This is a genomic window from Staphylococcus parequorum, from assembly GCF_039237145.1.
GTDB classification, from domain to species: domain Bacteria; phylum Bacillota; class Bacilli; order Staphylococcales; family Staphylococcaceae; genus Staphylococcus; species Staphylococcus equorum_A.
Window position 1 is genome coordinate 519,044 of record NZ_CP150682.1, and the last position, 115,343, is coordinate 634,386.

The following is a 115,343-nucleotide window of genomic DNA, read 5'->3' on the forward strand; positions in this document are numbered from 1 at the left end:
TGAAAACGGTAAGATTTATTTGGATGATACAGTAAGAAATATACTTAAAGAAGCAGGTGATTTAAGTAACAATAAATTAAATTACCAAATGTTTGTGAGAGATTCTAGAGATAATAAAATTGTACGTACTACAGAAAGTAGTGGCTATTTCTTAACAAATGCAGACTCAGATTTAATACAGTTACAAGATAAGATATCCACTGCAAATAGTAAATCATTTACCTCAAGTAGTGGCTCTGCGGTGTTTAATACAGATATTGGTAATAATGGTGGCATTATAATAGACCAACAAGTTATGAAAGATGGCATTTTCAATTATAATATGGCTGGAAATAAGCAATGGTCATACAATTATCAAATTGATAAAGATTTGTTACCTTATATCGAAGGCGCTGAATTACACATGTATGATTATGCTGGCTTAGGTGGATTTGATAAAACGTATTATCCTGCTAACAAAGTAGCTGATTTAACGTTAGATTCGATTGGTAATGGCAAAATCACAAGTGAGAATTTAAACAACTTGATATCATTCAATAATGGTTTGCCAGAAACTGTAGGTATGAGAATCGTTTTAAAATTAAATCAAAGTGTAAATAATATCTTAACTAAAGAAGCATTGTATGATTCTGCAGGTAATTTAATTAGTGAAACAACTAAGCAAAAAGAAGATTTTACATTTGCAGGCTATTTAACTGATAACGCCGGTCTACTTATCAATAATACAATGGGTACTTCAACATTAGCATTACAAGATTATGATAAAGATGGTCTGTTAGATAGATATGAACGTCAAGTATCATTTAGTGATGCTGAGGTTGTAGATACTGATGGTGATGGGAAAAATGATGGAGATGAAGTAGTCAAATATAAAACATCTCCACTTGTAGGTTTACCAATAGCTGCAGATATTAATATGTCAGATACTGTAGTAAGTGGTTCAGTCCCATTAAAAGAAGGAGCAGTTTCGCAAACTGCAAAAGTAATTAATGCCAATAACCAAGTCATTGGTACTGCATCAGTAAATAGTGATGGAACATTTAGCGTTGTTATACCTAAGTCACCTTCAGGTGTATATACAATAGCTATTGATTCACCAAATTATGATAACGATGAAGTAAGCAAATTTAATATTATTGATAATACGATAGTTCCTACACCGACGATAGATCCAGTAGATGATAATGATACAGTACTTGTTGTTCATGGTGCTACAGGGTCAACAATCACTGTTACTGACAGCGACCGCAATGTAATAGGAACAGTGAAAATAGCAAGTGACACTACTTTTGGGAACATTATATTATCTAATCCACTTAAAGCAGGTACAGTACTGACTTCAACTGCTAGTGAAAATGGTAAGACAAGTTCTCCATCTAAAGCAATAACGGTTACTGATGCAACCGCACCTGACGCTCCAATAATTAATCCTGTTACAAGTGAAGATACACAAGTGAGTGGGACGGCAGAGCCAGGAACGTCAGTTAGAATTAATTTTCCTGGTGGAGGATATACTGCGATAACTACAGATAGCAATGGCAATTATACGATTGATATACCTCATGGTGTAATACTTGATGGTGGCGAATCAATCACAGCAACTTCAAAAGACGACGCAGGTAATATATCCGAAACATCGACAATAACAGTAATTGATATAACAGCGCCAGAAGCACCAACGGTGGAAGAAGTAACGAGTGAAGATACACAAGTTAGTGGTACTGCTGAACCAAATTCAGAAGTAACTGTAACATTCCCAGACGGAACAACAGTAACAGGTACAACAGATGAGCAAGGCAACTACACAGTAAAAATTCCAGAGAAAGTTGAGCTTGAAGGCGGCGAATCAATCACAGCGACTTCAAAAGACGACGCGGGTAATATATCTGAAACAGCAACAACAACAGTTATTGATATCACAGCACCCGAGACACCAACGGTGGAAGAGTTAACAAGTGAAGATACACAAGTCAGTGGCACAGCAGAACCAAATTCAGAAGTAACAGTAACATTCCCAGACGGAACAACAGTAACAGGTACAACAGATGAAGACGGTAACTATACAATAGACATTCCATCAAACGTAGATTTAGAAGGTGGAGAAGAAGTAAAAGTTGTAGCTACTGATAAAGACGGCAATGTATCTGAAGAAGCAACAACAACAGTTATTGATATCACAGCACCCGAGACACCAACGGTGGAAGAGTTAACAAGTGAAGATACAGAAGTAAGTGGCACAGCAGAGCCAAATTCAGAAGTAACAGTAACGTTCCCAGACGGAACAACAGCGACTGGCACAACGGATGAGCAAGGCAATTACACAGTAGAGATTCCTTCGAACATTGATTTAGAAGGTGGAGAAGAAGTAAAAGTTGTAGCTACTGATAAAGACGGCAATGTATCTGAAGAAGGATCAACAACTGTAACTGATATCACAGCGCCAGAAGCACCAACGGTGAAAGAAGTAACAAGTGAAGATACACAAGTCAGTGGCACAGCCGAACCGAATTCAGAAGTAACCGTAACATTCCCAGACGGAACAACAGCAACAGGCACAACAGATGAAGACGGTAACTATACAATAGATATTCCATCAAACATTGATTTAGAAGGTGGAGAAGAAGTAAAAGTTGTAACTACTGATAAAGATGGCAATGTATCTGAAGAAGGATCAACAACAGTAACTGATGTGACAGCACCAGAAGCGCCAACGGTGGAAGAGTTAACAAGTGAAGCTACACAAGTCAGTGGTACTGCTGAACCAAATTCAGAAGTAACAGTAACGTTCCCAGACGGAACAACAGCGACTGGCACAACGGATGAGCAAGGCAATTACACAGTAGAGATTCCTTCGAACATTGATTTAGAAGGTGGAGAAGAAGTAAAAGTTGTAGCTACTGATAAAGATGGCAATGTATCCGAAGAAGGATCAACAACAGTAACTGATGTGACAGCGCCAGAAGCACCAACGGTGGAAGAAGTAACGAGTGAAGATACACAAGTTAGTGGTACTGCTGAACCAAATTCAGAAGTAACTGTAACATTCCCAGATGGAACAACAGCAACAGGTACAACAGATGAAGAAGGAAACTACACAGTAAAAATTCCAGAGAATGTTGAGCTTGAAGGCGGAGAAGAAGTGAAAGTTGTAGCTACTGATAAAGATGGCAATGTATCCGAAGAAGGATCAACAACAGTAACTGATATCACAGCGCCAGAAGCACCAACGGTGAAAGAAGTAACGAGTGAAGATACACAAGTCAGTGGCACAGCAGAGCCAAATTCAGAAGTAACCGTAACATTCCCAGATGGTACAACAGCAACAGGTACAACAGATGAGCAAGGCAATTACACAGTAGAGATTCCTTCGAACATTGATTTAATAGGTGAAGAAGAAGTAAAAGTTGTAGCTACTGATAAAGATGGCAATGTATCTGAAGAAGGATCAACAACAGTAACTGATGTGACAGCACCAGAAGCACCAACGGTGAAAGAAGTAACGAGTGAAGCTACACAAGTCAGTGGCACAGCCGAACCAAATTCAGAAGTAACAGTAACGTTCCCAGACGGAACAACAGCGACTGGCACAACGGATGAGCAAGGCAATTACACAGTAGAGATTCCTTCGAACATTGATTTAATAGGTGAAGAAGAAGTAAAAGTTGTAGCTACTGATAAAGATGGCAATGTATCCGAAGAAGGATCAACAACAGTAACTGATATCACAGCGCCAGAAGCACCAACGGTGAAAGAAGTAACGAGTGAAGCTACACAAGTCAGTGGCACAGCAGAGCCAAATTCAGAAGTAACCGTAACATTCCCAGATGGAACAACAGCAACAGGTACAACAGATGAGCAAGGCAATTACACAGTAGAGATTCCTTCGAACATTGATTTAATAGGTGAAGAAGAAGTAAAAGTTGTAGCTACTGATAAAGATGGCAATGTATCCGAAGAAGGATCAACAACAGTAACTGATGTGACAGCACCAGAAGCACCAACGGTGAAAGAAGTAACGAGTGAAGCTACACAAGTCAGTGGCACAGCAGAACCGAATTCAGAAGTAACAGTAACGTTCCCAGACGGAACAACAGCGACTGGCACAACGGATGAGCAAGGCAATTACACAGTAGAGATTCCTTCGAACATTGATTTAGAAGGTGGAGAAGAAGTAAAAGTTGTAGCTACTGATAAAGACGGCAATGTATCTGAAGAAGGATCAACAACTGTAACTGATATCACAGCGCCAGAAGCACCAACGGTGGAAGAGTTAACAAGTGAAGATACACAAGTCAGTGGTATTGCTGAACCAAATTCAGAAGTAACCGTAACATTCCCAGATGGAACAACAGTAACAGGCACAACAGATGAAGACGGAAACTATACAATAGATATTCCATCAAACATTGATTTAGTAGGTGGAGAAGAAATCGCCGTTACTTCAACCGATAAAGATGGAAATATTTCTGAAAGTACTAAAGTTATAGTTATTAATAAAGAAGAAACGCCAAATACAGGAGAAACACCAAGTACAGGCGAGGCACCAAGTACAGGCGAAACGCCAAGTACAGGCGAGGCACCAAGTACAGGCGAGAGACCAAGTACAGGCGAAACGCCAAATACAGGCGAAACACCAAATACAGACGAGACACCAAGTACAGGCGAAACGCCAAATACAGGAGAAACACTAAATACAAGTGAAACTGTAATTAAAAAAGGAAAGCTAAGCAAGTCACAAAATATAAGTACAAACGAAAATTCAGAAATTAAAAAAACAAGCGACAATCGTATTTTGAATAACAATACATTGGATTCAAATATTAATGACAAATCAAAACGCGCCAATAGCAACAAACTTAATTCAGAAAATGAATTGCCGGAAACAGGTCAAGATGAAACACGTAATAGCACTTTATTCGGCACATTAATTGCAGGATTAGGCGGCTTAATATTGCTTGTGATGCGTCGTAGAAAAAAAGAAGAAGACGAAAACAAATTGTCATAATAAAATAATATTGTAAAGGCTTTTCATCCATTAAGGGTGGAGAGCCTTTTCTTATAAAATTCAAATATTATATAAGAAAGCGCTTACTTTATTTTGGTGAGGGTATAAGACCCAATAAAGGAGGTTTTACAATGATATATACAAATCCAAATCAAGAAGATGCAAAATACAAAGTGAAATCGAAATATGCTAATTTTATAGGTGGAAAATGGGTTGAACCCCAAGAAGGAAATTATTTTGATAATATTTCACCAGTTACAGGTGAAAGTTATGCCAAGATACCAAAGTCCACACAAAAAGATGTTGATTTAGCTGTTGAAGCTGCCCAGAAAGCACAAGTTGAATGGGGTAAAAAATCATTATCTGAAAGATCACAGTTATTGTTAGATATAGCTGATCGCATTGAAGAAAATTTAGAATATTTAGCAGTAATAGAAACTTTTGATAATGGAAAGCCAGTGAGAGAAACACTTACTGCAGATTTACCATTAGTAGTAGATCATTTTAGGTATTTTGCAGGTGTGATTCGAGCCGAAGAAGGTGGCATTTCACAAATAGATAATGATACAGTTGCATATCATTACAAAGAACCATTAGGTGTAATTGGACAAATTATCCCTTGGAACTTCCCTTTACTTATGGCAACTTGGAAGATTGCTCCAGCGATTGTAACAGGTAATACAGTGGTACTTAAGCCTGCAGAACAAACACCAGTATCGATTTTACATTTTATTGAACTGATAGAAGATATTTTACCAGAAGGTGTGCTTAATATAGTAAATGGCTTCGGCAATGAAACTGGTGAAGCACTAGCCACGCATAAAAACATAAATAAAGTTGCGTTTACAGGTGAAACAACAACTGGAAAAATTATTATGAAGAATGCTAGTGACAATGTCATACCGGTTACACTTGAACTGGGTGGTAAATCACCGAATGTATTTTTCAAAGATATCATGGATAAAGATGACGAATTTTTAGAAAAAGCTGTTGAAGGCTTAGTCATGTTTGCACTAAATCAAGGTGAGGTATGTACATGTCCTTCAAGAGCACTTATTCATGAAGACATCTATGAAAAATTTATAGCTTTATGTATAGAAAAAGTGAATAAAATAAAATTAGGAAATCCTTTAGATGAAACAACAATGGTTGGTGCGCAAACTTCAAATGAGCAACAAGAAAAAATCAAAAAATACTTAGATATTGGTAAAGAAGAAGGTGCTGAAATTCTTGTAGGTGGAAATGTTAGACAAGAAAACGAGAATTTAGAAAATGGATTTTATATTGAGCCAACGATATTCAAAGGTGACCAAAGTATGCGTATTTTCCAAGAAGAAATATTTGGTCCGGTATTATCTGTCGCAACTTTTAAAACAAATGAAGAAGCTCTAGAAATGGCGAATGATACGATTTATGGTCTTGGGGCAGGTATTTGGACGAGAAATCAAAATACTGCGTATCGCATAGGCAGAGGAATTCAAGCAGGACGTGTATGGGTTAATAATTATCATACTTATCCAGCGCATGCTGCTTTTGGCGGGTATAAAATGAGTGGTATTGGTCGAGAAAATCATTTAATGATGTTAGACCATTATCAACAAACTAAAAATTTACTTGTAAGTTATGATACAAAACCAACAGGTCTATTTTAATGAAAAAGAAATAAATATAATGAGAAATTTAAAACTATTGCGCTAATGCGTGATAGTTTTTTTGTTGTTACTAAAATTATTTCCAATTGTATATTTTCGTGAACCTAATAAATAATTTTCTAACTTAATTTTTATATTTAAATCCATATAAAACTCTTAAAAAAATAATACAATTGTGATATTGTATTATCGACTAAGAATAATGGAGGAAAATAATGAAAAACAATCATGATTTAACACCCAATAGAAAGAATAAATATTCTATTAGAAAACTTTCAGTTGGCACAGCGTCATTATTAGTAGGAAGCGTATTAGTATTCGGATTATCTAACGATGCGAATGCAGCAGAAAACGATCTTCCAAAAGATTCCAAAGCACTCAGTACTAATGTGAATGAAGATGATAACCACTTAGTTAATACAGAAAAAGCAAATAGCAACAAACAAGAGCCAGTCAATGACTTTTCAGAAAGCCATGATATTCAGAAGGACAATTTAAAAGCAAGTCATAGTGCTTCAGAGCAAAGTATTGTTCAAAGTAAGCCAACAGCAAATAACACAAATGAAATTGACACTAGCAATAAAGAACCAGAAGTAGCTGTAAATACTAATGAAAGTAAAGTTACTGACAATAAAGAGAATAATAACAACGCGACGAATGTAATTGAAAAAGAAAATGCAGCGTCAAAATCTAATAAAACTAATGAAGAGAATAGTGAAATTGTAAAAATCGAGAATAAACTAAAAGCTGATAATAAAGCAAATGGTGAAAAAGAAACTAATGTAATTGAAAAAGAAAACAAAGAAAATAGTGAAATTATAAAAAACGAAAATAAAAAAGTTAATAATGTTGATGACACATCTCCAAATTACGAGGATAGACAAACAAGTGATGTAGCAGAGGAAACTACAATAAACCAAAGCGAGGCACAATCTAAACAAACAAGAGATGTTAATAGTTATATAGCAAATAATACTAGTAATAAAATAAAAGCAAAAGATGAAGTAAATACACAAAGAGAAAATACTAATTCAGCTAATGCGAACACTGCCGCAGATAGAAGTGGAAGTGAAAGAGCAAGAGCGAGAGCGCTGAATACAAATGAATCCAATAATAATGTTGCTAAAGTGAGAAGAACTCGTTCAGTCATAATCAGAAAAAAATCACCCAGAGCAATGACAGAAGATAGTTCTTTGGAAACATTAGATTACTCAGATAACTATACATTCCAAACCTTGATTTTTGATCCTAGTATATTAACAAGTAACGAAGTTTTAAACGGTAAAACGATTCCATTTGAAATCCATAGTTATTTGACTGGGGCAAATTCTGGAGATAGATATAAAATAAATTTACAACTAGACCCAGTGATAGCTAACCATGTGACAAGAATTACTGTTAATCCTGTTGGTAGTACATCACCAGTAGAGTTAGTTAGATTATCTAATAAGCAAGGTAAATTGACTAACATTTGGCAAGTTAATTTCATTAGAGCAAATGGTGGTTTATTTGGTGGTGCAGAAATATTATCGCAATATACAGCCACTGGAGGACGTATGGAACTTGACACTACCGTTAAAAATATCTTGAACAGTATGAAAAATAAAAAAGATAAGTTAAATTATCTAATATATGTGAAAGACGATTTTGAAAATAAAAAAATACAAACCTCAGAAACCAGTGGTTATTTTTTAACACCATCAGATACAGAAATAAATAACATTACCCCATCACAATCTAATAATGCCAATAATGCATTTAAAGCAAGTAGTGGAACAGTACAATTTGATTCTACAATCGGTAATTTCGGTGGTGCAATCATAGATCATCAAATATTAAAGAATGGAATATTTAACTATGGTGGAAAAATACTTGATCTTGGGTTAAATAAACAATGGGCATACCATTATCAAATTGATCCAGCTTTATTACCATATATTTCTTCAATAGAATTACATAAATTAGATTTTAATGGTGTAAGTGGTTTTGATAAGAAATATTATAAAGGAAATAGAGTAGCAACGCTTGCAGTTGATGCAAATGGTAGAGGTACTATTACAGATACTGACTTAAATCAACTCATAGAATTTAATAATTCATTACCAGAAACTGTAGGTATTAGAATTGTACTTGTATATAATCAAAGCCCTAATAATATATTAACTAGGGGTGCTTCTTATGATGCGAACGGTAATTTAATACCTAGTACAACCCGAGTAAAAGAAGACTTTGCATTTAATGGATACTTAACAGATAGAAATGGAGGAATGATCGCTAATACTTTTGGTTCTTCAACGTACTACATTCAAGATATAGATAAAGATGGTTTGACGGATAATTTTGAAATTCATAAATCTCATTCTGACCCATTTAATGGTGATACAGATAGAGATGGTAAAAATGATGGAGACGAAGTTTTAAGATATCAGACCTCTCCATTAGTAGGCAAACCTATTGTAAATGATATCACGACAGAGGATACCATCATTAACGGTGATGTCCCATTAGATCAATATGCAGCAAATCAAAAAGTGAAAATTTTGAACGCAAATGGCACGGTAGTAAGTCAAGGTACGGTGAATAGTAACGGTACATTTAGATTAAACGTATCGAAATTAACGCCTGGTACTTATAAGGTGGCTATAGACTCACCTAACTATCGAAATGATGAGGTAAATACATTTAAGGTAATTGATATAAAATCATTATTAAAACCAAGTATTGCCCCGGTTAACGATCAAAGTACAAGCCTTCAAGTCAATGGTGTTGGAGGATCTACTATTGTGGTCAAAGATAATAATAACAAGGTTATTGGAAAAGTGGTGTTAGGAAACAGCGAGACAACGAAAACATTGCAGTTGACCCAACCACTTAAAGGCGGAACAATTTTGACTGCTACTGCTACAAAGAATGGAAAAACGAGCTATGCATCAGATCCAGTAACTGTGACAGATATAACAGCACCAAACGCACCAGTGGTGAATGAAGTCACAAGTGAAGGTACACAAGTAACAGGAACAGGTGAAGCAGGATCGACGATTACAGTTCAATTCCCAGATGGAAGTGTGGCAACAGGCACAGTAGATAATCAAGGCAACTACGCAATCGATGTTCCAACGAACGTAGATTTAGTAGGAAATGAAGAGTTAGTTGTCACATCAACAGATGGTGCGGGCAATGTATCAGCAGAAACAAGACTAACAGTCACAGATGCGACAGCACCAAACGCACCAACGGTGAATGAAGTAACAAGCGAAGGAACACAAATTACGGGAACAGGTGAAGCAGGATCGACGATTACAGTTCAATTCCCAGATGGAAGTGTGGCAACAGGCACAGCAGATAGTCAAGGCAACTACGCAATCGATGTTCCAACGAACGTAGATTTAGTAGGGAACGAAGAATTGTTAGTTACATCAACAGATGGTGCTGGCAATGTATCACCGGAAACAAGATTGACTGTTACTGATGTGACGGCACCAGACGCACCAACGGTGGATGAGGTTACAAGTGAAGGCACGCAAGTAAGTGGAACAGGTGAAGCAAATTCAACAATTACAGTGAAGTTTCCGGATGGAAGTGTGGCAACTGGTACAGTCGATAATCAAGGAAATTACATGATCGATTTACCATTAGATAAGCAATTGAATGGCAATGAAGGGTTGGTTATCACATCAACAGATGGATCAGGAAACGTATCACCAAAAACAAGATTAACAGTTACAGATGCGACAGCACCAGACGCACCAACGGTGAATGAAGTTACAAGTGAAGGTACGCAAGTTACGGGAACAGGTGAACCAGGCTCAACGATTACGGTTAAATTCCCAGATGGAAGTGTGGCAACTGGTACAGTCGATAATCAAGGAAATTACATGATCGATTTACCATTAGATAAGCAATTGAATGGCAATGAAGAGTTGGTTATCACATCAACAGATGGATCAGGAAACGTATCACCAGAAACAAGATTAACAGTTACAGATGCGACAGCGCCAGTAGCCCCAACGGTAAATGAAGTTACAAGTGAAGGTACACAAGTAACAGGAACAGGTGAAGCAGGATCGACGATTACAGTTCAATTCCCAGATGGAAGTACAGTTACAGGTACAGTCGATAATCAAGGCAACTATGTAATAGATATCCCGACAAACATAGATTTAGTAGGCAATGAAGAGTTAGTAGTTACGGCTACTGATGGATCAGGAAACGTATCGTCAGAAACAAGATTAACAGTTAAAGATACAACAGTACCTACAGCCCCAATGGTGAATGAGGTTACAAGCGAAGGTACACAAGTAACAGGAACAGGTGAAGCAGGTTCAACAATTACAGTTCAATTCCCAGATGGAAGTGTGGCAACAGGCACAGCAGATAATCAAGGCAATTACGCAATCGATGTTCCGACAAACCTAGATTTAGTAGGCAACGAAGAATTGGTAGTTACATCAACAGATGGTGCGGGCAATGTATCAGCAGAAACAAGACTAACAGTCACAGATGCGACAGCACCAAACGCACCAACGGTGAATGAAGTAACAAGTGAGGTCACACAAGTAAGTGGAACAGGCGAAGCAGGCTCAACAATTACAGTTCAATTCCCAGATGGAAGTACAGTTACAGGTACAGTCGATAATCAAGGGAATTACGCGATCGATTTACCATTAGATAAGCAATTGAATGGAAACGAAGAGTTAGTTATCACATCAACAGACGCATCAGGCAATGTATCGCCAGAAACAAGACTAACAGTTACAGACGTAACGGCACCAGTAACTCCAACGGTGAATGAAGTCACAAGTGAAGGCACGCAAGTAAGTGGAACAGGCGAACCAAGCTCAACGATTACGGTTCAATTCCCAGATGGAAGTGTATTAACAGGTAAAGTAGATGATCAAGGAAATTACGTGATTGATTTACCAGTAGACAAGCAAATAAATGGAAACGAAGAGTTAGTTATCATATCAACAGATCCATCAGGAAATGTATCGCCAGAAACACGATTGACTGTTACTGATGTGACGGCGCCGGTAGAACCGATGGTGAATGAAGTTACAAGTGAAGGCACGCAAGTCACAGGAACAGGTGAACCAGGATCAACAATTACAGTTAAATTCCCAGATGGAAGTGTGGCAACAGGTACAGCAGATAATCAAGGGAATTACGTGATTGATGTTCCAACAAACGTAGATTTAGTAGGCAATGAAGAGCTCGTAGTGACATCAACAGATGGTGCGGGCAATGTATCACCGGAAACAAGACTAACAGTCACAGATGCGACAGCACCAAACGCACCAATGGTAAATGAAGTTACAAGTGAAGGCACGCAAGTAAGTGGAACAGGTGAACCAAATTCAACAATTACAGTGAAGTTCCCAGACGGAAGTGTTGTAACTGGTGTGGTGGATAATCAAGGAAACTACGTAATAGATATCCCGACAAACTTAGATTTAGTAGGGAACGAAGAATTGGTAGTTACATCAACAGATAGTGTGGGCAATGTATCGTCAGAAACACGATTAACTGTTACAGATGTGACCGCACACAAGTAACAGGAACAGGTGAAGCAGGATCGACGATTATAGTTCAATTCCCAGATGGAAGTAGAGTTACAGGAACAGTCGATAATCAAGGGAATTACGTAATCGATTTACCAGTAGATAAGGAATTGAATGGCAATGAAGATTTGGTTATCACATCAACAGATAGTGTGGGCAATGTATCGTCAGAAACACGATTAACTGTTACAGATGTGACCGCACCAGTAACACCAACGGTGAATGAAGTAACAAGTGAAGGCACGCAAGTAAGTGGAACAGGTGAAGCAGGATCGACGATTACAGTTCAATTCCCAGATGGAAGTACAGTTACAGGTACAGTCGATAATCAAGGCAACTACGTAATTGATATTCCGACAAATGTAGATTTAGTAGGCAATGAAGAGTTAGTAGTTACGGCTACTGATGAATCAGGAAATGTATCTTCAGAAACAAGATTAACTGTTGAAGATACAACAGTACCAAACGCACCGATGGTGGATGAGGTTACAAGCGAAGGTACACAAATTACGGGAACAGGTGAAGCAGGTTCAACAATTACGGTTAAATTCCCAGATGGAAGTGTGTTAACAGGTAAAGTAGATGATCAAGGAAATTACGTGATTGATTTACCATTAGATAAGCAATTGAATGGAAACGAAGACTTGGTTATCACATCAACAGATGCATCAGGAAACGTATCGCCAGAAACAAGGTTAACGGTTAAAGATACGACAGCACCAGACGCACCAACGGTGAATGAAGTGACAAGTGAAGGTACGCAAGTAACAGGAACAGGCGAACTAGGCTCAACAATCACAGTTAAATTCCCAGATGGAAGTGTGTTAACAGGTTCAGTAGATGACCAAGGAAATTACGCGATTGATTTACCATTAGATAAGCAATTGAATGGAAACGAAGAGTTAGTTGTCACATCAACAGATGGATCAGGAAACGTATCACCAGAAACAAGAATGACTGTTACAGATGTGACGGCACCGGCAGCACCAACGGTGAATGAAGTTACAAGTGAAGGTACACAAGTAACAGGAACAGGTGAAGCAGGATCGACGATTACAGTTCAATTCCCAGATGGAAGTACAGTTACAGGTACAGTCGATAATCAAGGCAACTATGCAATAGATATCCTAGCAAACATAGATTTAGTAGGCAATGAAGAGTTAGTAGTTACGGCTACTGATGGATCAGGAAACGTATCGTCAGAAACACGATTAACAGTTAAAGATGCGACAGTACCAAACGCACCGATGGTGAATGAAGTTACAAGTGTAAGTACGCAAGTAACGGGAACAGGCGAACCAAATTCAACGATTACGGTTAAATTCCCGGATGGAAGTGTAGTAACGGGAACAGCAGATAATCAAGGCAACTACGCAATAGATATCCCAACAAACGTAGATTTAGTAGGCAACGAAGAGTTAGTTGTCACATCAACAGATGTTTCTGGCAATGTATCAGCAGAAACACGATTAACGGTTAAAGATGCGACAGTACCAAATGCACCAACGGTGAATGAAGTGACAAGTGAAGGCACGCAAGTCACAGGAACAGGTGAACCAGGATCAACAATTACAGTTCAATTCCCAGATGGAAGTGTGGTTACAGGAACAGTCGATAATCAAGGCAACTACGCAATAGATATTCCAACCAATGTAGATTTGACAGGTAACGAAGAGTTAGTTATCACATCAACAGACGCATCAGGTAACGTATCGCCAGAAACACGATTAACGGTTAAAGATACGACAGCGCCTGTAGCACCGATGGTGAATGAAGTAACAAGTGAAAGTACGCAAGTCACAGGAACAGGCGAACCAGGATCAACAATCACAGTTAAATTCCCAGACGGAAGTGTGGCAACAGGTACAGTAGATGATCAAGGAAATTACGTGATAGATTTACCATTAGATAAGCAATTAAATGGTAACGAAGATTTGGTTATCACATCAACAGATGGATCAGGAAACGTATCGTCAGAAACAAGATTGACTGTTAAAGATACGACAGTACCAAACGCACCGATGGTGAATGAAGTGACAAGTGAAAGTACGCAAGTCACAGGAACAGGCGAACCAGGATCAACAATCACAGTTAAATTCCCAGACGGAAGTGTGGCAACAGGTACAGTAGATGATCAAGGAAATTACGTGATAGATTTACCATTAGATAAGCAATTAAATGGTAACGAAGATTTGGTTATCACATCAACAGATGGATCAGGAAACGTATCGTCAGAAACAAGATTGACTGTTAAAGATACGACAGTACCAAACGCACCGATGGTGAATGAAGTTACAAGTGAAGGTACGCAAGTAACAGGAACAGGCGAACCAGGATCAACAATCACAGTTAAATTCCCAGACGGAAGTGTGGCAACGGGTACAGTCGATAAACAAGGAAATTACGCGATCGATTTACCATTAGATAAGCAATTGAATGGCAACGAAGAGTTAGTTATCACATCAACAGATGGATCAGGAAATGTATCTTCAGAAACAAGATTGACTATTAAAGATGCGACAGCACCAAATGCACCAACGGTGAATGAAGTGACAAGTGAAGGCACGCAAGTCACAGGAACAGGCGAACCAGGATCAACAATCACAGTTAAATTCCCAGACGGAAGTGTGGCAACGGGTACAGTCGATAAACAAGGAAATTACGCGATCGATTTACCATTAGATAAGCAATTGAATGGCAACGAAGAGTTAGTTATCACATCAACAGATGGATCAGGAAATGTATCTTCAGAAACAAGATTGACTATTAAAGATGCGACAGCACCAAATGCACCAACGGTGAATGAAGTGACAAGTGAAGGCACGCAAGTCACAGGAACAGGTGAACCAGGATCAACAATTACAGTTCAATTCCCAGATGGAAGTGTGGTTACAGGAACAGTCGATAATCAAGGAAACTACGCAATTGATATTCCAACCAATGTAGATTTGACAGGTAACGAAGAGTTAGTTATCACATCAACAGACGCATCAGGTAACGTATCGCCAGAAATAAGATTAACGGTTAAAGATACGACAGCGCCTGTAGCACCGATGGTGAATGAAGTGACAAGTGAAAGTACGCAAGTCACAGGAACAGGCGAACCAGGATCAACAATCACAGTTAAATTTCCAGACGGAAGTGTGGCAACAGGTACAGTAGATGATCAAGGAAATTACGTGATAGATTTACCATTAGATAAGCAATTAAATGGTAACGAAGATTTGGTTATCACATCAACAGATGGATCAGGAAACGTATCGTCAGAAACAAGATTGACTGTTAAAGATACGACAGTACCAAACGCACCGATGGTGAATGAAGTTACAAGTGAAGGTACGCAAGTGACAGGAACAGGCGAACCAGGATCAACAATCACAGTTAAATTCCCAGACGGAAGTGTGGCAACGGGTACAGTCGATAATCAAGGAAATTACGCGATCGATTTACCATTAGATAAGCAATTGAATGGCAACGAAGAGTTAGTTATCACATCAACAGATGTTTCTGGCAATGTATCAGCAGAAACAAGATTAACAGTCACAGATGCGACAGCACCTGTAGCACCAACGGTGAATGAAGTTACAAGTGAAGGCACGCAAGTGACAGGGACAGGTGAACCAGGCTCAACAATCACAGTTCAATTCCCAGATGGAAGTGTGGCAACAGGCACAGCAGACAATCAAGGTAACTACGCAATAGATATCCCAACAAACGTGGACTTAGTAGGTAATGAAGAACTCATAGTGACATCGACAGATGTTTCTGGCAATGTATCACCGGAAACAAGATTGACTGTTACTGATGTGACGGCACCGGTAGCACCAACGGTGAATGAAGTGACAAGTGAAGGCACACAAGTTAGGGGAACAAGTGAACCAGGCTCAACGATTACGGTTCAATTCCCAGATGGAAGTGTAGTAACGGGAACAGCAGATAATCAAGGAAACTACGCAATAGATATTCCGACAAACGTAGATTTAGTAGGCAACGAAGAATTGGTAGTTACATCAACAGATGTTTCTGGCAATGTATCAGCAGAAACAAGATTAACAGTTACAGATGCGACGGCACCGGTAGCACCAATGGTAAATGAAGTTACAAGTGAAGGCACACAAGTTACGGGAACAAGTGAACCAGGCTCAACGATTACGATCCAATTCCCAGATGGAAGCGTGGCAACAGGCAGAGCAGACAGTCAAGGCAACTACGCAATAGATGTTCCAACGAACGTAGATTTAGTAGGGAACGAAGAATTGATAGTTACATCAACAGATGGTGCGGGCAATGTATCACCGGAAACAAGATTGACTGTTACTGATGTGACGGCACCGGCAGCACCGACGGTGAATGAAGTAACGAGTGGAGACATGAAAGTAACAGGAACAGGCGAACCAGGCTCAACAATTACAGTTAAATTCCCAGATGGAAGTGTAGTAACGGGAACAGCAGATAATCAAGGAAACTACGCAATAGATATCCCAACAAACGTAGATTTAGTAGGGAACGAAGAATTGGTAGTTACATCAACAGATGGATCAAGAAACATATCGTCAGAAATGCGATTGACTGTTAAAGATACGACAGCACCGGCAGCACCAACGGTGAATGAAGTGACAAGTGAAGGTACACAAGTAACAGGAACAGGCGAACCAGGCTCCACAATAACAGTGAAGTTCCCAGATGGAAGTGTGTTAACAGGTACAGTAGATGACCAAGGAAATTACGTTATTGATTTACCAGCTGATAAGCAATTGAATGGCAACAAAGAGTTAATTGTTACGGCTACTGACTCATCAGGAAACGTATCGTCAGAAACGCGATTAACGGTTAAAGATACGACAGCACCTGTAGCCCCAACGGTGAATGAAGTGACAAGTGATGGCACGCAAGTAACAGGAACAGGCGAACCAGGATCAATAATCACAGTTAAATTCCCAGATGGAAGCACATTAACAGGCACAGTCGATAATCAAGGAAATTACGTGATCAATTTACCAGCTGATAAGCAATTGAATGGCAACGAAGAGTTAGTTATCACCTCAACAGATCCATCGGGTAATGTATCACCAGAAACAAGATTGACTGTTAAAGATACGACAGCACCTGTAGCTCCAACGGTGAATGAGGTAACGAGTGGAGACATGAAAGTAACAGGAACGGGCGAACCAGGCTCAACAATCACAGTGAAGTTTCCAGATGGAAGTACAGTTACAGGTACAGTCGATAATCAAGGCAAATACGTAATTAATATACCTACTAATGTCAATGTAAAACCTGGGGATAAAATACAAGTGTCAGCGATTGATAAGAAAGGCAATACATCTAGAACAACAATTATCGTGAGTAGCAATAGTAATTCAACCTCTAACCAATCGAATGTTCACGATAATACTAGCAATAATTATGATTCAAGCAATAAATTAGGTTTGAATGGAAATAAAGCGAAAGATGGAAAATTAAATAGAAATATAAATAGTAGCAACAAACTTTCGAATACTTCAATTAACGATAAAGCTGAAACAGCAGAAGGTTCGAAAGGCGATGTTTTACAAATTAAAGATAAGAAAGGTATTATTTCAAATCTGAATAATGACAAAAATAAACTTGGTAACTCAGATAATAAAAAGGTAGATAAATTACCTGACACGGGTGAAAGTGAGAACCAAGCCAATGGATTATTAAGTTCATTATTAGCTATGATTGGTGCGTTCTTATTAATTGGAAGACGTCGAAAAAATAAAGAAGATCACCAATAAAAATTAATATTATAATGAGAAAGATATTATAGTATTACAAAATCAATAAGACGGAATGCTCTTTAGATAGAGCTTCCGTCTTATTTTTACTATATAACTTATTAATGATATGCCATTTCTAAAAATATAGCTTAGGCGTATAATGGAATAATTACTAAGGAAGGGTGTGGGAAAATGCAAAAAGCTTATCGGCAACTCGTATTAGGGATGATTTGTTTGTTTATTGTGATGGCAATTGGTCGTTTTGCATACACACCTATTATGCCATTTATGCAACAAACGGGACATATGGATAATCAGAGCGCAGGATTACTGGCAACTATTAATTACTTAGGTTATTTAATTGGAGCAATTATTCCTATATGGATAGTTGTATTTAGCAAGGTTACAGATTTGAAAGTTTACTTACTGATCAATATAGTTTCAACAATATTGATGGGACTGTTTGATAATTTTACACTGTGGATTATTTTTCGTTTAATTGCAGGTATCACGAGTGGAACCGTTTTTGTCTTAGCCTCAAATGTGGCCCTCGAAGCATTGAGAGCAGCGAACAAAGGTCGTATCTCAGGTATGCTTTATAGTGGTGTGGGTCTAGGCATTTTCACAAGTAGTATATTTATATTTTTATTCACTACAGAAAATAATTGGAAGACAACGTGGGTTTTACTTGGTATTTTTGCTTTAGTTATGGGAAGTTTTGTAATTTTTGGTATGCGTCAAAATTCAAATATTGAAAATGAAACACAAAACTTAAATGAAAAAGAAGATAAACCAAAAGTTAAGTTGAATAAAAAATTTATTTGGGGATTTTCAATAGCGTATTTTTGTGAAGGTGCGGGTTACATAATTACAGGAACATTCTTAGTAGCAATCGTTAAATCTATACCTGAGTTTGCAGATTATGCAGCGTTAAGTTGGATGTTTGTAGGGTTGGGAGCTATTCCATCTACGATTTTATGGTCTATGATGGCTGAAAAATTAGGACACGGTAAAGCAACTAATTTAGCATTTATTTTACAAATTATTGCCGTGATATTGCCTGTTTTTTCAGAAAGCATGACGAGTTTAGTGATAAGTTCTATTTTATTTGGTGCTACGTTTCTTGGTTTAACGACATTGTTTATGTCTAAAGCACAAACGTTAATGTTTCAAAGTAATAGTAAAATAAATTTAGTTGCTTCATTAACTGTTATTTACAGTTTGGGACAAATGATTGCACCAGCACTTTCTGGTGTATTAATTGGTGAATCAGGAAATTATAATGCAGCATTAATTTTTGCGGCGACTATACTTTGCGTTGGACTATTAAGCAGTATGTATAGTTATAGAGTCAGAAATTAAATGATATATTCAAAAGAGAAAACTGGTTTAAAGAAATAAAAAAGTTAGAAGAGTTATATACACGTGTAGAAGCACTCTATGCAGGCTTTTTAGCAGTCATAATACTTTTGTGTAAATTGACTTTTTGTGGTAATATCGTCATGGATAAAAATTCGAGATAATAATAGATAAGAAGGTTTAAATATATATGAAAGAAAATTTTTGGCGTGAATTACCGCGTCCATTTTTTGTTTTGGCACCAATGGAAGATGTTACAGATGTTGTTTTTCGTCATGTTGTCAGTGAAGCAGGCAGACCTGACGTTTTCTTCACTGAGTTTACAAATACAGAAAGCTTTTGCCACCCTGAAGGTGTACACAGTGTACGCGGACGCTTAACATTTACTGAAGATGAACAGCCTATTGTCGCTCATATTTGGGGAGATAAGCCAGAGCACTTCCGTGAAATGAGTATCGGTATGGCAGAAATGGGCTTTAAAGGCATAGATTTAAATATGGGCTGTCCAGTGCCGAACGTTGCAACGAAAGGTAAAGGTTCAGGTCTAATTCAACGTCCTGAAACTGCAGCTGAAATTATTCAGGCAGCTAAAGCAGGAGGTCTGCCAGTAAGTGTTAAAACTCGACTTGGCTATTCTGATATTGATGAGTGGAGAGACTGGCTGACACATGTGTTCGAACAGGATATTGCGAACCTGTCGATTCACCTTCGGACGCGCAAAGAGATGAGTAAAGTAGATGCGCATTGGGAATTAATTGGAGAAATTAAAAAGGTTCGTGATGAAATTGCACCAGAGACATTGTTAACGATTAATGGAGATATACCGGATAGAAAAACAGGCCTTGAACTGGCAGAGAAGTATGGTATTGACGGTGTAATGATTGGACGTGGGATTTTCCAAAACCCGCATGCATTTGAAAAAGAACCGAGAGAACATACGAGTGAAGAGCTTTTAGGGCTGTTAAGACTTCATCTTGACCTATTCGACAAATATACAAAAGAAGAAACGCGTCAGTTTAAACCATTACGCAGATTCTTTAAAGTATACGTACGCGGTATCAAAGGAGCAAGTGAACTGAGACATCAGTTAATGAGCACAAGTACAACGGATGAGGTTCGGATACTCCTTGATGAATTTGAAGCACAAATGACACCTATGGAATAACATTCATAAACTTGGACGAAAATGGTGAAGAAGTATAAAGAAACGACTTAAAAATCTTGATTTTAAGATTTTTAAGTCGTTTTTTGTTTGATTGTTAATGAAATAATGAATGCAATAAGCATGAAAGCTGTGATCATAAATACAACACCTGGCCATTGTATCAACCCATAGAAGATACCTGCTAATGTACCCCCAATAGATGAACCCATGTAATAAAATAATAAATATAAACTAGATGCTTGCGCTTTATGATGTTCAGCACGACTTGCAACTACACCACTTGCTATCGCGTGACCACTGAAAAATGCATAAACACTGAATGCCAATCCGAGTATTTTAAAAACTAAAAAAGGTAAAAGTGTAATCCAAATACCAACGATTAATAGTAAGATGCTAAATTTTAAGGCATTTAATGTACCTAATTTAGTACGTAATTTTGCATTTAATATAGAAGATATCATACCAATTAAGAATAATAAGTAAACAAAGCTAATAATACTGTCATGCAATTGATAAGGTTTAGCTGCCAACACAAAGCCAATATAGTTAAAAGCAGCGATGTTACAGCCTAATAATAGAAATCCAATCATAAAAGGTTTTAGTAAACGAATGTTTTTCAAATGTTGACTATAGCTCAATACTAAAGCTTTAACAGAAAAACGTTGCTTCTCAAAATGTCGAGATGCTGGTAGTAAGAAAGCAAATAATATTGCTGCGACAACACTAATAACTGCAATGGAGAATAAGCCGACTTGATAACCATAAATACTTGAAATAAATCCAGTGAATATTCTACCAAACGCACCACCAAAGGCATTGCCACTTATATAAATACCCATTGCCTCGGGTAAACTATGCGCAGAAATTTCTTCACCGATATATGCCATGGCTATAGAGGGTAAGCCTGCTAAACAGATACCTTGTATAAGCCTAACAATTAAGAAGGTATTGAAATCTGTAATAAAGGGTTGCACTAGTGCTAATAATGACACCGAAATTACAGAAAAAATCATAATAGGTTTACGTCCAATTACTTCTGATATTGCACCAAAAAATAACATAGCAAAAGCTAATGTCAAGGTTGCAGCCGACAATGCCAAACTTGCAACAGTTTCACTCACATTAAATGATTGTGTGAAATGGGGGATCAATGGTTGAACGCTATATAGTATTGAAAAAATAGTGAATCCTGAAATGAAAAGCGCAACGATAATTTTAATATATGCTTTTGAACCTCTATTTACATAGCTGTTTTTCAAATCCTCCATTATATGCCCCCTTCATTCTTAATATATCTATAGTATCACGTAACAAATAATATAAAAAAGGCATTAGTTCTTTTAAAAGGTGTAATGCTATAATTTTTTATGTCATTGAGAAGTGGTTATGTTTAAAATTTATACCAAGCATATTTTAATATATATTATAGATAGAATTTTCAAAATAATTACAGGTGTCTCAAATCAATTACCAAAAAATTAAAAATCAGTTTCTGCTATTCTCTTAATATAATTTCTTTGCTATTGTTAGCTAAGGAAAAATTTTGGGAGGATTTATTAATTATGAAAAAAATCGTTACAGCAACAATTGCTACATTGTCATTGGGAGCAGTGGGCATAGCACAGTCAGACGCAGAAGCATCAGAGAATAATCAATCAGGTACGCAATATTCAAGTAACCAATCTACAAATGATATCTTTGAATATGGTTATATTGATGAAGATAATAGTGGGAATTATCACCATACATTAGATGGAAACTGGGATCAATCAATGTTTGATCAACAACAATATTATTTCTATTTAATTGATGAAGAAGGAAATTACCATTATTACTATTTCCCTATGAATGATCAAGGCACAAACTCAACAAATACGAATGCAACAAATGCATATAATGATAACAACTATAGTGCTGATAAAAGTCATGAAGCTGTTCAACAGAGTGGCTACGATGTAAATGAAGCACCAGCGCAATCACAAGAAGCACCACAAAGTTCTAATAATGAAGTTTCTGCTCAAACTTCATCACAAGAACAAAGCACAACAACTAACGACAACGCATCTTATACACAAAATAATACATCATCAAACGAAAACTATGAAAGTAGTTATACACGCAATGACGGTAATGGTGTTGAAGATGTGAAACAAAATGCAACGTCAAATAACGTAGAGAACACAACAAATACACCTGCTACAGAATCAACAAACACAAATAGTTCTAATGAAGGACAAGCTACGCAACAAGAAGCGGCACCTTCATCAGAAGCTTCAAACAACAATAACAGCACGAACACATCAGAAGCTTCAAACAATAATACATCATCAAACAATAATAACAGCACAAGTTCATCAAATTGGTTAACAAGTAATAGTCAAATGCAACCATATGGTCAATATCATGGTGGCGGGGCACATTACGGTGTCGACTATGCAATGGATGAAAACACGCCAGTATATTCATTAGCAGATGGTACTGTTGTACAAAGTGGTTGGAGTAATTATGGTGGCGGAAACCAAGTTACAATCCAAGAACAAAATAGTGACAACTATCAATGGTATATGCACATGAATTCATTAAACGTTCAAAAAGGTGACCAAGTTAAAGAAGGACAACAAATCGGTGAATCAGGTAGCACTGGTAACTCTACTGCACCACATTTACACTTCCAACGCATGGAAGGCGGAATTGGTAACGGTTATTCAGTAGACCCAACTTCATACGTAAACTCAAAAGCATAAATTAAGATGATAAAATAAAACGTTCTTGAAATTCTGTTATAGAATTCAAGGGCGTTTTTTTATATTAATATGCAGAATTAATAAAGAATATTTGAAATATCTTTGAGACCATATCATAATTGCATTAAATTTAAATTGAAGAGGATGATGGTATGTTTACTGTTTATGGACATAGAGGTTTACCAAGTAAAGCGCCAGAAAATACGCTCGCATCTTATAAAGAAGCTGGAAATACGCCTGGATTAAAATGGATTGAGTTAGATGTAGCGATTACCAAAGATGAACAGTTGATTTTAATTCATGATGATTTTTTAGATAGAACAACGAATATGGTAGGAGAAGTGACACAATTAAATTATGACGACATCAAAGATACATCAGCAGGTAGCTGGTTTGGAACAGAATTTGAAGCAGAAAAACTACCTACGTTTGATGAAGTAATTGAATTGGCAAATGCCTATAATATGAACTTGAATATTGAATTGAAGGGCGTTACAGGTCCGAATGGCACAGTACTGTCAGAAAGTATGATTAAACAAGTTGCAGATAAATTAAAAGATTTAGATGTGGAATTAAAAGTATTGATATCAAGCTTTAATTTGGTTTTAGTGAAATTAGCAGAGCAGTTCATGCCAGACTATGAGAGAGCTGTCATATTTAAATCTGCAGCTTTTGGTGATGATTGGAGAACGCTATTAGATTATTGTGGTTCGAAAATAGTGAATATTGAAGATGCTAAATTGACGCAAGCACGTGTTAAAAAAATCAAAAATGCTGGATATGTGTTAAATGTGTGGACAGTAAATAAGCAATTGCGTGCAAATCAATTAGCGAATTGGGGCGTTGATGGCATTTTTACAGACAAAGCAGATGAAATGATTCATTTAGAAAGATTATAGAATCGTACTTGTGAGGTGGGTAGAGGAAATCAAATGTCGAATTTTGATTTCCTTCCACTTCTTTTTATCAATATAATTTAAAATCAGAGGTCCTTTGTCTTAATTATACATTAAATAATAATATTATTATAGACTACTTCTTTATTGTTTAGCAGTTTATACTGGTGAATAGCTTAGATGAAGAAGGAGTGTTGAACAATGGTAGAACAAAAAGAAGTGTTGGATCAAGGACCATTTTTTCATGGGACAAAGGCTGAATTACAAATAGGTGATTTACTACAAACACAGCGAATTTCTAATTATCAAAACCGTAAAATGAACCATATTTATTTTACTGGCGCTCTAGACACAGCTAAGTGGGGGGCAGAACTTTCGGCTGCATTAGCTGACGAACCGGCACAAGAATACATTTATATTATTGAACCTATTGGGCCATTTGAAAATGATCCTAATGTCACAGATAAAAAATTTCCTGGTAATCCAACTCGCTCATATCGCTCGAAGGAACCTTTGAGAATTGTAGCAAAATTAGCTACATGGGAACGACACTCGAATCATGATATTGAACAAATGTTAAAAGGGTTAGCACAATTACGTAAAGATGGATTAGACATTATTGAAGATTAATATACAACTGTAATGAAAATAATGTAAAGCAGTCTATAATTAATAACAGTGGGCTGCTTGTTTATATAAAAAAAGATTATTCTCAGTGAGGTATTATCTGTCACATATTAGTGTTAAAATTCATTTGATAAATGAGATGGATCATATCGATTTTCAAAGCAATATAAACAGATGTAACGCTTGGAATTCGATAAAATAGTATAGTTATTATGTATGTAATATTCAAATATAAATAAAAAGGATTAATAAATGATATGTTTCGAAAATTTATAAGTGTAATACCGACTGCTATTTGTGGCTTAGCATTGGGTATTTCAGCATTAAGTAATCTTTTGTACATTATGGATAGGAATGTTTTAGCTACAATATTTTTAATTATTAGTGTTATTGTGGTTGGATTATTTATACTAAAATGTATACAATTTCCTAGCATTGTATTGAAAGAATTATCTGACCGTAATATATGTGCGACTTTTCCCACGTTTACAATGACGTTTCTGACATTACTTTATATCTTATACCACCAACTGAATATTACCTGGGGAATCATAATTTGGTTGTGGTGGTTCGTTGTGATACTGCAGTTTGTTATTATTGGGTTATTTATTTATTACCATATTTATTTACATGAAAATGAACGTATCGTTCCGAGTACCAGTTGGTTTGTTACATTTGTGGGAATTGGCGTTATTTCAGAAACTGCTGAAGATTTTTCACCATTCTTTGGGGAATTGATCGTGTATATAGCGACGCTATGCTTTTTAGTATTAATATGTATCGTACTGTTTAAAAAGACATGGCGATTATATAACGAAAATCAATTTCCTATGACAATCATCATAGCAGCACCAGCTTCACTTTGTTTAAACGGTTATTTATTAAGTGTAGTACATACACAAATGTTTTACATTATAACGATGTTGATTATCTCTCAACTCATATTTATATACTCATTAACATTTATACCGAAATTATATAAATTGAATTTTAGATTTTCATTCTCAGCATTAACCTTCCCGTGGGTGACAACAGCGACATCACTCTATAACTTACTTGAAATTGAATCTTTACCTCATAAAGTACAAAGTGTGTTGTATTTTGTAATGATATTTGAAGTGATATTTGCAATCGTGACTGTGATTTACGTGATTTTAGGATATGCTTCATTTCTAAAGAAACGTACAATTGAAATAAAATAACCTAAATTAAAGAACGAACCTATCATCTAGTCAGCATAGTGGGAGTGGGTATACGAAATTAAATTTTGATTTCGTATACCCACTCCTTTTTAACTGCAATGAATTGAGTCGTTTTAACTGACGGATTTGCTTGCTTCAAATAGAGCATCTAGATGACTTGTAGTTAGTGCTGTATTTTGATTGAGTGCTTTAACATCGTTATAAAGTGCTTCAAGCTCTTTAAAAGAACCTTGTGTTTGATTGATGAGGCCAATGTTCATAACTGTTTTTAATACTATATTGGATAATCCTTTGAAATTTTTAAATATAACAGACTGTGCTTTTGGTTTTATAGTATGGCCTTTGTGTTCTAACAATTGATGTAGTTCAGTAAAAGCAGCTATCGTTTCTTTGGTTATCGTATGCGCACTAGTGTCTTGGTTTTGTTTTAGAATAAATAACATGTTTAAAGGTAAGACTAAAGCAGCGTGTGACATCAACCAATCTTCAAAGTTCTGCTCATAAGTTAGTTTGATTTTCGCATTTTTAAATATTGAATTTAGTTTGTCTGAGAACGTAATTTCTCCATGCATGTTTCCTACTTTGAGCTCTCCAGCATTAAATCTTAAAATATTAGTATGGCTTGCTTCTCTTGAACCACCAGTCATTAAAAAGCCGAAAGTGATATGCTTAAGGTGATTACTCTGTTGTGTCAATGTGCTTTGTAGTAATTTAGGATCCATGTTATTTCCAATGAAAATAATGTTTTCACTTTTGTTTTGAGCTAATGTTGGTACGACATTGTAAAAATCTGAATATTTCATAGTTACAAAAATAACGTCATATATATCATCTTTTGAAAGTGTGCTTGTCGTTGTTATATGTTCATTTGTCGTTTTTCTTTGCAATGAATGCTTAAGTTTCAAACCTTTTTGATTCAAGTGCTCTAAAGTTTTTCCACGTGCAAACATTGTAATGTCATTATCTTTGGTATTTAGTGCGTGAGCTAAAAATTGCCCCTGTACACCTGCACCATATATTAAAATTTTCATATCATTATCACTCCAATTTAGTTATTGAACAATTGTTTAATAACTTGAAGTTATCATCAATAAGATTTAAACTCAATGAACAATACAACCTTGTTGATGTTTAATGAACAAATATTGAAAATTGTTGATATTAAAAGGAGTTAAAATGGATAAACGAAAAGAAAAATCCCAAAAACTTATTATTCGTAGCTTTGTTGAACTGATTAGAGAAAAAGACTTTGATAAAATATCAATGAATGATATTGCTCAACATTCCAATATAAATAGAGGTACGATTTATTTGAATTTTATAGATAAGTACGACATTTTAGATCATGCAATTGATTATATTTTGGGCGCAGCAGTTGATAAATGCAATATTTATCTTGCAGAATCAGGAGATAATAAAGAAACGTTGCGTGAAGTCATGTACGTGATTGACGATCAGTACGATATTTTGAAAACTTTGGTTAAAAAGTCAGATCTTAATATGCTTAAGCAAACATTATCAAAGAAAATGCGCGACACCATAAATAAACAAAACAGTGAAATTACTGCCCAGTTTTTATCCTCTGCTGTAGTAGGCATTATTATATGGTGGATTGAAGAATCAAAACCATGTGATATAGATACTTTAGTAGGAGAGCTTTCCGGATTATTGGAGCCACATTTAAAGCACTTGTAGAGTTCGACTGAAGTGTTATCAATACATTAATTAGTAACCCCCCACTGATGCGCTAAAAATTACAAAAAAGGAATGTGAATAATGGAAGGTAATAATAATGATTATGAGAATTTGTTATTTTATTTTGCTTACAAAACGTTTATAAATACAGCAGATGAAATTATTGAAGCATATGGCTTAAATAGACAACATCATAGGTTCTTGTTTTTTATCGAAAAAGTACCTGGAATTACAATAAAAGATTTATTGAAAAGTTTAGAGATTTCTAAACAAGGCAGTCATGCAACGTTGAAAAAATTAAAAGATGAGGCATATATCACTGAACAACCCACTGAAGCGGATAAACGTATTAAAGCTTTGTACCCCACAGAAAAAGGAAAAAAATTAGTACAAGAACTTAATAAAACGCAAAATGATTTATTTCAAGATATACAGAAAAAAGTAGGCAATGATTGGTATGCGATAATGGAAGAATTTGCTTCTTATCGTACAGGATTCCAAGAAGTGAAATATTTAAAAGACGAGAATAAGAAAGACTAAATTATAAAAATCACTTTATGCCATTTAAATATTAAACATTTTCTAACCACAAATGGTGTAATTAACTTGTTGAATTACTATTATGAAATAAAGAAGAGGATGATTATATGGTTAAGATAGCAATTGCAGGGGCCGGAGCAATGGGTGGTCGTGTTGGAACGCAAATTGCCGAAGCAGGATATGATGTAACTTTAATAGATTATTGGACAGAACACATTACGAATATTCAGCAACATGGCTTGAATATACAAACAGAAAATGAAACATATCATATTAATATCAAAGCGCAGTTGCCAGAACAAATCGATGAACAATATGATTTGATTATCATTTTAACCAAAGCGATGGATTCAGAAGCAATGATCGAGGCGTTGAATGAAGCTAATGCGATTAAAGAAACGACGGCGGTATTAACAATGATGAATGGCTTAGGACATGAAGAACGTTTTGCCAAAATTATACCGAAATCACAAATATTTTTAGCAGTCACGATGTGGACAGCAGGATTAAGAGGCCCTGGACAAATACTATTAGAAGGTACAGGAACAATAGAACTGCAACGTGCAGACGGTGGCGAAGACTATCGTACAGAAGCGATAAATACAATTTTTAATAATGCAAAATTAAATTCTACGATCAGTGACAACGTCTTTGAATCTATATGGTCAAAAGCTACATTGAACAGTGTATTGAATCCATTATGTACGATTTTAGATAAAACAATAAACCAATTTTCACAATATGAACAAGCACGACAAATGGTTATTCCTATTATTGAAGAAATTGTAGCTGTAGCAAAAGCCCGTGGATTAGAACTCAATTTTGAAAATTTAATTAACAAAATTGAAGCTGCTTATCCAATTGAATCACAAGGCTTACATTATCCATCGATGCATCAAGATTTATATAAAGGGCGTCTAACAGAAATAGATTATTTAAATGGACAAATTGTTACATACGGTAAAGCCTGTGGTGTGGCGACGCCGAATAATGAAATGCTGACACATATGATTCATCAGTTAGAATTAACATATAAAAAATAGCGAAAAATAAAGTCAACATCATTGACCTTTCATCTTAATTAAGTTAAGTTTGTAGTGTAATAGAGATGGATAAAAAAGGGGAAATGATGAATGAAAAAACGTATAGGACAATATTTAATGGACTGTATCAGTGCTGTTGGCGTTGATAAAGTGTTTGGTGTGCCAGGTGACTTTAACCTTACTTTTCTAGATGATATTATTCGTCGTGATGACATAGAGTGGGTTGGTAACACAAATGAATTAAATGCTAGTTATGCGGCTGATGGCTATGCGCGCTTAAAAGGGATGAGCGCAATGGTAACAACATTTGGTGTAGGAGAACTCAGTGCTGTTAACGGTATTGCTGGCGCATATGCTGAACGTGTTCCGGTTATTCAAATTACCGGTGCGCCTACAAGAGCAGTAGAAAATGCAGGGAAATATGTCCATCATTCCTTAGGAGAAGGGAATTTTGATGACTATAGAAAAATGTATGAGCCGATTACAACGACACAAGCGTATCTTACGCCTGAAAATGCCCTAGTAGAAATACCTAGAGTAATTGAAGCAGCACTAACTGAAAAACGTCCAGTGCATATACATTTACCAATTGACGTAGCAAGCGTAGAAATTGAAGTAGACCAACCGTTTGAATTGCCGCAACATCAGGAGATGGATGTTGCTAAGTATGTGAACATGATTAAAGAAAAGTTACAAAGTGCAGATAAACCAGTCATAATTACCGGCCACGAGATTAATAGTTTTGATTTACATGAAAAGCTTGAGCAATTTGTGAATCAAACGCATATTCCTGTAGCACAACTATCACTAGGCAAAGGTGCTTTTAATGAGGAAAATCCATATTACATGGGTATTTATGATGGCTCATTAGCAGAAGAAGATATTAGAAATTACGTGGATCAAAGTGATGCAATTTTGAATATTGGAGCGAAATTAACAGATTCAGCAACTGCAGGATATTCATATCAATTTGATATTGATGATGTCGTTATGATTAATCATCGTCATTTCAAAATGAATGAAACGAAAGATATGGGAGTCGCACTGATCGATTTATTGGATGGCTTAAATACAATTAATTACGTTAATGACACAACGTTCCCTCAATTTCAACGTCCTGAGGAAAACCAATACGATTTGAATGGAGATCCTTTATCTCAAGCAACTTATTTTAAAATGATGCAAGATTTTATTAAGCAAGATGACGTGATATTAGCTGAACAAGGCACATCATTCTTTGGTGCTTATGATTTAGCGTTATATAGTAACAATACATTTATAGGACAGCCTTTATGGGGTTCAATCGGCTATACACTACCAGCGACACTGGGCACACAAATGGCAAATACACAGCGCAGAAATTTATTGTTAATTGGAGATGGATCTCTACAATTAACAGTACAAGAAATGTCTTCGATGATCAGAGCGCAAATCAAACCGATTATTTTTGTTATTAATAATGATGGTTATACAGTTGAACGTAAAATTCACGGAGAAAATGAGCCATACAATGATATTAAAATGTGGGATTATAAATTATTACCAACAGTCTTCGGTGGGAAAGATGAAGTCATCGTACACGATGTGACAACAAGTGAGACACTACAAAATACATTCTTCGAAATAGAGGCACAACCAGACATGATGCACCTAGTTGAAGTGAAGATGGCAGTACATGATGCACCACATAAATTAAATGCAATTGGCCAAGCATTTGCCAAACAAAATGGTTAAATTCACATAAAACCTAACAAGAAAGCATTGGACATGATACGGTCCAATGCTTTTTACATATTTTGAGATATTAATTCATTTTTACAAAGCAATCACGTGATATAAAAAAGACAAACAAAGCTGTTTTATCTGCTCAGTTTGTCAGTATTTTAAATTAATCTTTTTCTATTGCTTTATAATCTACTTGATCATAGTTTGTTTCAAGCTTACGTAACTCGTCACGGGTTTCTTTTTTTAACCCTTCGCCGTAGTCCATCATTTTAACGATATCTTTAAAAGCTGCGTATGGAATCGCGAGTTCATCAATATCGTCGATTGTTACATGTAAATCAATATCCTCTGGACGATCTTCTTGTAATTTTAAGACAAAATCTGGCTCTGTCACAAATGGAGACGACATCCCTACCATATCTGCATGTTGTAAGGCATCGAGCGCACTTTCAGGTGAATTAATACCACCACTAGCAATGACAGGAATTCTACCATCAAGGTAATCATGGACGACAGCATTGACATATTGTCCTGTGTGCTTGCCGTCAGAACGGACTTTATTTTGATAAATTTGACGTCCCCAACTTGCGATTGCTAAATATTGCACATTCGCTGTATCTAATACCCACTCTAGATGTTCGTTGAATTCGTCTATTGTATAACCGACATCACTACCTCGTGTTTCCTCAGGTGTAGCGCGATAGCCTAAAATAAATTGTGGTGGTGCTTCTTTATCAATGACATCTTGTACAGCAGCTAGTATTTCCAACCCGATACGTGCACGATTTTCCAAATTTTGATTTCCATATTGATCTGTTCGTTGGTTAGAAAAAGTAGAGAAAAATGTTTGTATAAGTAAGCGTTGGGCAGCTGAAACTTCTACACCATCAAAGCCAGCTTGTATAGCACGAGAAGTTGCCTCGGCATATTGACGCGTTACAGAGGTAATTTTATCTACAGACATAGCTAGAACGTCATGTTGAATAGGGACATTTAAAGACATAGGGCTTGGGCCATAAACTTGTCCATAATTTAAGATGGCTTGATTTGAAAATCGGCCTGCATGTGTCAGTTGTAAAATGGCTTTATTGCCATTTTTTTTCATTGCAGTTGCTAATTTTTTCAAACCAGGTATACAACTGTCATCAGTGATGCTAAAACCATATTCAAATAATTGACCATAAGGTTCAATATAGGCTGCACCTGTTACTTGTAGGGGCGCAGCGTGTGCCCGACGTTGTGCATAAAGTAGGTCTTGCTCGGTAATATGACCGTCTTGTGTTGAGGAATTCGTAGTCATAGGTGATAGCACAAAACGGTTATTGAAGACGACGCCATTGGGTAATGTTAATGGTTCGAATAATGCTTGATAATGAGTTTTCATAACTATAACCTCTATCTTCGTTGTAATATGTAATTTCAAATTAACACTAATAGGATATAGTGGTCAATTAAATAAAAATTATGGTGATTTTTTCAAGCAAAATGTAACAAAAATTTTCTATATCAGTTATCCTAGAGAGTGAGGGTAATTTAAAATGGGGAACATGTTTTGCAGTAACGTGTGCAAAGCTTTGTACATGGAATTTAGCATAACGGAGTTACGATATACACTCAAGCGAAAGTGCTTACATGATAAGCCCAAATAAAGTATATAAGGTCAGTACCGGTGGAGGTGGTCACACACGTGGTTCAATTGAATATTTTAGACTATGCTGTGATAGATGAAGGCAAGTCAGCACAAGATGCCTTACAAGACACAGTACGCTTAGCACAATTAGCAGACAATCTTGGTTATAAGCGCTTTTGGATGACGGAACATCATAATGTACCAGCATTTGCATGTAGCAGCCCAGAATTATTGATGATGCAATTACTGGCAAAGACGAAGCAAATTCGACTCGGTTCAGGTGGAGTAATGTTACCGCATTACAGCCCGTTTAAAGTGGCAGAAAATTTTCGATTATTAGAAGCATTTTACCCAGGCCGTGTAGACTTAGGTATCGGTAATAATTCTGGTACACCCAGTGTAAAACAAGCTATGAATGAAACGAAAACACATTTCTTAGACTACGAGCAGTCTATTACGGATGTGCGACACTATCTAACGGAGCATGAACCAGAGCAACGTTTTAAACAAGTATTCGCACAACCTCGTGTGACGACGATGCCTCAAATGTGGCTGTTAAGTACGAGTGTATCATCAGCACAAATGGCAGGACGTCAAGGCATAGGCTACACACTAGGGACTTTTTTATTACCTAATGAAAAAGCAATTAAAAAAGCTGAAAGTAGTGTGCAAGCTTATAGAGAAGCCTTTAAACCTACGGCATTAAATATGAAGCCTACTGTTATGCTCACTACATTTGTTGCAGTTGCTGATACAGCATCAGAAGCCGAAGCACTGGCACAAGCGTTAGACGTATGGCTATTAGGTAAACAACAATTTGCCGAATTTGAGCACCTGCCTTCTATCGAAACTGCAAGATTGTATCAACGTTCTGAAAGAGATGAACGTTTGATTACTCAAAGCCGTGCTCGTATAATTGTAGGTACAAAAGAAAGTGCAAAAAAACAAATAGACACAATGATTCAAACATTTAATGCTGACGAAGTGATGGTTGTACCCTTGATTCCAGACATAGCGCAACGCTGTCGTACAATCGAATTACTCGCGCAAATATATTTATAACAAGTTGGAGAAAGGAAGATATTTTATGAAAAAATTAGCGAATTATTTATGGGTAGAAAAAGTTGGAGAACAGTATGTATACAGTATGACACCTGAATTACAAGATGATGTAGGAACAGTAGGTTATGTTGAATTTATGGGTGGAGACGATATTAAAGTGGACGACGAAATCGTTAGTATTGAAGCTTCTAAAACAGTATTAGACGTTCAATCACCATTAGCAGGTAAAATTGTTGCACGTAATACAAAAGCTGAAGATGAACCAACACTTTTAAATTCTGAAAAAGCTGAAGAAAATTGGTTGGTTAAATTAGAAAATGTTGACGAAGCAGCATTTAATGCACTTCCTGAGGCATAAAATATGCAACAAACAGAACGTTTGGCGTATTTGATTGAGTATTTGTGGCAAGAGACACATGACGGTGCCATTGCAGACTTACCTGATACGGAAGCAGAACGTTTCGAAATGTTTCGAAGGTTAGTAAATGTAAGGCCAGCAACACCGATTGCAGCAGATTTTATTGAGATGCAGGATGTATTTTTAAAAAATTACAATGCGCAACAAGTTACGTCTCTAACATCATTAACCCCATATCTCAATGACGATATATATTTATGGCAAGGTGATATCACGCAGCTTGAGGTAGACGCCATTGTAAATGCGGCTAACAGTAAGCTGTTAGGCTGTTTTGAGCCGAATCATAACTGTATCGATAATATCATCCATACTAAAGCAGGCGTCCAGTTACGTTTAGCTTGTGCAGATTTAATAGATAAACAAGGTAGACGTGAAGGTGTTGGTAAAGCAAAAATCACCCCTGGTTATAACTTGCCTGCTCAATATGTCATTCATACAGTGGGACCACAAATTCGTAAGACACCGGTGTCACAAATGAACCGTGATTTACTTGCGCGCTCGTATCGAAGTTGTCTCGAACTTGCGGATCAGCAAAACTTATCAAGTATTGCTTTTTGTTGTATTTCAACAGGCGTATTTGGTTTCCCTCAAGATGAGGCAACACAGATAGCAATTTCGACTGTAATGCATTATAAACAAGAACATCATTCTGATATAAGTGTGATTTTCAATGTATTTACAGATAAAGATGCTGCATTGTATAAGGAAGGACTGAAACATTATGACTGAATCAACTTGGGATGTCTTAACTACAAATTATGATCGACAATCCGATATATTAGCAGATGCTTTAAATGAAGCGGAAGCAGTTGTAGTTGGGATAGGCGCCGGTATGTCAGCATCAGACGGGTTTACGTATATAGGTGAGCGTTTCACACAAAATTTCCCAGATTTTATTAAAAAATACGGTTTCTTTGATATGTTACAAGCAAGTCTTCATACATTCGAAAGTTGGCAGGAGTATTGGGCATTTCAAAGTCGATTTGTTGCGCTGAATTATTTAGACCAACCTGTAGGCGCATCTTATACTGCGCTTAATCAAATTTTAAGTCATAAAGATTATCATATCATCACGACGAATGCAGATAATGCATTTGCAGTGGCAGATTTTGATTTGGATAAAGTTTTTCATATTCAAGGAGAGTACATCTTGTGGCAATGTAGTCAACATTGTCATGCGCAGACTTATCGTGATGATGCTGCAATACGTCAAATGATTGCAGAACAAGAGCATATGGAAGTGCCACGAGAACTCTTGCCGCATTGCCCTAAATGTGATGCGCCGATGGAAATTAATAAGCGAAAAGCACAGGTTGGTATGGTAGAGGATGCAGATTTTCATGCGCAGTTATCTCGCTACAATCAGTTCCTTGAGGCACATAAAGAAGATAAAGTATTATATCTAGAAATAGGTATCGGTTATACGACACCACAATATGTGAAACAACCTTTTCAACGCATGACACGACATAATCCAAATGCCTTATTTATGACAATGAATAAGAAAGCATATCGTATTCCAGAGAATATTCGAGATAGAACAATACATCTAACTGAAGATATTTCAACACTCATGATAGAAGCCAACAAAAAATTAACTATATAGGAGAACAATATGTATTTAATTGAACCTATTCGCAATGGCGAATATATAACAGATGGTGCAGTTGCATTAGCGATGCAAATTCACGTTAGCCAAAATATATTTTTAAATGAGGATATCTTATTTCCGTATATCTGTGATCCAAAAGTGGAGATAGGTCGTTTTCAAAATACTGCGGTAGAAATTAACCAAGATTATTTAGACGAACATGGTATTCAAGTCGTTCGTCGTGATACAGGTGGTGGCGCAGTTTATGTAGACAGTGGTGCAGTGAATATGTGTTGTATTTTAGAAAAAGACGATACAATTTATGGTAATTTCAAACGCTTTTACGAACCAGGTATACAGGCTTTACATCAACTGGGTGCAACAGAAGTTGTGCAAAGTGGACGTAATGATTTAGCCATTCACGATAAAAAAGTATCTGGGGCGGCAATGACTTTGATTAAGGGACGTATCTATGGTGGCTATTCTTTATTATTGGATGTAGATTATGAACCTATGGTTAAAGTATTGAAGCCGAATCGTAAAAAGATAGAATCTAAAGGTATTAAATCTGTAAGATCACGTGTAGGCAATATTCGTGAATATTTGGCACCAGAATATCAAAATGTAACGATCCATGAATTTAAAGATTTGATGGTTAAAGAGATTTTAGGCATTGATGATATGAATGACGCAAAGCGTTATGAATTAACTGATGCTGATTGGGAAGCCGTTGATGAAATGCTAGCCTCAAAATATAAAAATTGGGAATGGAATTTTGGTGGTTCTCCACGCTATGAATATAATAGAGACGCGAGATTAGCGGCAGGCACGATTGATATCTCTCTTTCTGTAGAAAAAGGACGTATTTCAGCATGTCGTATTTATGGAGATTTCTTTGGTCAAGGCGACATTAAAGATGTTGAAGAACAACTCAAAGACGTACGTGTAGTCAAAGAGGATTTGTTAAAAGCTTTAAGTGAAATAGACATTACATATTATTTCGGTAAAGCCACTGCAGAAGAATTAGTAGATGTAATATTAAGTTAATGAACATTGATTATCAAGGCTGGGACATAAATACATGTCTCAGCTTTAATTATTATATACAAGTTGGTCATCATGCCATTTACTGATTTTACAAATGAATGTATTAAAAAGGAAAAGCAGTTTATTATGTTTTCTTTGATTTGAAAAATAGCTTAAGGGTAAAAGATGAAGAGATTCGAAATACAATTAGCTTTTACTTAAGGAGGTTGTAGCATGGATAAGCAACATATTAAAGAAGCGCTAGATAAGCATTCAGAAATAATTATCGAAACTATAGAACATGACCGCATTACTGTAAAGAAAATTGAAGATAACGACGATGCACAGTATTTACATGTATTGGAGCCTAAAGACCAAAAAGTAGAAATTGCTAAAATTACAGATCTCCAAGAAAATAACTTTAATCAATTATAATCAATATGTATAAAAGATATAATGTACCCCGCATCCTAATTAAAAGAATGCGGGGTACATTGATTTAGCTAATTAATTTAAATTTAGAGTACGTTTGCTGCGCGTTGATCTGTAACAATGAGTAGTACATTACCCTGATCCATAAGTTCTTCGTAATCTTGTGCATCACTTTCAGAAACGCCAAGAATTTGTAACTTATCTCTTAGTTGATCACCTTGTTTTGGTTCTTTTTCGCCAACATTGGAACGATTGTAATCAATGCCAGAGACTTCTGTATTTTTCACGATACGTGCTGTATGATCGGCATCATGAGATAGAACATAAATGTCTTTTGCATTAATTTTTTGATCTTTCAATGTGTTGATATTAATTTCAATATCTTCGTCATTTGAATAAGCTTTAACAATTGGTGTCATATACATACTCCTTTAATAATTGAATTATTTTATAATGCCACTATTTGTTTTTTCATTTTCATCGACCGTTTTAAGACGTTCATAACGATCATGTGCGATATAAAATTTAGTGTGTTTAAGAGAAAAGTCATATAGTTCTTCTCTTTTAATACCTTCAGGCATTTCAAATTCTGTCACGACTTTTTCTTCACTTTGATTTTCTACTTGTACGACTTGTTCAGGTTCAACATCTAATGTTTCTTTAGGATAAACCAAAGCAATTGTTGTTTTACTTTCTTTAACATCTTCTAAATTTTCTATTTGAAAAGCTTCGTTAATATAGTTTTCTACTCTTTTTTCGCGTTTACGTTTTCTTTTATTAACTGCAGCTTCCTTTTTATAATTTTTTCGGAAAATGAAATAGATAATTAAAACGATTACTATAAATATTAAAAAATAAAATATGGACACAAAAATGCCTCCTTTATTTAAAGAATATAAAATGATTTTATGTTATACCTTTATACTAATTGTATACCACTAGTGAGATTTTCAAAACAAAATACGAATTGTATCAAGGCTGTAGTTTTTGAATTGCATGATGAATTCAAATATAATGGTATATTGAATGGATTTTAAAATAGCTATCAATAATTTAATATTGCACCAAGTGATAATACATCATCATTTAGATTAAGTGAGAAGGAGAGACAAACATGAAATTAGGTATCGTAGGGGCGGGCAAGATTGTCAAAGAAGCATTACCAGTGATGGAAGAAATTTCAGACATTGAGTTTCATAGCATTGTTTCAACAGGAAGAAATCCAGAAAATGTAGAAAGTTTACAAAAACAATTTAATATTAAAACAATTTTTACAGACTATAATCAGTTTCTTCAAGATGAAGATATGGATACGATTTATTTAGCTGTACCAAATCATCTGCACTTTGATTATGCACGCAAAGCAATTGAGCAACAGAAGCATGTAATATGTGAAAAACCATTTACTTTAACTAAAGAAGAATTAACAACATTAAAAGCATTGGCTGAAGCGCATAACGTTATTATTATCGAAGCTATTACTAACCTTTATTTGAGTAATTATGATGTATTGAAACAATCTGTGAGTGAAATAGGGACTTGTAAAATAGCCCAATTTAATTATTCACAGTACTCTTCAAGATATGATAATTTCAAAAAAGGCATCATTCAACCTGCTTTCGATCCTGAGAAGGGTGGAGGCGCACTCATGGATATCAATGTATACAATATCCATTTAGCAGTTGGGCTCTTCGGTATGCCTAAAGGTGTTGCTTATTTTGCTAACGTTAAAAACGATATTGATACATCTGGTATCTTAAATCTTGATTATGATGAAATGAAAGTTGTTTGTATTGGTGCAAAAGACTCTAGTTCTGACAATCAGTCGTACATACAAGGTGAAAATGCAACAATTCATATTAAAGGTCCAACAAATGAACTAAAAGCGTTTGATCTAACATTTAACCAAGGTGGTACGCAATCATATCAAGTTAATCAACAAAAACATCGTATGTACGAAGAATTTGTGAAGATGGTTCAGATTATTAATGATAAAAACTTCGATTTAGCAGAAGAAAAATTAGAACATAGTATTCAAGTTGTTGAAGTACTTGAACTTGCATTAGATAGTGCAAATATTAAAGTAGGTCCTTCTCTAAAATAATTTAAGCAATAAAAAATCCAGTACTTCACTTAAGTGTGAGTGCTGGATTTTATGCTGTCTCTTGAGTTTTTAATTTTGAAGCAGTCTTTTGTGCACGCTTTCCGCGGGCACAGCCTCAGCCTGTAGTCTTTGGCTCGTGCTAGGTTATTTTATTCGTCTATTTTAATGTGGTTATAAACTTCATGCTGTATTTCATTGTAAACAGTTGAGAAAGACTTGCCAGATTGAATTGCTGCATTTTTTACATCTTCAAATTCTGGTTTCGCTTTGATAATTTTATTATGCATCATGCCTATTTTCACTAATATAGCACCATACTTTGTGTGAATTGTTTGAAACTGGCGATGGAGAATTTTGCGATTGACTGCATAACTTCTTACACCTAAAGAGGTTGTATTTTTAAGTATATAGTCTTCAAAGTATTGTGCGTCGTCAATTTTACTAATCACTGTAAGTTGTGTGGCGGGCCTACTTTTCTTCATCGTAATTGGAGTAAAGTAAGCATCTAACGCACCGTCATCCAGTACTTGTTCTATAAAGAAACCAAGCATCTCTGGTGTCATATCATCAATCTGGCACACTATCACTTGGACTTGTGTCGGCGTGTTTTCTTTTACTGTATATTGAATTGTTCGTAAAACATTGGGAAAATCGAAATCTTTTGTGCCACAACCATAACCGATTTGCTCCATGGTTACTGCAGGTAAAGGGCCGATTTCCGAAACCAATGCTTTAATAAAACCAGCGCCAGTCGGTGTTGTCAATTCACTGTTAACATCAAATGAAGCAAGCGGGATGCCTTTGAGTATTTCAGCAGTAGCTGGGGCAGGCACTGGATAGACACCGTGTGCGATATTGATTTTCCCGTTACCAGTTGGAATAGGCGAGGCATAGAGTTCATCTATAGCTAAATCTTCTAGTGCAAGACATCCGCCAATAATATCAATGATAGAGTCCATAGCACCAACTTCATGAAAGTGAACATCTTCAACAGACATACCGTGAATTTTAGCTTCTGCGTGTGCGATCACGTCAAATACCCTGAGGCTTCGATCCTTTACTCTGCTTGGCAAGCTACTCTCTTTGATCATCTTAAAGATATCTGATGCTTTTCTATGATGGTGCGCTTCTTCGAAATCAATGTTAAGTGACATGGCTTGAATGCCTTGTTTGTTTTGAGTTGAGAAGTCGAGTTTGAAATGATTGAGCGGTAATGTTTTTAATTGTGATTCAATAAAGGTGACATCCGCACCTAAATCTACAAGTGAAGACAATAACATATCTCCAGCAATACCAGCGTGACAATCAAGATAAATCGCTTTGGACATAATGTTTCACTCCGTTCTAAGCATTTTCAATCATTTTTATAATCATTGCGGCATTATAGCCACCGCCAAATCCATTATCAATGTTGAGCACACTCGTACCAGGTGCACAAGAATTAACCATAGATAATAGTGTGGTAACGCCATCTAAATTGGCGCCGTAACCAACGCTCGTAGGTATTGAAAAGACTGGGTGATCAACTAAACCGGCAACAACACTAGATAGCGCGCCCTCCATACCAGCGATAACTACGGACACCTTACTTTGACGAATTGTTTCGATATGTGCAAAAAGACGATGGATGCCTGAAACACCTACGTCATAAAAACGTTGTACTGAAATACCCATAACTTCAGCTGTAATAGCCGCTTCTTCGGCTACTGGTAGATCAGACGTACCGGCGCAAATAATCGCTGCAAAATGTTCCGTTTTATTAATTTTATTAACAGGTGTACAAACGATACGTGCTGTCTCATGGTATTCAAGTTGTGGATATTTAGCGATGATATCATCTGCTTTAATTTGATCAATTCTAGTAATTAAAATGACTTCATCATGCTTTATTAATGTGTGTACGATTTCGTCTAATTGCGTTACAGTTTTTCCTTCCCCAAATATAACTTCTGGAAAGCCTTGTCGTTTTGTTCTGTGTAAATCAATTTTTGCAAAACCTAATTCATCATAATGACTCAATTTATCTTTTGCTTCTGTAATGGAAAGCGCATTCTCTTTTACCGCTAGAAGTAATGACTCTATTGGGTCTTGGTTTTCAGTCATAGTTATGCCACCTTTATTTTGTTAAATCTCATCTTGTGTATTGATGACTTCATTCATGCTGCCTGTACGATAGCCCTCTAAATCAATAGTTACATAATCAAAACCAAGTTCTTTCAAGCGAAGTGTGATTTGATTTTTATATTGAAGCACTGCAGGGATAGCTGTGTCGTCTACTTCTATTCTTGCGATATTATTATGATAGCGTACTCTGACATGATTAATGTTTAAGCTTAAAATGAATTTTTCAGCTTCATTTACTTTGTTAACCTTTGTGAAATTTAAAGGTTCACCATAAGGAATTCGAGATGCCAAGCTACATAATGCAGGCTTATTCCATACAGGTAGATCATTGGATTTACTTAGTTCTCTAATTTCAGATTTATACAATTCAACTTCTTGTAGCACACTTCTAACACCGAATTCAGTTCTTGCTTTGAGCCCAGGTCTGAAGTCATCTAAATCATCCATAATCATGCCATCGAGAACATAGTCGAAATTGTAGTTTACTCTTAAGTCTTCAAGTTTTGAATATAATAAGCGTTTACTGTAATACCAACTGCTTGGTGTGTTTTCAACTATATTTGGATCTTTTAATTCTTCAATTTCAGTTTCTATCACATTGGCATTTAGTGATTCAGCTAAACGAAGGGCTTGGTCAAATTCTTCATTTCTAAATAATTCGGATTTTACAATAACTGCTTTTACATTGTCAGTGCCGAGTACATCGATAGCTTTCTTTAATACAAAGCTACTATCTACACCTCCTGAAAAAGCGACGATTACACGATTCATATTTTTTAATACACGTTCTAATTGTTGTTCTTTAGTTAATACTTCAGTTAACATAATGATTCCTCCTAAATTATGATTCTACGTATGGGATAGTAAGTGGACCGAGTGGCATAACACCTATCGTCATATCTTTTCCATATTTATCTTCTAATGCTTTAAGTGTCTCATTAATATTATGCACCGGATGCAACATGGCATCTTGGGTTTGTTGGTCACTGAGTTTAGAATATAAATAAACATCAGCGAAAGTTTGAATCACAGCCTGTTTTTGTACTTGCCATTGGTCAAGCATCGCGAAGTTAGGGTCACTGATCATGTCGACAAGCCCTTGAGGGGAGTCAGCCATTTTTAGTATCTCTGCATAATTGCCATGATTAGGATAGCCATCGCTACATTCAGATAACATGATAATGCTGCCACCTTCTTTAACTACTTTATGTGCTGCACTCATGCCTTTAACTGTTTGATATAAGTTTTGATCTAAAGGATAGCCTGAGTTAGAAGCAATCACGACATCAAAACGCTCATCACACTTGAACATCGCATGTGCTTTTGCATATTCACATCCTTTATCATGTGCTTCGTATAATTCACCAGCGAATACTTCGGTAATCGCTTTTTCTTTATTCAACGTGACGTTGAGCATAAAGTCTGGTTTGCACATTGCATTGATTTCCCGGGTCATATTTTGCACAGGATTATCTTGCATATTGCCCCAAGTTGAACGTATATCGCCAATCATTTTAGCGTTATGAAATGTCATAATTGTTTCTATGCCAGCAATGCCAGGCATAATCCCTTTAGGACCACCAGAGAAGCCAGCGAAGAAGTGAGGCTCGATAAAACCGGTGACAATTTTAAAGTCAGATTCAACATAATCTTTGTTCAGGTAGACATCACAACCATATTGACTATGGCCTACTTTTTTAAGTGTATCCTTATCATTACAATGATTATGTACAATTTTCACTTTGCTTACTATGTCTTCACCAAGCATTTGTACAAGTTCTTCTCGTGTTTGATCGCGATGTGTACCTGTACCATTGATAATTACAAAATTTTCTAAAGGTACGTGGGCTAATGTTTCTATTAGTAATGGTACAAGAATGTGATTAGGTGTTGGTCGTGTGATGTCACTAATAACAATAGATACAGTTTGGTCAGCACTCACCATGTCTTGCAATGGTTCGGAGCCAATTGGATTATTTAATGCTGTGCGTATCGCAGTTACATGGTCTTCGAGTGGCTCAATGTTTTTGGGTTCAATTAATACACTTTGTTCTGGCAAGTCAACTTCAACGTTTGATTTGCCGTATAAAATCGTAGTTTTCAAAGTTAGTCCTCCTTCTTATTTAAAGCGCTTTCATAATCGGCCGTATTTGTGACTTGTTTTACCTTAGAAAATGCTTTGTGATTGGTTTTGAAATGTTCTTGGGTGCCATCAATGCCTTTGCGCTTCTGGTATTTATCTACCATGATAACAGCAATTGGACATAAAATCGCCGTAGTAATAGCAGAAACTGAAATTTGAGCTGTCGCGATAGGTGCTACTTTTTCTATCATAGCAAATTCACTTTGACTCAAATTACCACTAGCTAAAGCAGTTGAGGCAGCTGCGACAACCGCAGCAGGTGTGGAAACGGCGTTACCTGCAGTAGAAGATTCTGAAATAGGGCCTATGACACTTTTTTCTTTAAAGAGTTTGAAAGCAATGACGCCAGTCACAGTAGTACAGACAAATGTAAGCAATGCTAATGTGAGGCCACCAGATAATACTGAGAAATTAAAGAATTCGGCTAAATTCATTCCTGCTCCTAATGAAAAGGCGAAGAAAGGAATGAGTAATGATTCTCCCGGTCGTAAAAATTCTGCGATTTTAGGATCTAAGTTACCTAAGAGCATGCCTATTGCGAGTGGTAATAACACAGAAACGAAAGAAATGACTGGAAAATTTGTACCGATAAAGCCTAAAGAAATTAATGTAAGTAAAGGGCCATCATTGATAGCTAATATAGATAAACCACCAATATCAGAGCGGTTGCCATAGGCACTTGTTAGAGCAGCATACATACCGCTGTTACTATTGGTCATTGCTGCAATAATTGCGATTGTAGATAAACCAAATAACCCTGTCCATGGATCGAAAATAGCTCCAAGTAAAAGACCAACGCCTAAACCTGAAAAATATTTCGTTGATGTTAATATCATACCTTTTTTCAATGCTTTGCCACCAATTTTTAAGTTCATTTGGCTTCCCACACAAAAGATAAATAGTGCTATTAACACGAGTGCGCTATCTTTAAATAAATCCTGAGAAAATCCCCCAATTTGCAACATCTCATAATGTCCTTCTTCAGTCTTTGGAGCGCCTAAAAATTTTAAACCATTCGTAATAAAATTCAAATGTAATTGATCAATCGTGTTGATTGCAGCGCCTAATAATAATGGAACAACCATCAAGCCACCAGGTACTTTTTCAATCGTATCTTTAATTCTCATAACGAAACATCCCCTTAATTATGCTAGTGGTTATGGAAAAATGTTCTTATGATGTTCTTCGTTGTTTTTTTTATTAATTTTTCCGAATTTGCTATTGTTTCTGCTAGTGACAAAGGACCATCGGTTAAACTAAAAGCACTTACTACACCTACCTCATCAAATTGTTCTATGTCAATTTCAACAGAACCTCCAATAAAGATGACAGGGACATCAAATTGTTTCGCACATTTTGCGATGCCCATAGGTGTCTTACCATAAAAAGTTTGGAAATCAATTTTGCCTTCTCCAGTAATAACTAAATCTGCATTTGGTAAAAGCTGTTCTAATTGCGTATGTTTTATTACTACTTGAATACCATCTTCAAAATGACTAGGTAAAAATGCTTTGAAGGCGCCACCTAGTCCGCCAGCTGCACCAGCTCCTGGCAAATCATGAAGGCTAATATGCGTACTAGCTTCTACAAGATTTGCCCAATGCGTGAGATTGGCATCAAGTTGTTTAATATTATCTTCTGTGGCACCTTTTTGTTCACCAAAAACATATGAAGCGCCATCAGGACCTATTAAAGGATTTTGAACATCCGTCGCAATAATAAATTCACACTGTTTAATTCTAGCGTCAAAATGGGTTAAGTCTATTTGCTTAATATGTTGCAACGCACCTCCTCCAAAGGCGATAGCTTCGCCATTTTCATCTAATAATCTGACGCCTAATGCTTGCAACATACCAGCACCAGCATCATTTGTCGCAGAGCCGCCAATAGCTAAAATGAATTTTTTGTAACCTTTATTTAAGGCGTTATAAATTAATTCACCTGTACCATAAGTCGTTGTTGTCATTGCATTTAAAGTATCGTCAGTTAAGTGTCTTAGTCCAGAAGCTTCCGCCATTTCAATCACGCATGTGTCATCATCGAGTACACCATATTGCGCAGTTACATGATTTCCAAGAGGACCTGTTACTGAAACGGTATGAAAGCTTCCGTTAGTGGCATTCACTAGTGCTTCCATCGTACCTTCACCGCCATCACCAACGGGTAAAGCGTGTATGTCAGCTTGTGGATATGCTTCTGTAATGCTGTCTGCCATATATTTTGAGACTTGGGTTGCTGTCATACTCCCTTTAAATGAATCTGGTGCTAAAATGATTTTCACTTGAGGTTCCTCCTTTGTAAACGCTTTCTTTTGATTGTTATTTCATTGTATCGATTTTATTTTATTGAAAATAGAGTTAAACTATACAAATATAAATCTATAATTTTGTATAAAAATGATAAGTGGTGAAATTATGAATATACTTACAGAAGAAATGGCAACATTAATTGTAGAAGAAACAGCTAAAAGAACACAGAGTAATATTAATATCATGAATTTTAACGGGGAAATCATAGCCTCATTTGATAAAAAACGTGTAGGGACAATTCATGAAGGCGCACGTAAAGTGTTAGAACGAGAAGAGACAGTCATATTATCAAAGGAAGATAGTGCGACATTAGAAGGAACACAACCAGGCGTGAATTTACCGATTATTTTTCAAGATAATATCGTTGGTGTGATTGGTATAACAGGTGATCCTGAAAAACTTACACATGTATCGGATTTAGTGAAAATGTCTACGGAATTATTGCTATATCAAAATTATTTTACATATGAATTAGAAGGAAATATACGTAGTCAGGAGTTATTTATTGAAGAATTGCTGAAAAGTGAACCGTCTAAATCTTTTATTCAACATTTGGGCAATCAGCTTAATACGCATTTATTAACATTTGGCAAATGCATTATCATCAATATAGAAAAACAAATATTTTCTAGGAACAGCATTGTGCGTACATTAGCAAGTAAGATTGACCCTAGTTCTTTTGTCATTGCGTTTACAAATCATAACCGTATCGTAATTCTTGCTACTGATGAAGAACAGTGCGCATTAGATGTGAAAATAAATAGAATTCACCAAATGTTTAAAAGCTTACAATTGGAAGTGCATATGACCTCAAGCCTTATATTTACAAATTTAAACGATTTTAAAAAAGCGTATGAAGAATGTGAGCTTGTATTTATGTTAAATGAGCAATCAGCACCACTCGTATCATTTGAAGAAGTAGAAGAAAAAACGTTGTTATATCAAATAGACAGGGAAATTAGAGAAAGATTCAAAAAAAGAATATTAGGGGATTTAGATGAGCAAAGTATTGCAACATTGAAAATATTTTTTAACAACAATTTGAATATTTCTCAAACAGCAAAGCACTTATATATTCATAGAAATACGCTGTTGTATAGATTAGAAAAATGTAAAACAGTTACAGGCTTGAACCCTAAAAAGTATTCTGAGGCATTGAAATTGCAAATTGCGATGTGGTGTTAAAGCGAGAATAGATAGGTGTGATTTGAAAAACAAATGATTATAAAATTTAGAATTTTGATATTTGTCATGATTGAATTTTCAAATTGTAACGGGTATAAAATATTAGAACTTCAATTTTTAGAAAATTATTAAAAACTACTTTACAAATTACACGAACGACAATATAATAAAATTAAGTTATTGCTAAATAATTCTATAAAATAAATAACGAAAATCTTTATAGATGCAAAACGTTTTGTTTTCAGTTTGAAATTTTGTTTGGAAATGGTGCCATTATTGAGTTGTTAAGTAATAACTCACATCAATGTGTCATTGGTGTATTTCGAGATGAAGGAGCGTGAACAAGATGTAAGCGAAATAAAAGTTATTGTTTAGAAAAGTATTTGCAAAGCACGAAGTTATAAAATAAGTATTACACTACAGAGGAAGTAGCACCTTATTTTCAACTTAAAAGTTGAGCATATTCAAAACTAATAATTTCCACCTTTGTTACTCGCGACATAATTCAATTGCAAGTATACCTCTTTATCACTTTATCAAATGATTATATATTAAATATTCACCTACTTTAAAGCAGACCTTTGTTCTGTAACATGTCATTTTGAATGATTGTAAATGCCACAAGTTATAAATGTTATATTGTTTATATAGCACAAATCTATCTATTTAACTCACTTAATCTTTTAACATTTATCAATGAATAGAACCAGTTTATATCAAATGAAAATATTAAATAGATTAACTGTGCGTTTTATGATTGATAGAAATATAACATTTCATTGATGGTGATATGAAAACTACCTATGAAGCGGGTACCTTATATTGTAGCATCATAGTTGCATAGTAAATTAAATGATATCTTACATTCAAATATGACGATAAACTGGTGAACATAAGAAGCTCCAAGCAATGCATTAATAATGATTGCTTGGGCTTTTTTTATGTTTTAAGCAGCTAGCATGCGTTTAAATTGGATGAATTTGTAATAAAGAAAAAATAAATATATTTTCCAAATTTTCAAATATTATAGTTGTTTTTTGGGTTTTAATATGACATACTCAATAACAATTAGTATAACGTATTTAAAAATAGGGGTGATTTAGTATGACAAAATATATTTATGCATTTGACGAAGGTCAAAAATCAATGAAAGATTTACTAGGTGGCAAAGGGGCCAATTTAGCTGAAATGAAACGCTTAGGGCTACCTGTTCCAGATGGTTTCACACTTACAACTGAAGCTTGTATTGAATACTTGAAACATGGTTCTAAAGTGCCTGAAGCATTATCAGAACAATTAAATAGTCAATTGGAAGCATTTTCTCAACGTACAGAAAAATCATTTTCATCTGAGGAGCAATTATTACTTGTTTCAGTACGTAGTGGAGCAAAAATATCTATGCCCGGTATGATGGACACAATTTTAAACTTAGGGCTAAATGATGATAATGTGAAAAAATTGGCAGCGAAAACAAATGATGCTCGTTTTGCTTATGACTGTTATCGTAGATTGTTACAAATGTTTGGTGAGGTTGTATATGGCATACCAATGAATGCATTTGATACATATTTTAATGCTTATAAAACGCAACATGATTATCAAAATGATGCTGATATTCCAGCAGAAGGGTTACAAGAAATTTGTGAACATTTTAAAGGTGTATATTTAGATGAAGTATACAAACCATTTCCACAAGCACCATTTGATCAACTAACAGAAGCAATTGAAGCAGTGTTCAAATCGTGGGATAACGACCGTGCTCGAGTTTATCGTGAATTAAATGAAATTCCACATGATATAGGTACTGCAGTTAATATTCAAGAAATGGTATTTGGCAATAGTGGCGAACGCAGTGGAACAGGTGTTGCGTTTACACGTAATCCTGTCACTGGAGAAGCGAAATTATTTGGAGAATATTTATTAAATGCACAAGGTGAAGATGTAGTAGCCGGTATACGTACACCTAAAGATATTGAATCGTTAAAAGATCAAATGCCACATGTACATCAACAATTTGTAGATGTATCGCAACGCTTAGAGACACATTATAAAGATATGCAAGATATAGAATTCACGATTGAGAATGAACAACTCTATATTTTACAAACGCGTAATGGTAAACGTACAGCAAATGCAGCAATTCACATTGCAGTAGATTTAGTTGAAGAAGGTGTAATTACAAAAGAAGAAGCTGTGATGAATGTCGAAGTAAAATCGATTGATCAATTATTGCATCCAAATTTTGATAAAACAGCACTCGAACACGCTTCAGTTATTTCTAAATTAGGATTGCCAGCCAGTCCGGGTGCAGCGAGTGGAAAAATTGTCTTTTCAGCAGAAACAGCTAAAATGCAATTTGAACAAGGTGAAAGGGTTATTTTAATGCGCCCTGAAACCTCCCCTGAAGACATTGAAGGTATGGTCGCAAGTGAAGCAATTGTAACGACGCATGGCGGAATGACTTCTCATGCAGCAGTTGTTGCACGTGGTATGGGTAAATGCTGTGTTACAGGTTGCTCAGATTTAGAAATTAATGTTGTCGATAAAGTTGTAAATTATCCTGGTGGCACATTGCATGAAGGCGATATGATATCTGTTGATGGCGCTCAAGGAGATATCTATGTTGGAGAAGTTGAAACAATGAAAGCAGAAAGAAGTGAGGCTTTCGAACAGTTTATGGAATGGTCTGATGGTGTAGCAAGATTAGATGTACGTATGAATGCGGAAACACCTCAAGATATTCAAGCTGGCTATCAATTTGGGTCAAAAGGCATTGGGCTTGTACGTACAGAGCATATGTTCTTTGGACCTGAACGTCTCATTGAAATGCGCCGTTTCATTCTCTCAGATACACAAGATAAACGTATCGCAGCTTTAAATGAAATTAAACAATATCAAACAGCAGATTTTGAAGAAATATTAAAACTATCTGGAGAACGTCCGACAATTATTCGTTTGTTGGATCCACCACTACATGAATTTTTACCAAAATCAACGGAAGAAAAATCATCTGTTGCTGGGCAATTAAATGTATCAGTAAAAACATTAGAACAATATATAGAAAATTTAAACGAAGTGAATCCAATGCTCGGTCATAGAGGTTGTCGTTTAGCTATTACTTACCCTGAACTCTATGTGATGCAAGTAGAAGCGATTATGGAAAGTGCATTAAGATTAAAAGCACAAGGTATTGATTGCCAACCAGAAATCATGATACCGCTTGTTTCAACAGTTGCAGAATTTACGACATTAAAGACACAAATTACTGAACGTATTGAATCATTACAGCAAGAAGCGGGAGAATCTGTAAATTACCTCATAGGTACAATGATTGAAACACCGCGTGCTTGTCTAATTGCAGGAGACTTAGCAAAAGAATGTGATTTCTTTAGCTTTGGTACGAATGATTTAACACAGTTAACATTTGGTTTTTCACGTGATGATGCTGGGAAATTTATTGGTGCATATTCTGAACAAGGCATCTTAGATATTGATCCTTTCCAAACATTAGATGTAGAAGGGGTAGGACAATTAGTTAAAGTAGCAACGGAACAAGCGAAAGCTGCAAATCCAACACTTAAGATTGGAGTGTGTGGTGAACTTGGCGGTGACCATAAATCAATACAATACTTTAATAATTTAGATATCGATTATGTCTCATGCTCTCCATATAGAGTTCCAGGCGCATTGCTTTCTACTGCACAAAGTGAAGTTGAAGGTGGTCGATTACGTGTTTAATGATACACAGACACCACAACTCACTTTGTTCGTGGTATCAGATTCAATTGGTGAAACTGCACAACGCATGATTCATGCCACGTTAACTCAGTTTCCAGAAGTATCACAAATAGAGATTAAGAAATTTCCATTTATTAAAAGTGAAACAGAATTAATCAATGTTTTGAAACGAGCAAAAGAACGTAGGGCAGTCGTCGTTACGACGTTAGTGAACCCAGAATTTAATATAGTAGGTCAAAAGTATGCACAAAATGAACAAATACCTTATGTCGACTATATGTCAGATTTAATAGGGATTATTCAGCAACTTACGAATTGTTCACCTAGTCATGAAAGTGGCGCTTTACGCAAATTGGATGAAAACTATTTTAAAAGAATTGAAGCGATGGAATACTCAGTGAAATACGATGATGGTAAACATTTTACTGATATCGGCGAAGCAGATGCGCTCATCGTTGGGGTTTCTCGAACATCAAAGACACCTTTGAGCATGTATTTAGCGAATAAGGGTTATAAAGTAGCGAATATTCCTTTAGTGCCAGAAGTTGATATACCAGATGAAGTCTTTAAATATAAGAAGTTGAAAGTATTTGGTCTAACTGCTAGTCCTAATTACATTTTGAATATTCGTAATGAACGTGTAAAAGTTTTAGGATTACATGGACCTACAAATTACAATAGTATTGAACGTATCAGACAAGAACTCGTATATGCGGAAGAAATTTTTGAAAAATTAAACGCGACGGTGATTAATACAGAATATAAATCTATTGAAGAATCTGCATTTTATATTGAAAAATTCTTGTAATAATATCTAATATTCTAGATTTTATAATCGTGTTTCAAAGATCATGAAATATTTAAGACCTAAGGCAGTGTCTGTTTATAAAAAGTGGCGACTAGTTATGTGCGAGAATGGGTACAGTTAAAGTGATATAAAATTTTAATAAGGAGTGTCACTATGCTCAAAACAGTAATACCTTACTTGTTTTTTAACGGCACGTGTAAAGAGGCGTTAGGTTTTTACAGTGAAATATTAGGCGGAACAGCTAAAGGAATGATGACTTATGGTGAAGCGAATGAGGCAGTTGCAGATGATCCAAATAGAATTATTCATAGTCAACTAGAGGTAGATGGTCAATTATTTATGCTGTCTGATATACCTAAAGATGATGAGGCTATGTTACAAGATCGCAATGTTTATATCGTGTTAGAATTTGAAAATGAATCGGACATTGAAGATGCTTATAACAGTCTTAAAGAGGGTGGAGAGGTACAGATGGAACTAGCAGATATGTTCTGGGGTGCCAAGTACGCTAAACTTGTAGATAAATATGATATTGGTTGGGATTTAAGTTATACATTTCCATCATAATAAAACTAAAGAACCACGTGCTCAATTATGAGTACGTGGTCCTTTAGTTTTATTTATCCATATAAGCACGTGTAACCTTTCTACGACCAAGGGTATAAACAAATAAACCAGCTATAATGCCACATCCAATAGAAATGAATAGGTTAATCAGCATATCGGATTTCTCAGGAACACCACTATGTATAATAAAGGGTAGAATATATTGATTAAAGTTTGCAATCAAGAACATCATAACAGCAAAAATATAACTCCCATTACGCACTTTCTTCATTTCTTTTGTCCATGCTTCCTCTGAATAAGCCTCTACTTCATCTATTTTTTTGCTTCTAATAGCGATGGTCATAATTAGAGATAGTATCATAATTAAAGCAAAACCTAACATGCCTATGATAGGTATACGGTGTAAGTAAAATTCTATCCATATATCTGCTATAGAAATAATCATGATGCCCCAAAATAACCACATGAAATATTTGGCATATTCATGAAGTAATTGTTGTCTTTCATATTCATCAGTAAACCTGAAGTTAGGAATTAAATGAAGTAACTTGTTATTTTCCATCATACGTCTCCTTTTGATCAATAAGTTTTACACGTGAATCTTTAGCAATCGTGAATACTGCAATAACGATTACAGGGAAAAATGTATTTAAGTCAGTTAGACGTTCCATATTTAATGCATTTCCTGCAAGCATTGGAGCAATGACTGAGTTAACGAGTAATATATAAGTTATTGCTACAATAAGAAATATAATTCTCTTGTTACGTGAATTTTTTAATGTTCGATGGTACGTTTCTTTGTCAGTTACTTCTATTGAAATAGCATCTGCTGCAAAATGACTCATAGACATTCTGCATGCCAATATAATTATAAATATGATACCGCCTATACTAAAAGGTGAAATAAACGAACGCTCAATATCAAAAAATATAGATAAGTAAAGTAAAGCTAAGAATATGTATAGTGAAATAATTGAAAGTTTAGCAAGCAATTTGTCAATTTCATGTCTTTGATATTCATCAGGAGCGTTCATTGTTCCTGCAAAGCTTTGATAGAGGCTTTTATCTTTGTTATTCATTATTATCATCCTCCCAAAACAAGTCGTTTAAGGTGACACCTAACGCTTTAGCAATCTTTATACATAAATTAAGCGAGGGATTATATTTATCGTTTTCAATCATATTAATGGTTTGGCGTGATACTTCTACTGAACGTGCAAGCGTGAGTTGTGAAATATCTTTAGCAGTACGAAAGCTTTTAACTTTATTCATAATAGATTTACTACCCTTCTTTAGTGTCAAATATATATTACATGTACAATATATCTGACATAAAAGTATGTGTCAAATATACACGACACTTCAAGTTATTTAAGATTATGAAATCTTTATGATGAAACGCCTAAGGAATCAACACGAGTCTAAAATATTTTGAATACAAAATGAGCCATTAGATTTCTGCTAGGAGATTAATGGCTCATAATATTATGATGATTAAAGTGAATGGTTTATTGATAATGAATCGTTGCGGTAAATACAACAGGTTCATCAGTTAGATTAAAGTAACGATGAGGCACGTCACTATTGAAGCGGAAGGCTTGATTACTATTGATTGTATACATTGTTGTATCGACTTCTATTTTTAACTGGCCTTTGTTAACAATAATATATTCTTCAGACTCAGTATGGTGAGGTTCAGAAAGCATCTTGCCTCCTGCTTGTATCTCCATTTTAAACATTTCAAATTTTTTATTATCGTCGTAAGGAAAATAAGGATAAATAGCTATTTGTTCATCGATGATAGGGATGATATCTGATTCATCAATAAAGTCAACGCTATCATTATTCATCGCGGTTAATTGAGACAACGATAAATGTAACCCATTTGCGATTTTCCATAACGTTGTAATCGTTGGATTAGAAGTGCCTTTTTCAATTTGGCTCAGCATGTTTTTACTCACACCAGTTGCAGTTGCAACCTTATCTAAACTGAGGTTGTGTTTTTTTCGGTAGTCAGATAAATTTCTGGCTACTATATTCTGAATATTATACAAGTGAATCCTCCTATTTACAATATAACGTACATATCGTACCATATATTGTGTTGTTTTAAAATAAAGTGAGCAAGGCGGTACAATATGGAAAAGTATAGAACCACAAAACCATTTAATTGGTTATTATTTATAGGAATCTTATTGGTAGGGGCTAACTTAAGAGCGCCGATCACATCTATTGGTGTTGCGTTACCTGACATTAAGATGGATTTAGCGATGTCTAATAGTGCGGTCAGTGTCATAACAGTTGTGCCATTATTGGCATTCTCTGTGATTTCATTATTTGCTGCTCGAACAAGTAATAAAATGGGATTAGAAAAAACAATTTTCTTAGCACTTTGTTTAATCTTTATTGGTGTCCTTGTCAGATCAATTACGGACATTTCATGGTTATATATAGGAACAGTGCTGATAGGTATTGGTATCGGGTTTGGTAATGTACTGGCACCAGCAATGATTAAGGCGAAATTCCCACTACATATCGGTATTATGACAGGTTACTATACCGTTGTAATGAATGTGTTTGGTGGCTTATCCTCATATGGAACAGCGCCTTTAGTAAAGGCATTTAACTATAATATTGCTATCAGTGTTATAGGAATCATCACACTGATAACAATCATTATATGGTCATTTCAATTAAAAGGAACACAAGAAACTGCAACAGCTTTACCTCGGAAAAGTGTAAATGTGTGGAAATCTCCATTAGCATGGCAAATTACGATACTCATGGGAGGACAATCACTTATATTCTATTCATTGATTAATTGGCTGCCAGCTTATTTATCTCATAGTGGCATGTCTATTAATGAGGCAGGCGCATATTTATCTATAATGCAGATAGCCATTATTCCATTTACTTTCATTACACCTATATTTGCAACTAAAATGAAATCGCAATTCTTATTAACCTTTATTACAGGGATATGTTTTATTGTGGGTGTGACAATTATGCTAGTTGTGCCACATCTAGCAATCATTTCTACTATTTTAATTGGCGTTGCGGGTGGTCTCGCGTTTGGCTTAGTGAATACATTCTTTAGTTTAAGAACGGAGCATATTCAAACATCAGCAAAGCTTTCTGGGATGGCTCAGGCAGTAGGCTATCTTGTTGCAGCAATAGGTCCGTTATTATTTGGTATCTTGCATGATATGACCGGTGAATGGACTGCTTCTCTAAGTATTTTATTAATTACTGCGATTGTTATAACATTGTTCGGCTCACAAGCGGGACGTAACCGTACAATTGAACAATCAAGCACAATCAAAAATAAATAGTTCGAAAATAAGGTGGCATATATTTCATAAATTAAATGAAATATATTTAAAATGGTAAAAATACTCATAATAGAATATAATTGAAATGATTATATCTATTGAAATATTCTTTGTTGAACGTTATTATTTATGACATTCAATTTATATGAGAATAAAATGAAAAGTTTAATACAACAGTTAATTTTTAAATAACAATTTTTATAAAAGTGAAGTAGTGGGGTGATTTTATGCAATTAATGTTTGATACAGGTATAAGTCCAATATTTAGAGGCGTGCTAATCTTCTTCTATCTGATTAATATTGTGTTAGCTTTCCTTATCGTATTTTTAGACAGAGATAGAAGAGATGCGACTGCAACTTGGGCATGGCTATTCTTATTATTCGTTATGCCGATTTTAGGATTTATTGTATATATATTTTTTGGGCGTGCAGTTAGGAAAAAACGCGAACGTGGGTTTGAACATAATCAAATTGAAGACGGTTTGAAAAGGTTACAGTCTCAACTTCAAGATGATACAAACAGAATTAGTGATTCGAAAAATGCTATTGTAAGAAAGCACGCAGACCTTGCTAATGCGTTGTTAACTAAAGAACAATCTTTTTTAAGTAATAATAATAATATCGATATTTATACAGATGGTCATGATTTGTATGACCAAATGAAAAAAGATTTACGCAATGCTAAGCGCTATATTCATATGGAATATTACGTTTTGAAATTAGACGGCTTAGGTACTGAAATTATTGAAATATTAGAAGAAAAAGCTGCAGAAGGTTTAGAGGTCAAACTACTTTATGATGCGGTGGGTTCTAAATCGGTACATAATTCTAATTTTAAAAAGTTTCAGTCAGAGGGCGGACAAGTCGAAGCATTTTTCAAATCTAAAGTCCCTTTTATAAATTTTAGAGTAAATAACCGAAATCACCGTAAAATTGTAATTATTGATGGACAGACAGGTTATGTAGGTGGTTTCAACATAGGTGACGAATATTTAGGTTTAAACAAGAAGTTTGGCTATTGGAGAGATACGCACTTAAGAGTGAGAGGCGACGGTGTGGATGCGTTGCAATTGAGTTTTATACATGATTGGAACTCGCAAGCTAAACGTGAACAGCTAGAGTATAACGAAAAATATTTCCCAGACAATGCCTATCAAGGTGGCAACGTGTCTATGCAACTGGCTGCCAGTGCGCCGAGTGATAATTGGCATCAAATTGAATTTGGATATATGAAGATGATTATGAATGCTAAAAAATCTATTTATATGCACACTCCTTATTTTATACCGGATAAAGGTTTTATTAATGCCTTGCGTATTGCCGCGAAATCAGGCGTCGAGGTTCATTTGATTATACCATGTAAACCTGATCATATATTTGTATATTGGGCGACAATCACAAGCGTGGCACAGCTAATTAAAGATGGTGTGAAAGTGTACACATATGAAGATGGGTTTATCCATTCTAAAATGATCATGATTGATGAAGAAGTATCGAGCGTGGGTACTGCAAATATGGACGTCCGTAGCTTTGAATTAAACTTTGAAATTAATGCGTTTATGTATGACACACAAATCGCGGAACAATTAAAAGCAGCATTCATTGAAGATCTTAAAGTTTCAAAAGAACTCACAGAAGAACGTTACGAACAGCGTTCACATTGGATTAAGTTTAAGCAGTCTATTGCTAAATTAGCATCTCCAATTTTATAAGATTTGATTCTAATGTTTGATAATTCCTTACGTAAAATCAATACCAACAGCGGTAGTTAACCTAATGGTGGCTACCGTTGTTTTTTAAATCAAAATAGAAAAATGATTTCATTAGTATAGTAGACTGAATCACGTGTATAATAAACGAATTATAATATAGCGAAGGGGTGTAATTATGCAACGGGACACAGAACAATATATCTATAGACAGTTATATAATCGCTTAAAAGATGATATACTCGCATTCAAATATGAAAGTCATGAAAAAATCCCTTCAAAAAGAGATATGGCAAAGCATCTTAATGTGAGTGTGAACAGTGTGAAATCAGCCTACGAGCAGTTATTAGCTGAAGGTTACATTTATACAAAGGAACGAAAAGGTTATTTTATAGAACCGTTAGATAAATTAATTATAGACCCTGACGCTCAGATTTCATTAGATGGTCACGAGCAAACAACTCGAACTACATTTGATTACTCTTTTTCCCATATGAGTACAGATATATCAGAATTTCCAGTGGATACATGGGCAAAGTTAACAAAGCGTGTATTCCAAGATTATGATTATTATTTATCGACCATTCCGCATGTGAAAGGCCCAATAGAACTTAGACAATCTATTGCGAAACTCGTGTCATATCAAAGAGGAATCCAATGTCATCCTGAACAAATCGTTATAGGATCAGGAACGAATACTTTATTGATGCAGTTAATTCAATTAATGGAAAAAAACGTAACGATTGCTGTAGAAAATCCTGGTTATTCCCGTTTTAGAACATTACTTAATCAAACCAATACATCAACCACAGCAATAGAATTAGATCATAAAGGTATATCTATAGACCAACTCAAACAAGCGCAACCTAATGCTGTTATCGTAACACCATCTCATCAGTTTCCTATGGGTACTATTATGCCTGTCTCAAGACGAATCGATTTATTAAACTGGGCAAGCCAAACGCATAGTTATGTTATAGAAGATGACTACGATAGTGAGTTTAAGTATGAAACAGACAATATACCGTCATTGTTTAGTTTTGATAAAAATGACAGTGTGATTTACTTGGGCACTTTTTCCAAAACATTAATGCCAGGTTTACGTATGAGTTATATGATTTTACCATCAAAATTGATTAAGCAGTTTGAATTACAAAATGACAATATGATACCAGACTTTTCTATGTTGAATGCATTAACACTCAATTTAATGATTAAAGAAGGGCATTACGAAAAATATATTAAAAAAATGCATCAACTATATGGAAAAAGAAGATCTCTATTAATCGAACATTTAGAAAATGTTTTTAAAGATGATATTCAAATAAAAGATACACGTGCAGGTTTACACTTCATCATAGAAGTAACTTCTCCTTATACATATGCAGAAATTGAAACACGTGCAAAAGTACAAAAATTAGAACTCTATACCATAAAACGCTTTTCCGTAAAAACATTTCAAAAGAATGAAGCAGTTAAAATATTAATAATTGGTTTCTCGAAAATTGAACAATCACAGATACCTGAAGCTGTAAATCGTTTGAAACAAGTTCTTTCTGACTAAACTGGTACCATTAGTTTGTTCAAACTGGGTCTTTACATAAGACCAATAATGACTTAAATTTCTAGACAACCATAAATCTTTTTTAATAAGCATGAGGAGGTTTTTTTTATGTCAGATCAATTTGAGTATTTTAAAGAAAAAAGAGAAAAATATGTAGCACGTGGTGTGAGTAACGGAAATTTGCATGTTGCAGATAAAGCACAAGGCGCAACAATTACTGATGTAGAGGGTCGTACATTTATTGATTTTGCTGGTGCTATTGGTACGCTTAATGTCGGTCATACGCATCCAGAAATTACTAAACATTTAAAAGAAAAGCTAGATAAATTCATACATCCTGGCTTTAATGTCATGATGTATGAAAGTTACCTTAACCTAGCACAGAAATTAACAGAGATTACGCCAGGTGAATTTGCTAAAAAAGCTATTTTACTAAACTCTGGTGCTGAAGCAGTAGAAAATGCAGTGAAAATTGCTCGGAAATATACAGGAAGACAAGCAGTTGTATCATTTGTACGTGGTTTTCACGGTCGTACAAATTTAACAATGTCTATGACAAGTAAAGTGAAACCTTATAAATATGGATTCGGTCCATTTGCGCCTGAAGTTTATCAAGCACCTTATCCTAATATTTCTGAAAAATCTGAAGAATTAACGGAAGAGGCATATGTAGATCAAGTGATTCATAAATTACATGACTTCTTCATTGAAACTGTAGATCCAAGTGATGTTGCATGTATTGTCATGGAACCCGTACAAGGTGAAGGCGGATTTATTATTCCTGATCAAAAGTTTGTTGATACAGTAAAACAAATTTGTGAAGACAATGGTATCGTTTTTGTTGTAGATGAAATACAAACGGGTTTTGCAAGAACAGGTAAAACCTTTGCAATTGAACATTTTGGTATTGAACCAGACTTAATCACAGTTTCTAAATCACTTGCTGCTGGATTTCCTTTAAGTGGCGTAGTAGGTAAAGCAGAAATTATTGATAGTGCAGCACCAGGAGAATTAGGGGGCACGTATGCAGGTAATCCATTAGCTTGTGAAGCTGCGTTAAAAGTAATCGATATTATAGAGCAAGAGCAATTAAATGATAAAGCAGAACAGCTTGGCCATAACATTGAAGAATATTTGGAAGAACTCAGTCAGTCACACAAGCAGATCGCACAGATTCGTCGACTAGGTGCTATGGTCGCTTTTGAAGTTGTAGATGCTGAAACAGGTTTACCGGATAAAGCACTAACAGGTAAAATCACACAAATTGCAAATGACAAAGGCTTATTGTTATTATCTGCAGGAATTAAAGGTAATGTTATACGCTTCTTACCGCCATTGGTAATAACCGATGCAGAACTTAACCAAGGCTTAAACATTTTAACGCATGTATTTGATGAAGTGACTTCAAATTATAGCGTCTCTTAACGAATGAAGTTCATTTTCAAAATATTAAAGGGTATAAGTTAATGATAGACATGGAGTATAAAACGTTTTTTATAAGGAGTGAAGGATATGGAACAGTTAGAAGTATATAATCCAGCAACGAATGAAGTAGTTAAACGTTTAGATTACACGACGCATGAGGAGATTGATGCGCAGATAGGCCGCGCTCATCAAGCCTTTCAAGAATGGAAAAATGTAGATGCACATGAACGTGCTGGTAAATTAAACCAATGGGCTACACTTATAGATGAACACCAAGATGAACTTGCACGTCTGATCACCCTTGAGGGTGGTAAACCTTTGGCTGAAGCTCAAGGGGAAGTAGCTTATGCAAATTCTTATGTGAAATGGTATGCGGAAGAAGCGAAACGTGTCTATGGGCGTACAATTCCAGCTCATACACCTTCAAAGAAAATGGTTATAGATAAATTTCCAGTTGGTGTGGTTGGAGCAATTACACCTTGGAATTTTCCGGCAGCAATGATTACGCGTAAAATGGCACCAGCTTTAGCAGCAGGATGTACAATTATTTGTAAACCAGCAGTGAAGACACCATTAACTACAATCAAATTAGTAGAACTTGCACATGAAGCGGGTATTCCGAAAGATGCGATATCTTATATTATTGCATCAGGTAAAGATGCTGGTGATATATTTACTGGCCATGGCCAAATTAATAAAATAACGTTTACTGGATCAACAGCTGTTGGTAAAACATTAATTGAACAATCAGCACAAACGGTTAAAAATGTAACGATGGAACTTGGAGGTCTTGCACCGTTTATTGTACATAATGATGCAGATATTGAAGCAGCCGTTGATGGGACGATTGCTTCTAAGTTCAGAAATGCTGGACAAACATGTATATGTGCAAACCGTATCTTTGTACATAAAGATATAGCGGAACAATATACAGCAAGACTAACTGAAAAAGTACATGCACTCACAGTAGGTGATGGTTTAGAGGAGAAAGTTAAAATAGGTCCACTAATAGATCACAATGCTGTCGAGAAAGTGTTAACACATATTACGGATGCACAAGACAAAGGTGGTAAATTATCTCGTAGTTTAGAAGAAATCCAAGCATTAGGTGGTAATTTCTTAAAACCAGTAGTAATTTCTAATGTAGATTTGAACATGAAAGTGATGCATGAAGAAACATTTGGACCTGTGGCACCAATCATGACGTATGAAGATTTAGATGAAGTGATAGACATTGCAAATGATACTGAATTTGGGTTGGCTTCATATTTCTTCACAAATAATTATCGTACTGGATTGAAACTATTTAATGAATTAGAGTACGGCGTCATTGGATGGAACGACGGTGGTCCTTCTGCAGCACATGCACCTTTTGGTGGTTTGAAAGAAAGTGGCTATGGTCGAGAAGGCGGCACAGAAGGAATTGAACCATATTTAGAAACTAAATATCTATCAATAGAAACTTAGCAGATGAGTTTGATTTTCAACAATTACAATATGAAATGATTTAAAAGTAAACAAAGTGCGGAAATAAAGTGATTGCAAGGTTGGAATTATCGTAATTAATTAGATGTTATTTCAGCCTTGATATATCACTTTTTGAAATTTGATGAATGATATGGGGTATGTTCAATGAAATCAGAATTTAATAAATCTATGAGTATTGTTGATGTCTTGTTTCTTGCTATCGGCGCCATGCTTGGATGGGGATGGGTCGTATTATCAGGAGAATGGGTTTCAACAGCAGGTTTTGTAGGAAGTATTATTGCATTTTTAATAGGTGGATTTTTAGTTATCGTGATAGGACTTACATATGCAGAGTTAGCTGCAGCAATTCCTGAAACAGGGGGAGGATTTGTTTTTGTGAAAAAAGCCTTTTCTCCGGGAATTGCTTTTATATCCGGCTGGTCGGTACTTTTTGGCTATGTCTCTGTAATAACATTCGAAGCGGTTGCTTTGCCAACTGTGATAGATTATGTGATTCCGTTTCAGCATCAAGGGTTATTGTGGAATATCGCAGGATGGGATGTTTATCTAACATGGGTACTCATCGGTTCTGTAGGAAGCATCATCTTAACATCACTTAATTACTTCGGCGTTAAGCCAGCAGCGATTATGCAAACAGTATTTACGATATTTATCGTTGGAGTAGGGTTGCTACTTGTGTTTGGTGCAGGGTTTAATGGTAACTTTAATAATTTACAACCATTTGAAAATGGTGTTGGTGGTACAATGTCTGTCTTAATGATGATTCCCTTCTTGTTTGTGGGATTTGACGTCATACCGCAAATAGCTGAAGAAGTAAAAGCACCGGCTAAAAAAATTGGTGGTATTTTAATATTTTCTATTATTGCGTCAGTCATATTTTATTTATTAATTGTTTTTGGTGTATCCACAGGATTATCTCCACAAGCGCTGACGACAAGTAGCTTAGCAACAGCTGATGCGATGGTCAATTTATTCGGTCATAGTGGTTTCGGTATCTTACTCGTGCTTGGTGGGGTAGCCGGTATTATTACGAGCTGGAATGCTTTCATTATTGGTGGTAGTAGAATCTTATATGCTATGGCAAAAAATAAGATGATTCCTCAATGGTTTGCTTTTATTCATCCGAAGTTTAAAACACCTACACACGGTATTTTATTCTTAGGTGTACTTGCATTTGTTGCACCATTATTAGGTAGACCAGCACTTCAGTGGATTGTTAATGCAGGTGGCATAGGTGTTGTATTAGGTTATTTACTCGTGGCTATTTCATTCCTTAAGTTACGAAAAACACAGCCAGAGTTAGAACGCCCTTACCGTATTAAGAATGGTAAAGCAGTCGGCATAATTGCAATTGTATTAAGTGTGTTATTCTTAATCATATACTTGCCTGGCATGCCATCATCATTGGCTTGGCCATCAGAATGGTTGATTGTCTTAGTTTGGTATTTCATTGCATTTGTGCTCTATTTTACGCAAAAGAAAAATGTTGTGAGTAGTGAGCAAGTACCAGTACAAGAAGATAGGTAATATTATTTTAATATATGATAAATACAAATAAGCAGCCCAAATATAAAATTTGGGCTGCTTATTTGTGCACGCTTTTCCCGTAAGATTTGGACAAAACCACTGCTATTTAAAAATTAACTAGCGATATGGATAAGTTGATCCCCAGGTTTAATCCATTGCTTATTGAAACATAGTTTATAAAGTGAAAAACTGATTGCTGCGGGTAAGAGGATGTGGAATACAAGGATTAACAACCAGACTTGCAGCGAACCGCCCATTGTATTGATTGTCATAATTTGTCCGATGAATCCACTTGTTCCCATACCTGCGCCAGCAGCATTATTCGTCATAGGGAACAATGTTGTCATGATAGGCGCAACAATTGCACTCGCAAGCGTTGGCGGTAAGAGTATCATAGGGTGCTTAATAATATTTGGAACTTGTAACATGCTTGTACCAATCCCCATAGATAATATACCTCCCCAGCCATTGTCTTTAAAGCCATTGACTGCAAACCCAACCATTTGAGCTGCGCAACCAATTGTCGCCGCGCCAGCAGCTAAACCACTTAAATCAAGCATCAGCGCAAGTGCAGCGCTAGAAATAGGTGCTGTTAAAGCTAAACCAAAGATGACTGCTACGAGAATCCCCATTATAAATGGTTGTTGGTCAGTAGCAGCGTTAATGATTTTGCCCAATCCAGTCATAAATTGATTGAGCGCTGGACCAAAACTTTTCGCAATGAAACCCCCAATAATAATTGTTAGTAAGGGTGTTACAATAATATCGATTTTTGTTTTGCCTGCATATAATCTACTCAGTTCAACTACGATTAAAGTAGCAATATATGCCCCCACAGGACCACCTTCAAAAGTGGTATAACCCAATGTTCCTACAATAACACATGAAAAAATAACGAGTGGTTTTGCACCTAATCCATATGCAATTGCAACACCTATCGCCGCACCTGTCACAGACATGGCGACCTTACCAATTTCAGTTAAAAATGATAGATCTAATTGAGGCAGTAATGTTTGACTACCTATTGTATCCAAAATTAACCCGATAATTAATGACCCAAATAACCCTAAAGCCATAAAACTGAGTGCTTCTATGACCCACCTATGTAAATAATTCTTCATTTTAGTCCCCTTAATCTTTAAATAAAGTTATTTTATAAATTAAATTTAGTATATAGATATTTTTCAATGATGGCTAGTATATTTTAAGAATTAGTTTATAGTCAATATACCTTAAAATTAAATAAATGAGATTATAAAAATTCAATTAGGTTATATAGTATAAATACAGGATGTATCAACGGTAAGGGGGATTAGAATGTCGAAAATATATACGATAGGTCACGCGAATCACTCAGAACAACAATTTATAGATATGCTTCAACAATTTAATATAGAGGTCATTGTGGATATACGTGCATTTAGAGGCAGTAAACGCAATCCTCAATTTAATGAAGACAATATAAGACAATGGCTTACTGAAGCAAATATTGAATATCAGTATAATACGTTGTTAGGTGGTAGAAGAAAAGCCTCTGAAAGTGTAGGTAGAACAATTAATCAAGCTTGGAATAATGAGTCTTTCCATAATTATGCTGATTATACTTTGACAGTGGATTTTCAAGAAGGAATCAAAGCATTAGAAGTATTAGGGCATTCAAAACGTGTAGCTTACATGTGTTCTGAACCACATCCAGCGCGATGTCACAGATTAATTGTGAGTAATTGGCTAGCTGCTCACGAATGGTCTGTACATCATATTATGCTTGATAACCAACAACAAATTATTCAGCAACAACATGAATTAGGACAATGGGGTGCTTTGCCTATTATAGAAGATGATGGATATATTGTTTATCCTGAAGTTGAAAAAGGTAATTAGGATGTTATTGGTTATTACATACCATAGGCACTGCTTGAACTTATAATCTCAAATCACCTCACATTTTAGTAAGAGTATGACATAAAAAAGCAGTTCTCTACATTTTGAGTAGAAAACTGCTTTTATTAGTTCACTGAGGTATTCAAATCTCAAGCGCTTTGCTTTTCCTGGGAAATAAATAATGTGTAGGAATTATTTATTTAGGCTTTATTGACTGAAGCGTCATAAATAGATTCGATTGTTTCACCTAAGATTTTATCAAATTCTTCATCTGATTGGTTTACATTTAAATCATTAATAAGTGCACGAGAGAAGCTAGCAATTAAATCTTTGTTTTGTTTAAGGACTTCATTTGCATGTTCTCTACTGTATCCGCCTGATAGTGCAACAACACGTACAACATTAGCATGGTCAATAAGTGTTTGATATTGGTTAGCTTTTGTAGGGATAGATAATTTTAACATTACAAGTTGATCATCGTTTAATTTGTTTAGTTCTTCTAAGATTGAGTCAGTTAAATATGCTTCAATTTCTTCTTTGTTTTCAGCATTAATATTAACTTCTGGTTCAATGATTGGAACTAATCCAGCAGAGATAATTTGTTTAGCAACATCAAATTGTTGTTTTACAACTAAATCAATACCATCTTTATTAAGTTCTAAAATATTAGAACGCATTTTTGTACCAAAAATTTTGTGTTCGTTGGCACGACTTAATAAAGCATCTAAATCTGGCATAGGTTTCATTAATTGAACGCCATCTTTTTGTTCGTCTAAGCCTTTATCAACTTTTAAGAAGGGAACAACGCCTTTATCAGCTAAGTAATCTCCAGTATGTTTACCGTCTACTTCGCGATCCATCGTTTGTTCGAAAAGAATTGCACCAATAATTTTATCAGCGCTGAATGAAGGTGATGATACAATACGTGTACGCATGTCATGAACGAGTTTGAACATTTCATCTTCGCTATCGTATTGATCTTCAGTAACGCCGTAATCTTTAAGCGCTTTTGGTGTACTACCACCACTTTGATCTAATGCAGCAATGAAACCTTTACCATTTTTCACTTTATCAAATTGTTCTTTATTCATTCTTACCACTCCTTTTACTGTATTCTCTTTTAGTATGATAAAAATTGAAGCATAACGCAAGTTCAAGGCACTTAAGATATTAAAATATAATAAATATTCTATCTAATATAAAAAAATGTACATTAAACTAGGTCATAGGTTTAGTAACTGATATTAAAAATATAGGTGTTGGATTATAAAAAGCATCTTGTTCTTTATATATTCGAGTATATACGCCAGTATCAAGATGAATGGCCTCATATCCTAGTTGTTTTAAGATATTCATGTCATATTGTGGTCTTGATTGGTGATTAATAGGTATGCTTTGTTTGATGGCTTCGCTTTCCTGCAACATTTCATCTCCCAGTGTATTATGTGCGTGATCCGTTGAGATATCTCCGTAATTAATAAAGGAATCTTTGCCATAGTTTCCATCTATATTAATAAGATGACCACTTGGTTTTAACACACGTAACCACTCTTTGTAAGTAGCTTGTGTGTGGGGCAATAGCCATGTCACATTTCGAGCGATAACGACATCAAAAGTTTCATTTTCATAATTTAGATGTTCTGCATCCATGACTTTAAATTGTATACTTTGATTTAATTGTTGTGCATTCTGTTTTGCAGATTGAATCATATCAGGAGCAAGATCAATACCTGAAACTTCAGCACCTTGTTGCGCACATAGGATTGCTAGAAAACCAGCACCTGTACCTATGTCTAAGACTTTTAAACCATCTCTTAATGGAATAATTGCTTCTATTTCTTTCAGCCAAGCTTTTGCATGACTACTTTCTAATTCTGCCTGTTTATCTTTACTAAAAGACTCGGCACGCTTATCCCAATAATTTACAATTTGTTTTTTATCCATTTTTAAAACCTCTTTATTCAATACTTTAGTATTCCTTCTATATTATAGAATACTTTTAACTAAAAGTAAGATAATTTAAAAATACATTGAAATTGATTATCATTATCACTATAATGATTTATATATAGGGAAATATGCATAAATATAAACTTCTAATGGTATTGGAGGTAATTAATCAAGTTTTGAGGGCGTATATATAGCTCTAGGTCTTACAAATTAAACTAAGTTATTCTGACTTAGTTTAGAAAAATGGATATGAACAGGAGATCAGCAATGAATAGAAAATATAGTATCCTAGTTGGGATTGTATTGTCAGCTACATTACTTACTGCATGCAGTTCAAACAGCACAGCGAGTAATTCAGAAGATAAAGAATTAACGAAAGAGGAAAAGCTTGTTACGGATCAAACCAATCGTGAAGTGAAGGTTAAAAAAGATCCGGATAGTATTGTAGTAGGCGGCATACTGCCTTATTTCTCTGCTTGGTTTGTAGGGACGAATTCTACTAAAGAAATTAAGGGATTACATCCTAATGCATATAATGCTGCAGAAAATTCAATGCTAGCTAAAATATCACCTGATGTTAAAAAAGCATCTACTGAATTTGTGAAAAATGGTGATATAAATATAGAAGAATTATCTAAAATCAATCCAGATGTCTACTTTGAACTTGCATCTGAAGAGAAAACCTTAGATAAAGTTGCAGAAAGTGGTATACCTACAATTGGTCTTGAAACTGTAAATGATGAAGATGACGATCCATTGACTACATTTAATAGCTGGTTGGAAGTAACTTCAGACATCAAAGGTGGTAAAACAAGTGAGAGAACTGATAAGTTTATGCAAGAGGGCGAAAAATCTCAAAAAATGATTGATGAAAGCTTGAAAGACACAAAAAAATCAGAGAAACCCAAAGTTTTATTTCTACATCAGCACACAGATAATTCTATCGTTGTAGCTGGATCAAATTTCCATAGTGAAAAATGGATTAAAGCAACGGGTGGCGTTGATGTAGTTGGAGAAGATGGCGTAGAAGGACAAAAAGAAGTTAATATGGAACAAATTTATAAATGGAATCCGGATAAAATCTACATTACGAATTTCACTGAAACACAACCAGAAGATTTAATTGAAAATAAAACAGATGGCCAAGATTGGAGCCAAGTGAAAGCAGTGAAAGATAAAGAGGTATATAAAGTACCATTAGGTATTTATCGTTGGTTCCCACCAAATGGCGATGCCCCATTAATGTTGAAATGGATGGCACAACATAACCATCCAGATAAATTTAAATATAATATGGAAGATGAAATTAAAACATATTATCAAAAATTTTATGATTATGAATTATCGGACAAAGATGTAAAATCAATCTTACATCCATCATCTGATGCTGCAAAATATTAATATTCGATAACAGTAAATGCAATATAAGATGGCAAAAACAAAATTATAAAAATAGATTATGCGTGTCGACAAAATCTCTGACTTTGTTGGCACTTTTTTGTGCACACGTACCTCTCCTTTTTTAGTTTTGAACGCCATTAATTTAAACTCGAAGTTAGTTTAATCTGAAGCAATTTCAAGGCATTTATATTTATAATTATTTTATGCTTTTTAGTAATATTAACAAAAAGCAAGAAATGTAAAAATTAAACGAAATATTTTTTAAAAAACACCGAATACATAAAGAAAATAAAAAAATAAAATAGAATATATATTCATCTTTATTGTATAAAAATACAGTTAGTTAAGTTTGTAAGATTCATTAATTTCGTTAAGTTTAAACTTAACACTGTGATTGTAGCGATTTCCGTATTCAAATTAATTGTTGTTTTTATATAATTATTCATCTTTTACAAATAACTCGTTTGAATGCAATTTGCATTATTATTTAAAATTCGTTAGGCTCATGTTTGTGAATAATTAAATAGTTCTTGCTAATTTATTAAATTTATTAGCGGTAATTTTACATACAAATCTACTATGAGGGGTGTTCAACAATTGAAAAAGAATAAAGTAATGGATTGGACGACCTTTATAGGGTCTTCCGTAATTTTATTAATTGCAGTAATTCCTATGATGGTTTTTCCAAAGGCCAGTCAAGATATTATTACGAAAATGAATGAAGCAGTTGTAAGTACAATTGGTTCAGTATACTTATTTATTGGCTTAGCAATTTTAATATTTGTTTTGTACATTGCATTTGGAAAATATGGAAATGTGACATTAGGTAAATCTACAGATAAACCTGAATTCAATAATTTTAGTTGGGCAGCAATGCTGTTCTGTGCTGGTATTGCTTCAGATATTTTATATTGGGGCGTTATTGAATGGGCTTTTTACTATCAAGATCCGCCACACGGTGGTAAAGGAATGACAGATAGTGCTTTAAACTACGCTACAATGTATGGCATGTTCCACTGGGGTCCTATCGCATGGGCAACATTTGTATTGCCAGCACTATGTATTGGTTATCTTATATTCGTGAAGAAAAAACCAGTCTTTAAAATCAGCCAAACGTTGAGACCTATTTTAAAAAGCCAAACAGATGGCTTTATTGGACAAGTTACTGATATTATATTTATCTTCGGTTTACTTGGAGGCGCTGCAACATCACTCGCACTTGGCGTACCGATGATTACAGCAGGTATAGAAAGATTGACCGGTTTAGACGGAGATAGTATGGTCATGCGTGGTGCGATTCTATTTATCATAACTGCACTTTTTGCATACAGTTCTTATTCTGGATTGAAAAAAGGCATAAAAGTGTTAAGTGATTGGAACGTTATTCTTTCATTTGTTTTACTTGGTTTTGTGCTGATTGTTGGCCCAACTGTGTTTATTATGGAAACAACCATAACAGGTATGGGTAATATGGTGAAAAACTTCTTCCAAATGGCGACATGGATAGAACCATTCGGAGGTATCGGTGGACGTAAGGAAACGAACTTCCCACAAGATTGGACAATATTCTATTGGTCATGGTGGATTGTATATGCACCGTTTATTGGATTGTTTATTGCACGAATTTCTAAGGGACGAACTATGAAAGAAGTCGTTCTAGGTACGATAATATACGGTACTTTAGGCTGTATGTTATTCTTTGGTATTTTCGGTAACTATGCAGTTTATTTACAATTAACTGGAGCGTTTGATGTTGTTCAGAATTTAAACACGCATGGTACAGAAGCAACTATAATTGAAGTGTTGCATCAATTACCATTCCCTAACTTAGTTATTATTTTATTCTTACTTTCTGCGGTACTGTTCTTAGCAACGACTTTTGATTCTGGGTCTTATATTTTAGCAGCAGCATCTCAGAAAAAAGTGGTTGGAGAACCTTTGAAAGCAAACCGTTTATATTGGGCATTCGCTTTATGTTTATTACCATTTGCATTAATGCTTGTTGGTGGTGAGCGATCATTGGAAGTGTTGAAAACAGCTTCCTTACTTGCTAGTGTGCCAGTACTCATTGTCTTCGTCATGATGATGATCTCGTTCTTACGGACATTAAATGAGGATCGACTCAAACTTGAGCGCCGTGCGGATAAATATAAAGAAGTAGAACGACGCTCACTGAGAATTACACAGGTGAGAGAAAAGAAAAATGACGACAACTTATAGATAAAAATATATAAAAAGCAGTGGAGCATCTATGACGATAGATTGCTTTACTGCTTTTTTGTAGTGGAGATGGAAGTGGATTGTGACGTATCAAGAATTTTAAATGCGTATTTTTACATCGTTTTTTCACTAAATATAGTGAACTCAATAATGAAAGTGTATCTGGAAATGAAAAAATGACAGCTAGATATCTAAAGAGAAATCTAACTGCCATTTTTCGATTGTATAATTACTCTGAAATAATGAAATAAGTGTTATTTCTTATTTTCTGGAATAGGGAAGTATTTAAATATTTCGCCACTTTCGATTGCTTGGCCCAAATTATCTAACCAATCATAGTAAGGCAATGTATCAATTAATTGTGCTTTGACTTCGCTAGCTTCTGTCTTTGTAGCTGCATCAGCATTTTTGTCATTGATGACCTTATCAAGGATAGCTACTGATTCATGAACAGCCTCAGAGTTAATTACAATTTCTCTTTTCCATTTGCGGGTAAAGAAGTTACTAAAGAAATTGAAAAAGTCTTTTTCAGCAATGAAATGTTGTTTTCTACTGCCACGTGTAAACTGTTGTTTGACAAGATCGAATTCTTGGAGTCTTTTAACTCCAGCGCTCATACTAGGTTTGCTCATTTGTAGTTGTTCACGCATTTCATCTAACGTCATGCTGTCTTCAAAGAGCATAGTACCAAATAAATTACCTACACTTCTGTTAATCCCGTATAGGTCCATCGTTTCACCAATTGCGTTGATGACAATGTCTTTAGCTTCATCCAATTGCTTATCAGGGTTGTTTGAATGTACCACGATGTACACCTCCGATAAATTTTTATACAAATTCAAGCTATTGATGATTAAGGAATTCAAAATAACTATATTTTTATAATTATACAAATCCATAACCAGCTTATAACTAAACTCGTTTGACACCCTTTCGATTACTATGCTAACATAAAGCTTGTAAAATTCGTTAAATAAAAATTTAACAAACTTAACGGAGGTAATTTTCATGGAACTTTTAAATCAATTATCTCGTCGTCAATATATTGATGGTGAGTGGGTAAATAGCTCGAACGAAGAAACAAGAAAAATTATTAATCCATATAACCAAGAAGTCATTTTTGAAGTCGCAGAAGGTACTTCAGAAGATAGTGAACGTGCCATTTTAGCTGCAAGAAATGCATTTGAAGGCAGTGAATGGTCTCAAGAAACAAGTGAATCTAGAGGTAAAAAAGTAGGCGCAATTGCTGACTTAATCGTAGAACACCGTGAAGAATTAGCAAGACTTGAGACATTGGATACAGGTAAAACATTAGAAGAATCATATGCGGACATGGACGACATTGCGAATGTATTTCATTATTTTGCTGGTTTAGCTGATAAAGATGGTGGCGAAATGATAGATTCACCAATTCCTAATACTGAAAGTAAAGTGATAAAAGAACCAGTAGGTGTTGTCACACAAATCACACCATGGAACTACCCTTTACTACAAGCTTCATGGAAGATTGCTCCAGCATTAGTTACAGGCTGTACGCTAGTTATGAAGCCAAGTGAAATCACACCGCTAACAACAATTCGTGTATTTGAATTGATGGAGGAAGTTGGCTTCCCTAAAGGTGTTATTAACTTAGTCTTAGGTAAAGGTTCTGAAGTAGGAGAGCCGTTATCATCTCATAAAGAAGTAGACCTAGTATCTTTTACAGGTGGTATTCAAACAGGGAAACATATTATGAAACAAGCTGCTAACCACGTAACGAATGTTGCATTAGAGCTTGGTGGTAAAAATCCTAATATTATTTTTGATGATGCTGATTTTGATCTTGCAGTCGATCAAGCTTTGAATGGTGGTTTTTTCCATGCAGGCCAAGTATGTTCTGCAGGCGCAAGAATCTTAGTACACAACGATATCAAAGATAAATTCGAAACAGCTTTAGTTGAAAGAATTAAAAATATTAAATTAGGTGATGGATTTAATCCAGAAACTGAAATGGGTCCAGTTATATCAGCTGAACACAGAGAAAAAATAGAAAAATATATGGAAGTTGCAAAATCAGAAAACGCAACGATTGCTATTGGTGGTAAAAGACCAGAACGTGAAGACTTACAAGATGGCTTCTTCTTTGAACCAACTGTCATTACAGATTGTGATACTTCAATGCGTATTGTACAAGAAGAAGTATTTGGTCCAGTGGTAACAATTGAAGGCTTTTCAACAGAAGCAGAAGCAATCGAACTAGCAAATGATTCAATTTATGGTCTAGCAGGTGGCGTATTCACTTCAGATATCGGTAAAGCTGAACGTGTTGTAAATAAATTGAAGATGGGTACAGTTTGGATTAATGACTTCCACCCATACTTTGCACAAGCACCATGGGGTGGTTACAAACAATCAGGTATTGGTAGAGAACTTGGTAAAGAAGGCTTAGCAGAATATCAAGTTGAGAAACATATTCTACGTAATACGAACCCAGAGCCAGTAAATTGGTTTGGTAAACAATAGGTGATTTACACACAAATATAAAATATTAATAATTAAAAATTTAGGAGGTTTTATCAAAAATGAAAAAATCATATGATTATATCATTATTGGTGGTGGGAGTGCCGGTTCGGTACTTGGTGGCCGTTTAAGTGAAGATGCGTCTAATGAAGTACTTGTATTAGAAGCTGGACGTAGTGACTATTCATGGGATTTATTAATCCAAATGCCAGCAGCATTAATGTATCCAGCAGGAAATAAACTATATGACTGGATTTATGAAACAAATGCAGAACCACATATGGGTGGCCGTAAAGTTGGACATGCGCGTGGTAAAGTATTAGGTGGTTCAAGTTCAATTAACGGTATGATTTATCAACGTGGTAACCCATTAGACTATGAAAAATGGGCGCAACCAGAAGGCATGGAATCATGGGACTATGCCCATTGTTTACCATACTTTAAACGTTTGGAAACAACATTCGGTTCTACTAAAGATGATCAGTATCGTGGTCACCACGGTCCAATTAAATTGAGACGTGGACCTGCTAAAAACCCGTTATTCCAAGCATTTTTCAATGCTGGTGTTGACGCAGGTTATAATAAAACACCAGACGTTAATGGTTTCCGTCAAGAAGGCTTTGGACCTTTTGATAGTCAAGTGCATAATGGTAGACGTGTATCAGCGTCAAGAGCTTACTTGCATCCAGCTATGAAACGTAAAAACTTAGACGTACAAACGCGTGCATTTGTAACTAAATTAAATTTTGAAGGTAATAAAGTAAATGGTGTAACATTCAAGAAGAATGGTAAAGAACATACAGTGAATGCGAAAGAAGTTATTTTATCAGGTGGCGCAATTAACTCTCCACAATTATTACAATTATCTGGTATTGGTGATTCAGAACACTTACGTTCAGTTGGTGTTGAACCTCGTTTACATTTACCAGGCGTAGGAGAAAACTTTGAAGACCATTTAGAAGTATACGTGCAACATGCATGTAAACAACCAGTTTCAATGCAACCTAGCCTTAATAAGTTGAAGATGCCATTCATTGGCTTGCAATGGATTTTAGGTCGTAAAGGTGCAGCAGCATCTAACCACTTCGAAGGTGGTGGATTTGTACGTTCAAATGACGAAGTAGATTATCCAAACTTAATGTTCCACTTCTTACCAATTGCAGTAAGATACGATGGGACTAAAGCGCCACATGCTCATGGTTACCAAGTACACGTAGGTCCAATGTATTCTAACTCTCGTGGTTACTTGAAGATTAAATCTAAAGATCCATTTGAAAAACCAGATTTCGTATTTAACTACTTATCTACTGAAGAAGATAAACGCGAATGGGTTGAAGCCATCAAAGTAGCTAGAAACATCTTGTCTCAAAAATCTTTAGATCCATTTAATGGTGGAGAAATTTCTCCAGGACCTGAAGTACAAACAGATGAAGAAATTATTGAATGGGTTAAACGTGATGGCGAAACAGCATTACACCCATCATGTAGCTGTAGAATGGGACCAGCATCAGACGAAATGTCAGTTGTTGATCCTGAGACATTCAAAGTACATGGTATGGAAAACTTACGTGTTGTAGATGCATCTGTAATGCCGCGCACTACAAACGGAAATATCCACTCACCTGTATTAATGATGGCAGAAAAAGCATCAGACATTATCCGTGGTAAAAAACCTATGGAACCAGAAAACGTTGATTTCTATCGTCATGGTGTACATGACAAAGATGCAGGAACAGTAAAATAAAAGCAATGAACCAATCTATATAATTTAAAAACAGCAACTGGTGAAGTCATAAATTTAATGATTTTCACCAGTTGCTTATTATTTGTAGCTGTTAAAATGATACTGCTTTAGAGTTGTAAATTACAAAGAGAACTATTGATCCAATAGTTAAATAGGACTTTGATATTGATTAAATGGAAGTAGCGTGATTGGTAAAAGCGTTAATATAAAAACGATTAACTTTCCAAGTGCTTCGATTTAGGGAAGGAGTATTATGGCTTATTTATATTTATTGATTGCTATTATTACTGAAGTAACAGGCACTGTTTCACTTAAGGCTTCTGAAGGTTTTAGTAAATTATACCCAAGTTTATCAGCAATCATCTCATTTATGATTTGTTTTTATTTTTTTAGTTTAGCTATGAAATATCTACCGTTAGGCTTAAGTTACGCCACTTGGGCTGGTTTGGGATTAGTACTAAGTACAGTACTCGCAGTCGTTTTATTTAATGAAAACCTAAATCTCACAGGCATCATAGCAATCGTGTTTATACTCATAGGTATTGTATTGTTGAACACGATAGGTGTTTCAAAATAAGGAAGTATAGATTTGAATATCATCCTAGATAAGCATAGATATTTTCACTGTCACCAAAAGTGTATAACTTTTTGGTTGGCAGTTTTTTTATATTTTTCATAAATTTATAATGTGCATAATTGATAAGTTTTTATTTGAAGTTGTAATAGGTGTTTTTATGATGAGAATAAGGCTATTATAAACATAAGTTGATATAACAAATTTAAAGATGTGGGGTGTGGCAGAATGGAAAATATTAAAGTACAAATGGTGAGAACACAGTTAGATGACATACCACAGTATGATGTGCCTAAAGGTTTTGTCATTAGGAAATTTCGTAAAGGCGATGAAAAATTATGGGCTTATATAGAAACGCTAGCAGGTGAGTTTACAACTGAGGACATGGCATTAGAAAGGTTTGATAAAGAGTTTGGAGATCATGTAACAGAGATGGAACAACGTTGTATCTTCATTGAAAATGAAGAGCAGGAAGTTGTAGGCACGACTACTGCATGGTATGGCTATTTAGGTGATGATAGTCAAATGATGGGGAGAATTCATTGGGTTGGTATCATACCAGCATATCAAGGCAAAAAGTTATCTAAGCCATTACTTAGTGCAGCAATGAATATTTTAGCGTTACATCATAATAAAGCTTATTTAACTTCACAAACGATAAGTTATAAAGCCATCAATATGTATCTTGAGTTTGGTTTTAAACCTGTACAATTAGACGATAATTATCACAGAGCTTGGCAGTTATTAGCTCAAAAATTAAATGAAAATAGGGGTGGAAACAAGCAATCAAAATTTGAAATTTGATTGCTTGTTTCCACCCCATAAGGCTAATTTAATAAAGGAATACAAGCGCTGAAACGCTTGTATAAAAACTACTCGTCTTGTTGACCAGTAATTAAATCAGAAATTGCTTTAGACGATTTACCATCTTCTAATGAACAAAAGTCATTATAGAAAGTGTCGATTTTATCTTTGTAATCTACTTTTACCTGGTCTAAGTTTTTCAAATCATCAGCTAATTTATAAGCATCTTGATAAATTGGACCTGGTAAATCTTTATGATAATCAAGATAGAAACCACGTAAATCTTGACCGTATTTATCTAAATCATAAGCGAAAAAGAACTGTGGTCTTTTTAGTACGCCGTAATCAAACATGACTGACGAATAATCTGTGATTAAACAATCTGAAATCAAGTATAATTCAGAGATGTCACTGTAATTTGAAACGTCAATTGCAAACTCTTCATAACCTCTTAAATCGAGGGCATTAGAAATTAGGTAATGCATTCTTAATAAAATCACATATTCGTCACCTAATTGTTCATGTAAGTTATCTAAGTCTATTTTCAAATCAAACAAGTATTTACCTTTTTTAACAAATTCATCATCTCTCCATGTAGGAGCGTACATAATCACTTTCTTATCTTCAGGTAAATTTAAGTTTTCTTTGATTTCTTGAAGATAGGCTTCGTCTTGTGAACGATTAACTAAAACGTCATTTCTAGGATAACCAATTTCTAGAATTTGTTCTGGGTTCATCCAGAATGCTGTTTCAAATATTTTTGATGAATAAGCATTTGGTGAAACGAGATAATCCCAACGATTTGTTTCTTCTCTGAAGTTGCGTTTATAACGATCTGTTGTTGTTCCAGGCATACGAATGACTTTCATATCGTTTGCCAAGCGTTTTAATGGCGTACCGTGCCAAGTTTGGATATAGACTTGGTTAGGCTTTTTATTTAGAAACAGTGGGAGCCTAGCATTTGATACCCAATATTTTGCTCTAGAATAAGCATCATAGTATGCTTTAGAATTTTTTCGAACCTTTTTTGCTGGGCCTGGTATTTGTATGCTGTCAGGCTTTTTTAATACCCATATAAATTCATAATTCGGATGATGTTTCATCATATATTCATAAACATATTTAGGACTATCGCTGTAATTTTTACCACCAAAAGCTTCAAATACAATTGTTTTTGGATTAACTTTATTTTCAGAATCTGTCAATTGGTAAAGTGCACGATGTTTATTTTTTCTGCGTAAAACAACATTTTTAGCTAATCTTGCTTTATTTCTAAGCTGATTAATTTTAAATGCTGATTTTCTCTTATTAAACATAAGCATGAGTGCTTCAGCGATAAATAAAGGTTTTTCATTTTTGAAAATTGTAGGAAAGAGTTGTCTTGTAACGCTTGGTAATAACTCACTATTTTGTTCATATCTTTCAGGTGTTTTTCTCAACGAAGGCTCAAACGAATATTTAAATAAATTTTTCATTTTATTTTTTATGAAACGTTTGTTTTCTTTTAAAGGTGCGCGTTGGATAGAATCTGAAAAACTATAAACATAATCGTTGAAGACGATGCCGAAATCTTGTTTAGATAACCTTGGTTTTAAGAATGGGTCATAAACTTCGCCTTTGATATAAAATGGGAAGCGACTCACACGTACAAAACCGTTTGAGTATTTTATGAAATCTAATATGAAAGACCAGTCAATAAAGACATCTAAGGCTTCATTAAATTGTAAATTATGTCCACGTGCGATAGCCGTTTTAAAGACAATATTACATGCTGAATTTTTGCGTAAAAATTGATTTGATTTAGTTTTCGTATCTAAATAGTCTACACGCACTAAGTCTTGGTCTATATATTGTGGTATATCAAGTGTAAATGAATGTATTGGTGAAATAAGTGCGTCAAATTGATTTATTTTTTTCATATAAAATGCAAGTGCATAAGAAGCTAAATAATCATCTGAATCAATGAATATAAAATATGGTGCATCTACTTCTTGCATGGCAATATTTCTTGCATGTGCATGACCTGTATTTTGTTGTAAATCAATTTCTTTTATTGGTATATCCCAATTTGCAATACTTTGTGTTGCGATTGTTTTTGAATTATCAGTTGAACCATCATTAACTAAAATTAACTCAAAATCTTGAAATCTTTGTTTTTTAAGACTAGTTAAACATCTTTCTATATAGTCTTCTGAGTTGTAATAAGTCACTATGACAGATATAGACTTCATTATTTATTCCCTCTTTTTAAAAAATTTTCTCTTTATATTTTGATATAAGGTAGAATATATCGAACTTTTTATAATATTTTCAACTATTGATAATAGCGTTGTAAGTTATTGAAATGCTCTATTAAAAAAACAATGGTTGTCAATCATCGGATGATCTGTTGATTGTAAAGCATCCATTGTATCATGTACAGTATTCACATTTGAAAAATAGGTATTTGTATATTACAAAAACCATCTTAATAATATAGTGAAGCCGCCTGTAATTAATGGTATATAGATAAAGTCACTATCCTATTTTACTATAAAAATACAATATATCCAGTAGTTAATAAGAATTCTATTGATATTAAAGTTGTCAGACGATAAAGTTTTTATTGTGCAAAGTCTTGAAATTAATTTCTTTTGATTTAGGGTATTGTCAAAGTAATAAAAATTATTTGAAATGTAAAGTGATATAACAATGATTGTAAGTATTTACAATGAAAGTGTGTTGAAGAAAGGGTGCATAATAATGACAATTAGAAAAGCAAACCAAGAAGAATTGAAAATAATCAATGAGACGATACCGACTGTATTTAAAGAAGCAATAACAGCAGACTTTGACTTATCAGATCATGCGATGAGATCAGTGTCAAAACAGTTAATAAGCGAAGGTGCTGAATATTATGTATTAATAGAAGAATCACACATGAAAGGTTTCGTACTTATAGATGACAAAACAGATTATTTTATTCAAGAAGAGTATGGATTTATATATGAGTTGTATGTATTTGATGAATATAGAAGACACGGGGTCGCTGAAGAATTAATACAATTTGTCGGCGAGTATTTTAAAGCGAAAAATATCAAAGAAGTAAGGCTGAATGTTTTTGCGAATAACTTTGCTAAAAAATTATACGAAAAAATGGGTTTTTGTGATAGAAATATAACGATGTCTATGCAAATAACAGATTAGAACAACTTGTGATTTTGCACTCGTGAAGTTTAAGTGAATGAATTGTATTTAATTAAAAAGAGTATAATAGATTTTTTGAAAAACGTATCCTTATATTAAGTTTCTGATGAAGTATTGTTCATGATTATTTAAGTTCTCGTTACTATTTATTTCATTCTCAAACAGATGATTTGTAAATATAAATAAATTGAGTATAATTTGATTTTGTTAAAAATAGTTAAGGAGAAATGAATAATGATTAATAACGACTTTGAAGATATAGTAATGAATAGAAAATCTGTAAAACTTTTTGATGAGCAAGTTAAAATACCAACTTCAGAAATGGATGAAATGATTCAAAAAGCAACAAAAGCACCGTCATCAGTGAATATGCAACCATGGCGCTTTTTAGTTGTAGAAAGTGATGAAGGTAAAGATAAATTACGTCCACTTATACGTTTTAATACACGTCAAAATGATACTTCGTCCGCAATGGTAGTTATCTTTGGGGATATGCAAAGTCATGAATACGGTGAAGAAATCTATAGTAACGCTGTTAAGCAAGGGTTAATGCCCGAAGATGTGAAAGATGAATTGCTTGGGAAAGTATTACCTTTCTATAGAAGTTTAGAAAAAAGTGAAATGAACGATATTATAAAAATTGATGGTAGTCTAGCTGCTATGCAATTCATGTTAGTTGCCAGAGCTTATGGTTATGATACGAATCCAATAGGTGGATTTGAAAGTGATCAAATAGCAACAACCTTTGATATAGATTCAGAACGTTATGAACCTGTCATGATTATAGCGATAGGAAAAGCAAAAAATCCTGCTCATGGTTCATATCGTTTACCAGCAGAAACAATTACTAAGCACGTATAATATTATAAGCTGAATCCAATTGGGGCTGAGACATAAATTTATGTCTGAGCCCCAATTATTATATTGTTAAAGAAGTTTGAGTTTATTGTAAATACTCTATAATAAATTGAGATATTTAATTATAATAGAATTAATATATGTAATATGAATGTTTTTTGAAATGGTCAAAGGGGGAAAGCTATGTGGAAATATAAAATAATGATGACACTGTTATTTACTGTTTTTATATTTTTTAGTGGACTATGCTTGCAAGACCAAAAGCAATTAGTAGATAAAATTTCATTTTATGCAGTTGGAGATAATTTAATCCATCCAGTAGTTTATCAGGATGCATTACAAGATGATAATAGTTTCGACTTTAAACCTATGTATGAATACTTACAAGAAGACATTAAATCTGCGGATATTTCGTATATAAATCAAGAATCACCAATTGGTGGAGATGAAAAAGGATTTTCAGGCTTCAAACAATTTAATACGCCGACGGATATAGCGGATGATATCGTTGATGTGGGGTTTGACATCGTTAATGGTTCGAATAACCATGCGCTTGATCAAGGGACCGATGGATTGCTGAATGAGATAAATTTATGGGGAAAATTTGACGATATTTTATATACTGGCGCGTTTAATTCACAAAAAGAGAGAAACCATATACCCGTTGTTGAGAGGAATGGAATCAAAGTTGCACTATTAAGTTATACATATGGCACAAATGATATTTCTCCTGAAAAACCGTATCATATCAACTATTTTGATGAAGCTCAGATTAAAAAAGATGTAGCGAAAGCTAAAACACAAAGTGATGCGGTTATTGTGTCGGCACATTGGGGAAGTGAAGGTAAACATAAACCAACGCGCAAACAGAAAAAATATGCTGAAGTATTTGCAAATGCAGGAGTAGATGTTGTAATTGGGACACATCCTCACGTCATCCAACCTATAGAATGGGTAGAAGGTAAAGACAATCATAAGACACTTGTAGCTTATTCCCTGGGAAATTTTTTGAATGGGCAAACTACTGGTGATGAAAGTAATGTATTAGGGGGTAATATTCGTTTTAATATTGAGAAATTGCCCAAGGGTGTAACGATTAAAGATGTTAAATGGCAATCTTTAATTACGCATTATGAAATAGCTCATCCGCTAGATGACAACACAAGACATAGTTTTAAAATGTATCCACTCAAAAGATACGATGATAAGTTAGCAAAACGACACGCATTAAGCTATGATCACGAAAATGACGTTACGAAACAGCGTTTAGAAACAATTACTAAAGATGTCATCGATAAACAATATTTAACTCCGGATAGTTACTAATATATGTGTCTGTTAATAATATTTAATGAGTAGAGGGATCTTCCAAAAATTGGAGATCCCTCTTTTTTATATTAGTAAAACTAGTATTTACTTTTTAACGTATGACTTTTTTAGCTAAATCAGTGATGTATTTGAAGAAAGCATCATGTTCAACGTGGTCAACAACTGAAATAGCTCTACCATTTAAGTTGTCAATATACGTTTGGCCTTGGCTGGCACCTTCAGTATGTACAGATACATTTACGCTATGTTGGTGAACGAGTTCAGGCATGCCAATGTAAGCTGTTGTTAATACATCCCATAAGAAGTAAGTAGAATTCGTTTGGAAATGTGTTAATGGTGGGACAGCAGCATAGCTTACACCTAAGAAATCTACACCAGGATAATGACGTTCGTTAGCCCATGCTTGTCTAACATCCCATGTCATAGGCACTTGATTCGTGCTTTCTAAAGCTACCATTTCTATTTTGATATCCGTATCAAACACAATTTGAACAGCTTCAGGATCCCAAAAAGCATTCCATTCAGCTGTACCATCATGTTCAGGTTCTTCTACATTACCTTTATCTAAAAATGTACCACCCATCCACACAAGGCGGTCGATATTCTGAACAATAGTAGGCTCTACTGTGATAGCTTTGGCTAAATCTGTTAAGGGTCCTGTAAAAAGTAAAGTGACTTTTTGAGAATGGTCTTGTAATTTATCTATAATATCTCGGTAAGCAGGCTGTTTTAATAACAAAGATTGTTGGTTTGATGATTCGTTTAAAATAGGTAATGCATCCATAAAAAATGCATGCATTCGCCAATCTTTTGGAAAAGGATGTTTACCACGTTCTTTTGAAGCGGCCACATGTATTGGTTGGTCGGAGAAGCGGTTAATTATTTTTTGAGATGCACTTACTGCTGGTTCGATATAACTATCTGCGCCAATTGCGCTTACACCAATAAGCTCTACATCATCCATTTGTATTAAAAGAAATAAAGAGATGAGGTGATCTACGCCGCCATCATGGTTAAAATAAATTTGTTTCATAACTTGAGTGCCTCCATATGTTCATTTTTATGAGGCTATTATACCAAAGAAATCAATATGTTTCGTTCTGAATAATTAATTTAAGAATGATTTTTGAGTTGTAAAAAGTATTTATATAACATAATGTGATTTAAAATGAATTAATTTTATCTAATTGATCTTATTTTTTAATCCATGAAGTCCAATGCTATGGTAATTATAATAAATATAGAGAATAAAGTAGGGTGCTGTATCGTTTTGATATATAAGTATTTATGCATTTTAAACGCAAAATACATGGAACATTAAATTTAAATTGTTTAAAAATTTGTGCACAGGTTATGTTATGTTATATTGATAGACAAAAATTAAGGGGTGTTTTTTTTGTGAAGTTTAAAAAAGAAAAAGTTAATAGGGTAGATTCCGATCAAGCTAAAAAAAGTGTGGTTGCCACAGGTATTGGTAACGCAATTGAGTGGTTTGACTTCGGGCTATATGCGCAATTAGCGGTAGTTATAAGTGCCAATTTCTTTGGTAATTTACCGCAAGAGATGCAAATTGTATCTACATTTGCTGTATTTGCTTTTGCATTTATAGTACGACCGATTGGTGGTATCTTCTTCAGTCATATAGGGGATAAATATGGACGGAAAGTTGTATTATCATCAACAATATTACTTATGGCAGCTTCAACATTGATGCTTGGGTTACTACCAACGCAAGATCAAATCGGTATATGGGCGCCAATTCTATTACTTGTAGTACGTATGATTCAGTCATTTTCAACTGGTGGAGAGTACGCTGGTGCGATGACGTACATAGCAGAATCATCACCAGATAAAGCACGTGGTAAGTTAGGTAGTGGACTAGAAATTGGTACACTCGCAGGTAGTATTATGGCGGCAGTTCTAGCTGGTCTTATGTATGCATTGTTAAGCGATCAACAAATGGCAGACTGGGGTTGGAGAATTCCATTTATCCTTGCTGCGCCATTAGGTATTGTAGGTATCTTCTTGCGTACAGGATTAGACGAAAGTCCTGCTTATGAATCGACATTAGAAGAACAAGAAGAATTAGAATATTCTTATTTAGATATATTTAAATATTATTGGAAAGATATCATCGTTTGTTTCGCTGGTGTAGCATTCTTAAATGTGGCTAACTACATGGTGCTATCCTTTATGCCATCGTACTTAAACTCAACCATTAACTTAGGGGGCACCATGAGTTCTATACTGAGTACAGTCACGATGTTAGTAATGATACCAGCCGTATTTTTCTTTGGTTGGTACAGTGATAAAGTTGGTAATAAGAAGACGATTTTATTTGGTTTAATTGGCTTTAGTTTATTCTCTGTGCTTGCTTTCTGGCTCATGAGTATTCCAATGATACCAGTCGTTATCTTAGGATTATTTATCATCGCACTATTCATGTCTACATTTGAAGGCGTAATGCCATCAGTGTTACCAAGTATGTTCCATACAAAAGTGAGATTACGTACCTTGTCACTTGTTTATAATATCGGTGCTGCAATATTTGGTGGTTTGACACCATTTATTCTATCAATGTTAGTACAAACGACAGGTCAAGAAATTTCACCTTCATATTATTTGATGTTTATTAACGTCATCGGACTTATTATTTTCTTAACAATGTTTAAATCAACATCAAATAAATCATTGAGAGGAAATTATCCAAACGTTGAAAACCAAGAAGATTATGAAGACGTCATTCAAAATCCTAAAGATGCACTTTGGTGGGAAGATGAAGTTAAAAAAGATTAATAAAGTGAATTATAAGAATTAAATAATTTCGAAAGGACGCAATGCTTATTCATGGGCATTGCGTCTTTTTTATGTGATGAATCTATAAGAGTGATTTGTAATAATTTGTACAATCGTTAATTAAGCACAATATATTGCACTTAATTAAATAATATCATTGGTATAAAAAGTATAAATATATAATTTAAAAATATGTAAAAAATTATAAAAATTATCAAATTAATTAATTAATATTATAAGTTTTGTGATATTATAAAAGAAATAAAAGTTTATGGGAGGTTGGACGATATGTCAAAGACAGTGAAGATTGTCATAGCAGTCGTTATTGGGGTGTTACTCGTTGTTGGGATAGGTGGTGCAGCTACTTATTATTTCATGAAAAATTCACCGAAGAACACATATTTATTAAGTGAGCAAGAAACCGCTAAGCAAATGCAAGAATACGCTGAGGACCGTTTTGAAAATGAATTTAAATTTCAAGACAAAATGAAAGATGAGTCATATTTAATTAGTTTAGATGCAAGTGCAGATGTACCAGAGAAATTACTTAAATCATCTGATATACCAAAATCTGCAATAGATGCTTCTGGGTTAGGATTTAAAATGGGACATGATCCAGAGAACGAAAAGTCAGTACTAGCATTAAACCCTACTGTAGCCGACAATGAAATTGGGGAGTTTCAATGGGCAGCAGATAAGGACAATCAATATTACTCAGCACCAATTTTAGATGATGTTTACAAAGCTAAAAATGATGAACTCGTAGATGTTTATGAAAAATTAACGGGTGAAACAGTGGATAGTTCATCAACTAGTTCGTCAAGCAGTTTTTCAAGTAGTTCATCAAGTATGAACAGCAACAATTCAGCAATCACGAATGATACATTGAATTTAAATTCTCTATTATCTGGTACACAAATTTCACAAGAAAAAGTTGAGAAAATTAGTGAACGCTATAGTGAATTAATTATCGATAAACTTGATGATGATAATTTTGAAAAAGAAGACGATAAGATCGATGTGGATGGCGAAGAGAAAGATACGAATAAAGTAACAATGAATATTAGCAAAGCTGAAACGAAATCAATTTTGACAGCAGTTTTAGAAAAAGCTAAAGAAGATAAAGATATTAAAGGCATTGCAGAAGACCAATTTAATGCTGAAGAATATGATGATTCAATTGATGAAGCTTTAGAAGAAGTGAAAGATGCTGATAAAGATGAATTCCCAAGTATTAAATCTGTAATATGGGAAGATGATAATCAAATTCTTAAACGTGATTTAAGATTGAAAGATAACAGCGGTGCTGAAATTAAATTAGAGGGTACAAGTCTAATCGAGGATGACAAGTTAGTTATGGATTATAACGTATCTGCTGATGAGGCTAAGATTTCGCTTAAAGGTGAGTCAACAAAAGATGATGATAAGTATGAAGATAAATATACTTTAGGTTTTGATGATGGTATTAAAGAATCAGATATCAAAGTTACAAATAAAGAAACAGTGGACGGTAACAAACGTACTGATAAAGGCGATGTCGAAATCAGTGCAAACTACGATGAAACTACAATTGAATATGAAAATAAATTAGAGACTGATGTGAAGAATAATTCACAGAAACAAGATCTCGACATTACTACAGAAGTTCAATATGAACCTGTTACAGTTAACATCAAAGGCGAAACTAAACTTAAAGAAGACATTAAGTTTGATAAAGCTGGTGCGAAAGACTTAAATACAATGTCTAAAAGTGACTTCAGTAAATTACAAAAAGAAATTTCTGATAATGCTGGAGACATCTTGAAAGATGTTGTGAAAGATCTTGAAGATAAATAAGCATTGCAAGAATTTAAACTAAACTAAAATATTAATGAAAGGAGTGGTTAAATGAGAACATTACAATTGTTTCGCATTTACCACTCTTTTTTATTGAAAAAATGGCATTTATTTTTATATTTAGTGTTAATTATCATTGGTTTGTTTTCAACCTTACTTGTCATACAACAATTTAATCAAGATGATTCCAAATTTAGAATTGGTGTTGTAGATCGCGATCAATCGACAGAAACTGCATTAATACTTAAATCGATGGGCGATGGGACAAACTTAGGCAAAGATATTAGTATCAAGCGCTATAATAAACACGAAGCACACCAATTGTTAAAAGCTCAGAAGTTAGAAGGATACTATGTGTTTGAAAAAGGAATGACTAAGTCATTTTATAAAAATGGTAACTTGCCTATTTCAGTTTATACATATGATAAACAATCGACTAAAAGTTTAGTTATTAATCAATTAACAGGTTCAGTGTACAATCGACTCATGTTGTCTATGGGTGGGGGACTCGCTTATACATCACTTGCAGAGGATGCAGGAAAAGAAGACACGATGCTTTTATTAACAGACTTATTGTTTACAGGGTTAAATCGTACAGGTGGATTTGATTATAAACCTGTACAAATATACGATACTGCGAGCTATTATGTGATAACCGGCTATTTAGCGTCTATTTTTATCTTCGCTTTATCATTATTTTCAATTTTAAAAATGAATCAAGTAACAGCACTGAAATCTAGGTTAAGTATGTATCATTTTTCATTTGAGAAACTGACGCTTATTCGAAGTTTATTTACATTATTTTATACAAGTATCTGGGCTGTAGTTGGCTTGTTTTGGATGCTCAATGTATTGCCGAATGATTTTGAAAGCTACAATTGGTCTACTGTAGTGATTCAACTCATATATTATATCTTGATGTTGATAATCTGGCTGACGATTATTGATTTAATATCATCTAAATGGATGAATTATATTTTGAAAAGTATATTCAGCATTATCATATTGTTACTATCAGGTCTAATCATACCTACTATATATTTCAAGCATTTATTCAATGGTATTTTCACGGTACAACCATTTAGTTTTGTAACAAATCAAATGTTGGAAATCATATTAAATAATTACATTTTAGAAACGCCGCTCATGTTTTATATTAGCTTTCTATTATCATTTGTTGTATTAATATTTGTCATTGTTGGGAGGTATCGTAAATGATTCAACCTTACCTTTTTATCGTAATTGTAAAACAGTGGAAACAATACGTGTTACTAGCGCTACTATTATTATGTACCTTATTAGCGGTGTGGGGCGTATATAAGACACTCAATCAATCGTTTCAAATACCAGTGGCAGTCCAAGATCAAGAACGTTCGTCAGCATCTAAAAATTTGATTGAAGCTATAGATGGCAATGAATTTGTGCAAGTAGAGCATGTGCCGCTTGAGGAAGCATACATTGAGGAACGCGTTACTAGAAAAGAAGCGGTAGTCAGTTTGCAAATACCAGAAAATTATAGTGACAAGTTGCATAGTAATCATTTAAAAGATGCACTAACCCTATATGGCAGAGATGACTTTATTGGAGATATTACGTTAGAAATGATTAGTCGTTCTTTGTATGAACAGCAAATACCTAATATAGTGAAGTCGCACTTAGAAGATAATGATCAAGATACTTCGTTAAAAGCAGTTAATAGAAAATTAAATCAAGAAACACCAGAATCAAAGATTGCGCATTATGTTATTAATCACAGTTCTAATACTTCTATATCATTAAGTATTGTCTTTGCAATTTTATTATGCGTCAGCAGTGTTCAAATTGTGTTACATCAAAGATTGAAACAAAATGGTGCGCTGGCAAGACTGTTTATGTTCCGCTATAGTCGCCTTAAATTGTTTGGCACATATGTTATTGCACATACTATGATATTAATGGTTTTATTAAGTGTGACAGCAGTCGTGTTTCAGCAAAATTTATCGTTGATGTTTTATGTGAAATCGCTATGGGTTATTTTAATTTATGAATTAGGCGTAGCTTGGCTATTATTTAAAGTAAATACATTAAGTCATAGACTATTTATGACACTTATATATGCACTGGTGATGGGTTTAATTTATATCTTCATACAATTATAGGAGTGATAAGATGATAGAATTACAAAATATCAAAAAACATTACCGTAGTAAAAGCATCTTTGAATCGCTAGATATGACATTTGAAGATAAACAGTTAACTATTTTACTTGGTGAAAATGGGGCTGGAAAATCCACTTTGTTAAGAATGGTTTCAGGATTAGAGGAAGCGGATTATGGCAATATTACTTACTTTGGTGACCAAGTTGCAAAAAAGCAACTTCAAGATATGATCGGTTATGTACCTCAAGATATTGCGTTATTTGAACACATGACAGTAAATGAAAATATCAATTGCTTTAAGGCATTATGCAAAAATCCTATAACCGAAGACACGATAAACCAGTATGCTTCCCAACTTCATTTAACAGATAGAACAGTTGCTGTGTCGAAACTATCAGGTGGCACGAAAAGAAAAGTGAATGTATTAATAGGACTTTTAAGCAACCCGCAAATATTAATATTAGATGAACCAACTGTAGGTATAGATTTGAAATCAAGATATGATATTCATAGCTTGCTCAATAAAATGAAAGCACAATGTCTGATTATATTAACCACACATCATTTAGACGAAGTAGAAGCGTTAGCAGATCGCATTAAAGTGATCGGCACTGATCCGTTCTATAGAGATATTCTGAAAGATAAGCAATGGCATTTTGATACGTATCATAAATAAAATTAAAAAGCATATCCGTTATTGTTATAAAGCGACTTATATACAGTGACGGGTATGCTTTTATTTTTATATTAATATGTTGAATACCTTTTGAGAAATTAAATTAAATGCAATTTTTAAATAACAACGTTGTTATTTTTAATTAAATCTATTATAATTAGGAATTGTGAATTCGCTTTCATAAGTTATTAAGGGATGGGAGGACATGAAATTGTCATTTTTAAGCGAACATCTACCACTCATTTCACTCGTAATAGGGGTTGCCTTACTATTATTCTTAAATATTAAGCTCAAAATCAATAGTATTCTAGCACTCATTTTTTCAGCAATAGTGGTTGGTTTTATAAACGGGATGAAACCTGTTGCAATATTAGACACGATTAAAGAAGGATTAGGATCAACGTTAGGAAGTCTTGCACTTATTATTGGATTTGGTGCAGTACTTGGTAAATTAATGGTGGATTCAGGTGCAGCACAACGCATTGCATCAACACTTATAAATAAATTTGGTGCTAAACATGTGCATTGGGCATTAATTATTGTAGGTGCTGTATTTGGGATTTCTGTATTTTATGAAGTGGCATTTATGATTTTAGCACCATTAGTAATTAGTATTGCTGTGGAAGCAAAAACACCATTTATGAAGTTAGCTATTACTATGGTTGCTGCCACGACACTATCTCATAGTATATTCCCACCTCAAGCAGGGCCAACTGCACTTGTAGATGCTTACAATGCAGATATGGGTATGGTTTATATATTAGGCATTATTGTCTTTGTACCTAGTGTAATTATGGCTGGTGTTGTATTGCCTAAGTTTATGAAGAAAATGGATTACCCAGTACCTCCGTTATTAAAAAAGAACAAGGTTTTTTCTGAAAGTGAAATGCCAAGTTTTGGAATGAGTTTATTTATACCACTTATTCCTGCTATTTTAATTTCTATTTCAACAATTCTAAGTTTATTTATAACTGAAGATACATTATTACATGAAGCTGTGACATTTATAGGAAGTGCAGAAATCAGTCTTATTATTGCTATTTTAACTGCTATTGTTATCTTCGGTCTTAGAAAAGGTAAAAATATGGATGACATGATGAAGACATTTGAAACTGGCTTGAAAGGTGTTGCAACGATTATATTCATAGTCGGTGCAGGTGGTGCGTTCAAAGAAGTTATATTAGAAGCTAATGTTGGGAACTATATAGCAGACATTATGAAAGATACTAATATTTCACCACTTATCATGGCTTGGCTCATTACAGCGTTAATTCGTATTGCTACTGGGCAAGGTGTAGTTTCAGCGATTACTGCAGCAGGTATTGTAGGACCACTGATCCCTACATTTAACGTAAGTCCAGTGCTTATGGTTCTTGCTACTGCGGTAGGTAGTAATACCATTACACACGTAAATGATGCTTCATTTTGGCTATTTAAAGAATACTTTAATATTTCAATAAAAGACACTTTTAAAACATGGGGCGTCTTATTATTGACGACATCAATTACTGGATTAATTGTTGTTCTAATACTAGATTTATTTATGTAATCACCTTACTAAAAGCATAATTATATATTTGAGTAACATCATAAAAAGCAGTATCTGAATGGATTAAACACAATTCCTTGTAGATACTGCTTCATTTGTGTATAAATACAATAAAAAAGTAAAATAAGGGTAAATTTGTGATTTGAAAGGCGATGAATTGGCTGAAAGTGTTGGTGTTACAACGTTTGAAGGCCATTAAGCGTAAAAGTGATATTTAATGTGAATATACTTTTAATGAATAAATGAGTAACATCGTAAAATGACACGCTATGGACTTTATCTATAGGACTGAAGGCGAATGAATTGTGCCATATCTTTATACATTAAGTAAGCCTAATTTGTATAAAGATACTTTTATATACAGTTATTACCGATTGAAAAGTCGATTTGACTTGAGTTTTTATATGCGTATAATAACTTCGTATACAAGAGTTTGTATAAAAAGTGCATTCGCCTTGTTTTGAACGTAAAATAAATTAGCAAGCACGCAAATAAAATGGTAGCAGTTTATGAATTATTTTATACTTTGTAAGCGTTGCTTTCTTATTGTTAACAAGTAACGTTAAATATTGTATTAACGAGATTTATTCCCCGCATGATTTCATATCTAATTATTAAAATTTGATACAGCATTTTACGGCGAAGTTTATCTTTTTAAATGTACTAAGCAAATCAATAAAGATTAAAGCTAAAATTTACGTAAAAAACATAATTCTAAAATAGTAAATGAAAAATCTTAGATAGTGATAATTAATATTAAGCAAACTAAGTGAAAAGTAAACTTAGTTTGCCTTTTTATGAAAATAATAGAGCGGTACTACCATGAAATAATTACATAACAAATTTTTTACAAGCCAACAGGCACCAAGTCATACAACATATATACATTCTGTAGTTTGACATCGCAGTATTTAAAGAAATGTTAAATCTGTATATAATTTGTAAAAAGGCTTTAAAACAATCGTTTATTTAATTATTATTTTAATTAGTCTTTGACTAATTGTAAAATTACGTGTATGATTTATGGATATTAATTCAAAATTTAGAATATTTATAGAAAAGGGATGAGGGTTTCGATGAATGATTTATTTGCACTAACAGATCAATACAGTTCGAACAATTATAGCCCACTTAAACTGGCTTTAACGAAAGGTCTAGGTGCTAAAGTTTGGGATGTTGAAGATAATAGCTACATTGATTGTATTTCAGGTTTTTCAGTCGTCAATCAAGGGCATTGTCATCCGAAAATTATAAAAGCATTTCAAGAGCAAAGCGAAAAAATAACTATGGTGTCACGTGCATTATATAGCGACAATTTAGGCAAATGGGAAGAGAAAATATGTTCCCTTGCCAATAAGGAAAAAGTGTTGCCTATGAATACAGGCACTGAAGCCATTGAAACGGCAATTAAGATTGCACGTAAATGGGGATCTGATGTTAAAGGTATAGCGGAAAACCAAGGCGAAATTATTGCAATGAATGGTAATTTCCATGGTCGTACACTAGGTGCCTTATCGCTATCTTCGCAAGAAAGTTATAAAAAAGGTTTTGGACCTTTGCTAGATAATATGCAATATATGGATTTCGGAGATATCACTCGCTTGAAATCACTCATTAACGAAAATACAACAGCAATTGTACTTGAGCCAATCCAAGGTGAAGGTGGCGTCAACGTACCGCCAGATTATTTCATCCAAGAGGTTCGAAACTTATGTGATGAACATAACGTTCTATTTATTGCAGATGAAATACAAGTTGGTCTTGGTAGAACAGGTAAGATGTTTGCAATGGAATGGGAAGGTGTAGAACCAGATATCTACTTATTAGGTAAGTCACTTGGTGGTGGTCTTTATCCGATCTCAGCAGTGTTAGCTAATGATGACGTGATGAAAGTACTTACACCTGGCACACATGGTTCGACATTTGGAGGTAATCCACTTGCATGTGCAGTATCAATGGCAGCATTAGATGTGTTAATTGATGAAAACTTAATCGAACGTTCTGCTGAACAAGGACAAAAATTACTTAACCATTTACAGCTGATAGACAGCAACATCATAAAAGATGTGAGAGGCAGAGGATTATTTATCGGCATTGAATTAACTGAACCAGCACAATCTTATTGTCAAGAGATGATTGAACAAGGTGTGCTATGTAAAGAAACACAAGGAAATATTATTAGACTTGCACCACCACTTGTTATTGAAGATGAAGACATTGATAAAGTTATAAAAGTAATAACAGAAGTTTTAGAAAAAAAGTAACGCATAACACTTAAAAAAGTTCGAATATTCAGAAAGGAATGAACGTCATGATAGAAGTTGGGATAGTAGGAGGAAGTGGTTATGGTGCGGTCGAATTAATTCGATTATTACAGCACCATCCAGATGTAAAAATTAAATATATCTTTTCACATTCTAAAGCGGATGAACCAATAAAAGAAACATTTCCTCACTTAACTCATTTAACGCATCGCTACGAGGCTTTAGACACTGAAACAGTTGACTGTGATGTGATGTTCTTTGCTACACCTTCAAATGTAAGTAAACATATAGCGCCTGATTTGGTAGAGAAAAATATAAAAGTCATCGATTTATCAGGTGATTTCAGATTAACTAATAGAGATGTCTATCAACAGTTTTATGGTGAAGCAGCTGCGACACAACAACAATTAGATGATGCAAATTATAGTATTGCAGAATGGTCTGAAGTAGATCAAAACAATACACAACTTGTAGCTAATCCAGGTTGTTTTCCTACTGCTACATTATTAGCGTTACATCCGTTAATAGATCAAAAAATAATTCAACAAGACTCAATTATTATAGATGCCAAAACAGGTGTTTCAGGGGCTGGAAGGTCACTGGCACAACACGTCCATTACGCTGAAATGAATGAGAACTTGAGTGCTTATGCGATTGGTAAACATAAGCATAAGCCTGAAATAGAACAGTATATCTCGCATTTAGCAGATGAAGATATCAAAGTAGTATTTACCCCACATTTAGTACCAATGACACGTGGCATACTTTCTACGATATATGTGAAGTTAAACAAGCAAACTACTAGCGAAGATTTACATGCAACTTTCAAGCAATATTATGATAGTAAACCCTTTGTACGCATTAGAGATTTAGGTAATTACCCTAAAACTAAAGAAGTATATGGTAGTAATTACTGTGATATTGGTATGTATGTTGACGAAGAAACACAAACAGCAGTGATTGTCTCTGTTATTGATAACTTAGTCAAAGGTGCAAGTGGCCAAGCGATACAAAATTTAAACTTAATGTATGGATTAAATGAAGCAACAGGGTTAATACAACTACCTGTATATCCGTAATATAAAAGAAAGGTGAGATGGGATGAAAGATATTGAAACGTTAGATACACTCAACCAATTGAAAATAGATTTACAAGGTGATGTAAGTTCTCCATTAGGTTTTATAGCTGGAGGCATGCATGTTGGATTAAGAAGAAAGAAAAAAGACTTTGGATGGATATACTCTACGACAGCAGCTGCAGCAGCAGGTACTTATACACTGAACCGTTTTAAAGCAGCGCCGTTAAAAGTTACTGAAGAAACGATTAAAAATAATCAATCGTTACAAGCCATTGTAGTGAATTCAGCAAATGCTAATTCATGTACTGGTGAAAAAGGTATTCAAGATGCCAAAGACACTCAAGCATGGGTAGCAGAGCATTTGAATTTATCCAAAGAGAGCGTAGGCGTTGCATCTACGGGCGTTATAGGATCGTTTTTACCTATGGATAAGATACAACATGGTACACAAAATGTCTTAAAAGAACAATATAATCAAAGCGAGTTTTTCAATCAAGCGATTTTAACAACGGATACATTTACTAAACATTTATCTGTGCAAGTTGAAATTGATGATATAACTGTAACAATTGGAGGAACAGCTAAAGGTTCAGGCATGATTCATCCGAATATGGCAACAATGCTGTCATTTATTACGACAGATGCCAAAATTGATGCGGACACGCTAGACAATTGTTTGAAACAAACGATTGATAACTCTTTTAATATGATTACAGTTGATGGAGATTCTAGTACAAACGATATGGTGCTTGGCTTAGCAAATGGACAAGCGAACCATAATAAACTCGATACGTTACACCCTGATTGGGAAAAGTTTGAATATGCATTAAATTTCGTGAGTCAGTATCTTGCTAAATCAATAGCTAAAGATGGTGAAGGTGCAACGAAATTAGTTACGGCTAAAGTTAAAGGTGCAAATGATGTTGCAGAAGCAAGAAAAATTGCTAAAAGTATTGTATCATCAAGCCTTGTGAAAACAGCAATTCATGGCGAAGATGCCAACTTTGGAAGAATCGTTACAGCAATGGGCTATGCTTCTGAAGACATAGAACCAAGTCAGACGAATGTTTCTTTATGTAATGTGCCTGTTGTTGAAGAAGGCATGTCAGTTGAATTTGATGAGTTACATTTAAAAAAACAATTAGAAGCAGATAACATTTATATTGAAGCATCAGTCGGTAATGGTGAAGGCGCAGCTTCGGCATATGGTTGTGACCTATCATATGAATATGTACGTATCAATGCTTCATATAGAACCTAAGGAGTGTGACCAATGAGCTATATTGTAATTAAAATAGGTGGCAGCACTCTGACAAATCTACATGATTCAACAATAGAAGACATTGCACTTTTAAGACAACAAGGATTTAAACCCATTATTGTACACGGCGGTGGACCTTTTATTAATGAAGCTTTGGAGCAACAAGGCGTGTCTACACAATTTAAAGATGGTTTGAGAGTAACAACGCGTGAAGTACTTGCAGTGACAAGTCAGACATTAATTGGATCAGTGAATCCAACGCTTGTTAGCAAAATTAATAAATCAGATATTCAAAGTATTGGTATAAATGGCGTAGATGCAAAATTATTTGATGTCATCCCATTAGACGATAAATATGGTTATGTCGGTGAACCTACAGATGTCGATACTTCTGTACTTGCTTCGTTAACAGAACAATTTGTACCAGTCATTGCATCTATAGGTCAACATAGAAGTACAGGGCAATTGTATAACATTAATGCAGATACATTAGCATATAAAATCGCACAATTTTTACAGGCGCCAATTTATCTATTAAGTGATATTCCTGGCGTCATCATTGATGAAAAAGTGCAAGCTACACTGAATGCTGAACGTATCAATCACTATATTGATCAAGCGTCAATATATGGTGGTATGATTCCTAAAGTTCAAGATGCGATTCAAGCGATTGAATCAGGCTGTGAAAAAGTAGTCATTGCTGCAGGTAATGAATCACATATTATTAAGAAATTACAAAGTGGTCAAAACGTTGGTACAACCATCCAACAATAGTACGACCAATCATATATTTAAAAAAAGGCTAACTATTTATTAACAATAAATAGTTAGTCTTTTTTAGCTTGGGAATCACCTCAAATCACTGCAATTTTTAAAAATACAAGTTCAATCATTCATTACAATGCTATATAATCGCCTATTATCCTCAGTTTCCCTAAATAAACCAAATACATCCATGAGTCTCAAATATCTTCTCAAAAGACCTCTATATCCCTTGAGGTGTTAATACCATATTTATCCTCGTCAATTATAAAATTTAAGCTAGCGTGATAATTATTTTTCTTATCAATTCTCACACCAAAGCTATCATAATCAAATGAATAATAAATATCATTTAAGTTATAATAATTTAAAATGAAATTGTAGGACAATTGAAAAAGTTTAAAATTATTTGTAAAACTGCTAAGATATGTGGCTCTAGGTTTCAAAGATTTAAATCATACTAAATATCTCGGAATTATTAAATAATAGGTTGAATATTCAGAAAGTTCCATCTATAATGATTTTTAAATCTTTATAGGAGGCATACACATGACAACTGAAATTTTAAAAGGTGAAAAAGGAAACTTTAATCTTCAAGATTATGAACATACATATAATAACTTTGATTGGAAAGAAGCGGAAAAAGCATTTTCTTGGTATGAAACAGGAAAAGTAAATATGGCATATGAATGTATAGACCGTCACGTAGATAACGGTAAAGGGCAAAAAATTGCCTTGAATTATAAAGACAGTGCACAAGAAGCATCTTTTACTTTCGAAGAATTAAAGCTAGCTTCAAATAAAGTAGCGAATCTATTAAAGACAGAAGCTAACGTAGAAAAAGGCGATAGAGTGTTTGTGTATATGCCTAGAATGCCAGAACTGTATTTTTCATTTTTAGGTATTTTAAAAACTGGAGCAATATGTGGTCCATTATTCGAAGCATTTATGGATCAAGCAGTAGAAGAACGTTTAAGCAATGCAGATGCTAAAGTCTTAGTTACAACAGAAGATTTATTACCCCGTGTGCCTTACTCAAAATTACCAGACTTAGAAACTATTATAGTTGTGGGTGACAATGTATCACCAGAACATATTGATTTTCATACAGCGTTCAAGCATGCGAGTGATAGTTTCGACATTGAATGGCTAAATCGTGAAGACCCACTTGTATTGCATTACACGTCTGGGTCAACTGGCCAACCTAAAGGCGTCTTACATGCACAGGATGCGATGATTGTGCATTACATTACAGGAAAATATGTATTAGATTTACAAGAAGATGATATTTATTGGTGTACTGGAGATCCAGCTTGGGTAACAGGATCGTCCTACGGCATATTCAGTCCTTGGCTTCACGGCGTAACAAATTGTGTCATAGGTGGAAGATTCTCTCCAGAATTATGGTATGAAATGATAGAAAAATATAAAGTTACATTATGGTATACCGCACCTACAGCATTACGTATGTTGATGAGTAAAGGTGAGACATTCACTAAGCAATATGATTTATCAACTTTAAGAAGTATTTTGTCAGTCGGTGAACCTTTAAACCCAGAAGTGATTCGTTGGGGCAATGAAGTATATGGCAGACGTATACTAGATACTTGGTGGATGACAGAAACCGGTGGATTAATGATTGTGAATTATCCAAGTCAGACTATTAAATTGGGTTCTATGGGTAAACCATTACCAGGTATTACAGCAAGTATTGTCGATGACGAAGGTAATGAATTACCTCCGAATACATTAGGTAATTTAGCGTTAAAAGCAGGATGGCCTTCCATGATGAGGAAAATATGGAAAAATGAAGAAAAATTCAATTCATATTTTGTGAATGGTTGGTATATTTCTGGAGATTCAGCATATCGAGATGAAGACAATTACTTTTTCTTCAAAAGTAGAGTAGATGATGTGATTATGACATCAGGCGAAAGAGTAGGCCCGTTTGAAGTTGAGTCTAAACTTGTAGAACATCCAGCGATTGCAGAGGCAGGAGTTATTGGTATCCCTGATGACGTAAGAGGTGAAATTATCAAAGCATATGTCACATTGCGTGAAGGCGTAGAAAAAACGGATGAACTTAAAGTTGAAATAAGACAATTTGTTAAGACTGGTTTAGCTGCACATGCTGCACCAAGAGAAATTGATTTTATGGATAAATTACCGAAAACAAGTTTTGGTAAAATTATGCGTCGTGTCTTAAAAGCTTGGGAATTAGATTTGCCAGCTGGAGATTTAAGTACGATTGAAAAATAATTTTCAACTAATATCCGATTAAATTTATCTGATTAATATAAAAATATTTTACAAAATAAATGAAAAAATAAAATCACAACCATGAAATATAAGCATAAGCGTGACTTAAACTCATAGGAGGTAATACAATGGGAAAAAAACAAATACATTTTAATGGCTTTATTCAGAACTCACCAGCACCACATGCAATTGGTCTTTGGAAACATGACAAACATGAAGGCGCACAACATGGCACCATCGATTATTGGGTGAAGCTTGCAAAGCTTTTTGAAAAAGGGAAGTTCGATTCACTATTTATCGCTGATGTATTAGGAACGTATAGTGAATATGGCAATGATTATAAAACAGCTGTACAACATGCCGTACAAGTTCCAGATCATGATCCATTATTAGTGATATCTGCTATGGCGCAAGCAACAGAACACGTAGGATTTGCACCAACTGTATCTACGACTTATTTTCAACCATATGATATTGCGAGAAAATTTTCTACATTAGATCATTTAACACATGGCCGAATTGGTTGGAACGTTGTGACATCTTATTTAGGAAGTGAAGCGGAAAATTTAGGATTAACAGAACGTATGCCTAAAGAAACAAGATACGATCGTGCAGACGAATTTTTAGATGTAACATATAAATTGTGGGAAAGTAGTTGGGAAGATGACGCCGTTGTAAAAGATAAAGCAACCAACACGTATGCAGATCCAGATAAAGTACATTTAATTAATCACAGTGGGCGTTTCTTTAATGTCCCTGGGCCACATATTGTAGAGCCATCTCCACAGCGTACACCAGTATTATTTCAAGCAGGAGCTTCGGATAAAGGACGTAACTTTGCAGGTAAACATGCAGAAGCAATCTTTGTCGTGAATCACTCACTTCAAGGCCTAGCTAATGATGTAAATGACATTCGTTCTAGAGCAACACAACAAGGCAGAAATAAAGAAGATTTAAAGGTGTTTACTATGATTGTTCCCGTTATTGGTGATACGGTAGAAGAAGCAGAACAATTACATCAAGAGTTAATCGAACATATCACTTATGAAGGAACTGCTGCTTTATTAAGTGGACACACAGGCATAGACTTTTCTCAATTTGACCCAGATCAATATTTAGAAGATATTGAAACAGATGCGATTCAAAGCTTGTTAGATATTTATGCGAAAGATCCAACACGTAAATGGACGTTGAAAGAAGCTATTAAGCATCATGGCTTAGGTATTGGCTCAGTTCGCTTTGTCGGCACACCTACGCAAATTGCTGATGAAATAGAGCACTGGGTTGAAGTTGCTGATGTAGATGGGTTTAATATTGCGTATGGAACGATACCAAATTCATATGAAGATTTCATAGAAAAAGTGGTTCCAATATTACAAGAACGTGGCGTTTATCGTAAAGATTATGATGAAGAAAATACAACTCTTAGAGAAAATTTATTCGGTAAAGGTGAAAAGTATTTAAGATCTACGCATCCAGGATCACAATATAAACCGCAATTTAATAAGCAATATAGTTATAGTACAGCAGAAATTTAAATTCAATAGAAACAACATGCATAACAATAAAATGTTTAGTTTTTAAAAATTGAGATCCTGTCAGGTGTCTGAGAAAGTATAAGCAGTTTGAATAAATAAAGGAGGACATTAAAGATGGCAAGTGTAGCAATCATTGCAGGTGGAAATAAATTACAATCTCGTTTAACAGGTATTGTCGAGTATGCTGAAAAATATCTAGAAGATGAAGGTATTGATACAGATGTTGTACATGTTCATCAATTAGACGCAGAAGCGTTGATTACAGCGGATTTTTCTAATGCATCTATTAATGAAACGCATCAAAAAATAGAAAACGCAGATGGTATCATTATCGTATCTCCTGTATTTAAAGCAGCTTATTCAGGTATTGTTAAAACGTATTTAGATTTATTGCCAAGAGGCGCTTTCACAGGTAAGACAGTATTGCCATTAGCATTAGGCGGAACCTTTGCGCATGTATTAGCAATTCAATATAGTTTGGATCCAGTGATTAAAGAACTAGGTGCAGACACAATTCACAAAGGCAGATTTATATTAGATAAACACATCACTTCAAATGAAGACGGCACTTATGATTATGATCAAGAAGCCAAAGATGGATTAGATAAAACATTAAAAAAGTTTGTCAGTGACAAATCACAAGTCAGAGAATAATATGTTGAATATAAAAAGGATGGAAGCGAGACATTATTTATGTCACGCACCCATCCTTTTTTATGTATAAATTTATAAAGATACTAAAGACCATTGATGTTTGTCATCATAAGTTAATTTGAAGTCTTGTGTTTCAATAGCTATCGGAAATGCAGTAGATGCTTTATCGGAAAAAATCCATTTTTTATTTTCAGGTGTTAACAAAATATAACTCTCATCCTCTGAATCACACATAAAATTTAAAGCTTCTGGAGAAAATGAATGCCCTTCATGTGTTGTAAGATGGTGATTGGTTAAAGCTTGATACACATCATCCAGCTCATTACAGACAAATCCAACTTCACTAATTCTTGAAAATTCAGGTTCATCCGTCATATTAGATACTCTTGCAATGAGTTCGACAATATTACCTGAAGGATCATTAAAATAAACTGAATGTGCAACGAAAGATTCAAAATAAGTTGTATGTTGGCCATCTTCCATCAATAAAAATAAAATATTTTGATAGTGTTGTTTCATATCGTAAAAATGATTGTAAGGAATATCTATTGCAAAGTGGTAAAACGGTTGATTGATTTCTTCGGATTTTTGAAAATTTAATTGAGTTTCCCCAATTTGAACAATAAAAGAATCGTGATCAAGAACTTGAACAGGACATTCTAATGTTTCTTCGTAAAACTGCAAAGTTTCTTCCAACTCAGAGGTTAATAACGTAACGTTTTTAAATTTCATTTGTAGATCCCCATCCAATCCATTGTTTAGTTTGGCAAATAAATTTAATTAATAAGTTAATTGTACTTTATCAAAATATTAAGGAGTATGATAATATAACGAAGTTATAAAGTAAAAATACACTTTAATCTATTGAATATCCCAGGTGTTTTGTAGTATTAATAAATAAATAAAACAGACTAAATGCTAATCAAAGCACTTAGTCTGTTTTATTTATTTATTAAGTTTCAACTAAATTAGAAGAAAAACAGTGTGAAGATATATGCACTAATACCTGCGAGTGCACAATATATGAGGGCAGGCGCTAGTGTTTTTCTAATTACGCCACCTTCTTCACCCGGCATATTTACCACGGCACACACTGCAACAACATTATGAACACAAATCATATTACCTGCAGCGCCACCAATAACTTGTGCAGCTAATACAGTAAATGAATCAGCACCAATTGCGTTTGCGATGTTCATTTGAATTGGTGAGAATGTAAGTGTTGATACTGTTGCGCTTCCTGTAATAAAGGAACCTAAAGCACCTAAGAACGGAGCAACAAATAACCAAACTGGGCCTAAATATTCGGACATAGCATTAGCTATATATTCAGGCATACTAATTAAGTCATTAGCATTAATACCAGAGTTAATGAATACGTGAACCATTGCGAGTGTCGCAATAAGTGTAATACCAGTTATTTTAATCGTTTTTAAGGATTCTACACTAGCTTCAGCCATATCCTTAAATGGTTTTTTCTGAATAATGATAGCAAATATTGCGGATAGTAATAAGATGGTTCCTGGTGAATACAATACTTCCCAATCTGATGAAATACTTTCAAAATTCATAATGTTAGTCCAAGTTAAATCTAAAACACTTGTTGTGAATTCTTTAATAAATGGTACTGTTCTAGTAAGTAATAATAAGACAACTACCATTAAATATGGTGCCCAAGCAGTAAGTAAACTCATTGATTCTTCTGATTTTTGCACTTCTGCAGATTCATCTAATGCGTCTTTCCACTCAGTCTTAGGTAATAGCCAACCTTTGCTTGCAGTTACAACTGCTACAACAAGTCCAGTCAACGAACCTAATATTGCTACGAACTCCGGACCAAATAAAAATGCATAAGCAAATGCTGAAACCGCGTAAACAATACCGATTAAAGCGAGCCATGGTATCATTTCAAGTATAGATTTCATTTTATTTTTCTTACCAAAGAAGACAACCATAGTAATGATTAAAATAATTGGTATAAAAATACCGCTTAATAAATCTAATGTAGCAATGCGTTCAGCTGTTGATTGGAAAAATCCACTGTCAGCATCTTGCAATGTACTAAGTCCAACTATGACAGGTGTGCCAACCGCACCGAATGATACGGCAACACTATCTGCAATTAATGCAGTAGCCACAGCGACCATTGGTCTAAAACCTAAAGCTACCATTAATGGTGCTGTCACCATAGCAGGAGTACCAAAACCTGATGCGCCTTCAATGAGTGACCCAAATAAGAATGCCACGATAATGACTTGAACACGCATATCCCCAGATATTTTTTCAAAACCTGCGTTAATACGATCTACAGCTCCTGTTTGTCGTAATGTATTAAGTAGTACAAGTGCACCGAATAAGATATATAGAATCGTAAACGTTTTATGTGTACCTTGTAATAATGAGGCAATTATAACATTACCTTTCATACCCCAAACAAATATTCCCAATAATGTAACAACAATTGCACTGATTATCATACCTTTTAAAGCTGACATACGAAGTAGCACTAAAAAGATAAACGGTACAATTACTGCACTTAAAGCAATTAATAACAGCATATATTTTAACCCCTAACTTACAAAATTAATATCATCTAGTCATATGATGATTAAATCATAATTATTGTAAACGTTTTCAAAATAAAAATCAATCTTCTGTAATTAATATATAACTTAAATAAATTATTAAACGTATCAAAAAAATAGCTATGTAGAATTAATAAAGTGCTATAGAAGTGCTGATTATATCAAAAGTATCTAAAAATAATCATTAATCGAAAGAAAACGAAAGAAAACGAAAATAAATTTGCATTATTAGAAAAAATACAATAATATAAAGACAATATATGAAAGCGTTTTCTATACGATGAAATATGAAAGGCAGCAATTAAAATTTATTTTTATCACTTAGGATTTTAGTATGTTTTGTAATTGTATAAGTAGCCACAAGTTATCAATTTAATTACATAGGGGTGTGTTAAATATGAATAAAAAATTATCGAAAATGGGTATGCCACCAACTTTATTATGGGGGTATATTGGCGTATTAATCTTTATGATGGGTGATGGATTAGAACTTGCTTGGATAAGTCCTTATCTTCATGATCACGGCTTATCCGTTCAACAAACTGCAATTTTAACGACTTGTTATGGTGTGACCATTGCAATTGGATCTTGGTTCTCAGGCGTCTTGGTCGAAATTATTGGACCGCGTAAAGTTATGTTGTTAGGCACAGGGCTGTATATTGTTGGTCATATTATATTTGTAGGATTTGCAATACCTACGATGAATTATGAACTAATGATTCCGTCGTATGCCATTCGAGGATTTGGTTATCCGTTGTTTGCTTATTCATTTTTAGTGTGGGTGGCTTACCGTTCACCTCAAAAACGATTAGGTGCGGCAGTAGGTTGGTTCTGGTTTGTATTTACAGGTGGTTTAAGTGTGCTTGGATCATTCTATTCATCATTCGCAATTCAATGGTTTGGTCATGTGTTCACTTTATGGACAGCTATTATATGGGTTCTTATTGGAACGTTTTTAGCTGTATTTGTAAACAGAGATCAATTTGAAATAGAAGATAAAGGCCATGGTGTGAAAGAACATGTAAAAGAAATGGGTGCTGGAATTACGATATTAAAAAGAGAACCACGTGTCGCAGTGGCATGTATTGTAAGAATTATTAATCAAGCATCACAATATGCATTCCCGTTGTTCTTGCCTATATATTTAGCATCAAAGGGTATTGAAACAACAACTTGGCTTAATATTTGGGGAACAATTTTTTTCGCGAATATTATATTTAATATAATATTCGGTGCATTGAGTGACAAGATTGGTTGGAAAAATACAATCTCATACATCGGCGGTATTGGTTGTGCTGTGTTCACATTAGGATTGTATTTTGTACCAGAATTATTTACAGGTAATGTATTTGTCATCGGCACTGTAGGGTTTTTATGGGGTATGTGTCTAGCAGGATTTGTTCCAATTTCTGCGCTCGTACCTTCGCTTGTAGGTGATGGCGACAAAGGGCCAGCGATGGCTATACTAAACTTAGGTGCAGGGTTATGTGTATTTGCTGGGCCTGGATTAGTAGCGTTATTCTACGATAGTATTGGCGTAAAAGGCATGATGTACTTAATCTTTGGATTATATGTAGCAAGTGCAATTATGACACGTTTCTTAAAAACGCCTGAAGAGCGTGCAAAGCTTAGTAAGAAAGAAGCAACGTAATCGTAAAAATTATGTATTAAAAAATAAATATTTACCATTAAAAAAGTCTCATTCTAGTTTTAAAACTAGAATGGGACTCTTTTATTTTTAAAAGCTGATTATGCAATCGTTTTGAAATGGGGTGGAAATGAATGACTTATTTTTCTTGGAAGCCACCAGAAATAAATTGAGCAACGATCTGTTTGATTACAGTCACAATTTTAGTTAACAGAATCAATCACCTCCGTCAATTAAGTATTTCAGCGTCATTGTAGTACAAAAAAGTAGTACAATGCGTATTCATACATAACTCAAAAAATAAATTTCACAAGTGTTATTTATTGAAAATTCACAGTGCATAAATGCTTTGAAAAACTGCATAAATGTTAAATTCATTAGTTAAAATGAGTGCTGTTTATCAAATAATTAAAGATAACATTCTAAACTAAAATTCAACAATATACATAATAAAGCATATTTATACTTGTTTTATATGTGAATTACGTATATTATGTATATAAATCTTATAAAAATATTGGAGTGATGAAAATGGGGTTGAACACAACAGCTTTAAATAAGTTACAAGTTTTTAAAGGAGAACACTTTTTGAAAACATGCGATTTTTCAGCAGAAGAATTGAATACATTAATAGATTTTACTGGAGAGTTAAAGGAAAAGAAAAAACGTGGGATCCCTCATCCTTATCTGAAAGGAAAGAATTTAGCGTTACTCTTTGAAAAACCCTCTACAAGAACACGTTCGGCATTTAGTGTTGCTGCGTATGATTTGGGCGCTTATCCAGAGTATTTTGGCCAAGGTGATATTCACTTAGGTGTGAAAGAATCTACAGCTGATACTGCAAAAGTATTAGGTCGTATGTATGACGGCATTGAATTTAGAGGTTATCATCAAAAAGATATAGAATCTTTAGCTAAAAATGCCAATGTGCCAGTTTGGAATGGCTTGACGAATGAGTGGCATCCAACGCAAATGATTGCGGATTTCTTTACATTAAAAGAAAATTGGGGAACTTTAGAAGGTAAAACATTAACATATGTAGGTGATGCTAGAAATAATGTAGCACATGATTTACTTATCACTGGAGCTATATTAGGCGTTAACGTACATATTGCTGCACCTAAATCTTTACAACCTGATGAAGCAATTCAAAAGATGGCTAAGGATTATGCTGCACAATCTCAGAGTGAAATTTTAATTACGGATGACGTGAATCAAGCAATTTATCAAACAGATGCTATCTATACAGATGTATGGTTATCAATGGGTGAGGATCAATCTGTTTTAGAAACCCGTATTAATGAATTATTACCTTACCAAGTAAATGAATCAATGTTATTGAATACGATGAATCCTAATGCAATCGTCTTACATTGTTTACCAGCATTTCACGATTTAAACACTGAAGTAGGACAACAGATTTATGAAAAATATGGTTTGTCTGAAATGGAAATTACGGATGACGTATTTCAAGGTGAGCACGCTGTGATATTTGATCAAGCTGAAAATAGATTACATTCTATAAAAGCAATTATGTCAGTGACACTAGGCGATATATTTTAAGCGAAGCAATAGTCGTAGGGGAGGGAATACGAAATCAAATTTCAAATTTTGGTTTCTGTCCCTCCCCATTTTTTTGCACACCTTACGAAGTCATAGCTTGTAGTCTTCAGCACTATTATTTACCGAAAATGTTGGCTCAAAACACTGCCGTGAAACTTTTAATATGACGATGTAGATTGTGAAGTGTCCTAATGGGTGAAACAGATTATTTAATGTATAAAGAAAACTGTTATTTAAGTGAACTAAACGAGGTTTATAATAAAGGGCTTACATAAAAAGCGTTATATCCTTTTGAAAATGTTTTTCATAATGACGAATTGTATTGATTATCATTTTCTTTGCTTGTATATTTATGGTAATTAGGAGGTTAATCAATTATGAGTAAGCTATTTGAGAAAGCACAACAATTCGGTAAGTCCTTTATGTTACCTATAGCAATTTTACCAGCAGCCGGTTTATTGTTAGGTATTGGTGGCGCATTAAGTAATCCAAATACAATCAAAGCATATCCTTTATTGGATATTGAACTATTACAAAATATATTTATATTAATGTCATCTGCAGGTGATATTGTCTTCCAAAATTTACCTGTCATTTTTGCAGTAGGTGTTGCGATTGGTTTAGCCAAAAGTGATAAAGGAACAGCAGGTTTAGCTGCCATGTTAGGGTTCCTCATTATGAATGCTTCAATGAATGGTTTGTTAATTATTACAGATACATTAGCAGACGGTAATTTAGCTAAAGAAGGTCAAAGTACAGTCCTTGGAATACAAACAGTGGAAACAGGCGTATTTGGCGGTATTATAACCGGCATCATGACAGCGCTTTTACATAATAAGTTCCATAAAATATCCTTGCCAACCTATTTAGGATTCTTTGGCGGTTCACGTTTTGTGCCTATTATCACAGCATTAGGTTCTATTATATTAGGTGTCGTGATGTTCTTTATTTGGCCAACTGTGCAAGGTTGGATATTTGGTGTTGGAGGACTTGTAGATAAAACAGGAGTTATTGGTACTTTTTTCTTTGGTTTTATTTTAAGGCTTTTGGGACCATTTGGTTTACATCATATTTTTTACTTACCATTTTGGCAGACAGCGCTGGGTGGTACTTTAGAAGTGAAAGGACAAATTGTACAAGGTACACAAAATATCTTTTTTGCTCAATTGGGTGATCCTGATGTTACTAAATATTATTCAGGTGTATCAAGATATATGTCAGGTAGATTCATTACTATGATGTTTGGTTTATGTGGTGCTGCATTGGCAATCTACCATACTGCAAAGCCAGAACGTAAAAAAGTCGTTGGCGGATTAATGTTATCTGCAGCGTTAACATCATTTTTAACAGGAATTACAGAACCATTAGAATTCAGTTTCTTATTTGTAGCACCGGTTCTTTATGTCATACATGCCTTTTTAGATGGTTTAGCGTTTATGCTCGCAGACATATTTAATATTACGATTGGTCAAACATTTAGTGGTGGTTTCATTGATTATCTATTATTTGGTATATTGCAGGGCAATGCTAAGACGAATTTCTTGTGGGTAATTCCAATAGGTATCGTTTGGTTTATGCTTTATTATATTATATTCAGATTTTGCATCACGAAATTTAATTTCAAAACACCTGGACGTGAAGAAGGCGAAGCGGCTGAAACTGTAGAAGCAACTGATCGTGCTAAAACGATTATTCAAGGTCTTGGTGGTAAAGAGAATATTGATATCGTTGATTGTTGCGCAACAAGATTAAGAGTTACCTTAAAGACTGATAAAGATGTTGATAGAAAAATATTAGAGTCGACCGAAGCGAGAGGCGTGATTCAGAAGGGGAACGGCGTTCAAATTGTTTATGGTCCCCATGTAACTACGATAAAAAATGAAGTAGAAGAACTATTAGATAGTGAACAGTCATAAACAAGCGTATAATAGTATTGTATGCATGATTCATTTTATATTAATTTGATAAAAAACAGATAATTATGTAATATAGGTTATTAAATGTTAATTATGAAAATATATAGTGATATTAGAAAGAATGGGGTAGAAATATGAACGTTATAAATTTGAAAGACCGCACAACGGCGAGTCAATATGTTGCTATAGAGCTTTTGAAACAAATAAAGTCGCAACCTAATGCTGTGTTAGGACTTGCTACGGGAAGTACAATGATTGATATCTATAAATACTTAGCGGAATTAATTAATGTTAATCACACAGAATTAACTGATGTGGTGACATTTAATTTAGATGAGTATATTGGGTTAGCGGCAGATCATGAACAAAGTTACCATGCTTATATGAAAGAGCACTTATTCAATCATAATAGCACTTGGAACGAAGATAATATTTATTTACCTAAAGGTGATGCAGAAGATGTAGAAAAAGAATGTATTGCCTATGAGCAATGTATACACAATGCAGGGCCAGCAGACATTCAAATCTTAGGTATCGGTGAAAATGGACATATTGGTTTTAATGAGCCATTTTCATCATTTGAAAGTGAAACACGCGTAGTAGATTTAACGGATTCAACAATCAAAGCAAACAGTCAACACTTCGATAATATTGAAGATGTACCTAAACAAGCTATTTCAATGGGCTTAGCATCTATTATGAGTGCGAAACGCATCATTCTAATAGCGTTTGGAAGTAATAAGCAAGATGCAATCCAACAATTAATGGATGGTAAAGTGTCAGAATCACTTCCTGCTTCAATATTGCATCAACATCCGAATGTAGAAGTTATCGTTGATGATTCAGCTTTAAATTAAATAAATATACAAAAGCGATACAAGTTTGTATTGGTTTAGAATGTCGACAAAGTTTCCGACTTTGTTGGCATTTTTTTGTGCGCGCTGTCCGCGGGCGCAACCTCAGCCTATAGTATTCGGCTAGTACATTATTAACTAATGAGGAATTGGACCAAATCGCCGACATTTTCAAGTGGTATTGAGTAATGAATGAACAAAAAATAGATTCAAAAACCAAATACATTTACAGCATTTGGTTTTGAATCTAATTTACGTAACATGTCTATTTTTATTTAATAAATATAGTTTGTATAAAAATTTTCTAATTGGAATTATAAAATCACCAATATATTCTTCTACGTGTGCATTAAAGCCTTTTTTAAATTGCTGTACACCATAATCATCAGAATTTTCACTGAAGTCTCCAGTAATGCCATAAAAATTATATCTTGGAATGTCGTTCTCTATGGCAAATTTAATCATATCCCATTGTAAACGATAAGACCCCATAAATTGGTTGTATTTAGGATTAGAACCACTAGATAGGTAATAAACTTCATCTTTCGTGTATATATAAAATGCAGCAGCTAAATTCAAGATATTTCCTTCTGTTGAAATTAATTCAATCGTCTCATTAATTTTTCTTTCGTAACTGTTTTGTTGTTGCGTTAACTGGTTCAATTTCGTTTTTGTTTTTTTAGAATTAGTGTTTTCTTGTAATTTATTCTCTAAATTTTTAATTTCTAAAAGAAGGTTATCGTTTTTCTTTTGCAATTGCTGCTTATAATTTTCTAAATTGATATACGCGAGTTTTAACATAGAATGATTAGCATAAATTTTTTGCATTTCCTCAAAATAAGCTTTATCTCTAAATTTAAAATTATGCTTTTCTTCTGCCATTTGAAATAGTTCAAAGAATACATCGGTTTCTGAAATATCCAATGTTTTTATTTCCACACCCATTTCAAAAGTTTTTTTAATATTACGACGTGTCTGATAATCCATTTCTTTTAATATGGTACTTTCACTTTTATCTTTTAAATTTAAAACAGATAACCATCTAATTTGGCTAGTAGTAGAGTAACCAATACTATAACCTTGATGGGCATAACCTAATTTTGATAATGCATTTTTAAGCTTTTCATTATCATAGTGTTCAATTATTTTTCCATCAGTATCTCTAATATTTTCTAAAATATATGGATCTATTAAAGCGAATAATGCTTTTTGAGTTTTTAAATATACTTTTAAATTTTCAAAAAAGAATTTAATTAATATTGGATTACTATAATCTAAAACAGGACCTCTGTGAGAATAAAAGTATTTAAAAAACCTTAATGCCCTAGCTTCTGTTAATAGACAAGCTGCTATCACTTTATCATCTTCTTTAACGCCTACTAAATGTACATCGTTCTTATTCTGATTTCTATAATGAAAATGAGAATAAGACTGGGTATAATGCACAAAATGTTGATTAATAAAATCAGTGAATTCTTTTGCTGTTAATTCTACGAAGTTCATTTTTTCACCTATTTCTTAAATAATAAGAAACCTGGATCAGCAGTCCAGATCCCTAGGATCTAGTGGATTTATAGATATTTATAGATAAATATTACGAGTTTAATTCAATAAAATTCTAACATGTAATATTACATCAGTATAGATTTACATATAAAAGTTACTAAAATTGTGACAATTAAAAAAGATAAATGAAAGTGGCGTAGAGTGATTAGAAAAAAGGGGAAGTGAAGATGTTCGAATAACGTGAATAACTACATATTATTAAAATTATTTTGAAAAGAAGCAAGAAAGATTTATTTAAATAAAAAACAGCCTGGGACATAGCACATGTCTCAGGCTTATTTTTTATATTGGCAGTGGCTGACTGAATTGAAAATGCGCTTATATCAAGCTTTTAAAGAACTACTACTTCATTTATGAAGACAAGTAGTTCTTTAAAAGCGCTGAAGCACTTGTTTACAGTAGCTGTGCCGGGCTGGGTTCATACGACGAAATTTATTAGAAAAATTAGATTTCTGTCCCACTCCCTATAAAATAATATTAATATCCAGAATTGACTTTTTTACCGTCTTCATCATATTCTGTGACATAACCGTCATCATCTATAGTATATGATCCAGCTAAATTACCGTCTTTATCGGTAAATGAAAATCCCCAACCATCATCTGTTTCTTCAGGTTCTTTATAAGTATAAGTATCAGTGTCTAAACTTTCGCCTTCATATGATTCGACTTTGTCTATAACATTATCATGTGTGACATCCTCCTCATCTGAACTGGATGCGTCTTCGTCATCTTCAGATTGAGTTTCTTTTTCAAATACTTTGTCTTCATGGTCGCTAATAGCATCATCATCAAAGGTTAAAGTAACGTCAACTTCTTCTTCGTCGTTTTCAGGGCTTGAAACATTCTCGACATTTGATGTGAATTGTTTATCTTCAACTTCAGTTGTAGCATATACTTCTACTTTTTCGTCAGGTGAGTATGGACCAAATGTTTCGCTAGCGTATTCATCAAAGTCTTGTTGTTTTTCACCATTGATATAAAGCTTTAGTGAATCTGAATCGATATATGCTGAGTCAGTACTTACAGTAAAACGCTTTTGTTTGAATTGAGGATCAGCATCGTTACTTTCAGACATATCGATATGAACGACACCATCAAACTTTTTACCATCTACTTTTTGAGTAGCTTTTAAATCGTATATTCCAATAGGGAAGTCATCAAGTGTTTTTGTCTTACCTTGTTTTAGTTTCACTTGTTTCGTATCGTCGTTATGTTTGTAAGATAACGTACTATCTTCTTCAGGAAGAATGGTAACAGACGCTTCATTTACATTAAAATTATAGTTTTTAAATATGCCCCATTTTTTACCATCTTGAGAGATGTTTATGAGTTCGTTATCGCCAACCGTAACAGAAGTGCCACCCATTGTATTATCTTTCATACCTTGTGCAGCGCTTTGAATTTCATCACCAACACGTTCAGGGCTATCTGTTTCATTAATATATTTATAGACAGCTTTGGCTTCGTCTTTAGACAGAGACCCGCCGTTTGCTTTTAAATTATGAGTTAAGTTACTGGGCTTATTATTTTTTAAATCATTTGAAATAGCTTCAGCTTGTTTTGTCGGTGAAAGCTGACTTTCAATTATCTTATAAGCTGTAAATAATGCAATAATGATAACTACAATGACAGCAATTGTAATATAAAGTGGTAATTTTGATTTTTTATTATGATTGTCGTTGTTATTTGTACTACGTTGTTGATGTACAGGTGTGCCACACTGTGTACATACTTTTTGGTTTGGTTTAATTTCGGCTCCACAATTACTACAGTATTTCATTAATTAACTCTCTCCTTAATAATCTGTATTAAAATATGAATCTAAAGCACTTAAAGAATTTGAAACTGTTCCTTCAATAAGAATGCGAAGGAGGACACCTAAAATAAGAATATAAATTAAAATAGCATAAATCACGGGCATACGAAGTTGGTGCATATGACTGTGCTTTGTTGTGAGATAAATTGGTGACACTAATGTAAATAGCATAGAAATTAAAACAAGCATTGATCCAAAGCTTGGCACATTAATAGCTAGAAATAATAAGCCTAATAAGAACGCAATTACAGAAAAAGTATTAATTAATACAAAATCGGAAAGTGCTTTATGTACACTGATTTTAATGTTTAGCAGTTTAATCAATAATAATGTAATGGCAAAAATTATTGAAATAGATATTAGTATGTAAAAGGTAATGTTAAAAACGATATTAGCCTTACTTGTCGCAAAAAATGCTACCTCTGCTGGTATAACTAAAGATAATAAAATAAGTGTAATTATAAACCCTGCAATAATGAGACTGAAAAGCGTTTTAAATGTAAATTGATGTTTACTTATAACTGCCTCATCTGTCCTAGAAAATGAGCTGGAGAAAAATAATTTTGCCTCATTAAAAATATCATCAGAATGTTTGGTAATGTTTTTGTTTGATTGACTTGGTTGTTTTGGCTGATGAGAGGTATGAGATGGTTCATGATTCTGTGATGCATCAGACTGAGATGTATGTTGATTAGTAGTTGGATTGTCAGTAGATGATTGATCTTGAAGTGTTAATTTGGTACCACACTCGCCACAAAATAAATCTTTTTTTGTAACTGACTCCCCGCAATTTGGGCAATGCATAAAAATCCCCCTTATAATATGTTTATTAAAATAGAATATCACAGTTATATCTAGTGCGCACCGCTTTTTCAAAAAAGGAAAAAATTAATAATTTAAAAAGTTATTTTTATTTAATTTTTGTGAGGGATAAAAATTTTTATAGATAATACTTGTCATTAAGAAGTGTTAGAAATCAAAAAAGAAGGCGGAAGACAAAAAATCCTCCGCTATCTCTTTTATCGAACTATTATATTTTGACATAACCTATAATTCTGACCAAATTAAATGTTGGTGGATGGCAAGGGCACAGGCACCTTTGGCCCCATTAATGGGGTGATAAACTTTCATTTGAAAATCAATTTCACCTAATCCACCGTATAAGTTTTGATAACTTAAATATTCTTTTAAAATGACATCTGTAATATCATTGTTAAATAATGGACCATGCAAATAAATTTTATTAGTATCTACTAACATGGTTAAATTATTGAGCGTAATTGCGACTGCACGCATAGCATCTTTGATAATTTGTACGATGCCACTATCGCCTAAACGATACGCTTCTATAACAGTATCTAAAGTTATATCATTTGAGTCTGCTACTAAACTTGTGAGATATGTGCTTTGAGCACTTCTATAAATAACTTTAGCTTTATTTATAATATTCATACCACCTAAATAGTTTTGTAAGCACCCTCTACGACCACATTCACAGCGTTCACCGTCTGGATGGATGATGGTATGTCCGACTTCCCCTACAGAAAAATTGGAAACTCCATATAAATTACCACGGTACATACTAGATGAAAAAATCCCTTTTACAGCATGGAAGAAGATGAAATTTTCGCCATCATTTTCTGATGTAAGTAAATGTTCATATAGACTCATACAATGTACGTTATTTTCTAAAAATACAGGCAGGTCAATACGAGAAAGTAAATTTTTCAAATCAAAACCGGACCAATCACTATTCGAAGCAATTTGTTGATCTATTTCATCAAAGTGACCTGGTAAAGCAATGCCAACTGCTTGAATATTATAAGCTGCATGTTGTTTTAAGAAATGATTAAGTTCTTCCAATATAAAGTTTGGAGTGATTTTTTTTAAGAATTGTGTTGTAGTAATATCAATCATATTCTGATCAACGATATTGCCAAGATTGTCAGTTAAACATAACGTTACAAAATCTCTGGCTAATTCAATACCAACATAGTAATTATATTTATTACAAATTGTAAGTAATATTTTTTTGCGTCCTGATGTTTTTTTAGTGTCAATATCGTAATGATCAACTTCAATATCCGTAGATTTAATGAGATTATCTTGTATTAGTTCTGCGGTTACTGCAGTTGTTGTTGCTGGTGTAATTCCTGTATTTCTTGCTATGTCAACTCTTGATATAGGGCCACGTACGTATATTTCATTTAAAATTTGGCCACGTATCATCCGCTGTTTATTTGTCATGTTTGCTTTCATTTTTATCACCATAATTTCTTAATACTCTTATTATTATATTAAAAATAAAAAGTTGCAACTATATTGACACATAATTGATTATAAATTATAATTAATCAAAAACATTGAAAGCGTTTTCAAAATCGAATCTACGATGGGGTGTTGATGTGAGTAAATTTAATGACGCATTAGAAAAACATTTGTTACCAGTCGCTTCTAAATTGGGATCAAATAAAATTTTGATTTCAATGAGGGATGGCATTATCGTTGCAATGCCTTTGATTATTATTGGTTCATTATTTTTAGTAATCAGTGGTATTGCGATACCAGGCTGGATAGAGTGGCTAGAAGCACAGGGGATTCAACCATATTTAATGAAAGCAGTGAATGGGACATTCGGATTAATGGGACTAGTTGCAAGTTTTGGTGTCGCCCATAGTATTGCCCGGCAATATAATACAGATGGGGTTTCAGCCGGTATTATTGCGATGTCAGCATTTTTAGTTGTCACACCGAATGTAATGACTGGAGATAAAGTACCTGAAGAAGCAATACCTCAAATATATATGGGAAGTCAGGGTTTATTTGTAGCACTTATTATTGGTATTATTTCAGGGTTAATTTTTCAGTGGTTTATCAATAGAAACATTAGAATCAAAATGCCAGATCAAGTGCCGCCAGCAGTCGCACAAAGTTTTAGTGCATTAATACCTGGGGCAGCGATTATCATATTATGGCTTGCTGTATATATCGCATTGGATA

86 protein-coding genes (2 of these 86 running past the window's edge) are annotated in these 115,343 nt (G+C 34.5%); 59 read left to right on the plus strand and 27 right to left on the minus strand.

Annotated features, from left to right (window positions below; genetic code table 11):
- The 6 genes from AAA453_RS02395 to AAA453_RS02420 form a co-directional block, all read left to right on the plus strand.
- Window positions 1–5,005 carry the 3' portion of an Ig-like domain-containing protein gene (locus tag AAA453_RS02395; protein ID WP_427706001.1) on the plus strand. Its footprint begins 692 nt before the window's first position, so 5,005 of the gene's 5,697 nt are visible here — the last part of the coding sequence; the start codon falls outside the window, past its left edge; the stop codon is at window positions 5,003–5,005.
- 131 nt (window positions 5,006–5,136) lie between these two features.
- Entirely contained in the window at window positions 5,137–6,657 is a 1,521-nt protein-coding gene (gene exaC / locus AAA453_RS02400) for an acetaldehyde dehydrogenase ExaC (RefSeq protein WP_427706003.1), read from the plus strand.
- Between the two features lie 215 nt (window positions 6,658–6,872).
- Window positions 6,873–12,209, plus strand: coding sequence for an Ig-like domain-containing protein (locus tag AAA453_RS02405; RefSeq protein WP_427706005.1), 5,337 nt, complete (start codon window positions 6,873–6,875; stop codon window positions 12,207–12,209).
- A gap of 29 nt (window positions 12,210–12,238) precedes the next feature.
- Entirely contained in the window at window positions 12,239–17,974 is a 5,736-nt protein-coding gene (locus AAA453_RS02410; RefSeq protein ID WP_427707038.1) for an Ig-like domain-containing protein, read from the plus strand.
- A 174-nt stretch (window positions 17,975–18,148) separates the two neighbouring features.
- Entirely contained in the window at window positions 18,149–19,318 is a 1,170-nt protein-coding gene (locus AAA453_RS02415) for a YbfB/YjiJ family MFS transporter (protein WP_427706007.1), read from the plus strand.
- Between the two features lie 187 nt (window positions 19,319–19,505).
- A complete protein-coding gene (locus tag AAA453_RS02420; RefSeq protein ID WP_427706009.1) occupies window positions 19,506–20,480 on the plus strand; it encodes a tRNA dihydrouridine synthase in 975 nt (324 codons plus the stop codon).
- Window positions 20,481–20,551: 71 nt separating this feature from the next.
- Here AAA453_RS02420 and AAA453_RS02425 read toward each other — a convergent pair whose 3' ends face one another.
- On the minus strand, window positions 20,552–21,748 hold the full coding sequence (locus AAA453_RS02425; protein ID WP_427706011.1) for an MFS transporter: 1,197 nt from the start codon (window positions 21,746–21,748) through the stop codon (window positions 20,552–20,554).
- Window positions 21,749–22,042: 294 nt separating this feature from the next.
- Here AAA453_RS02425 and AAA453_RS02430 point away from each other — a divergent pair, with 294 nt between their 5' ends.
- The 4 genes from AAA453_RS02430 (at window position 22,043) to AAA453_RS02445 (ending at window position 25,949) form a co-directional block, all read left to right on the plus strand.
- Entirely contained in the window at window positions 22,043–23,224 is a 1,182-nt protein-coding gene (locus tag AAA453_RS02430; RefSeq protein ID WP_427706013.1) for a M23 family metallopeptidase, read from the plus strand.
- 152 nt (window positions 23,225–23,376) lie between these two features.
- Entirely contained in the window at window positions 23,377–24,123 is a 747-nt protein-coding gene (locus AAA453_RS02435; RefSeq protein WP_427706015.1) for a glycerophosphodiester phosphodiesterase family protein, read from the plus strand.
- A 198-nt stretch (window positions 24,124–24,321) separates the two neighbouring features.
- Window positions 24,322–24,750, plus strand: coding sequence for an NAD(+)--rifampin ADP-ribosyltransferase (gene arr / locus AAA453_RS02440; RefSeq protein WP_427706017.1), 429 nt, complete (start codon window positions 24,322–24,324; stop codon window positions 24,748–24,750).
- 254 nt (window positions 24,751–25,004) lie between these two features.
- Entirely contained in the window at window positions 25,005–25,949 is a 945-nt protein-coding gene (locus AAA453_RS02445; RefSeq protein ID WP_427706019.1) for a TDT family transporter, read from the plus strand.
- 113 nt (window positions 25,950–26,062) lie between these two features.
- Here AAA453_RS02445 and AAA453_RS02450 read toward each other — a convergent pair whose 3' ends face one another.
- Entirely contained in the window at window positions 26,063–26,980 is a 918-nt protein-coding gene (locus AAA453_RS02450) for a ketopantoate reductase family protein (RefSeq protein ID WP_427706021.1), read from the minus strand.
- Window positions 26,981–27,125: 145 nt separating this feature from the next.
- On the opposite strand from AAA453_RS02450, the gene AAA453_RS02455 reads away from it, so the two are divergent.
- The 4 genes from AAA453_RS02455 to AAA453_RS02470 all read left to right on the plus strand — a co-directional run bounded on the left by AAA453_RS02455 (window position 27,126) and on the right by AAA453_RS02470 (window position 30,961).
- A complete protein-coding gene (locus AAA453_RS02455; protein WP_427706023.1) occupies window positions 27,126–27,644 on the plus strand; it encodes a TetR/AcrR family transcriptional regulator in 519 nt (172 codons plus the stop codon).
- Between the two features lie 81 nt (window positions 27,645–27,725).
- On the plus strand, window positions 27,726–28,184 hold the full coding sequence (locus tag AAA453_RS02460; protein ID WP_069816508.1) for a MarR family winged helix-turn-helix transcriptional regulator: 459 nt from the start codon (window positions 27,726–27,728) through the stop codon (window positions 28,182–28,184).
- Between the two features lie 107 nt (window positions 28,185–28,291).
- A complete protein-coding gene (locus AAA453_RS02465; protein ID WP_427706025.1) occupies window positions 28,292–29,227 on the plus strand; it encodes a ketopantoate reductase family protein in 936 nt (311 codons plus the stop codon).
- Window positions 29,228–29,317: 90 nt separating this feature from the next.
- Complete coding sequence (locus AAA453_RS02470; protein WP_069833082.1) at window positions 29,318–30,961, plus strand: alpha-keto acid decarboxylase family protein; 1,644 nt, start codon at window positions 29,318–29,320, stop codon at window positions 30,959–30,961.
- Between the two features lie 154 nt (window positions 30,962–31,115).
- Here AAA453_RS02470 and AAA453_RS02475 read toward each other — a convergent pair whose 3' ends face one another.
- A complete protein-coding gene (locus AAA453_RS02475) occupies window positions 31,116–32,336 on the minus strand; it encodes an NADH-dependent flavin oxidoreductase (protein WP_427706027.1) in 1,221 nt (406 codons plus the stop codon).
- Between the two features lie 303 nt (window positions 32,337–32,639).
- Here AAA453_RS02475 and AAA453_RS02480 point away from each other — a divergent pair, with 303 nt between their 5' ends.
- From AAA453_RS02480 to AAA453_RS02505, 6 genes are all read left to right on the plus strand, one after another.
- On the plus strand, window positions 32,640–33,644 hold the full coding sequence (locus tag AAA453_RS02480) for an LLM class flavin-dependent oxidoreductase (protein ID WP_069816515.1): 1,005 nt from the start codon (window positions 32,640–32,642) through the stop codon (window positions 33,642–33,644).
- A gap of 25 nt (window positions 33,645–33,669) precedes the next feature.
- Window positions 33,670–34,002: a glycine cleavage system protein H gene (locus AAA453_RS02485; RefSeq protein WP_002506490.1), complete on the plus strand. Its 333-nt coding sequence runs from the start codon at window positions 33,670–33,672 to the stop codon at window positions 34,000–34,002.
- A gap of 3 nt (window positions 34,003–34,005) precedes the next feature.
- Window positions 34,006–34,791, plus strand: coding sequence for a protein-ADP-ribose hydrolase (locus tag AAA453_RS02490; protein ID WP_427706029.1), 786 nt, complete (start codon window positions 34,006–34,008; stop codon window positions 34,789–34,791).
- On the plus strand, window positions 34,784–35,668 hold the full coding sequence (locus AAA453_RS02495) for an SIR2 family NAD-dependent protein deacylase (RefSeq protein WP_069816520.1): 885 nt from the start codon (window positions 34,784–34,786) through the stop codon (window positions 35,666–35,668). Before AAA453_RS02490 ends, AAA453_RS02495 begins: the two co-directional genes overlap by 8 nt.
- Window positions 35,669–35,677: 9 nt before the next feature.
- On the plus strand, window positions 35,678–36,700 hold the full coding sequence (locus AAA453_RS02500; protein ID WP_427706031.1) for a lipoate--protein ligase: 1,023 nt from the start codon (window positions 35,678–35,680) through the stop codon (window positions 36,698–36,700).
- Between the two features lie 213 nt (window positions 36,701–36,913).
- Complete coding sequence (locus AAA453_RS02505) at window positions 36,914–37,114, plus strand: hypothetical protein (RefSeq protein WP_069816524.1); 201 nt, start codon at window positions 36,914–36,916, stop codon at window positions 37,112–37,114.
- A gap of 83 nt (window positions 37,115–37,197) precedes the next feature.
- On the opposite strand, the gene AAA453_RS02510 is transcribed toward AAA453_RS02505, so the two are convergent.
- Together AAA453_RS02510 and AAA453_RS02515 are read right to left on the minus strand one after the other, a co-directional pair.
- On the minus strand, window positions 37,198–37,530 hold the full coding sequence (locus AAA453_RS02510; RefSeq protein WP_427706033.1) for a general stress protein: 333 nt from the start codon (window positions 37,528–37,530) through the stop codon (window positions 37,198–37,200).
- Between the two features lie 24 nt (window positions 37,531–37,554).
- The gene (locus AAA453_RS02515; RefSeq protein ID WP_069816528.1) at window positions 37,555–37,980 is read right to left on the minus strand and encodes a hypothetical protein; all 426 of its coding nucleotides are present in this window, start codon (window positions 37,978–37,980) and stop codon (window positions 37,555–37,557) included.
- A 245-nt stretch (window positions 37,981–38,225) separates the two neighbouring features.
- Between AAA453_RS02515 and AAA453_RS02520 the strand changes: the two genes are divergently transcribed.
- Complete coding sequence (locus AAA453_RS02520) at window positions 38,226–39,215, plus strand: Gfo/Idh/MocA family protein (protein WP_427706035.1); 990 nt, start codon at window positions 38,226–38,228, stop codon at window positions 39,213–39,215.
- Window positions 39,216–39,364: 149 nt separating this feature from the next.
- On the opposite strand, the gene larC is transcribed toward AAA453_RS02520, so the two are convergent.
- From larC to AAA453_RS02550, 6 genes are read right to left on the minus strand one after another with little or no spacing between them, the layout of a single operon-like run.
- On the minus strand, window positions 39,365–40,543 hold the full coding sequence (gene larC / locus AAA453_RS02525) for a nickel pincer cofactor biosynthesis protein LarC (RefSeq protein WP_069816532.1): 1,179 nt from the start codon (window positions 40,541–40,543) through the stop codon (window positions 39,365–39,367).
- A gap of 16 nt (window positions 40,544–40,559) precedes the next feature.
- Window positions 40,560–41,318 (minus strand): nickel pincer cofactor biosynthesis protein LarB, encoded by a 759-nt coding sequence (gene larB, locus AAA453_RS02530; RefSeq protein ID WP_069816534.1) that lies wholly within the window; start codon window positions 41,316–41,318, stop codon window positions 40,560–40,562.
- Between the two features lie 21 nt (window positions 41,319–41,339).
- The gene (gene larE, locus AAA453_RS02535; protein WP_427706037.1) at window positions 41,340–42,164 is read right to left on the minus strand and encodes an ATP-dependent sacrificial sulfur transferase LarE; all 825 of its coding nucleotides are present in this window, start codon (window positions 42,162–42,164) and stop codon (window positions 41,340–41,342) included.
- Window positions 42,165–42,180: 16 nt separating this feature from the next.
- Window positions 42,181–43,443 carry a nickel-dependent lactate racemase gene (gene larA / locus AAA453_RS02540; RefSeq protein ID WP_427706039.1) on the minus strand — a complete coding sequence of 421 codons (1,263 nt, stop codon included), beginning with the start codon at window positions 43,441–43,443 and terminating at the stop codon, window positions 42,181–42,183.
- A 2-nt stretch (window positions 43,444–43,445) separates the two neighbouring features.
- The gene (locus tag AAA453_RS02545) at window positions 43,446–44,609 is read right to left on the minus strand and encodes a 2-keto-3-deoxygluconate permease (protein ID WP_427706041.1); all 1,164 of its coding nucleotides are present in this window, start codon (window positions 44,607–44,609) and stop codon (window positions 43,446–43,448) included.
- A 23-nt stretch (window positions 44,610–44,632) separates the two neighbouring features.
- Window positions 44,633–45,763, minus strand: coding sequence for a glycerate kinase (locus AAA453_RS02550; RefSeq protein WP_427706043.1), 1,131 nt, complete (start codon window positions 45,761–45,763; stop codon window positions 44,633–44,635).
- Between the two features lie 133 nt (window positions 45,764–45,896).
- Between AAA453_RS02550 and AAA453_RS02555 the strand changes: the two genes are divergently transcribed.
- From AAA453_RS02555 to AAA453_RS02570, 4 genes are all read left to right on the plus strand, one after another.
- Window positions 45,897–46,976 (plus strand): CdaR family transcriptional regulator, encoded by a 1,080-nt coding sequence (locus AAA453_RS02555; protein ID WP_069833091.1) that lies wholly within the window; start codon window positions 45,897–45,899, stop codon window positions 46,974–46,976.
- A gap of 1,104 nt (window positions 46,977–48,080) precedes the next feature.
- Complete coding sequence (gene ppdK, locus AAA453_RS02560) at window positions 48,081–50,714, plus strand: pyruvate, phosphate dikinase (protein ID WP_427706045.1); 2,634 nt, start codon at window positions 48,081–48,083, stop codon at window positions 50,712–50,714.
- Complete coding sequence (locus tag AAA453_RS02565; protein WP_427706047.1) at window positions 50,707–51,522, plus strand: pyruvate, water dikinase regulatory protein; 816 nt, start codon at window positions 50,707–50,709, stop codon at window positions 51,520–51,522. The genes ppdK and AAA453_RS02565 overlap by 8 nt, the downstream gene beginning before the upstream one ends.
- Window positions 51,523–51,675: 153 nt before the next feature.
- Window positions 51,676–52,089, plus strand: coding sequence for a VOC family protein (locus AAA453_RS02570; RefSeq protein WP_427706049.1), 414 nt, complete (start codon window positions 51,676–51,678; stop codon window positions 52,087–52,089).
- 49 nt (window positions 52,090–52,138) lie between these two features.
- Here the strand turns inward: AAA453_RS02570 and AAA453_RS02575 are convergent, their stop codons facing one another.
- The 4 genes from AAA453_RS02575 to AAA453_RS02590 form a co-directional block, all read right to left on the minus strand.
- Entirely contained in the window at window positions 52,139–52,651 is a 513-nt protein-coding gene (locus AAA453_RS02575) for a hypothetical protein (protein WP_427706051.1), read from the minus strand.
- Entirely contained in the window at window positions 52,641–53,168 is a 528-nt protein-coding gene (locus AAA453_RS02580) for a hypothetical protein (RefSeq protein ID WP_427706053.1), read from the minus strand. The genes AAA453_RS02575 and AAA453_RS02580 overlap by 11 nt, the downstream gene beginning before the upstream one ends.
- A complete protein-coding gene (locus AAA453_RS02585) occupies window positions 53,161–53,361 on the minus strand; it encodes a helix-turn-helix transcriptional regulator (RefSeq protein WP_069816558.1) in 201 nt (66 codons plus the stop codon). The genes AAA453_RS02580 and AAA453_RS02585 overlap by 8 nt, the downstream gene beginning before the upstream one ends.
- 236 nt (window positions 53,362–53,597) lie before the next feature.
- Complete coding sequence (locus AAA453_RS02590) at window positions 53,598–54,143, minus strand: helix-turn-helix domain-containing protein (RefSeq protein ID WP_427706055.1); 546 nt, start codon at window positions 54,141–54,143, stop codon at window positions 53,598–53,600.
- An 84-nt stretch (window positions 54,144–54,227) separates the two neighbouring features.
- On the opposite strand from AAA453_RS02590, the gene AAA453_RS02595 reads away from it, so the two are divergent.
- The 6 genes from AAA453_RS02595 (at window position 54,228) to AAA453_RS02620 (ending at window position 63,134) form a co-directional block, all read left to right on the plus strand.
- On the plus strand, window positions 54,228–55,421 hold the full coding sequence (locus tag AAA453_RS02595; RefSeq protein ID WP_427706057.1) for a CynX/NimT family MFS transporter: 1,194 nt from the start codon (window positions 54,228–54,230) through the stop codon (window positions 55,419–55,421).
- Window positions 55,422–55,648: 227 nt separating this feature from the next.
- On the plus strand, window positions 55,649–57,133 hold the full coding sequence (gene cls / locus AAA453_RS02600; protein WP_427706059.1) for a cardiolipin synthase: 1,485 nt from the start codon (window positions 55,649–55,651) through the stop codon (window positions 57,131–57,133).
- Window positions 57,134–57,308: 175 nt separating this feature from the next.
- Window positions 57,309–58,694, plus strand: a complete 1,386-nt coding sequence (locus tag AAA453_RS02605; protein ID WP_427706061.1) for a PLP-dependent aminotransferase family protein — start codon at window positions 57,309–57,311, stop codon at window positions 58,692–58,694.
- 108 nt (window positions 58,695–58,802) lie between these two features.
- Window positions 58,803–60,119: a 4-aminobutyrate--2-oxoglutarate transaminase gene (gene gabT / locus AAA453_RS02610; RefSeq protein WP_427706063.1), complete on the plus strand. Its 1,317-nt coding sequence runs from the start codon at window positions 58,803–58,805 to the stop codon at window positions 60,117–60,119.
- A gap of 87 nt (window positions 60,120–60,206) precedes the next feature.
- A complete protein-coding gene (locus tag AAA453_RS02615; protein ID WP_427706065.1) occupies window positions 60,207–61,586 on the plus strand; it encodes an NAD-dependent succinate-semialdehyde dehydrogenase in 1,380 nt (459 codons plus the stop codon).
- A gap of 165 nt (window positions 61,587–61,751) precedes the next feature.
- Entirely contained in the window at window positions 61,752–63,134 is a 1,383-nt protein-coding gene (locus AAA453_RS02620) for an APC family permease (protein ID WP_427706067.1), read from the plus strand.
- A 113-nt stretch (window positions 63,135–63,247) separates the two neighbouring features.
- Here AAA453_RS02620 and AAA453_RS02625 read toward each other — a convergent pair whose 3' ends face one another.
- Window positions 63,248–64,255, minus strand: a complete 1,008-nt coding sequence (locus tag AAA453_RS02625; protein ID WP_069816573.1) for a PTS transporter subunit IIC — start codon at window positions 64,253–64,255, stop codon at window positions 63,248–63,250.
- 196 nt (window positions 64,256–64,451) lie between these two features.
- Here AAA453_RS02625 and AAA453_RS02630 point away from each other — a divergent pair, with 196 nt between their 5' ends.
- Window positions 64,452–65,015: a DUF488 family protein gene (locus AAA453_RS02630; RefSeq protein WP_427706069.1), complete on the plus strand. Its 564-nt coding sequence runs from the start codon at window positions 64,452–64,454 to the stop codon at window positions 65,013–65,015.
- 200 nt (window positions 65,016–65,215) lie between these two features.
- Here AAA453_RS02630 and AAA453_RS02635 read toward each other — a convergent pair whose 3' ends face one another.
- Both AAA453_RS02635 and AAA453_RS02640 read right to left on the minus strand, forming a co-directional pair.
- Window positions 65,216–66,106, minus strand: a complete 891-nt coding sequence (locus AAA453_RS02635; protein ID WP_069816577.1) for a fructose bisphosphate aldolase — start codon at window positions 66,104–66,106, stop codon at window positions 65,216–65,218.
- 127 nt (window positions 66,107–66,233) lie between these two features.
- Window positions 66,234–66,959: a class I SAM-dependent methyltransferase gene (locus AAA453_RS02640; protein ID WP_427706071.1), complete on the minus strand. Its 726-nt coding sequence runs from the start codon at window positions 66,957–66,959 to the stop codon at window positions 66,234–66,236.
- A 273-nt stretch (window positions 66,960–67,232) separates the two neighbouring features.
- On the opposite strand from AAA453_RS02640, the gene AAA453_RS02645 reads away from it, so the two are divergent.
- A complete protein-coding gene (locus tag AAA453_RS02645) occupies window positions 67,233–68,366 on the plus strand; it encodes an ABC transporter substrate-binding protein (RefSeq protein ID WP_427706073.1) in 1,134 nt (377 codons plus the stop codon).
- Between the two features lie 597 nt (window positions 68,367–68,963).
- On the plus strand, window positions 68,964–70,586 hold the full coding sequence (locus tag AAA453_RS02650; protein ID WP_427706075.1) for a BCCT family transporter: 1,623 nt from the start codon (window positions 68,964–68,966) through the stop codon (window positions 70,584–70,586).
- Window positions 70,587–70,840: 254 nt separating this feature from the next.
- Here the strand turns inward: AAA453_RS02650 and cudC are convergent, their stop codons facing one another.
- Window positions 70,841–71,392, minus strand: a complete 552-nt coding sequence (gene cudC, locus AAA453_RS02655; RefSeq protein ID WP_427706077.1) for a choline uptake/conversion transcriptional regulator CudC — start codon at window positions 71,390–71,392, stop codon at window positions 70,841–70,843.
- Between the two features lie 202 nt (window positions 71,393–71,594).
- Between cudC and betB the strand changes: the two genes are divergently transcribed.
- The 4 genes from betB to AAA453_RS02675 all read left to right on the plus strand — a co-directional run bounded on the left by betB (window position 71,595) and on the right by AAA453_RS02675 (window position 76,208).
- Window positions 71,595–73,088, plus strand: coding sequence for a betaine-aldehyde dehydrogenase (gene betB / locus AAA453_RS02660; RefSeq protein ID WP_069833103.1), 1,494 nt, complete (start codon window positions 71,595–71,597; stop codon window positions 73,086–73,088).
- A gap of 59 nt (window positions 73,089–73,147) precedes the next feature.
- The gene (betA, locus tag AAA453_RS02665) at window positions 73,148–74,830 is read left to right on the plus strand and encodes a choline dehydrogenase (RefSeq protein WP_427706079.1); all 1,683 of its coding nucleotides are present in this window, start codon (window positions 73,148–73,150) and stop codon (window positions 74,828–74,830) included.
- A 253-nt stretch (window positions 74,831–75,083) separates the two neighbouring features.
- Window positions 75,084–75,407 carry a DMT family transporter gene (locus AAA453_RS02670; RefSeq protein ID WP_427706081.1) on the plus strand — a complete coding sequence of 108 codons (324 nt, stop codon included), beginning with the start codon at window positions 75,084–75,086 and terminating at the stop codon, window positions 75,405–75,407.
- Window positions 75,408–75,632: 225 nt separating this feature from the next.
- Window positions 75,633–76,208 carry a GNAT family N-acetyltransferase gene (locus tag AAA453_RS02675; RefSeq protein WP_427706083.1) on the plus strand — a complete coding sequence of 192 codons (576 nt, stop codon included), beginning with the start codon at window positions 75,633–75,635 and terminating at the stop codon, window positions 76,206–76,208.
- 68 nt (window positions 76,209–76,276) lie between these two features.
- Here AAA453_RS02675 and AAA453_RS02680 read toward each other — a convergent pair whose 3' ends face one another.
- Window positions 76,277–78,439, minus strand: a complete 2,163-nt coding sequence (locus AAA453_RS02680) for a bifunctional glycosyltransferase/CDP-glycerol:glycerophosphate glycerophosphotransferase (protein ID WP_427706085.1) — start codon at window positions 78,437–78,439, stop codon at window positions 76,277–76,279.
- Between the two features lie 511 nt (window positions 78,440–78,950).
- Here AAA453_RS02680 and AAA453_RS02685 point away from each other — a divergent pair.
- The 3 genes from AAA453_RS02685 (at window position 78,951) to AAA453_RS02695 (ending at window position 81,578) form a co-directional block, all read left to right on the plus strand.
- Window positions 78,951–79,394 carry a GNAT family N-acetyltransferase gene (locus AAA453_RS02685; RefSeq protein ID WP_069816593.1) on the plus strand — a complete coding sequence of 148 codons (444 nt, stop codon included), beginning with the start codon at window positions 78,951–78,953 and terminating at the stop codon, window positions 79,392–79,394.
- Window positions 79,395–79,628: 234 nt separating this feature from the next.
- Window positions 79,629–80,255 (plus strand): nitroreductase family protein, encoded by a 627-nt coding sequence (locus tag AAA453_RS02690; protein ID WP_069816595.1) that lies wholly within the window; start codon window positions 79,629–79,631, stop codon window positions 80,253–80,255.
- A 180-nt stretch (window positions 80,256–80,435) separates the two neighbouring features.
- On the plus strand, window positions 80,436–81,578 hold the full coding sequence (locus AAA453_RS02695; RefSeq protein ID WP_427706087.1) for a CapA family protein: 1,143 nt from the start codon (window positions 80,436–80,438) through the stop codon (window positions 81,576–81,578).
- A gap of 94 nt (window positions 81,579–81,672) precedes the next feature.
- On the opposite strand, the gene AAA453_RS02700 is transcribed toward AAA453_RS02695, so the two are convergent.
- Window positions 81,673–82,614 carry a nucleoside hydrolase gene (locus AAA453_RS02700; RefSeq protein WP_427706089.1) on the minus strand — a complete coding sequence of 314 codons (942 nt, stop codon included), beginning with the start codon at window positions 82,612–82,614 and terminating at the stop codon, window positions 81,673–81,675.
- A 365-nt stretch (window positions 82,615–82,979) separates the two neighbouring features.
- Between AAA453_RS02700 and AAA453_RS02705 the strand changes: the two genes are divergently transcribed.
- The 13 genes from AAA453_RS02705 to ssuE all read left to right on the plus strand — a co-directional run bounded on the left by AAA453_RS02705 (window position 82,980) and on the right by ssuE (window position 100,393).
- Entirely contained in the window at window positions 82,980–84,377 is a 1,398-nt protein-coding gene (locus AAA453_RS02705) for an MFS transporter (protein ID WP_069817789.1), read from the plus strand.
- A gap of 288 nt (window positions 84,378–84,665) precedes the next feature.
- The gene (locus tag AAA453_RS02710) at window positions 84,666–86,213 is read left to right on the plus strand and encodes a hypothetical protein (RefSeq protein WP_427706091.1); all 1,548 of its coding nucleotides are present in this window, start codon (window positions 84,666–84,668) and stop codon (window positions 86,211–86,213) included.
- Window positions 86,214–86,264: 51 nt separating this feature from the next.
- Window positions 86,265–87,431, plus strand: coding sequence for an ABC transporter permease (locus AAA453_RS02715; RefSeq protein WP_427706093.1), 1,167 nt, complete (start codon window positions 86,265–86,267; stop codon window positions 87,429–87,431).
- Window positions 87,428–88,351 (plus strand): ABC transporter permease, encoded by a 924-nt coding sequence (locus AAA453_RS02720; RefSeq protein ID WP_427706095.1) that lies wholly within the window; start codon window positions 87,428–87,430, stop codon window positions 88,349–88,351. Before AAA453_RS02715 ends, AAA453_RS02720 begins: the two co-directional genes overlap by 4 nt.
- A gap of 10 nt (window positions 88,352–88,361) precedes the next feature.
- Window positions 88,362–89,027 carry an ABC transporter ATP-binding protein gene (locus AAA453_RS02725; protein WP_427706097.1) on the plus strand — a complete coding sequence of 222 codons (666 nt, stop codon included), beginning with the start codon at window positions 88,362–88,364 and terminating at the stop codon, window positions 89,025–89,027.
- Window positions 89,028–89,238: 211 nt separating this feature from the next.
- Entirely contained in the window at window positions 89,239–90,576 is a 1,338-nt protein-coding gene (locus AAA453_RS02730) for a gluconate:H+ symporter (RefSeq protein ID WP_069817794.1), read from the plus strand.
- A gap of 1,076 nt (window positions 90,577–91,652) precedes the next feature.
- Window positions 91,653–92,840, plus strand: coding sequence for an ornithine--oxo-acid transaminase (rocD, locus tag AAA453_RS02735; RefSeq protein WP_069817795.1), 1,188 nt, complete (start codon window positions 91,653–91,655; stop codon window positions 92,838–92,840).
- 47 nt (window positions 92,841–92,887) lie between these two features.
- Entirely contained in the window at window positions 92,888–93,919 is a 1,032-nt protein-coding gene (argC, locus tag AAA453_RS02740) for an N-acetyl-gamma-glutamyl-phosphate reductase (protein ID WP_427706099.1), read from the plus strand.
- A gap of 22 nt (window positions 93,920–93,941) precedes the next feature.
- Window positions 93,942–95,180 carry a bifunctional glutamate N-acetyltransferase/amino-acid acetyltransferase ArgJ gene (gene argJ, locus AAA453_RS02745; protein ID WP_069833115.1) on the plus strand — a complete coding sequence of 413 codons (1,239 nt, stop codon included), beginning with the start codon at window positions 93,942–93,944 and terminating at the stop codon, window positions 95,178–95,180.
- Window positions 95,181–95,192: 12 nt separating this feature from the next.
- Entirely contained in the window at window positions 95,193–95,954 is a 762-nt protein-coding gene (gene argB, locus AAA453_RS02750) for an acetylglutamate kinase (protein WP_427706101.1), read from the plus strand.
- A 537-nt stretch (window positions 95,955–96,491) separates the two neighbouring features.
- Complete coding sequence (acsA, locus tag AAA453_RS02755; protein ID WP_427706103.1) at window positions 96,492–98,201, plus strand: acetate--CoA ligase; 1,710 nt, start codon at window positions 96,492–96,494, stop codon at window positions 98,199–98,201.
- Between the two features lie 128 nt (window positions 98,202–98,329).
- Window positions 98,330–99,739 carry an LLM class flavin-dependent oxidoreductase gene (locus AAA453_RS02760; RefSeq protein ID WP_427706105.1) on the plus strand — a complete coding sequence of 470 codons (1,410 nt, stop codon included), beginning with the start codon at window positions 98,330–98,332 and terminating at the stop codon, window positions 99,737–99,739.
- Window positions 99,740–99,853: 114 nt separating this feature from the next.
- On the plus strand, window positions 99,854–100,393 hold the full coding sequence (gene ssuE, locus AAA453_RS02765) for an NADPH-dependent FMN reductase (RefSeq protein WP_277581968.1): 540 nt from the start codon (window positions 99,854–99,856) through the stop codon (window positions 100,391–100,393).
- A gap of 72 nt (window positions 100,394–100,465) precedes the next feature.
- On the opposite strand, the gene AAA453_RS02770 is transcribed toward ssuE, so the two are convergent.
- Together AAA453_RS02770 and AAA453_RS02775 are read right to left on the minus strand one after the other, a co-directional pair.
- On the minus strand, window positions 100,466–101,125 hold the full coding sequence (locus AAA453_RS02770; RefSeq protein WP_427706107.1) for a hypothetical protein: 660 nt from the start codon (window positions 101,123–101,125) through the stop codon (window positions 100,466–100,468).
- A gap of 236 nt (window positions 101,126–101,361) precedes the next feature.
- A complete protein-coding gene (locus tag AAA453_RS02775) occupies window positions 101,362–102,951 on the minus strand; it encodes an L-lactate permease (protein WP_427706109.1) in 1,590 nt (529 codons plus the stop codon).
- Window positions 102,952–103,375: 424 nt separating this feature from the next.
- Here AAA453_RS02775 and AAA453_RS02780 point away from each other — a divergent pair, with 424 nt between their 5' ends.
- The 4 genes from AAA453_RS02780 to nagB all read left to right on the plus strand — a co-directional run bounded on the left by AAA453_RS02780 (window position 103,376) and on the right by nagB (window position 108,962).
- Window positions 103,376–104,629: an MFS transporter gene (locus AAA453_RS02780; protein WP_427706111.1), complete on the plus strand. Its 1,254-nt coding sequence runs from the start codon at window positions 103,376–103,378 to the stop codon at window positions 104,627–104,629.
- Between the two features lie 528 nt (window positions 104,630–105,157).
- Window positions 105,158–106,189: an ornithine carbamoyltransferase gene (gene argF / locus AAA453_RS02785; protein WP_427706113.1), complete on the plus strand. Its 1,032-nt coding sequence runs from the start codon at window positions 105,158–105,160 to the stop codon at window positions 106,187–106,189.
- Window positions 106,190–106,566: 377 nt separating this feature from the next.
- Entirely contained in the window at window positions 106,567–108,105 is a 1,539-nt protein-coding gene (gene ptsG / locus AAA453_RS02790) for a glucose-specific PTS transporter subunit IIBC (RefSeq protein WP_427706115.1), read from the plus strand.
- A 134-nt stretch (window positions 108,106–108,239) separates the two neighbouring features.
- Complete coding sequence (nagB, locus tag AAA453_RS02795) at window positions 108,240–108,962, plus strand: glucosamine-6-phosphate deaminase (RefSeq protein WP_427706117.1); 723 nt, start codon at window positions 108,240–108,242, stop codon at window positions 108,960–108,962.
- 249 nt (window positions 108,963–109,211) lie between these two features.
- On the opposite strand, the gene AAA453_RS02800 is transcribed toward nagB, so the two are convergent.
- From AAA453_RS02800 to AAA453_RS02815, 4 genes are all read right to left on the minus strand, one after another.
- On the minus strand, window positions 109,212–110,462 hold the full coding sequence (locus AAA453_RS02800) for an aminoacyltransferase (protein WP_427706119.1): 1,251 nt from the start codon (window positions 110,460–110,462) through the stop codon (window positions 109,212–109,214).
- 540 nt (window positions 110,463–111,002) lie between these two features.
- Window positions 111,003–112,307: a TcaA second domain-containing protein gene (locus tag AAA453_RS02805; protein WP_427706121.1), complete on the minus strand. Its 1,305-nt coding sequence runs from the start codon at window positions 112,305–112,307 to the stop codon at window positions 111,003–111,005.
- Window positions 112,308–112,322: 15 nt separating this feature from the next.
- On the minus strand, window positions 112,323–113,147 hold the full coding sequence (locus tag AAA453_RS02810) for a zinc ribbon domain-containing protein (protein WP_069817817.1): 825 nt from the start codon (window positions 113,145–113,147) through the stop codon (window positions 112,323–112,325).
- A gap of 243 nt (window positions 113,148–113,390) precedes the next feature.
- Window positions 113,391–114,602: an ROK family protein gene (locus AAA453_RS02815; protein WP_427706123.1), complete on the minus strand. Its 1,212-nt coding sequence runs from the start codon at window positions 114,600–114,602 to the stop codon at window positions 113,391–113,393.
- Window positions 114,603–114,748: 146 nt separating this feature from the next.
- On the opposite strand from AAA453_RS02815, the gene AAA453_RS02820 reads away from it, so the two are divergent.
- On the plus strand, window positions 114,749–115,343 hold the 5' portion of the coding sequence (locus AAA453_RS02820) for a PTS sugar transporter subunit IIC (protein WP_427706125.1). It continues 734 nt past the right edge of the window; the window shows 595 of its 1,329 coding nt (coding positions 1–595); its start codon is at window positions 114,749–114,751; its stop codon lies beyond the right edge, outside the window.

Bases quoted from the DNA above. Each gene is read 5' to 3' on its own strand.
- exaC (WP_427706003.1), top strand. From the start codon at position 5,137: ATGATATATACAAATCCAAATCAAGAAGATGCAAAATACAAAGTGAAA.
- AAA453_RS02405 (WP_427706005.1), top strand. From the start codon at position 6,873: ATGAAAAACAATCATGATTTAACACCCAATAGAAAGAATAAATATTCT.
- AAA453_RS02415 (WP_427706007.1), top strand. From the start codon at position 18,149: ATGCAAAAAGCTTATCGGCAACTCGTATTAGGGATGATTTGTTTGTTT.
- AAA453_RS02420 (WP_427706009.1), top strand. From the start codon at position 19,506: ATGAAAGAAAATTTTTGGCGTGAATTACCGCGTCCATTTTTTGTTTTG.
- AAA453_RS02425 (WP_427706011.1), bottom strand. From the start codon at position 21,748: ATGGAGGATTTGAAAAACAGCTATGTAAATAGAGGTTCAAAAGCATAT.
- AAA453_RS02430 (WP_427706013.1), top strand. From the start codon at position 22,043: ATGAAAAAAATCGTTACAGCAACAATTGCTACATTGTCATTGGGAGCA.
- AAA453_RS02435 (WP_427706015.1), top strand. From the start codon at position 23,377: ATGTTTACTGTTTATGGACATAGAGGTTTACCAAGTAAAGCGCCAGAA.
- arr (WP_427706017.1), top strand. From the start codon at position 24,322: ATGGTAGAACAAAAAGAAGTGTTGGATCAAGGACCATTTTTTCATGGG.
- AAA453_RS02445 (WP_427706019.1), top strand. From the start codon at position 25,005: ATGTTTCGAAAATTTATAAGTGTAATACCGACTGCTATTTGTGGCTTA.
- AAA453_RS02450 (WP_427706021.1), bottom strand. From the start codon at position 26,980: ATGAAAATTTTAATATATGGTGCAGGTGTACAGGGGCAATTTTTAGCT.
- AAA453_RS02455 (WP_427706023.1), top strand. From the start codon at position 27,126: ATGGATAAACGAAAAGAAAAATCCCAAAAACTTATTATTCGTAGCTTT.
- AAA453_RS02460 (WP_069816508.1), top strand. From the start codon at position 27,726: ATGGAAGGTAATAATAATGATTATGAGAATTTGTTATTTTATTTTGCT.
- AAA453_RS02465 (WP_427706025.1), top strand. From the start codon at position 28,292: ATGGTTAAGATAGCAATTGCAGGGGCCGGAGCAATGGGTGGTCGTGTT.
- AAA453_RS02470 (WP_069833082.1), top strand. From the start codon at position 29,318: ATGAAAAAACGTATAGGACAATATTTAATGGACTGTATCAGTGCTGTT.
- AAA453_RS02475 (WP_427706027.1), bottom strand. From the start codon at position 32,336: ATGAAAACTCATTATCAAGCATTATTCGAACCATTAACATTACCCAAT.
- AAA453_RS02485 (WP_002506490.1), top strand. From the start codon at position 33,670: ATGAAAAAATTAGCGAATTATTTATGGGTAGAAAAAGTTGGAGAACAG.
- AAA453_RS02490 (WP_427706029.1), top strand. From the start codon at position 34,006: ATGCAACAAACAGAACGTTTGGCGTATTTGATTGAGTATTTGTGGCAA.
- AAA453_RS02495 (WP_069816520.1), top strand. From the start codon at position 34,784: ATGACTGAATCAACTTGGGATGTCTTAACTACAAATTATGATCGACAA.
- AAA453_RS02500 (WP_427706031.1), top strand. From the start codon at position 35,678: ATGTATTTAATTGAACCTATTCGCAATGGCGAATATATAACAGATGGT.
- AAA453_RS02505 (WP_069816524.1), top strand. From the start codon at position 36,914: ATGGATAAGCAACATATTAAAGAAGCGCTAGATAAGCATTCAGAAATA.
- AAA453_RS02510 (WP_427706033.1), bottom strand. From the start codon at position 37,530: ATGACACCAATTGTTAAAGCTTATTCAAATGACGAAGATATTGAAATT.
- AAA453_RS02520 (WP_427706035.1), top strand. From the start codon at position 38,226: ATGAAATTAGGTATCGTAGGGGCGGGCAAGATTGTCAAAGAAGCATTA.
- larC (WP_069816532.1), bottom strand. From the start codon at position 40,543: ATGTCCAAAGCGATTTATCTTGATTGTCACGCTGGTATTGCTGGAGAT.
- larB (WP_069816534.1), bottom strand. From the start codon at position 41,318: ATGACTGAAAACCAAGACCCAATAGAGTCATTACTTCTAGCGGTAAAA.
- larE (WP_427706037.1), bottom strand. From the start codon at position 42,164: ATGTTAACTGAAGTATTAACTAAAGAACAACAATTAGAACGTGTATTA.
- AAA453_RS02545 (WP_427706041.1), bottom strand. From the start codon at position 44,609: ATGAGAATTAAAGATACGATTGAAAAAGTACCTGGTGGCTTGATGGTT.
- AAA453_RS02555 (WP_069833091.1), top strand. From the start codon at position 45,897: ATGAATATACTTACAGAAGAAATGGCAACATTAATTGTAGAAGAAACA.
- ppdK (WP_427706045.1), top strand. From the start codon at position 48,081: ATGACAAAATATATTTATGCATTTGACGAAGGTCAAAAATCAATGAAA.
- AAA453_RS02570 (WP_427706049.1), top strand. From the start codon at position 51,676: ATGCTCAAAACAGTAATACCTTACTTGTTTTTTAACGGCACGTGTAAA.
- AAA453_RS02575 (WP_427706051.1), bottom strand. From the start codon at position 52,651: ATGGAAAATAACAAGTTACTTCATTTAATTCCTAACTTCAGGTTTACT.
- AAA453_RS02580 (WP_427706053.1), bottom strand. From the start codon at position 53,168: ATGAATAACAAAGATAAAAGCCTCTATCAAAGCTTTGCAGGAACAATG.
- AAA453_RS02585 (WP_069816558.1), bottom strand. From the start codon at position 53,361: ATGAATAAAGTTAAAAGCTTTCGTACTGCTAAAGATATTTCACAACTC.
- AAA453_RS02595 (WP_427706057.1), top strand. From the start codon at position 54,228: ATGGAAAAGTATAGAACCACAAAACCATTTAATTGGTTATTATTTATA.
- cls (WP_427706059.1), top strand. From the start codon at position 55,649: ATGCAATTAATGTTTGATACAGGTATAAGTCCAATATTTAGAGGCGTG.
- AAA453_RS02605 (WP_427706061.1), top strand. From the start codon at position 57,309: ATGCAACGGGACACAGAACAATATATCTATAGACAGTTATATAATCGC.
- gabT (WP_427706063.1), top strand. From the start codon at position 58,803: ATGTCAGATCAATTTGAGTATTTTAAAGAAAAAAGAGAAAAATATGTA.
- AAA453_RS02615 (WP_427706065.1), top strand. From the start codon at position 60,207: ATGGAACAGTTAGAAGTATATAATCCAGCAACGAATGAAGTAGTTAAA.
- AAA453_RS02620 (WP_427706067.1), top strand. From the start codon at position 61,752: ATGAAATCAGAATTTAATAAATCTATGAGTATTGTTGATGTCTTGTTT.
- AAA453_RS02625 (WP_069816573.1), bottom strand. From the start codon at position 64,255: ATGAAGAATTATTTACATAGGTGGGTCATAGAAGCACTCAGTTTTATG.
- AAA453_RS02630 (WP_427706069.1), top strand. From the start codon at position 64,452: ATGTCGAAAATATATACGATAGGTCACGCGAATCACTCAGAACAACAA.
- AAA453_RS02635 (WP_069816577.1), bottom strand. From the start codon at position 66,106: ATGAATAAAGAACAATTTGATAAAGTGAAAAATGGTAAAGGTTTCATT.
- AAA453_RS02640 (WP_427706071.1), bottom strand. From the start codon at position 66,959: ATGGATAAAAAACAAATTGTAAATTATTGGGATAAGCGTGCCGAGTCT.
- AAA453_RS02645 (WP_427706073.1), top strand. From the start codon at position 67,233: ATGAATAGAAAATATAGTATCCTAGTTGGGATTGTATTGTCAGCTACA.
- betB (WP_069833103.1), top strand. From the start codon at position 71,595: ATGGAACTTTTAAATCAATTATCTCGTCGTCAATATATTGATGGTGAG.
- betA (WP_427706079.1), top strand. From the start codon at position 73,148: ATGAAAAAATCATATGATTATATCATTATTGGTGGTGGGAGTGCCGGT.
- AAA453_RS02670 (WP_427706081.1), top strand. From the start codon at position 75,084: ATGGCTTATTTATATTTATTGATTGCTATTATTACTGAAGTAACAGGC.
- AAA453_RS02675 (WP_427706083.1), top strand. From the start codon at position 75,633: ATGGAAAATATTAAAGTACAAATGGTGAGAACACAGTTAGATGACATA.
- AAA453_RS02680 (WP_427706085.1), bottom strand. From the start codon at position 78,439: ATGAAGTCTATATCTGTCATAGTGACTTATTACAACTCAGAAGACTAT.
- AAA453_RS02685 (WP_069816593.1), top strand. From the start codon at position 78,951: ATGACAATTAGAAAAGCAAACCAAGAAGAATTGAAAATAATCAATGAG.
- AAA453_RS02690 (WP_069816595.1), top strand. From the start codon at position 79,629: ATGATTAATAACGACTTTGAAGATATAGTAATGAATAGAAAATCTGTA.
- AAA453_RS02695 (WP_427706087.1), top strand. From the start codon at position 80,436: ATGTGGAAATATAAAATAATGATGACACTGTTATTTACTGTTTTTATA.
- AAA453_RS02700 (WP_427706089.1), bottom strand. From the start codon at position 82,614: ATGAAACAAATTTATTTTAACCATGATGGCGGCGTAGATCACCTCATC.
- AAA453_RS02710 (WP_427706091.1), top strand. From the start codon at position 84,666: ATGTCAAAGACAGTGAAGATTGTCATAGCAGTCGTTATTGGGGTGTTA.
- AAA453_RS02715 (WP_427706093.1), top strand. From the start codon at position 86,265: ATGAGAACATTACAATTGTTTCGCATTTACCACTCTTTTTTATTGAAA.
- AAA453_RS02720 (WP_427706095.1), top strand. From the start codon at position 87,428: ATGATTCAACCTTACCTTTTTATCGTAATTGTAAAACAGTGGAAACAA.
- AAA453_RS02725 (WP_427706097.1), top strand. From the start codon at position 88,362: ATGATAGAATTACAAAATATCAAAAAACATTACCGTAGTAAAAGCATC.
- rocD (WP_069817795.1), top strand. From the start codon at position 91,653: ATGAATGATTTATTTGCACTAACAGATCAATACAGTTCGAACAATTAT.
- argC (WP_427706099.1), top strand. From the start codon at position 92,888: ATGATAGAAGTTGGGATAGTAGGAGGAAGTGGTTATGGTGCGGTCGAA.
- argJ (WP_069833115.1), top strand. From the start codon at position 93,942: ATGAAAGATATTGAAACGTTAGATACACTCAACCAATTGAAAATAGAT.
- argB (WP_427706101.1), top strand. From the start codon at position 95,193: ATGAGCTATATTGTAATTAAAATAGGTGGCAGCACTCTGACAAATCTA.
- acsA (WP_427706103.1), top strand. From the start codon at position 96,492: ATGACAACTGAAATTTTAAAAGGTGAAAAAGGAAACTTTAATCTTCAA.
- AAA453_RS02760 (WP_427706105.1), top strand. From the start codon at position 98,330: ATGGGAAAAAAACAAATACATTTTAATGGCTTTATTCAGAACTCACCA.
- ssuE (WP_277581968.1), top strand. From the start codon at position 99,854: ATGGCAAGTGTAGCAATCATTGCAGGTGGAAATAAATTACAATCTCGT.
- AAA453_RS02770 (WP_427706107.1), bottom strand. From the start codon at position 101,125: ATGAAATTTAAAAACGTTACGTTATTAACCTCTGAGTTGGAAGAAACT.
- AAA453_RS02775 (WP_427706109.1), bottom strand. From the start codon at position 102,951: ATGCTGTTATTAATTGCTTTAAGTGCAGTAATTGTACCGTTTATCTTT.
- AAA453_RS02780 (WP_427706111.1), top strand. From the start codon at position 103,376: ATGAATAAAAAATTATCGAAAATGGGTATGCCACCAACTTTATTATGG.
- argF (WP_427706113.1), top strand. From the start codon at position 105,158: ATGGGGTTGAACACAACAGCTTTAAATAAGTTACAAGTTTTTAAAGGA.
- ptsG (WP_427706115.1), top strand. From the start codon at position 106,567: ATGAGTAAGCTATTTGAGAAAGCACAACAATTCGGTAAGTCCTTTATG.
- nagB (WP_427706117.1), top strand. From the start codon at position 108,240: ATGAACGTTATAAATTTGAAAGACCGCACAACGGCGAGTCAATATGTT.
- AAA453_RS02800 (WP_427706119.1), bottom strand. From the start codon at position 110,462: ATGAACTTCGTAGAATTAACAGCAAAAGAATTCACTGATTTTATTAAT.
- AAA453_RS02805 (WP_427706121.1), bottom strand. From the start codon at position 112,307: ATGAAATACTGTAGTAATTGTGGAGCCGAAATTAAACCAAACCAAAAA.
- AAA453_RS02810 (WP_069817817.1), bottom strand. From the start codon at position 113,147: ATGCATTGCCCAAATTGCGGGGAGTCAGTTACAAAAAAAGATTTATTT.
- AAA453_RS02815 (WP_427706123.1), bottom strand. From the start codon at position 114,602: ATGAAAGCAAACATGACAAATAAACAGCGGATGATACGTGGCCAAATT.